We start from the raw sequence: 115,343 nt of genomic DNA on the forward strand, positions 1-115,343 counted from the left end.
GAAAGCTTTGGCCGTGAACGGGGAAAAAGGCGACGCCCATGCTCACGGTGAGCTCAAGCCCGGGCCCGTGCAGGCCGCGGATGCGTTCTCTGAAAATATTCAGGCGTTCCTGGATGATGGCAGGGTCTGAAAGCCCCCGCATAAAGATCATGAATTCGTCCCCGCCCAGGCGGCCGGAAAAGTCGTTGCTGCGCAGGGTCTCGGACAGGGCCTGTGCTACCTGCTGCAGCACCGTATCCCCGAAGCGGTGGCCGCAGGTGTCGTTGAGCTCCTTGAAGTGGTCGATGTCGAGAATGATGAGGGCGTGGCTGGCGGCCGTGCCGCGCCGCAGCACCCGGCTCAGGCGTTTGATCATGGCCGCCCGGTTGTAAAGCCCGGTGAGCGGATCGGTCTGGGAGAGCTTGCGCAGCTCCAGGGCCCGCCGCTTGGCGCTGTCAATGTCCTGGATCAGGGCGAAGAGGCGGATGGTGCCCTCAAAGGGATCGACGATCAGCTGTACCTCGGCCTTTCCCCAGAAATAACCGTCGCCCGAGGGCTTAAAGCGCCGGTGCTCCAGGCTCAGCTCATTGGTGCCCTGGCGGTGCTGCTCCAGCAGCCGTGTCCGGTTAAAAAAACGCAGGTACTTTTTACGGTCCTCGGGAATGATGAAGTGCTCGGCAGTAAACCGTGTGAGGGCCTCCAGGCTTTTATGGCAGTCGGGCGGAATGCTGTCCCGGGTCTGGCCCTCAAAGGTTTCCAGCACGTCGGCGGTCAGGTTAAACTCGTAGTAGGCGATGCTGTCCTGGCGCATGCGCTGGTATTTTTTAGCCCAGCGCTCATAGGCCACCTCCCGCTCCCGCAGCTCGGTGCTGTCGTAAAAGGAGATGATGGCCGTGATGGGCTCGCCGGAGCTGCCGTAAACCAGAGAGTAGTCGGCGTTGAACCAGGTGTAGCCCTCTTTGCCCGGAATACGCATCCTGACAGAGGTGCTGCCCTTGGGCTGGCCGTCTAACATGCGTTTATAAAACTGGCGGTAGTCCTCCACGCTTTCACGCGCCAGCAGGCCGCTGCGGATGACGCTTTCCGGCACATCCCGGGTCACCGGGGTCTGCCCCAGCACCGCGGCAGCCTCCGGGTTCTTGATCATGGTCCGGGTTCTCAGGTCATAGCGGCCGATGTATTTATCCGCCAGGCTCAGGGCGATGCGGTTTTCTTCCTCGCTGATGCGCAGGGCCTCCTCGGCGGCCTTGCGGTCCGTGATGTCAAAAACCGCGCCGAACAGGGTGTTGTCCTCGGGGTTGTACTGGCAGCGCACCAGCACCCAGATGCTGCGGTTTTCCACGGTGCGGCCGCGGTTTTCGAGCTCGAAGTCGTAATTGCCCAGGGCGATGTGGGTGGTGATCTCCTGATGAACCCGCCCGAAGTCCCGGGGCTCGATGATGCGTTCACAGCTGACCAGCCCGGCGGCCTGGGCGCTCTCGCGGGTGTAGCCGTAGGTTTTGTAAAAAAAGGCGTTGGCGTAGAGCAGAGTGAGGGACGCGTCCACCAGAATTTTGAACACGCCGCAGGGAACCTTGTCGGCGTAGCTCATGGTGTCCTGCTTCAGGTAGCGTATGTCTATGAAATGGCACAGGCAGGCCGAATCCCCGGCCAGCTGGCAGGAAGCGCGGACCCAGAAGGGCGCGCCGCCCAGGGGTGTGAGCCGGAGCGCCGTGTTGCGGGTTTGACCCGGGGCCAGCGCGGACAGCAGCGCCTGAAAGCCGGAAAGGTCCTCCGGAGCGATGCAGGGCTGAAAGCTGCCGGGCAGGGCGGAAAGCCCCAGCGCCGCCAGAAGGCTGGGGTTCAGGTAGCGGGGCGTGAGGGACCCGTCCGGATAAAAGCAGGCGATGCCATCGGAGAGGCACTCAGGTGTGCCGGCAGACGGATTGCTTTGAAAATGGGGGGAATGGGCAGCCATGCGTGCATCTCCTTTACTGAATAAGATTAGCTCTATTTTATCATGAATCTGTTTGGGATACAATGCGCGGGGCAGCCGCTGAAAAGTAATATTCCGACAGAATCCGTAAAAAAGATCAATCTGCGGTGGATTGGCCTGATCTTTGCGAATAACGATATATAAGGAAGGGAACCCTGCCCAACCACAAAACGATCCCCGGACCGGCGGGCCTGGGAATCGTTTTTTTGCGGAAAATCAGGTTTTCGGGACAGCGCCGGGTCTTTTTTTATGCGCGTACATGCGGGCATCAGCCGCGGCGAAAAGGGCGTCCGGGCTGTCAAAGCCGGCGCTCTCGGCCAGGCCATAGCTCACCGACATGGCAAAGGGATAGCCGGACGAACGGCTCAGGTCCCCCAGCGTCTGGTTGACGCGCTGCAGGCGGCCGCTGACAGCCGGGATGGAGCTCCCGGAGAAGATGATCATGAACTCATCGCCCCCGTAGCGGAACAGGGTATCGCGGCCCTTCCGGCAGACGCCGCGCAGGGTCTGCACCACGGTGAGCAGGTAGAGGTCGCCGGTGTCGTGCCCGTGGTGGTCGTTGACGGACTTCAGGCCGTCCAGATCCAGAAAGCACAGGCAGAAGGGTAAAGCCTCCGAGTACAGGGCCTCGAGGGTCTCCTGGGCCTTCTGCCGGTTCAGGCAGCCTGTGAGCGGATCGGAGGCGGCAATGCGGTTGAGCTGCTGTTCCTCCTGCTTTTTCAGGCGCAGCTCTTTGATAACCTGGCGGTTGAGGGCCCGGTAGCGGTTCAGCCGGCTGATGCGGGCCGCGTAGCGCATGGCCAGATACAGGCCCAGCAGGGCGAAAACCCCGGATTTCAGGCCCCACAGCTTGAGCACCAGCCGGTTGTCCGGCAGGGAGAAGATGAGCAGGTTGAGCACCAGGTACAGATAGATGGCCACGCCCAGCCGGATCAGAAAGTTCTTCTGGCCCGGGTCCTTAAAGAGCATCCGGATACCCTCGCTGCGGTGGCCCACCCGGTGGGCCAGGTAGAAGAAAAGGCCTGAGAACAGAAAGCCGAGGCCGACCGGGTAACGCTTCAGGTTGTCGATGTCCTGGCTGGCGTTTGAGAAAACCGTGAGGTGCAGGCCCGTCAGAGCGGCGACCAGGCAGCGGAACGAGAGGTTGAGCGCCAGGCCGATGATCATGCTGATCAGGGCCAGGATCACGCCGTCCCGCAGCGGGCAGCGGAACAGCCAGAGCAGCTCAATGAGCACAAAAACCGCGTAGAGCAGCCAGTTGGCCATCAGGTCCAGCATGAGCACAGAGCAGGCGAAAAACAGGCTGTAGTTCAGGAAAAAGCACAGGACAATCCAGCCTCTCTTCAGCCTTTTTTCAAATACGGTTTCCGCGTAGCGGAACAGCTGCCAGTTCTGATAAAAATAGATGACGCCAATGGCGAGTGTAGGCAGCAGCACGTTATTCATGATCATCCTCCCTCTGGCGGTGCCGGGCCGCCTTGTCGGCATACATGGCCTGGTCGGCGGCGCGGATGAGCTCCCGGGCACTCTGGTTTCCGCCGCTCCGGGCCTCGGACACGCCAAAGCTGAAGGAGACACCGAAACGGCCGCGGTGTCCGGCCTCGATGCGCCCGCGGATGGACTGCACGCGCTTTTGAGCGTCCGCTCCGGTGCAGTCCGGCCACAGCGACAGGAACTCATCGCCGCCGATACGGCCCAGGAGGTCTGATTCGCGCAGCTCGGCCTGGAAAAGGGCAGCGAAGTCTTTAAGGTATTGGTCGCCGGCCAGGTGGCCGCAGGCGTCGTTGATCTGCTTCAGGTGGTCCAGGTCCAGGTAGACCAGGGCAAAGGGCTCGTCCTGCCGCAGCAGCAGCTCCAGGTAATCCATGGTGTAGAGCCTGGTATAGGCGCCGGTGAGCGGATCGTGGTAGGCAGTGTCCCGCAGGGTCTGGGTGCGGGTCTCCTGCCGGAGACGGCTGGATTCCAGCCGGGCGTAGGCTGCCTCCAGGTAGCCCTGGCGCCGGATGGTGCCCAGCTGAGTCAGGAAAAAGCCCAGCATGAGCAGGAGCAGCAGGCTGCTCCCGATCAAAAACAGCGGGATGGTAAGCACTGGCAGCTCATAGCGGCAGGCGATGCTGTCAATCATGACAAAGGCCACAGCCAGAAAGGTGAAGGCCGTGAACAGCCGGGTTTCCTCGGAGGGGTCGTCCTGCTGGTAAAAGCCGTAGTAGTCCGGCCTGCGGAACACCAGCCACTCGGTCGCCAGGCTGAGGAGCAGCAGCAGGTCCAGACTGGCAGCGCGCAGCGCGGGCGAATGCAGCACCGCGGGCACGTTGACGCCGGCGGCCAGGGCGAACAGGCCCAGGAGCACCAGACAGACCGAAAAATGAACCAGAAAATCCATGTTGACAAACAGCCAGTTAAGCCGTCCCGAGCCCGGAAACCGGGAAATGCGGATAAACTTCAGGCCGTAGAGCAGCGCCCCGAACAGCGGCAGGGGCAGCCCGAAAATGGCCATGCCGATGTAGAGAAAGGCTCCGCAGGCCAGATAGCACACGCTGCGGATGCCCACCGCCGGAGCGCCTGGGGGTAAGGAGCCCAGAACGCCCAGATCGTTTAAGGCGATGAGCGCGTACAGCAGGATCGTGATGATCAGCAGGGACAGCACAAGGGGGTCAAGCATAAGTCAGCTCCTTTACCTGAATAAAAGCAACGGGAAAGCCTTACAGCGTTTCCCTGCCAAAGGTCAGCTTCTCAAATTCCGGGATGGGCACCGGACGGGAGAACACGTAGCCCTGGAGCATATCGCACCGGGATTCCTTTAAAAATTCGGCCTGGTCCGGGGTTTCCACACCCTCTGCCACCGTGGACATGGAGAGCTTTTCAGCCAGGTCGATCACCGAGGTCACCACGTCCCGCTCCCTGGGGTTATCGGCGTTCTGCGAGGTGAAGAACGCCCGGTCCAGCTTGAGCGTGTCCATCTGCAGGTCCTTGAGCAGGTTGAGGGAGGAGTAGCCGCTGCCGAAGTCGTCCATGGAGCAGCGGTAGCCCCGCCGGTGGATCTGGTCGATGACCTGAAAGAGCACGTCCGGGCTGGTGAAAACCAGGGTTTCGGTCAGCTCGATCTCCAGCAGCTCGGGCGGCACCCCGTACTTTTTCCGGATGGCCTCATAGGCGTCGAGGAAGTCGGCGTGGGCCAGGTGCGCCCGGGACATGTTCACCGAGACGGGCACCGGGGTCAGTCCCCTGTCCAGCCAGCGCCGCAGCAGGATACAGACCTGCTCGAACACGTACAGGTCCACCTCCACGATAAAGCGGTTCTTCTCAAAGAAAGGGATAAACTCGTCGGGCGGGATCAGCCCCCGCTCGGGGTCCAGCCAGCGCACCAGCGCCTCGGCCCCGGAGATTTTGTCGTCCTTTAAGGACAGCTTGGGCTGCAGGTAGACCACGAACTCGCCGTTTTTTAAGGCATCCTGCATGCGGTTTTCCATGTCCTTTTCGCGCATGAGCTTCAGGCGGTCCAGGTCCGAGTAGAACTGGCAGGCGAACAGGCGGCTGTCGCCCGCGTCCTTCACGTTTTTCAGCGCCACGTTGGCCCGGTCCAGCTGCTGTGTGAGCGGCAGGGACGGGTCCAGCACCGGGTAGATGCCAAAGGCCATAGAGAGGAAATACTTCCGCTCCAGGCCCTCGTTAAAGCGGTTGATCTCCCGCGCGAACAGCTCCAGCCGGTTGATGATTCTGGGCTTGTCCGCGTTGTGCAGCAGCAGGCAGAAATTGTCCGCCGCGGAGCGCGTCACGTATTCGTCCTCCCGCAGGCCGCGGGCGAGCACCTCGTAAATGTAGCGCAGGGTCTGGTCGCCCATCTCGATACCGAAGAGGTCGTTGATGAGCTTGAACTTGCGGATATCCATGGAGACCAGCACATAAGCCCCCGGGGCGCCCTCAAGGATGGCGCCGCCCGCGTCCATGTCAAACTTGGAGCGGTTGGGGCCCCTGGTCAGCGGGTCCACAAAGGCCAGCTCCAGCAGCTTTTTATTGCTGCGGTCCAGGGCCTGCTGCTGCTCCACATAGTCCGTCATATCCGTCATGACCGTGTAGGCCACCGGAAAGCCGCTGATGACCTCGTCGGTGAAAACACCCACCAGCTTGACCCACATGAGCCGGCCGCTTTTGTGGTGCATGCGGGCCAGCACCTCGTAGCTGGTGTGGCCCGCGTCGATGGCCTTCATGACCTCCTTCAGGATGGCCTCCCAGTCCTCGGGGTTTCGCTGAAAATAGGTGTCCGGCTGGTTGTGAAACAAGGCCTCATACTCATCTTTGGGATAGCCGATGAGCTCGTAGTAGTAGGGATTCGCGCTGATGAGCGTAAAGTGTTCATCCAGCAGATGCCGGCTCACGCTGACCCTCAGAGCGCTCATAAGCATGTTGTACTCGTTGTCGGGCGGGATATCGTAATGTTCAAGAACCTGCTTGTTATCTGACATTTTGAACTTCCTTTTCTTTGTTTTTTAAATGTTAGTAATTATTCCTATTTTACCACTGTTTTAAAGTGAAAGCAATGAGAAAACCATATATGACAAAGGAAAGAATAAAAAAATTACATTAAAAATGGATTTTTATTTTCAAAGGAGTTAAAATAGAAGTGAGAGGAGGGATTTATCATTGCAAAATTCGTAAACCGCTATTATCAGGAGGTCCTTGTGGAGGCCGGGGAGGGCATCATCCACGCCATGCCAAAGGTGCCCGGCCACGCCAACCGCTGGCGGCTGCACGGCTACTGGATGGAGCACGGGACCATGCCCCAGGTGATCCGCTGCAGACCCGAGGAGCCGCTGCACTGCGAGAACCGCGTGGTCTACAAGACCACTAAAAAGCAGACAAGGCCCAGAACGCAGGTCTGCGGCGCAGCCCTGACCTACAACAGCAGCGAGCTGCGGGGCCCCACCGAGGTGGACGGCGTGCCCACCTTTTTCATGATCGAGGTGCACAGCTGCCCGGACTGCGCCCGGCGCAGACGGGCCGACCCCAGCTTCACCGGGCAGGTGCACCACCGGATCCTGACCGCCGACATGGTCAAGTACCGCTCCCACCTGTCAGGCGTGTATGAGGATATTATTCTGGAGGGTATCGAGCCCGGACGCACTGTGGCCCTGCCCTTCAGCGAGGAGCACGCCTGCCGGCTTAAAAGGCAGTTTAAGACCCTGATCGCCCAGGCGAGAGCGTTCGTGAGCGCCCTGTGCGCCCCGGTGCTGCCGCCTTTTTACAATGTGCCGGCGGGCGTCCGGCGGGACCGGCGCGACAGCGGCCGGGAGCAGCAGGCCCGGAGCGTGGCCTACGCCCAGGCCTTTACCGCCAGGCGGCCGGGTGCGCCGCTGATGAGGGGCTGGTACAGCCGCCTCCTCCAGTTTTTCGCAGATGTCAATGGGGACGGAGCCGCCGTCCCCGGATAAAAAAAACGCGGTTCTCAACGGATTGTTCCTGTTTTCAGCCTCCCGGCTCAGGTACCCTGTAGATACACCCAAGCGGTGAATCTGAAATCTGCAAGGAGGCAATAATATGCAGAAGAAATCAACACCAGAATCGTTGGAAACGTTCTTGACAGGGGGCTTGTTTACTGCGCCCGAAAACCGGGAAATCCCCGCGGCCGAGGCCCTGGCCCTCCGGCTCATCGAGGCCGCCGGCCTCATCACCACCCTGGCCGCGGACGCCCGCTTCGCCAGGGAAGCCCTGGGCAGCTGCGGGGTCTTTCCCGTCAGCGAGATCGCCGCGGATTACGGCTACAGTGCCCGGGCCTTTAACCTTCTGCTCTGCGACCAGGGCATCCAGTATAAGCGGGGCCAGCGCTGGTACCTGTACGGCTGCTACCAGGGCCAGGGCTATACCGCCACCAAAATCACAGCCCGGGAGATCGGCGGGCGGGCCCGGGCCTTCAGCGGCATGCAGTGGACCGTGAAAGGGCGGCGCTTTCTCTACGAGCACCTGCGGGCCCAGGGCATTGAGCCCACCGCGCGGAAAGAGGCGCGGCCATGAACTATCTCACCGAGCACCTGAGCTTTTACGCCTGGCTGAAGCAGAATCCCAGAGGCACCCCGTTCCAGAGCCTCTGGAACTACCTGCTTGTCCGTAATAACAACGCGGCCATCCGGGGCGAGGACGGCGTCATGTACTGGCCTGTGTGGTTCGGGGTGGACAACAGCGACCTGCGCCGCCTGCTGGACGAACAGGACGCCAAACGCATCTGGGAACACCGCCGCAAGCTCATCACCGCAGGGCTCATCGAATACCAGCCCGGTTCCGGGGGCAAAAGCGGCGCTTACGCCCTCATCCCCTTTAACAGGAGCCAGACACGCCTGCAGGTCATTCCCCAGGGCGGCGGCGAAGCCATTACGGTCTGGAACCCGCCGGGAAACAGCCCGGGGACAGCCCTCGGAGCGCTCCTGGAAGCCCAGGCCGAACCGGGCGCAGTGTCTTCTGATTGTAATAATATAAATAATAAATATATAAATATTAAAGAGCCTTACCGGTACGAAGGGGAGCCGCCCGTTCCCTACTTCAACCAGCTGCCCCGTCTCACCACGGAGGAGATGGACCGCCTGAGCGCCATCCATACCGACGAAGCGGCCCTGGTGGAGGCCATGTGGGCGCTTAAGGAGCAGAAAAAGCGGGAGGAGGAGCGCTGATGTGGTACAAAAGAGAGAGCGGCCGTGAGTCCTACAGCTGCCGGGCCCAACTCGTGGTGCAGGAGACCATTTTGGCCGCCAGCCTGGAGGAGGCCGAGCTTCTGTTCGAGGAGCGGCTGGACGCCCTGGAGGATGACCCGGCCCTGCGCGTCCAGGGCATGTGGGTGGAGTGACATGGGCAAGCGCACCGCCAGATGGGCAAGAGCCCACCGCAGCCGCCTGGGCCTCACCCAGCCCCAGCTGGCCGAGGCCGTGGGCGTCAGCCTGAGCACCGTGACCCGGCTGGAGCGGGGCGCCCCGGTGAGGGACTATGTGCTCGAGGATCTGGAAGCCCTGTTTCAGGACGAGCGCCCCGGCGAGACTGGTCAGAATCCGCAGTCCGCCGGGCAGAATCATCACTTCCAGCTGACCATATACCAGGACCTCCTGAGGTGATAAACTGAGAGCATCACAACGAAAGGAGGACAGCCAAATGGCATACGAACAGAACAAGATCAGCCATGACATGAAGATCATCTTCAACTACGGTGAGGTGGGCGGCAGCATCAAGAAAAAGACCAAGACCTACTCCGGCCTCAATATGGACGAGACCGTCGCCACCAGCGAGGCCATCACCCGCACCGGCAAGGCCATCGGCAAGCTCTGCACACCCATCGTGAACGACATCCAGAGCTTTATGGGCTACGACAACAGCGAATCGGCCTAGAGCCCTACGGCAAAATCTGAAAGAAAGGAGAAATGAATATGGAAACCACCACAACCACCAAAGCGCTGGACCTGGAGTTTGAGCTGGAAAGCGGCAAGAGCTTTACCGTCACCTGTCCCGACTATCTGGACGACCTGACCAGAGAGCAGGTCGAGGCCCAGGCCGCCGAGATCATCGCCGCCGGGGCCTTTGCCCCAGAAGGCTCCAACCTCGTCCGCTTCAAGAGCTTTGAGTACATTGACAAGACCACCCGGAAAACCGAAATCGACGCGTAAAAGACGCAGAAAGGCAGAATGCCATGAAAACCGTGAAAACCGTCAAAAGAAGAACCGTTCTGCTGCTCCTGGCAGTCCTGACCGCCGCCGGTATGCTCTACTTTACCCTGGCGCTCAGCTGGGCGCCCGCGCGGCAGAACCCGCCGCCCACCCAGACCGGGGAAGCCCCGCTCCCAGAAACCCCGTCCGAGCCCCCAGCACCGGAGCCGCCCGAGCCCAGCGCCCCGCCCGGGCCCCCGGCCCCGGAAAACCCCGGGCCATCCGGGCAGCCAGAAAGCGGACAGCTTGAGCCGCTGCCCATCATGCTGAGCGCCCACTTCGCCCGGGATGAGTACCGCTGCGACTGCGCAGGCTATTGTGACGGCTTCCCGGCCGAGCCCGAGCCCGAGCTCGTCCAGCGGGTCGAGGCCCTGCGGCAGGCCGTTGGCGCGCCAGTCATCATCACCTCCGGCGTCCGCTGCGGGCCGCGCAACGAGGAGGTGGGCGGCGTGTCCTGGTCCTTTCACAAGCGCGGCGCCGCCGCCGACCTCTACAGCCCCGGCGTACCCGTCGGCACCCTGGCCGCCCTGGCAAAGGACTGCGGCCTGAACATCCTGCCCTACTACAGCAGCGGGTACGTGCATGTGGAGATATGAGAAAACCCCCGGAAAAGCGCCGGGGGTTTTTTAACTGGCCAGGTGTCACACCCGTGTCAACCTTTTCCCGTGAAACTTAGAATATACGATTGTTTTAACTTTGAGCGTTATTTATAATAAGAGTAAAAAACCAAATAAGGAGCTTGCAATTATGAGACAATACTTTAAGCGTTTGGCGAAGAAAATGATGACGCTTGCGTTTGCCCTGTTATTCACCATTGGTACAATGCCGGCAGCCCTCGCCGAGAGCGGGGATTCAAAGGATTTAACCAGCCTTCTTACCGATTTACATGTCGATATGAGCCTGAAGCGGGCCGACAGCACCATAGTGCCCATCATAGTGGATAATGAGAAGGACCCGAACTTTAACGAAACCCTGGTTTCCGGCAGTACGGTCCTTTTAGGCATTACCTGGACCCTGGACGAAGCGGATTTTTACGGCCAGGTCAAGGCCGGCGACTATTTCGCCATCGACCTTCCCAGCGATTACTTTACCTTCCAGAACACCACCCTGAGCACGCCGCTTGTCTACAACGGCGAAACCCTGGGCCACTGGGGCGTCCGGGACAATAAGATTCAGTTTATTCTGAGCGATACCGGCGCCCAGAAACGCTATATCAAGGGTTATTTTAACGCGAGCGGCACCCTGAAGGTTACCGAGCCCGGCGATATCGAGATCGAGATCGGCAACGTGACCCTGCCGCCAATTCCGGTGGAGCCCTCCACGCCGCCCACCCCGGACCCGGACGTCGATTTTCCCTTTGAGAACTCCACTGCGCCCGCTCAAAAGCTGATTTCCAAAAACGGCTTTACCTACGCAGGCTCCGAGTCCATTACCTGGAATATCCCGGTCAATTACGACACGATGGTCGCCGCCGCCGTACACACCAGCCCTCCTGTCACACCGCTGAAAAACGCCGTGGTCGAGGATACCCTGGAAAAAGACCAGACCATCCAATCCGTCAGCATTCAGTCCGTGGTCTATCGGCCGCGGAACGCCCTCGGAGAGCTCAGCCTCGAGTGGGGCGCCACCATCACACTCACCGACCAGTTCACCGAGCTCAACCAGGTAGACGGTGAGAGCCAGGATGCCTTTAAGGCCCGGGTCAAGGGGTACGGCTCGCCCGCCTACGGCGTCAGTACCGATCAAAAATACCTGATCATCAGCCTGGGTGACGTGCCCGGAAACGGCGTGAGAATGGCGGAGGATGATACTGCCCTGCGCGCGCGGTTCAAGAGAAGCAACAGCCGCCTCACCGACGCCGAGCTCGACGCCATGGTTAAATCCTGGGGAAGCGGCGGCGCCGCGGGGGGCGAAGTCGTCGGCTATTACATCGTCATCCAGGCCGAGAATGGCCGCGCCCATGAGCAGTACAGCAATACCGCCACCCTCACCACCACAGACAGCGCCCCGGTAGAGGCCAGCACGTCCGTTAAACTGCAGGATCTGCAGGGCGGCATTGAGGCCGGCGAGCCCCACAGCGTGCGCCTGGAAAAACGGAGCGAGGAGGAGGGAACCCTTCTGGAAAACGCCTCCTTCCAGCTGGAAGTGCTGCAAAACGGCCAGTTCGTGCCCTACCAGCCCACAGACGGCGGCGGGCAGACCCGAGCCACCGGCCCGGACGGTGTGGTGGAATTTAAGCAGCTGGGCTCCGGCACCTACCGCTTTGTGGAAACCACCGCGGCCCCGGGCTACGATAAGAACAGCGTGGTCTACAGCCCCGAGACCTTTACCATCAGCACCGCGGACGCCCAGGGCGTCGTGGTCACGGCCACCAACCGGCGGATACCCATAGAGCCGGTTGATCCAGAGCCGCCGGTCGACCCGGAACCCCCGGTTGATCCGGAGCCGCCAGTCGATCCTGAAATCCCGACCGACCCAGAGCCCCCGGTTGATCCCGAAACCCCGGCCAATCCAGAGCCCCCGGCCGAACCAGCCCCTCAGAAGCCGGACACCCCCGGCGGCCAGAGCACTAAAACGGCTGCGCCCGGCACCGCCAACCCCAAAACCGGCCTTGCCGACGTCAGCGCCGCCGCCACCCTGCTCGCCCTTCTGGCAGGCAGCAGCGCCGGACTGATGGCCCTGCGCCGGAAAAAGTAAACCATAGAGAACACAGCAAAGCCCCGGAATACTCCGGGGCTTTTAGCGTGCCCAAAATTCAGGAGACGAAGCCTTTTACCTAAGGAAGAAAAAAGCGTCCTGCGGGCACAGCCCTTGCGCTGGTATCCTCCTCACTAAATATGGATGCGTTATCTCGCCAGTGTCCGGCTGTTCCGTCAAAGCGGTACGGCACCCGGCCGTTTGCAAAAATGCCTGGACCTTTTTTCTTATCTGGATAAAAGGCGCAGTCCCGGCCGCCGCCACCTTTTTGACCACCCCAGGCACCGGAATCATCCGGGGCTTTTTTCTGTCTGTATGACCGTCATATGACCGGCTTTGCTTATAATGAAATTATATTGGGCCGATAGGACCGTTTTGCAGAAAGGAGACAGAGCCGTGAAGCAGCTACAAAGGAAGTCACTCTACCGTTACGCGGCGGCGCTGTTCGCCTTTCTGTGCTACCTGGGCCTCTGCCTGGCCGTGTTTTTCGTCGGTATTCAGCGGGCAGTGGAGCAGAACACCCAGGTCATTCTGGCCGACAACGTGGCCAGACAGAGCAGCCTGATGGTCTCCCTGATGGATATCGAGTTCGAGACCCTGAACGGGCTGGCCGCCTACATCGGCAGCCAGAGCGAAAGCGGGGGCAGCCAGGCCCTCATGAGCGCCATGACCGGCGAGAGCAAGTTCCACCGGATCTCCTATTTCGACCAGGACGGCACCGGCTACTCCAATGAGGGGCCCGTCAGCATGGATGCCCGGAACCGCGACTTTTTTAAAAAGAGCATCCAGGGACAGGATGCCCTGAGCGAGCCTTACGAGAGCCATATGGACAGCGACGCGGGGCAGGAATACGTCGCCCTGTCCGTGCCCGTTTACCGGGACGGGGCCGTCACCGGCGTGCTGGTGGGCAGCTACGACGTGCGCCATATCAGCCAGATCCCCTTCAGCGATCTGTACAGCGGCAGCGGCTATGTCTACATTGTCAACAAGGACGGCAAGGTTATCGCCATGGACAGCCGCTACAGCGGCAATGGGTATTCGGTCGATTTCTATGATTATTACAGCCGGTTTACCTTTGGGCATGGCGCCAGCCTGGACAGTGTAAGGGAGGATTTTGACCGCGGAAGCAGCGGTGTGCACCTGCTCAAAAACAGCAGCGACGCCCTTTACCTGGCCTACGAGCCCATCGGCTATAACGGTTGGTTTCTGTGCTACGTGGTGCCGCAGGAGAGTGCCCAGCAGTCCTACGCCTTTATCCGGGAGTACGAGGTGGCCCTGTCCCTGTTCGTGGTGGCCGGGCTCATCATCCTGCTCTCCGTCATGCAGTACATCAATGTCAAAGACCGGAAGCAGCTCGTGGCCAAAGCCGAGACCGACGCCATGACCGGCCTGCTCAATGCGGTCAGCACCCGGGAGGCCATCAACGGCTGGCTGTCCGGAGAGCAGACCCGGGGCATGCAGGCGCTGATCATGCTGGACATCGATAAGTTTAAGGACGTCAACGACACTTACGGCCACGCGGTGGGCGACGCGGCCCTGCGCCGGTCTGCCGAGCTTCTGAGACAGCATTTCAGGGAGAGCGATGTGGTGGGCCGCGTGGGCGGGGATGAGTTCATCATTTTCATGAAAAACATCCCGGACGGCTGCGTTGTGGAAAAACAGCTTTCCCGGCTGTGCGAGGCCTTCCACAGGCTGCACATCGCCGAAGCCCCCGGGCTGCGGCTCACCTGCAGCGCCGGCGCCGCCCTTGTGCCCGGGGACGGCATGGATTTTGAGAGCCTGTATAAAAAAGCCGACGAAGCCATGTACCGCGTCAAGCGCGGCAGCCGCGACGGCTTCCATATTTATAAGGAACCAGACGACAAGGAGGAGGGAACCCCATGACAAAAAAAGCAAGAAAAATACTGACCGCGCTGGTGCTCCTGCTGGCATTTGGCGCCCTGCCCGTCATGGCGGCCAGCTACAGAGTGAGCGTCAGCAGCGCAGACATCACCCTGAGCATACCCGGCGGAGCCAGGACGCAAGCCGCCGAAACCATCGCGGCCGATCCCGTCCCCCTGGCCGGGCCGGAGAGCGGAAATGACGAGGTTTCCGGCCTGATTATGGCCGGGCTGGGCGCAGTGGCGGTGGCGTCCGTCATCGCCCTGTATATTATCAGGAAAGCCTCCAAAATTGAGTGAGCGCTGCTTGAAAAAGCCTTTTTAAGACCGCGAACGCGGTAAAATAAAGTCATATGGTTTTAAAAATACGCCCGTGTGTGTGACTGCTGTGTGACAACCCCTGCGTATAATCATAGACAAGAGCATAAATTATCGAGGTGAAAACCCTTTGAAGCATCAATATAAGGAGCAAAGTCCAATGAAAAAGAAAAGAAATATCCTGATCATTGTCGCCATTATCGCCATTGTAGCGGCAATCGGCAGCACGATGGCAGCCTTTGTCGCCTCGACAACCACCCAGAAAGACGTGTCTACAGCCAGGCTGGGCATTAAAATTGTCCAGGACCGCGACCAGGACGCCAAGGTGAAAGACCTGGAAACCAGCAGCGACAGCAGCGCCAGTTTCCAGTACGTTGGCGTGCCCGGTGACACCATCGGGGAAAAAATAGCGGTTCAGACCGACGCGGGCAGCAAGGAAAGCTACATCCGCGTGACCATTAACCGCAGCTGGACCGACAAAGACGGCAAGAAAGACTTTAAGCTTTCCCCGGAAGAAATCGGCATCCTGCGCGACAGCAGCAGCTGGCTGGTCAAAGAGGATCCAGAGGAGCCTGAGGTGATCTACTGCTATTACACGAAAAAGGTCAGCGGTGATACCAGGACCGAAAATGTCATGGACAGCTTCACTATTCTAAAAGATAAAGTGACCGAAAGCAGCAATGCCTACACAGGCTACAGCGCCAACATCACCTTTGAGGCCGACGCCATCCAGGCCGAGGCCGCAGACAAAGCCATGCTGGCCGAATGGGGCATCGACCCCAAGTTTGACGCTGCCGGCAACCTGACAGACTACACCGAACAGTAGGAGGAGACCCAATGAAAAAGAAAAGCATCACCCTTTTAATCACGCTGGCGCTCCTGCTTGCTACGGCCCTGCCAGCCTTCGCGTCCGAGACCATTACCTTTAAGGGCGCGTCCGAAAAATTCGTCAGAGACGTGACCGGCAACGCCGAAGATTTTACCGGCATGCTGCCCGGCGAAAGCCGGACGATCAGCCTGACCCTCATCAACGAGGACAGCAGCGAGATGAAATTTTACATGAGCGCCGAGATACTCGACAATATCGCGCGTAAAACCGCGGATTCCCAGGCCGTGTACGACTTTGTCATCAGCAAGAACGGCGTCCCCTTTTTCACCACTGTCATCGGCGGGGGCACCGCCAAAAATACCTCCGCGGGTGAAAAGTATCTGGACGAAAGCAACAACATCCTGTTAGATACCCTGGCCCAGGGCCAGAGCGATGTGATCAGCATCAGACTGGCGCTGGAGGGAAACTCCACTGAAAATAGCTACATGGAAAAAACCGGACAGATACAGCTCGTGTTTACCGCCTCCACACCCGATAACCCCACCGGCGGAAACATCATCGAGCGGCTGGTCCAGACCATCACCAATCCCGGCGCCACAGGCCCCAACACTGGCCTGAATGGCGCGAGCCCTTACATGCTTTTTGCGGGCGCCTGTGTGGTCATCGCCGTGGTCATTATCATCATCCTGATCGTGACACGTAAAAAGAAGGAGGAATAAACATGACAGCTTTTAAGAAAAAAATGAACCGCATTGTGGCCGTCCTCATGACTGCCGCCATGGCCCTGCTGCTCATGGGAACCGCCCTCCCGGCCACCGCCCACGCAAAAGAAGGCAGCTATAACATCGAATTTAAAGCCGGCGCTCAAGGCACCATCAATGGACAAAGCAGTGTTAGCGTGGAAGTGCCCTATGAAGGAACCTTAAGCTTGAATGACATATCGGTAATACCCAATGATTCTGATAAGTATTACTTCACAGGCTGGAATCAGGAAATTGAGTATACAGTTACTAAAAAAGCCACCTATGTGGCTCAGTATGCCAAAATGATCAGCGATACGACATACCGCGTACGTTACTTAGATACCTATGGCAACGAACTGCTAACCCAGAAAGTTGTTCCTGCAAGTGTCGGAGGGAGTGTCACGGTAGATGCCTTGACGATTGAGGGGTATATTGTTGACGCTTTAGCCAAAACCACCATCATCGCCGCCGAAGGCACCGAAATCGACTTTGTCTACACCCCGGCCGACAATCCGGCCTTTGAAACCCAGCCTGGCGTGGTCACCGTGACCGGACAGCCCGGCGACACCGGCACAGCCGCCACTCTGCCCGGAGGTACGGGCGGTACCGGCGGTGCGGGCACCACCACCGGCGGAGGCGGCACCGTTACCCCTGCGGACGGCCCAGGCAATAACCCAACCGAAAACGTCGACCCGAACGATACGCCCCTTTCCCCAGCCGAGGAAGAAAACATTGACCCGAACCAGACCCCGTTAGCCAACGCGGCCAAACAGGTGGGCGGTATGGGCAACCTGATCCTGATCGGCGTGGGCATCCTGGCTCTGCTTGGCGTCATCCTTGCCGCCATCCTTGTGAGACGGAAAAAGAAAGCCCGGCAGTAGAGCGATTCATAAAAAATATTAATAACTTATGAATTTTTTTTGAAAGTGCGCGATTTTAATCGTGCGCTTTTGCTGTTTAAAATTTAATTTTTAAAAGTTAAAACTGTTATTTTGTGGATGATTGACGGTTTGCATTAAAAGAAAAAGTGACGATTTACAAAGCGATAATAAATGCATATAATAGTCATTAAGAATACTAACGAAACCGGAGAGATAATTTAGTGGAACAGAGAAATCCTATGTTAGAGGTTCATATGTTTGGAGGCTTTAGCATAACCGGAGATGGCGCAGCTCTTAACGAGGAGAGCATCCGGTCAGAGATGATGACAAAACTTTTTATTTATATCCTGTGTCACCGCCAGAAGGAAATCACCGTACAGGAGCTGGCAGAAGCCCTGTGGGAGGAAGACGAAAGCGATAACCCCGCCGGCGCCCTGAAAAACCTCATGTACCGCCTGCGCAGCCTGATCAAAAAAACCTGGGGAAGAAACGATTTTATCCTGACCGGGCGCAGCGCGTATATCTGGAACCAGGAGATCCCCGTCAGCCTCGACATCGAAACCTTTGAAAGCAATATCAAAGAGGCCGCCAGACAGACCGATTCCATGGAGAAGATTGCCCTGTACAACGAAGCGGCAGCCCTCTACAAAGGCGCGTTCCTGCCCAAATTCGCCAGCGAATACTGGGTAGCGTCGCAGTCGACCTATTATCACACCACCTACCTGGGTCTTGTGAAAAAGCTGGCCGTGCTCCTGGAAAACGAAGGCCGTTATTCCGAAATGGCCAGCAGCGTGAACCGGGCCATCCAGATCGATAACCTGGACGAAAGCCTGCACTGCTGCTTTATCCGGGCCCTCATGGGACAGGACAACTACAAGCAGGCCATCGAGCACTATCAGGTGGCCGAGAAAACCCTGTACGACTACCTCGGCGTCACCCCGTCCGAAGAGCTTCGGGCGCTTTATGAAACCATCATTAAAAAAACACACCGAAACGAAAGAGACATCACAGCCGTCCAAAACGAGCTGATGGAAGACCGGACCACTGGCGCCTTTGTATGCGAATACGGCGCATTTCAGCGGATTTACCGGCTCCAGGCACGCCAGGGCGAAAGGATGGGAATCTCGATTTTTTTATTATTAGCGACTATTTCAGGTGTTCCGGCATCCCCGGATGGCGAAACCGACCAGGAAATAATCCGCGATGCCATGGTGCATCTGGAAGACGTGCTGCGCAGCTCCCTGCGCTCCGGCGACCCCGTCGCCCAGTACAGCAGTACCCAGTACGTGGCCCTGCTGCCCACCTGCCAGTACGAGACCGCCAAGATGGTAACTGGCCGTATCGAAAAATCCTTTTGGAACAACTATAAAAACAAACAGATTCGACTGCGGTTCGATCTCGATGAACTGCATTACGAGTAAAAAGATATCGGAGCAGAAAATGAAAACACAGACCCTTCCTGTCAACAGCATACGCCTCTGCCTGGATCACTGCGACGGCAGCTTGTTAGACGGTACTATTATCGGGGTGGCCTTGAAAGAGCCTATGACTTTTAAAGGCCTGCGGGCCTTTGTCGCACAGGTCGACGCCGCCTTCGACCAGATCGGAAGGCCTCAGCCCCATCAGATTACCCGCAGCTTCAGGAATGAGGAGGCTAAGCCCTCATCCTATATGGCGAATCCTGAACAATACCATGAGGCAGGAGAAATTCAAGCATGGCTTGGTATGGCTAAAACCTTAGATCTTATTATGCTAACCCGGCACTACACCGAGTGGCAGGGAATCTTAAAAAACGCCGATGGTACTACCGCTGGCCACTTTAACAGCGTTCTGGAGTGTATACGGCTAATCACTCAAGGAGACCACAGCCTGGACTGAGATCAGGATGCGGTCTTACATTTTTTAAATAAAAGCTTTAAAATAAAACGCCTGTGACCATTGTGTGACACCTGGCTGGTATAGTTGAGATACAATAAAGAAAAAGCATAAAAAACAGCCGAGAGGCCGATTAAAATAGAAAAGGCACGAAGGGAGTACCGCCATGAAAAGCGTCAAAAGATTATCCAGATACACATCATTATTACTGATCGCCTTGCTCATGCTTTCAGCATTAAGTCCGGGGATTACTGTTCTTGCAGAGGAAAAAAGCAACGCAGCCCCTAGCAAACTTACTTATGAGGATGACAGCATCAAGGCAGAGCTATATGCGACTGATGGCACAGCACTGCCAACAGATGCTGCGCTAATCGTTAAAACGTTAAATAAGGATAGTCAGGAAGAAGCCGAGAAAGCCCTTTATGCCGAAACGGAAGCAGGGCTAAACGCTAAAGCTGCCGAACAAGGCGCAGCCATCGATGGCTTTGCGGTTTACAGCGTCAGCTTGATAAAAGATAACGAAGATATCACACCGGAAAAGGGGAATTTTTCCCTGAAGCTTAGCTATAAGGAAACAACAGCACCCGAAGCTTATGCGGACAGCCAGAGTACACAGAAAACGGTAGCTTTCTACCAGAAAACAGAGAGTAAAGACGAACAGAGCAACGTCGTTTATACGATGGAAGCCCAGCCAGAAGAAAGCACAGAGATCATTACTGACGCGAATGGAAATGTCGAGACGGTAGAGAGCGAGTTGTCAAACCTGCAGCCAGTAGCACTGACCTGGCAGACCAGTTTAGAGGAAGAACCGGAAATTGCCAACACCGATGAAAACCTTCAGGAAGAGGAAGCAATCGAAGATTCGCAAGACCAGGATACAGAGAAGGACGAAGCGGACGAAAATTTAGGCTACTCGATGCGGAACTACAGCACCGATATACAGGCAGCAGACGTAGATCTGGAAAAAGAGTTGATTTATAGTAAAACAGCCACAGTAAAGGACTGGGACGAGAGAACATATACCATTGATTTAAAAGCACAATCCAAAATCAGCCAGGCCGGCAAGGCGGATGTTATGATGGTTCTTGACCTATCCGGTTCTATGAACTGGACTATGGAGCAAAACAATGTGACTAATGTTAGCAGGGCCGTGGGGGATAATTCCGCTTATTCCGCGATCCGGAATAAGTTGGATCAAACAAAGACTTACTATTATGGTTCAGTACAAGGTAAGCCTAATATTACAAGCGCATTCTATTATAAAAGACCTATGCGGTGTTTTAATGGTACCTGGAAATACTATGATGATTATCGTCAGTTTGGTACCCCTTCCTATCAATGGGTAACCATAGACGATTATGATCGGACAGAAATTTATACCTGGAGCTCACGCTTAACAGCACTGAAAGAATCAGCCAGTCGCTTTGTTTCAACCATCGCTTCAGAATCCCCGGACAGTAAGGTTGGTTTTTCTACTTTTTATGGTACACAATCATATTGGGGAAATACGACGACTGGAACGCTTAACGCACCTCTAAAGACCATTGATGAAAACAGTCTCTTAGAAAGCATTAACAAATTTCAGGCAGACGGGGGAACATCACCGCAATTGGGACTGAACTTAGCGAAAACCGAGCTGGATAAGTATAAAGATGACGGTAATGAGAAGTATGTCGTTTTATTTAGTGACGGCGCGCCATCCGAAGCAACGGATAGAAGTCAAAGCGAGCAGGCGGCTAATCAATTAAGAACTGCCGGCTACACTGTAATTACGATTTGTGTCGGAGATACTAATGGGAAGGTTCCGGGCAGCAACTTAAATACAAGCCAATGGCTGGAACAGAAGATTGCTTCCGATAAATTGAATGACGCGGGAACAAAGACCGGTAAGTGGGCGTATACCGCGCTGACAGAAGAAAAATTAAATGAAATTTTTGATGAGATTCAGAAAGCGATCATCAAGAAAAGTGATTTAACAGCACAGATTACCGATACGATTGATGCGCGCTTTAAACTGGCCGCTGGCGAAAAAGAGCGCTTGACAGCCACTGGCGCAAGTGTGGTGGAAAATAGCGACGGCACAACAACAATCAGCTGGGCAAATCAGACGATACCGCATGAATCAAAACAGCAGGAATGGAAAAACTCAATCGTCGTTCAAGCGAAAGAGGATTATCTCGGCGGAAATGATGTCACAACAAATACGCAGGCTCAGTCAGGAATTGATACTGTTTTTGGGGATGTTTCTTTTACGCCGCCACATGTCAATGTAAAGGCGAGCCTGGGAATCACGGATGCAGAGGACACCATTTTTGCCGGAGAAAAAATGATTACGGCTGAAGAAATCAGGAAAAAATTATTCGATGATAATGTAATTAATCCAAAGTACGGTGTTAATGAAGAACAGTTTACCTTTACATGGTATAGTGACAAGGCGATGAATCAGCCAATCGATCCATCAGTCATAAAGGATACTGAACCGTCAGAAGATACACATTATTACCTGAAAGTCACCTATAATGCGGGGGCTCCGTCAGAAGAAAGTAATTCGAACACGGCTGGCCATATTGCAGGGGGCGGAAGTCATACCGTTGTTGCTGAGAATACGGCAGACGCCTCAAAAAATTATGCGGACTACACGGTTCACGTTGTCAAAGGACAGCTGGTTATTACCAAAACGATTGATGAGCAGTACACGAATGTTGAGAAAATCAATTCCAGCCAGGCCTTTATTTTTAAGATTGAACGGTATGAAGTTGACCGTGATAATCGGAAGGTAGGAGACACTCCGGCTGAAACTTTCTATGAAACCATTAATTTCAACGCAAACGAAAGCAGGAAATCAGCGCATAAAACAATCTCAGGTCTCAAAAAGGGTTATTATACGGTGACGGAGGAAACCAATTGGTCATCGAAGTATGATCAGACAGCGGTTACGGATAATTATAAAGACAGCCCGAAGGATGCCAAAGATTTATTGATCGGTGAACTTCAAAGTGCAGGTACTGCGGCATCTCTGCCAAAATATTACGGTTTGGATAATACCGAGATTAACGGTGAACCGATTTATGTAGATTTTGCCACTGGCGATGCGGCTGCCACTGAGTTTAAGAATACATTAAAAACCAGAGATAAGGGTTGGAAATGGCTTAGTGATACAGCGATAGCCGTCAATCTGTTTGATAAAAGCAACTAAATAATATAATTAAATAAAAAGGCGGTTCCGATAACACGGAGCCGCCTTTTTGCGTGGTTTGTGACCATCCTGTGACTTGACACTGGTATAGTAAAAGCATAGCAGTAAAAAAGACAGAATCGGAGAAAAAGCATATGAAAAAAGTTTACCATGCATTGACAACCGTGCTGCTCATTGTCCTGATACTGGCCGTGGGCGCGCTGTTTTTACCAAGAATTTTAGGAATGACCCCGCTGGCCGTGCTCAGTGGCAGTATGGAGCCCACCTACCACGTCGGCAGCCTGATCTACGTGGCCCAAGCCGACCCGGCCGATGTGCAGGTTGGTGATCCCATCACCTTTAAGATCAGCGACGACACCATGGTAACCCATCGAGTGGTCGCCATCGACACCGAGGCCCAGACCTTCCAGACCAAGGGTGACGCCAACGACAACGTGGACGGCGGCGCGGTGGCCTACCAGAACCTGGTGGGCAAGCCCGTCTTTACCATCCCGTATATGGGTTACGTGGCCTCCTATGCCAATACCACCACGGGCATGATCATCCTCGTAACCATTATTCTTGTGATCCTGGTACTCACCTTCCTGCCTGATCTGCTCATGAAAGCAGACGAAAAGGACAAGAATAAAGAGGAAGATAAAAAGAAAGCGGATTTCAAAAATAAAGAAAGGGGAAAAGAGGATGAACGCAAACATAAAGAATAAAAAAACCATTGTCCTTTTGTCCATTGTTGCGGTCCTGGCTGCCGCACTTGTCGGCTTTACTGTCGCTATGCTTAACCAGCGCAGCCAAGCGGCCACCAACGAATTCAGCGGCGCGACAGTAAATATCGGAGTGGTAGAGAATGGGAAAACGGATGAAGTATATGAAGATGGCGTAAAGGGGAATACAAATCATTTTGACAAAGTTACGGAGAGCTATAGAACAGTGGGGAAGAAGGTCGCCATTAAAAATATTTATAGCGACGATTATCCAACCGCTGCGACCTATGTCCGTGTTCGCTTGGTGCCATGCTTCCGGTATGCAACCACAGACGAAACGAAACACCAGGTCGAAGGTGAGCTTGTCCCTATAGATATGAAAGGACAGGTAACATACAGTGCTTTGGGTGAAAAATGGGTAAAATGGCCTGAAAGCGCCAGTGACGACGATGCATATTACTACTATACTTTACCGCTAGAGCCTAATCAGGTGACAAGTAATCTGATTGAAAGTGTAACCTATAATGGTGAAATCCCTGAAAATGCATACTTTGAGCTGCAAGTTTTAACGGAGGGCGTTTCTGCCAAACAGGAAGGCGCGGCAGCCGATGCCTGGAAGAATATTCCAACATTGGAAAAGCCAGCTCCATCTGCAAACACAAACACGAATGAATAACAATTGAGAACACTCCTTTCGATGGTCACAAAAAAGTTTTGAAAATTTTCTGGAATTTAATCTGATGTGACCGGACTGTGACTGACGACTGTCATAATATGAGTATAATCAGTCAGAAACACGAAGGAAAGGAAGTGACGGCATGAAGAAAAAACAAATCAGTATTTTAGTGGGTATCGCAGTAACCGCAGTTGTAGCCATCGGCGCGACGTTAGCATTTCTGCACAGCACCACAGAAACAAAGACCAATACCTTTTCTTCCGATAAAAATATATCCATCCAGTTAAGAGAGCCCGCCTGGGACGGCTACGGGTTTGACAGTAAAGTAGAACCAGACGGAAGCTCAGCGAATCCAGAGTATCAGGGCGATAAGCTGTTAGGTGTTAATGAGGCCAAAGCTTATGTACCTGGTCAGACGATTTATAAAAATCCGACCGTAAAAAACAGCGGTGATAAAAATAATGGAGTCAATGCTTATGTCGCCATTAAGGTCCAGTATTTTGATTACAATGGCGAAAACAATAAAGAAAATCAGATTAGTTACGATGCCTTTAAAAAAGCATTTTTAGATGAGCAAGGCATTAACTTTAGTAACAAATGGTCAAAGATTTCAGAAGACGGTAAAATGAATCAAATTTATCTCTATGGAGTGGATAATATTGGTTCTGAATTAAGCGTTGAAAGTACAACAGAAGAACTTTTTACAGAAGTCCCCATTAGTTTGGATTTACAACCGGGTAAAGACGGAAAACTTCCAGGCTTTAATATAAAAATACAGGCCTATGCCATTCAGTCGACTGGTATAGACGAAAAGAACGCAGCAGAGGCACTGCTAAACTTCATTGGTCAGAACTAGGGCATAAAAAGCCAGTTCTCTAAATTATATAACCAAAAAACAAACAAGGAGAAAAAAATGAAAGCAAAAAACAAAATTAAAATGTTCGCGATCATTGCTCTGGTAGCTCTAGTCGCAGTCGGCTCTACCTTGGCATATCTGTCAAGTGTAACGGACACCAGGGAAAATAAGTTTACGAGTAGCAAGGATTTAAAAGGCGAAATTACAGAAACAGAATGGGATAAAAACCACGAAAATGGATCATGGGATGATTATACCCCGGGAGAATCCACTGGTAAAAATCCTGTAATCAGCATTGATGATAACGGCGTAGCTGGATACATCGCAATGAAAGTTGTTTGCAAGGATGCTGCGAATAATGAGATTGCATTCAAGGATTTCCAAGAAAAATATGCCCATGTTTCCTATAAAGGTACAGATGGAATCAATGCAGGCGATTGGGAAGAAGATAACTTGAACCCAGGATTTTTCTTCTTCAAGACAACACTTGCTTCTGGTGATTCAACAAGTCCTTTATTTGACAAGGTTACCGTAGAAACAGGCATTAAGACAGTTTATAATACTGAATCAGTACAGGAAAACCAAACCGTTAAAGTCTATAAAATAAATCCGGATGGATCAAAAGGCGACTTGGTATCGGATGTTACAACAGTAGGCCCATATGTTGAAGTTTCTGAAGATGAAGTAGTATATATTTTTGAAAACGGTGTAGAAACAGAAGCAACGGATAATCCTACCCTTCCGAGCTTCCAGATTGATGTCACTGGTTACGCTGTGCAGGCTGATGATAGTACAGCATCAATTTATAAGAATGAACTGCGTAAACTGGCAGGTTTAACCAATTAAGATTATTAAGTATTAAGTGAACAAAGTTTTACAACTTGAAAGGAAATAACTAAAATGACAAAAGCTAAAAAAAGAAATGTCATCGTAGCCCTGGCGCTGGTAGCATTACTCGCCATCGGCGGCACACTGGCATATTTAACAGCCGTTACAGATACGGCAAGTAATACCTTTACCATGGGCAAAGGTATCACCGGCGATACTGAGGAACCGAACTGGAAGCCTGAAGAAGCTGAAAAGTTTACCCCAGGTAAAGTTATCGCGAAAGACCCACAGATTGTTAACACCTCAGAGGAATCAGCAGATCCAGTATATGCTGCAGCGACATTAACCTACCAGGTGAAAAATGACAAGGGCGAGTGGACAGAAAGCAGTTATGCAGATTTGAACAAATTTATCAATATTAAGCATGGCAATCCATTAACAGATGGCTTTAATACAGATGCAGATACAGGCTGGACTATGGATAAGGATAATACGATCGCATATTACAATGCTACTTTAGCAGCAAAGGCCAGAACATCATCAATTTTTGATGCTGTAGAAATTGATAAATTAGCCTTAACACCAGATCAAATTAACGATCCAACTCAGTTTGACCAAACAAAATATACCGAAACAGACGCAGATGGAAACGTGATTTCTTATACAGAATATAAAATGCAGGATTTCCAGATTGTTATCAAAGGCTATCTCGTACAGGCTGAAGGCTTCGGCTCTGCACAGGATGCAATGCAGACCGCATTCCCAACAGTTTTTAAATAAGCTTTAGCGAATAAAGGAGACCAAAACCATGACTAAAAAGAAAAAGGGCGCGCTGCTGATCTCAGCTTTTGCCTTAATTGCCTTACTGGTCGTCGGCGGTACCTTAGCCTACTTCACCAGTCAGGATAGCGCAGACAATGTCTTTACCCTTGGTAAAGTAAGCGGTGACTTAACAGAAACCACAAAATCTGGAGAAGAACCTGTTGATCCGTCAAATCCAGAGGGACCAAAACATCCTGTTAAACCAGGTACACAGACCGAAGAAGGCGGAGATATTACTTATGATAAAGTATTGCCGGGAGATTGGCTGAGCAAAGAACCAAGAGTTAGCATAAAGGCTAATTCTGAGGATGCCTATGTTCGTGTTAAATTGGAAGTTATTAACGAAGATGGCAAATTGAGTCCAGAACAAAAAGATATGCTCATAACAGATGAATGCTTAAACTTTGGTGAAAATTGGGTAGTATCTGGCGAATATGTTTATTATCAAGAGAAGCTGACTTCTGATCCTTCAGGAAGTTCTCAAACAGAGCCTGTATTTACCGTTGTTAAAATTCCAGGAGATGGTTGGGGTAATGAATCAGCCGAAGCAAAATTCACGATCAAAATTACGGCAGATTTAATTCAGGCAGATAATTTTTCACCAGTAATGACAGGAGATAAAATTACTGGCTGGGGTGATGTAAACATAGAAGCAGAATAAAAGCAGTGAGTAATTCTCAGGAGACGGCTTCATATAGCCGTCTTTTTTTATTAGGAACTTAGCGGTTTAAGGCAGCTCTTGTTATCCCTGTGTGACCGAACTATGTTAAGATATTATTGCATAGGAGTAGTAATAACACTGTGGAAAGGGAAGTGAAACTGGATGGAAAAAATTATTAATGAAAATAATCAAACCTTTATTCTGGAAATAAAAAGCACACGTAATAATACCTGGCAGGGCACAATCCTGTGGGTACAGACCCAGCAGAAGGTTGCCTTCCGCAGTGCGCTGGAGGCTATTAAGATTCTGGATTCCGCTCTGACGAGTCAAAAAAATGTGGAAGCGGACGGAACAGTCCTGTCTTTTTCGGTTTAAAAGACGCTTTTAAAAACGCCCTTTGGGGCATTTTTTTTTCGTCTTTTAATAGCTTAAATTTATTAACAGTTTAAATTGACAATATAAATAAAAGGTGTATAATTATTATAAGTAAAAACTTCAATTAAAAGTGAATAAAATGCATAAAATATAACCAATGTGAATAAAATGAGGATGTTTTTATAAATAAAATTTTGGAGGAGGGATTTGTAATGGCAGTGAAAAAAATTTATAGTTGGTTGCTTTACAGCATGTCCTTATTGCTCGTGTTGCTGGCAGTTATGTTTTTTCCCCATGCGGTAAGGGCAGAGGGCAGCATAAATTTGACAGAGAATGGGGGGTACAGACCTTACACAGAATGGTCGGCGGAAAAGACCTCCAATATGGAGCGCAAGCAGATTATCAAAGTCTATGCTAATTCGGGGGAAACACTTTATTTTGGCAGCAGCGTTACAGAAGCGCCGGAAAATAGTGATGTTGTTATCTGGACACCGAGCGGTTCGCAGCTGACCTATGATAATAATAAACAGAACAAAACAGGGTATATTGAAAACCGCACAATGGAGAAGACCGGACCAGCCCAGCTTAAGGGTGAAAGCGGCTATAAGGCTCAAAGCTATACTGTGGAAGAAACCGGGGTATATGAGTTTGAGTTCCACTCTCAAAATGAAGAGGGCAGTAATCCTGTGTTGAAAAAAACAGATGAGGCATGGAATCAGAACAATGGGTTGAGCGTTGCCGCCTGGGATATTACGGTTGTTAATACACAGAATCAAATTGTTACCGGCAGGGTATACGCCGACTATCTGACCATGAACATGGGTCTGAACAAGAGTGGAACGGAGATTTTAAACGCCAAGGTTTATGTTCTTACGCATGACGGCTATCTATACCAGACAGATTTTAACGGAATGAACCCTTACGGCTTTGTCTTTTTTGGAAATAACCGGGGCTTGTATAACAGTGAGGGCCAGAGCGCCTACTACTCAACCACCGGTAAGGACAACAGCATGGAGACGTTGACAGATAATCTTAGCTACAACAATCCTAAAAAAGGTGATGACGAGCTCTGCAAAACCTTTAAAATTTTCTTTAATAAACCGGCAGAGGATTTACCCGAATCCATTGTGCCTTCACAGAAGGTACCGGTCGAGCCGGAAGCAAACAGCCTGAAATTTATTTACGATAAAAATTATTCTGAGAATGAAGGGGTTGTGGGTAAAGGCGGCGATTTTCTTTTCACGCTCCCGCAGCTTGGTGAAGGGCAGAGCTACGGTTCTTTCCAGATCGAAATTCAGTGCGACCCCAACGATGATAACAATGTTGTCTACCTGAGCCAGCCCGGCGTAGCGGGAGAAAATAAGCTTCACTGGGATGGGAAGGACACTAAGGGACAGGTTGTCAAGCAAGGGAAATATACCGCCAGACTCATCGGAAAGGGCGGCGAATACCACTTTATGTTCATGGACGTCGAGACCAACGAAAAAGGAGTAATCAATCAGCTGATGAATCCCCTTTCTGGACAGGAAGGGACAGTCTACAATGTCTACTATGACAACAGTAAGGTTAAAAGTAAGGCTGGGACTGCACTGGCGGACGGAAAAAAATATCTGAAAGAAGCGTGTGATAGCTCACAGGGCGCTTTCAAATATAACAATCAAAGCAATGGAGACTACTCTTTTATTGACAGCTGGACGTATTCCAAAGGCAATGAGACGCCGCTGACTTTTTCGCTTGACGAAAGCAAAGTGGAGACCGCTCAGATCAGTGGCTTTGTCTTTAAAGACAGTAACCGTGATGGTAAATACGAACCATTGGATCAGGACGGAGCGTTTTCACAGGTTAAGGTGTCCGTGAAGGATCAGGAAGGAAATGTGAAATGGTCGGGTAAAACTGACGCAACGGGTATGTTCCGGACCGGGCAGCTGCCAAAAGGGGAATATACCGTCGAGGTTATCAACCCGGGAAATGGCTATTTTACTTCAACTAAAAATGAAAATCAAAAGGCGGTCATAACCGTCAAGGATGGAAAAGGGCAGGATGCAGCCATCAAATCGGTAGGCTATGCGCTTCCGAAGGCAGACCTGGTGTTGACAAAAATCAATACAGATACCGGCAGCCCAGTCGAGGATATGAAGGCGGCATCCTTCACGCTGACAGACAATCAGGATAAAAACAGCCGTTTTATTGCCGAGAAGGGCAGCGATGGAAGCGTAACCTTTAAAGATATTCCCTACAGTCAGCAGGGCTATACTTTAAAAGAGGAAACAGCTCCGGATGGCTATGAGGCGGCAGGTCAAACCTGGAAGGTGACAATCGATCAAAATGCCCAGGACCTGTCTAAAATAACGTTTAAGGTCGAAGGGCTGGAGGACAATAAAATTGGCAATACCCCTGCTTTGGTAAGCTATAAGGTTATTGTTCACAAAATGAATGACCAGGGTGACTATACGGATGCCGAGGGATTTATCCGCGAAGAGACACAACAGGGAAAAACAGGCATTGGTGCAGAGGTAAACGCCCAGGATTATCTGACAGAAGCGGATATTCAGGATGGTTATGTTTTAGATGAAGAAAAAATAAAAGCTGAAAACAACAGCGCCGAAGAGATTACTAAAATCGTTAAAACCATTAACAGTGATGGCACCACTACTTTTGACATCTATCTGCTCAAACAGTTCACGGTTATTTTCAATCAGGGTGAACACGGAAAACTGGATGGGCAGAACAGCAATGGCGAGGTAGCAGCGACGGTAACAGCAGGAACAGAATGGAGCAAGGTGAGCGTGCCGGCCATTCTGCCAGATGCGGGCTATCAGGTGGCAAGCCCTGAGTGGAAGGATAAGGACAGTCAGAGTGTTTTTCCCGAAAAAATAACCGGAAACCTGCTTTATACCGCTCAGTATCAGATTGATCCAAGTTTGACTGGCAGCCTGACACTGACCAAGACAGACGGTGTTCAGCAGCCGCTGGAGGGTGCTGCTTTTGGGCTCTTTGAAGCCGAAGACGCTCAAGAACCTGTTGCTCAGGCTGCTTCCAACGCCCAGGGACAGGTGCGCTTTGAGGCAATCCAGTACCGCCCACAGGGATATTGGCTGAAGGAAATCAGCGCCCCAGCCGGATATACTGGCGATACAAACACCTATCCGGTGAGTTTATTGCCGAACGAACAGGGCGACAGCCTTATAATCACAGTCAATGGCCTGGATAATCAGACCGTAGTGAATACGGCCAATGAAGATACAAAATATACGGTTGAAGCCTATTATCAGCAGCTTGACGGTACCTACAAAGATACCCCGGACATCGTAATTGACACGCTTGCCGGGACCACGGGTGAGCAGGCGGTGATTGATCCGGAAGATGCCGCAGTTAAGCCGGCAGAAGCGCAGTTTGTTTATGACGAGGGTTATGCTGGAAATGTATTGAGCGCCGTGATTAATGGTAATGGCAGCACTGTGCTGAAGGTTTACTACAAGCTGGTCGATAATCTCAGCTATACGGTTGAACACTATCGGCTGGATATAAATCCCTCGGGAGAAGACAGGGAAGCGGATGATACAAGCAGGGTTGATAATGTCCGCTATGGCACAACGGTCAATGATGTCGCGGATAGCTCCGCATTGACCGCTTTGGGCCTGCAGCGTGTATCGGAGGAAAATCTGCCCTCTACGATTACGGACAATTCCACCGTTATTAAAATTTATTATGACCGACCGGCTTTTTCTTTTGAAAAACAGGTCGATCAAGAGCAGATAAAACCAGGTGAAAGCCTTACCTATCGTATCGAAGTGAAGAATCTGAGTTATGTTGACGCAGAGGGTATCACAATTGAGGATGTTTTACCCGTCGCATTGACGCCTGTACAGGCCGAGAATGCTGTGATTGCGGGTCAGAAGATAAGCTGGACGGGACAAAGTCTTGCAGCGAATGAGAGTAAAACCTATGTGATCACTGCGAAGGTTGCGGAAGGTACCGCGAACGGTACGGTATTGAAAAATACAGCATTATTAAGGGAAGATTCAAATGATCCGGAAAAAGAATATCCGAGCAATGAGGTTAGTACCGAGGTCGTTACGCCAGATAGCGGAAAGGTGAATATAACATTCTTGCAGGGAGAACACGGCAGTATTGACAGTTATGGCAACATAACCTTTACCGTTGAGAAAAACAGCGCTTTTCCATCGATTCCAAGCGTCACTCCGCAGGGCGGCTGGAAATTTACGGGCTGGCTGGATCAGGAGACTAATTATCTGATTACAGATAACACTAGTTTTCCACCCACGGCCGTTAAGGATAAAACCTATGTTGCTCAATATGAGTCGCAACGGTACACGGTTACCTTTAATAGCGGAGCGCAGGGAACCTTAGACAGCGGAGGAAAAGAGATCAACCATGTTGATTTAAGCTATGGAAAGGCTTTTCCGGCGGCTCCAGAGCTTGAGGTAAACGACGGTTTTGCCTTTACAGGCTGGTTGGATGATACCAACGGAAGCCAGGGCAGCGTCATTTCTGCGGATCAGCTGCCCGAAACCGTTACGGAGAACAAGCATTACACAGCGCAATATGTACCGGTGGCCCAGAAGAATTATATGCTGACAGTCCACTATGTATATGAAGATGGAACGATCGCAGCAGCTGACGTAACTCAGACATTGAAGCAGAACCAGGGATACTCAGTAGCCTCACCGGTGATTGATGGCTTTACGCCAAACATGGATGTGGTTTCTGGCACAATGGGGACAGCAGACATTGAGATAACGATTATTTATACGGCGGTTCCGGCAGAAACCTATACTGTTGCCTTTAACCGCGGTGAGCATGGAGCGTTCACGGACAATAGTGCTCCAACAATTGACAATACTGGGCTGAAGAAAGGAGATACCTTCCCGGCAGCCCCTGCTATAACACCGGAAGCGAACTACACCTTTGATGGATGGGTGCTGGAGGGAAGCGATGGCACTGTCCTGAAAGACAATGAACTGCCCGAAATAGTAACCGAAAATGCAGTGTATACGGCAGTTTACACACCTGTACAACCTGTGCCGCCGGTAGAAGAGACCCATACGGTGATCTTCCTGCCAGGTAATAATGGGCAGTTTAGCGAAAAGCCTGAGGAGACAAGTAAAACCTTTGAAGGGCTGAAGAAGGATGCGCTGTTCCCAGCAGCGCCGGGTATTGACAGCAATGAAGGCTACATCTTTACAGGATGGACAACCCCGGAAAATCCAGACGTTGTGATTCCGACTGAAGATTTGCCTAAAACGGTGACAGGCAATGCGACCTATATCGCGCATTATGAACCGGTACATACGGTAACCTTTATGCGTGGAGATCACGGAAGCATTGACGGTATATTGGAGGATCAGCAGATTATTACGGATATTCTCCACGGTTCTGCTTTCCCGGCTGATCAGGTTCCGGGTATAACCCCGGAAACAGGTTATGAGTTTATAGGATGGGCGCCAGGTTTTCCTGATACTGTAACTGGAAATTTAGTTTTTGTAGCACAATACCAGCCGGTCAGCGTACCACCAGTTCCAACACCGACACCGTCTCCGTCTCCAACCCCAGTGGCACCCGTGAATCCGGCAACACCGGGAACACCAGGAGATGGCACAGCAACACCAGCGGTACCAGCACCAGGGGCAACAACTACCACTACAACAACGACAGTTACCCCGGTTGTTATTCCGCCGGCAGTGACAAATCTGGTACCGCCAGTATTCCAGGATGTGATAAACTATTTTAACCCGAATATAGTATTTGAAAACAATGAAAACACTGAAGAAATTGACAATAATCAAACACCATTGGCGCAGCGGAATGGAGATATCAAGTGTTGGGTACACTGGTTGATGCTGCTGATCACAATTATTTATGTGGTCTACGCCGTGGTACGAATCATCTTCAGAAAACGAAAAAATGCAGCATTAGAGAGTGAACTGGACGACATGAAGGAAAGCTTTGAAGAGACTTTCAATGTAAACTATGATCTTTTCAGAGACCGTCAGAGGGAAGAAAAGAACATGAGACCGAAAGAGATCTTGGAAGTCCTGCTGGCTGAAAAAGCGGCGAAAGGAGACAAAAATGAATAAGGTTGATTACATTCTGGATGTCATCATGGCCTTGGTCATGATCCTTCTATGGGTGTTCTTCGCATTTTGCCGGACCTATCAGTTCGATTGGGATTTATTGGTTTTAGTGCTGGCACTAATTGCCAGCATCGCCTCTGGAGTGATCTGGTGGCGTCAAGGAAAGAAGCGTAAAAGCCTGGAAGAAGAAAAGAGTGTATTGGAAAAAACAGTGGAAACGCTCAGTGATGAAACAGATAATGTGAATGCAGCGGATACAAGCCAGACGTATTAAATAGAGAAAAGCCCTGAAATTCAGGGCTTTTCGGCAATCTATTATGATCGTATGACCGGTTACGCTACGTGTTACGGGGAAAGTGCACCGCATACTGTGAAAACAAAGCAGAAAGGATGGGGAAGATTATCAGCTCAAATAACCAAACCTTTATATTGGACATCAAAAGTACGCGTAATAATACCTGGCAGGGTACCATTTTGTGGGTGCAGACCCAGCAGAAGGTTGCTTTTCGCAGCGCTTTGGAGGCCATTAGAATACTGGATTCTGCCATGACGAGTCAAGAAGACGCTGAAGAGGAGGAAATAGCGCGGTCATTTTCAGTTTAAAACAAAAACCCAAAACAATAAGGCGCCCTTCTCCGGAAGGGCGCCTTTGCAGTATAAAAAACCGGCGCGCTCTGCACCGGTTTTTTTGTTTTAATAAGCCACAATCACGCCGCCGTTATCAGCGTAGACGGTGCTCAGGCCGCCGGCTTCAAAGATGACCACATCCTTGAAATTGCATTTTTCCTCGATGGCTTTCTTGAGGTTTTCGGCGGTTTCCTGGGCATGCACGTGGGCGATGGCCAGAATTTTCTCGCTGGCGTCAGACACCTCGTCGGCAATAATTTCCACCAGGCGCGAAAAGGCCTTTTTCTTGCCGCGCACCTTTTCCTTAAGGGCAATCTCACCCTCGCCGTTGTCGGTCATGATGGGCACCACCTTCAGCACCTTGCCCAGAAGGGCCATTGTGCTGCTGATACGGCCGTTTTTAGCCAGGTTGTCCAGCGAGTTGAGGATAAACATGGTGCGCATGCTGGTGATGAAATCCACGAGCTTTGCGACGATTTCGCTGGAGGGCATATTGTCCTCCAGAAAGGCCTTCAGCTTCATGAAGATCAGATCCTCTCCCGCGGCAGCGCTTTCGGAGTCCAGCACATGCACCTGGCAGTCCGGATACTTTTCCTGAGCCATGACAGCGGCCATGACGGCGCTGTTGTAGGAACCGCTGAGCTTGGACGAAATGGTGATAATATAGTTGACGCACTGCGGATCAATGGCGTCCAGGTATTCCTGCGGGGAGGGACAGGCGGTCGAAACCTTGTTTTTGCTGAGCTTCATTTTGTCCACCAGCAGCATGGTTGACAGGTCATGGTCGACCAGCTCCTCATCGTCAATTCTGAGTTTAAAAGGGATTCGTACAAGTGGCAGATCTGCTGTGAAAACTTCAGGGTTGAAGTCCAGGCAGCTGTCCACGATAATCTTATTTTCCATAGTGCTCCTCGAAATGTTTAGTAATCTCTAATGTAATTATATTATCCAAATCTTTATTTTGCAATAAGAAAAAACCGTATCCTAAGCTTATTTCAGAGATAACGGTTCTTTTTCTTTTCTGAACGCCACTTTCGAGAGAATAACAGCGGCAAAGACCAATCCACAGCCCAGTGCCATGCGCGGCCCAAAGGGATCATGCAGGAAAATCACAGAGACGATGAGCCCAAAAACGGATTCCAGCGAAATGAGCAGTGACGCGTGGGTGGAGGTGGTGTACTGCTGGGCGATGTTCTGGATGAGAAAGGCCAGAGCAGTATTAAAGATAACGAGGTAGACGATGCCGCAGGCGCTGGAGGCGGTCACACCCGAAAGGGGCGGCGCGAAAACAAGCGCTGAAAAAAGCGACAAAATGCCCGCTGTCAGCATCTGAACCACAGTGAAGGACATGACGTCTGTTTCCTTGACAAACAGCCCTAAAAAGACGATCTGGAAGGAATAGATGACCGCAAAGACAAGGGTCAGCGCATCCCCCAGATTCATACTGAAATCGGGCTTGAGACTGATTACCGCGACGCCGATAAAGGTAAGAAAAGCCGCGGCCACGTCCAGCGCCCGGGGCCTGGTCCGTGTCATCAGCCAGGACACAAAGGGCACCAGCACCACGTAGGACGGGATCAGGAAGGCCTGGTTGGAGGCTGTGGTGTGGTCGAGGCCGATGGTCTGGAAGATCATGCCGGCAAACATGAAGCTGCCCACCACCATGCCCATGAGAACGGTGCGTTTGTCGAGCTGCCGCACGCGCCTTAAAAAAAGGATCAGGAGGATAATTCCTGATCCCAGAAACCGGAAGGTCATGACCCAGAGCGGCGTGATGGTCACCAGCGCTGCCTTGGACGCGATAAAGCCTACGCCCCAGATCAGCGCGACGAGAATCAGCGCGAGGTCGGCCAGTAAGGCCCTGTTCTTGGTTTGGTTATTTTCCACGTTTCGCTTAAAAAGAGCCGGGATGCGCCCTTACTTCAGGAAGCCTTCAATAATGTGCTGCTCGGCCTCATGCTCGGTCAGGCCCAGGGTGCGGAGCTTAATGATCTGATCGCCGGCAATTTTGCCGATGGCGGCTTCGTGGATCAGCTCAGCCTCGAGGTCGTTGGCGGTAATCTCCGGAATGGCGGAAACCACCCCCTCGTCCATGATGATGGCGTCACATTCGGAGTGGCCTGCGCAGCGGTTGTTGCCGTTGATCTTGGACAAAAACAGCTGTTTCGAGCGGTCTCTGGCAACGGAGCGGGAGCTTAAGGTACAGCTGGAGCCCTCGCCGTCCATATCTACCTCGAAGGCGGTTTCGGCGTACTGGTCGCCGTGGGTCATGAGCTTTTCCTTGATAACGAGCTTGGCGCCTGCCCCCAGCTTGGCGGCGGACTTGCGCTTGGTGGAGTCCACGCCCTTAATCTGGGTGGTGTCCATTTCCATGTAGCTGTCTTCCTCCTGCTCGATGTAGGTTTCCGGGTTGATAACCCGTTTGCCAGTACCTTCGCCGATACCGAGGTGCTTTTCGATGTAGAGCACTCTGGAGCCTGGCTTCAGGAAAAAACGGTGGATGCCGTTATGCTCAGAGCCGTCGCAGCCGTCGGTGGACACGCCGCAGCCGGCCACAATGGTCACGTCCGCGTCCTCGCCGATGTAAAAGTCATTATAAACCAGGTCGTGCACGCCGCTGCAGGTAACCAGAGCCGGGATAAAGACCTTGTCGTTCTTAGTGCCGGGCTGCACGATAATGTCGATGCCGGAGCCGTCCTCCTTGCTCACGATCTGGATATTGTCGGTGGAGTTACGGCCAGCGCACTGGCTGTCCTCACGGATATTAAAAGCGACGCCCTCGGGCTTGCCGTCAATATCGGCAACATCCTTCAGCAGTTCTCTTGCCACGTCATTCATTGCTACTTCACTCATGTTAATCCTCCATTCTCGGACAGAAATCCACTTTGTCCGTACCGTTTAAAAGTCTTGGTAAAATGTCTTCCCTGGACCCCTGGCTGATGATCTTGCCGTTTGCCAGCACAATGATTTCATCCGCGATGTTCAGGATACGCTCCTGATGGGAGATAATCATGATGGCGCCGCCCCGCTTTTCATACATTTTCTGAAAAACAGAGATCAGGTTCTTAAAGCTCCAGAGGTCAATGCCGGCTTCGGGCTCGTCAAAGATGGACAGCTTGGTGCCGCGGGCCAGAATGGTGGCAATTTCAATACGCTTGATCTCGCCGCCGGACAGGCTGTCGTTGAGCTCACGGTCGATGTAATCTCTGGCGCAGAGGCCCACCTCGGATAAATACTGGCAGGCTTCCACCTGGTTAAGCGGGGAACCGGCCGCCAGCGCGATAAGGTCGTGCACGGTGATGCCCTTAAACCGGACCGGCTGCTGGAAAGCAAAGCTGATCCCCAGCTTGGCCCGTTCGGTAATGTCGAGGCCTGTAATATCCTGGCCGTCAAACAGAATCTGGCCGTCGGTCGGGGTGAGGATACCGGAGATGATCCGGGCCAGCGTGGATTTCCCCCCGCCGTTGGGGCCGGTAATGACAACAAATTTTCCGGAGTCAATCTTGAGACTGACATCCTTGAGGATGCCTTTTTTTTCATCCTCTACTTCAAAGCAGATATTTTTTAATTCTAACATTTATTACTCCTTCAGGGACCGCGCTAAAAGCGAGCGGTCAAACGCGTGATAATTTGAAATAACCGTCTTGACACCGGGAACCGTCATGAAATAATCATGCCGGTCTGGCGCCGCAATGGCAGTAATATGGCCGATACCGGCCGCATGGGCAGACTGGATACCAGAAAGGCCGTCTTCCACCACCATGCACGCTTCGGGGGCGACGCCGAGCTTTTCAGCCGCCAGACGGTAAATATCCGGGGAGGGCTTTCCCGGGAAGGTGTGGTTATCATAAACCGTAGCGTCAAAATCGAACCACCGGTCAAGACCAAAGGTCTCGAAAAAGAACGTCATATTGGCAAGTTCAGAGCTGCTGGCAATGGTGTGGGGGATCTGCGAAGCGCAGATCCAGTCGAGAAGCTCCGGGGCGCCGCTTACCAGACAGAGGTTTTTCTGATCCTCCAGGCAAAGCTCCCGGTAAAGGGCTTCCTTGTAATCCCCAAACGCGTTGATTTCTTCACGGGTGAGCTCCCGGTCTTTGAGAATAGCCGGGATGATGGTGGCATTGGTCTGGCCGTAGAAGCTGTGCATTTCTTCCGGCGTAATGTGCCGTCCGCACTGCTCCAGCGTAAAACGGTCAAATGCCGCGTCGTGCTTGTCCGAATCAAAAAACAGCGTGCCGTTAAAGTCAAAGATAATGGCCTCAAATGATTTCTGCATGTGTAACCTTTCTGCTTACTGTTATTATATTAAATGATTCTTAAAAAAGAATTATAATTTTGTCTTTTTTATAAAGGACAATCCTGATCTAAGGGCTTGTGGGTAAAGCTGCGTTTCCCATCTGAGAAATCACTGACAATATCCCCGTGGCCGATGAGCTTGTACTTGTAGCTCAGCAGGCCGTCTAAGCCCACAGGGCCTCTGGCGTGCAGCTTGGAGGTGCTGATGCCCACCTCAGCCCCAAAGCCATAGCGGAACCCGTCCGCGAAGCGGCTGGAGCAGTTGACATAAACCCCTGCCGAGTCCACCAGGGTCGTGAATTTCTTTGCGTGGGCCTCGTCCTCGGTGACGATGACGTCGGTGTGGCCGGAGCCGTAGGTGTTGACGTGGTCAATGGCTTCCTCCAGGCTGTCCACCACCTTAATCGAGAGGATATAGTCCAGATACTCGGTGGACCAGTCGTCCTCAGTGGCGGCTTCGACGTCGATCACAGCCCGCGTACGGTCATCGCCCTTTAAACGCACCTGTTTCTGGTCCATTCCTGCCTTTAATTTGGGTAAAAATTCCCCGGCGATGTCTTTGTGCACCAGCAGGGTCTCAATGGCGTTGCAGGCTGAGACATACTGGGTCTTGGCGTCCACCGCGATATTCACAGCCTTGTCCCCATCGGCGGCAGCGTCCACATAGGCGTGGCAGATACCGTCGGAATGCCCCATCACAGGAATGTTGGAGTTGTCCATAATGTATTTGACAAAGCTGTTGGAGCCCCGCGGGATAATGAGGTCAATGTATTCATCCAGCGCCAGCATGGCGCTCACGTCCTCGCGGCTTTCCAGGTTCTGGATCCAGCCGCCGGGAATACCAGCCGCCGCAGTGGCCTCTGAGATAACCCGGCACAGCATCCGGTTGGTTTCCAGCGCTTCACGGCCGCCTTTTAAAAGCACCGCGTTGCCGCTTTTTAAACAGAGGGTGGAAATCTGGACAAAAGCGTCGGGACGGGATTCAAAGATAATGCCGATCACGCCGATGGGGCAGGTGACCTTGTAAAGGTCGAGCCCAGTGTCCAGCTCGGTCGCCATACGGGTAGCACCCAATGGGTCGGTGAGCTCGATCAGGCTGCGGATACCGTCGATGACATCGTCGATTTTGTGGTCATCAAAGGTCAGGCGTCCCAAAAGCGGCGCGGCGAGGTTTTCTTCTGCGCTGCGCTTGTAGTCGGCCTGGTTGGCGGCGATCAGCTCTGCCCGGTTCGCCTCCAGCGCGTCGGCGATGGCAGCCAGCGCAGCGTTGCGTGTTTTTGTATCCGTGGCGGATAGCTGAATGCCCGCCTTTTTAGCTGTTTTTCCTCTTTCTAACATCGTGGTTGACATGGTTGTTTGTCTCCTTTTATAAAATGGATCACAGTCCTCGAGAATTATGTGGTCCTTATCGGATCATTCCCGCGTTATCTGCGTTTGCGTTATTGCCGGCAGCCGCTGACGCTTCGTTGCGCTGCCAAATTCTTTTAGAAACGGGGCTCCGCGTCATTTATGGTAGGTTTCATTTTTGATGATCTTAAACGCCCGGTAAACCTGTTCTAAAAGCATGACGCGGAACAGCTGGTGAGGGAAAGTCATTTTTGAGAAGGACAAATCCCATTGGGAACGAGCCTCAATCTCCGGCGAAAGGCCCAGGGAGCCGCCGATGATAAAGGTCAGGCTGCTCTTGCCCTGGACGCCGTAAGCCTCGATTTTTTTTGCGAAATCCGGTGAGGCCAGCTGCTTTCCGGTTATTTTAAGCACGGCGACGATTTCGTTGTCCTTTAAATGCCGGGAGATCCGTTCGCCCTCAATGGCGACGGCCCCGGCCTTCTCGGCATCGCTGAAGCGTTCCTCGATTTTTTCGTCCTTCACCTCGATAATCTCAAGCCTGCAGTAGGCCTTCAGCCGTTTGCTGTACTCGTCGATTGCCATGGTCAGGTACTTTTCCTTGATTTTGCCGACAGTGATAATTTTGATATTCATCCTTATGATACAGGACGCCTTAGAAACTGTACATGGTCAAAAGACTGACAATGATAATGATGACCAGTACCAGCGCGCCGATCCGGTAGCTGTTTTTAATGTTGCTCTGGTGGCTCTGCTTTTGTTGCTTTTGTTTTGGCTTCTTAGTGGAATTATTTTTATTATTTGCCATCCTCCTGCTCACTTTCTGCTGCGGCTTTGGCAGCTTCCTCCTCTTTCTGCTTGCGAACGCGTTCGGCATACTCTGCACGCATCTCAGCGATAATCCGGTCCTGCTCCTCTTTTTCGGCCTGCTCTCTTGCTAAATCGGCCGCGTAGAGGTCCTGCAGTACCTGCGGCAGTTCAGGCTCCTCGCCTTCTGCCAGCGGGGTACCCATGTGGGAGAGATAGATGCGCCGGTTTGTGGACGGTCCGTTAAATTCTACCATATAGATACTCTGGTGCAGGCCTAGGATCAGCTCGCCGCTTTCCACCATCACCTGCTCTGTCATGCCGACGAGTGAAGCTTTGACGTTGGAGGTCGTCCAGCCTGTAAACTGCATACCGTTGTACTTGGGCAGAAACCGGTTGATTTTATTCAGAAAATCTTTGTCAATATTGAAGTCATCGTTAATGGTGATGGTCACCGCGCAGGTCCGTTCCGGAATCTGTATGTGCACAAAGCCATCCCCGAGCCGGACTTCCCGGATATAGTCCCGGATTTGGTCGGTGATGTCAACTAAACCTTCGGGGGCAGACACACCCGCTTCAATTATTTTCATACATTTCTCCTAAATTTTTTAAAATTTTTAAAAAATATGCTTGCAAAATACCTATGACTATATTACAATAACTGTTGTTGGTTTGCAAATCAAAAATATAAAAATATCGGGGTGTGGCTCAGTTTGGTAGAGCGCATGGTTCGGGACCATGAGGCCGGAGGTTCAAATCCTCTCACTCCGACCATTTAAAGAGATGATCAGTCATAGTGATATGGCTGTTTTTTATTTTTTGAAAAGTTCAAGAAAATGTGGTATAATGTAAAAAGAAACAGGGACACCGGCAACGGCCAGCCCCTAAATATTTAAGGTTAGACCGTTAGATCATTGTGGTAGGTGGCTAACGGTCATTCTTGTTTATGCAGCCTACGATAAACGCAATAAGCGCCAGAATCAGAATTAACTGGTTACTGTCCATAAGCAACACCCCATTTCCGGGGCAAGATTAACCACGCCAGTGCCACAAGAGCCGAGTGCTCCTGTCTGGCTAGTATAGCATATTCCTTCTTTAAAAACAATTTGTGGCTAAAGCCTTTGATATATCTTTTAAAGAGATGATCAGTCATAGTGATATGGCTGTTTTTATTTTTTGAGCTTTAACAGAAAAACAGCCCCTGCCGTAAAGCAGAGGCTGTCAAATCAGGCTAAGGTGTCTTTATATTCAGGATGCTTGTCATATTCCACCTTTGCAAAGGGACATCTGGGAATAAGCTTCCAGTGGTTCTGCCGCGCGGCTTCAACGGTCTGCCGCACCAGCTCCTTCGCGATACCAAGTCCGTTGTAGCTGTTGTCAACGCCCACATGGGTGATGATAAAGGTGTTATCCGTGGTGGGTTCGAGGTTCAGCTCGCCGACCTCATAATTTTCAGGGGTCTGGACAAAGAAACGGTTGGGTTCGCTTTTGTAACGCAGGCTTTTTGCCTTATGGTTTCTGCCGCACAGCTGCACGAAATAGTCCTCAATAAATTTTGAAGCCACAGCTCCGTCAGAGGCGGCGGTGATGATCTGGCGCAGCGGCTTGGTGCGGACGTCGCCGACCGCATAGACGCCCTCCACATTGGTCTGGGTGGTTTCATCGGCAATGATGTAGCCCGACGCGTCGATGTCCACAATGCCTTCAAACAGGTCGGTGTTGGGGCGCCGGCCAATGGCGATAAACAGCCCGTCGCAATCGAGCGTGGAAACAGCACCTGTCGTGGTGTTTTCAAGCTTAATACCGGTTAATACCTCACCGAAGATGGGCTCAACCACCTGGGTGTTCCAGATAAACTCAATATTTTCAGTCTCGTCCAGCGGTGCCAGATAGGTCTTGGTGGCATTCAGCCGGTCACGGCGGTGGATGAGATAAACCTTTTTACAGATTTTGGACAGGTAGAGAGCATCGGCGACTGCGGAATTGCCGCCGCCCACAACAGCGACCACCTTATTTTTGAAGAACATACCGTCACAGGTCGCGCAATAGGCTATGCCGCGTCCCCGCAGTTCTTCTTCATGGGGAAGGTTGAGGCTTCTCGGCGCAGCGCCGGTGGCGATGATCAGGGCCTTGCATTCATACTCGGCGCTGTTTGTCTTAATGCGTTTTGTCTCTCCGGTGACTTCGATATGGATGACCTCGCCGTATTCGGAGACCGCGCCGAAGCGTTCTGCGCCCAGCTTCATGCGGTCACTTAGCTCATGGCCGTCAATGCCTTCATTAAATCCAGGATAATTATCCACCTGGCTGGTAGTTGCCATCTGTCCGCCCGGCCACATTTTTTCTAAGATCATGGTTTTCAGATTCGCCCGGGCGCAGTATAGCGCGGCCGTATAGCCCGCAGGTCCGCCGCCCAGCACAATAACATCAAACATTTTCATTTATGGTGCCCCCTAGCACAGTGGCTGTCTTTCAGCCACGGGATTAAAACGAATACATCAGGCGTTCTAAACACGGCTGATTATTTCTTTCTATTGTATCATACATACCCTCTGGGCGCAAAAAGAAATCAATCTGGATATACTATTGACTTTTTCGCCTTAAAATGATAAGATTATAACAAGATATGTAATTTATAAAGTTACAGAAATCACCAACTTCCCAAAGGAGACAAATAATGGAAAATAATAAATACGATGTCATTATATTGGGCGGCGGCCCGGGAGGGTACACCGCGGCGCTTTATTGCGCCCGGGCCAATCTTTCAACGATGGTGCTTGAGAAAATGTGGCCAGGCGGCCAGATGGCAACTACCAGCTGGGTGGATAACTACCCTGGCTTTGAGGAGGGCGTCGATGGTATTGAGCTCAGCGGAAAGATGCAGCGGAGCGCCGAACGCTTTGGCGTTGTGACAGAAATCGGTGAGGTGCTGTCCGTGGATCTGGAAAGCCAGCCAAAGGTAATCCGGACCGGCAAGGGTGATCTGGAAGCAAAAACCGTCATTCTGGCGACAGGCGCAGCACCCAGAACGCTGGGCGTTCCCGAAGAGGATGAGCTGCGCGGCCGTGGTGTGGCCTATTGCGCAACCTGTGACGGCATGTTCTACCGCAACCGGACAGTGGTCGTGGTGGGCGGCGGCAACTCCGCGGTGGCGGACGCTTTGTTTTTATCTAAAATCTGTAAAAAGGTTTATATTGTGCATCGCAGAGATACGCTCAGGGCGTCAAAAACCTACATGAAAACTTTAGAAAAAACGGAAAATATCGAGTTTGTCTGGGACGCCAGAGTAACCGAGGTGCTTCATGACGATCTGGTAACAGGCGTAAAGGTAGAGAACGTTAAAACCGGCGAAGTGAGAGAGCTTTCCTGTGAGGGTGTTTTTGTAGCGGTTGGCCGGATCCCGAACACAGACATGTTCAAGGACATTCTGGATACCGATGAGCAGGGTTATCTGATTGCGGATGAGACAACAAAAACCAATATTCCCGGCGTTTTTGCCGTTGGCGATGTCCGCACCAAGCCGCTGCGCCAGATTGTGACGGCCACGGCTGACGGCGCGGTGGCGTCTAAATATGCCGAGGAGTATCTGGCAGAGCTCTGCGCCGACGAATAAGCCGTTTATTAATAAAGAGCGGTGTTACATCAAACTGTCAGAGGGGTATATAGTCTTCAACTGAAACGATGAAAGAAGGTTATAATATGATTGAATATAAAAATGGTGACAACCGCATCTACGCTGTGACAGACGACGGAACAGAGGTTGGAGAGATTGAGTTTGTGCCAACCGGAGAGCACATGTTTATCATCTCGCATACAGAGGTGGCAGAGGACATGGGCGGTATGGGAATTGGCAAAGTGCTGGTCGAAAAGGCCGTACAGAAGGCCCGGGACGAGGATAAAAAAATTATCCCACTGTGCCCCTTTGCGCGGGCGGAATTTGACAAACACCCTGAATACCGTGAGCTGGAAGCCAACGCATAAAAAGTACGATCCCGGTTTAATCTTTATTGAACCGGGATTTCTTTGTCTAATTTAAGCTTTTTCAGATTTAAAACTTAACAGAAGTTGGAGCCGTCTTCAATAGGCATTCAGGTTGATTTGTGGTATAATAACCAATAAAATTTGAATAATCAAGGTGTAAAAATGAACTTAGATATTTTAAAAAATACATTTACAAGCAACGAGCTGCTGACTGGCGATTTTGGGCTGGAGCGGGAAGGCCTGCGGGTTACAGCGGCGGGAAAGCTGGCCATGACGCCGCATCCGGCGATTTTCGGCAACAAGCTGAAAAACCCCTACATCACGACCGATTTTTCGGAGAGCCAGGTGGAGGTCGTTACACCGGCCTATGATACAGTGCCCAAAACCTACGCGGTGCTGGAGGGGCTCTGTGATATTGTCAATAATGAGATCGGGGACGAGTATTTCTGGCCCCAGTCCATGCCCTGTGATATTCCGGAGGACGAGGATATTCCCATCGCGGTGTATGAAGGCGAAAAGGACGCCGAGGCGGCGATGGCCTACCGCAAAGGGTTGATTGAACGGTACGGCGGAAAAAAGCAGCTGATTTCCGGCATTCATTTTAATTTTTCTTTTACCGAACGCTTTATTGATAAGCTGCACGCCGCGGTTGCGCCGGAGAAGCCGCGCAAGGACTTTAAGGACGGCGTATACCTCAAGCTGGTCCGGAACTATCTGCGTTACCGCTGGCTGGTCATTTACCTGCTGGGCTGCAGCTCTGCCCTGCATAAAAGCTATATCCCCGAATGTGTCAGCCAGATGGAGCCTGTGGGCGACGGCTCCTATGTGTTAAAAACAGGGGCGTCCTTCAGAAATTCAATCTGCGGCTATAAAAATAAAATCGCTCTTTTCCCAAGCTACCGCACCGTCAGAGAGTATACGGCCGATGTCCGGAATTTTGTGGACAAGGGCCTGATTTCTGCGCCCAAGGAGCTCTATACACAGATACGGATGAAGGCAAAGGGTGTGGACAATATTCTGGAATCACTGGAAGAGGACGGCATCAAATACCTTGAAATCCGGACAGTGGACCTGAATGTCTTTGACAAATGCGGCATTGCCGAGAAGGACCTGGTGTTTCTACACCAGTTTATGCTCTACCTGCTGGTTGAGGATGAATCAGACGCTGCGGACTGGCAAAGAGAAGGCCTTGAAAATGAAGAAAAGGTCGCTTTCTTTGGCCTGGATCCGGACCTCATGATCCGCCGGAATGGCAAAGAAGTTTCCATGAAACGCTGGGCCCTTGAGATTCTGGAAAAAATGCAGCAGATGGACATTGAGCTGGAGCTTGGAAACAGCAATGTGCTGAAGGTGATGACCGACCGTGTCATTCATCTGGAGCATACCTACGCTTACCGGATGGCCGAAATGGTAGAAAAGGAAGGCTATCTAAAGGGGATGATGCGTCTGGCGGAGGCCTATAAAAAAGAAAGCCACGACACCCGTTACCTTTTAAAGGGCTTTGATAACTATGAGCTTTCTACCCAGATCCTTATCAAGGAGGCCATCACCCGGGGCGTTCCGGTTGAGGAGATCGACCCCCAGGACAATTTTATCGGCCTTGGCAGGGGAGATAAAAAAACCTATGTCAAGCAGGCGACAAAAACAGAGCTGGACAATTATATCACGGTCCTCGTCATGGAAAACAAGGTGGTCACCAAGAAAATCATGGCGCAGAAGGGTATCCCGGTACCGGCAGGCGAGGAATTCTCAAGTTATGACGAGGCGGCGCGGCGCATCGGCCCCTATGTCGGGAAAAAAGTAGTCATCAAGCCCAAATCCACAAACTATGGACTGGGAATCTGTATTTTTGACCAGGGAGGCAGCGAGAAGGACCTTCTCGAGGCGGTTGAAATTGCCTTCGAGTACGATAAAACCGTCATCATTGAGGAATTTATCCCGGGGCAGGAGTACCGCTTCCTGGTAATCGGCGGGGAAGTGGCCGCAGTTCTGAAGCGCGTTCCGGCCAATGTGACTGGCGACGGCGTCCACACCATCACCCAGCTGGTCGATGTCAAAAACAGGCACCCTTTCAGAGGCTACGGCTATACTGCTCCCCTTAAAAAGATTGAACTGGACGAGCAGACTGAGCTTTATCTAAAACAACAGGCGCTGAAGTTCGGCGATGTGCTGCCAGATGGAAAAACAGTCTATCTGCGGGGGAACTCAAACATCAGCACCGGCGGCGACAGCATTGACATGACCGATGAGATGCCGGACTTTTTCAAACGCATTGCCGTGGAGGCTGCAGCGTCGGTGAAGGCAGTGTTCTGCGGTGTGGATATCATCATTGAGGACTACCGGGACGAGCAGTCACCCTTCGGCATCATTGAACTGAATTTTAACCCAAGTACGGATATGCACGCTTACCCTTATCAGGGGACTGAACGCCGTACCGGCGAGTTTATCCTGCGTGCGCTTGGACTCATTGAAAATTAAATCATTCGGCTGATATTTAAAGGATAAGGAGACAACAGAAGTGGGAATTATTTACGAGAAAAAGCAGAAGATCAATGGCTATGAATGCACCTATAACTACCAGCTGCAGCCGACAGCGGCGCTGAACTACTTTCAGCAGACCAGCCAGGAGCAGAGCGAGCAGCTCGGCGTGGGGCCGGAGGTTCTGGATGAAATGGGGCTGGCCTGGTTTCTGGTAAAATACAAGCTGAAGTTTCATGAATACCCGAAGTTTAACGACGAGGTCATGGTCGAGACTGAGGCCATCGCCTTTGACAAATTTGCCGCCCACCGCCGTTTTGCCATCAAATCTTTGGATGGAAAAATAATGGTGGAGGGCGATACGGAGTGGATGCTGCAAAACCGAAAAGAAAACCGTCTGGAGCGGCTGAGCAATGTGCCGGAACTGGACGTTTACGAAAGCGGCCACGAAAACCATTTTAAGCTCAGACGCGTTGCGAAGGTAGAAGAATGGACCGACACCAAGAATTTTCAGGTCCGCTACCTGGACATTGATTTTAACAGCCACGTCAACCATGTCAAGTACTTGGCATGGGCGCTGGAGACCCTGCCCCTGGAAAAGGTAAAGGCAGGCGAGATGGAAACCGCCAAGATTATCTACAAAAACCAGGGCTTCTATGGTGATATGATCACCGTAAAATCCGCTGAGATCGCAGAAAACACCTATCGCATGGATATTGAAAACCAGGAGGGCACCCTGCTCTGCCAGATCGAAATGACCATGAAGACAAGGGAGGGCTGACGATGAGGTTTGAGAAAACAGCGCTGGTGCTGGAGGGCGGCGGCTTCAGAGGTATTTATTCCTCCGGCGTGTTAGATTATTTTATGGAAAAATCCCTGGAATTTCCGTATATCATCGGCGTATCCATGGGCGCCATCAACGGCGCCAACTATATTTCCGGTCAGCCGGGCCGCAGCTTTGCCATCGCAGAAACCTTTATGCCGGACAAGCGGTATATGGGCATGGGAAATCTGCTGAAGGAAGGAAATTTTTTCAGCCGCAGCTTTGCCTATAATGAGCTGCCGAGACGCTATAATATTTTTGATATGAAGACCTACTACAGCTCTGATATCACCTTTTACCTGACGGCCACCGACTGCGAAACCGGTGAGGCCCGCTATTTTGAAAAGATGGAGGGCGATGTGGCGGAACTCATTGCCGCGTCCACCTCGCTGCCGTTTATGAGCCAGATGGTGGAAATCGGCGGCAGGCCCTATATGGACGGCGGAATCGCCGATTCTGTCCCGGTCCGGCGCGCGCTTTCAGACGGCAACGAGAAGGCTGTGCTGGTATTGACCCGTGAAAAAGGCTACCGGAAGGAGCCCTACGGGCATGAGCGGATGGTACGCTCCTATTACCGGAAGCATCCGGCCTTTGCCGAAGGCGTGTTAAACCGCCACCTGTTCTACAACGAAACCATGGACCTGATTGACGAACTGGAGGCAGAGGGCAGGATATATGTGCTCCGGCCAGAGAACCCCATTGAGACAAAGGTGATTGACCGCAACCCAGAGGGGGTCCAGAAAAGCTATACGACCGGCTATGATCAGGCGAAGGCTGAGTGGGAGGCGCTTGTGGCCTATCTTGAAAAATAAAAAAACAGAATGAATTTTACAAAAGGCAGAGCCCGGTGTATCCGGGCTCTGCCTTTTTGACACTTCGGGCGTTTTGGCGGTAGACGGGACGCTGTTTTTCCCATATAATTGTAAGTAATAAACAGGGGAGGACAGCATCATGGAAATGCATGATTTTTATATTGGAAAAGCCTTTGACGCCTACGATTACTTTGGCGCGCACCGGGTTGAGAAAGACGGCCGGGAGGGCTTTGTTTTCAGGGTATACGCGCCGGGTGCAGAGGCGGTTACACTCATTGGTGAGTTTAACGGCTGGCGGGATACGGCCATGGAAGCCATTGACGCCGGGGGCGTTTACGAATGCTTTATCGAAAAGGCAGAGGCCAAAATGCTCTATAAATACCGGATTCACCAGGCGGACGGACGTGTGGTGGACCGGGCAGATCCCTATGGCTACGCCATGGAGCTGCGGCCAGATTCCGCGTCGGCCTTAGTGGAATGGAGCTACACGTTTAAGGATGAGGCGTGGCTTCAGAAAAGGGCGGAACGCCGGCATTATAATGAGCCCATGAGCATTTATGAGCTGCACTTTGGCTCCTGGCGGCGCAAGGCAGAAGAAGGCCCGGCGGGCTGGTACAGCTATGAGGAGCTGTGCGCTCAGCTGCTTGATTATGTACAGAAGCATGGCTTTACCCACGTGGAGTTCCTGCCGCTGACAGAGTATCCCGCAGATGAGTCCTGGGGGTATCAGGTGTCGGGCTTTTACAGCGCGACCTCCCGCTACGGTACGCCGGCAGAGCTTCAGCACCTTATTGACACCTTCCATCAGGCGGGCATTGGCGTGATCCTGGATTTTGTTCCGGTGCATTTTGCCACCAACGATTATGCCCTGACCCAGTTTGACGGATCGGCACTGTACGAGTATCCGGATGCGGATACAGGCTACAGTGAATGGGGCTCCTATAATTTTAATTTTTACCGGGGAGAGGTGAGGAGCTTTCTTCAGTCGGCGGCAGCCTTTTGGATTGAGAGATACCATTTTGACGGCCTGCGCATGGATGCCATCAGCAACGCCCTCTACTGGCAGGGCAACGCTTCGCGCGGGGTTAATGAGGGGGCGGTCGAGTTTATTCAGGTCATGAATGTGGGCCTGGCAGAGCGCTATCCCGGGGTGCTGCGCATGGCCGAGGACTCCACCAATTTTTTAAAGGTGACGGCACCTGTAGCATATGACGGGCTGGGCTTTGACTATAAATGGGATATGGGGTGGATGAATGACACCCTGGATTTCATGAAAATTCATCCCGATGACCGCAAGGACCACATGGGCCGTCTGACCTTTTCCATGCATTATTTTTATAATGAGCTTTATATGCTGCCCTTTTCCCACGATGAGGTCGTACATGGGAAGAAAACCATTTTGGATAAAATAAACGGCAGCTATGAAGAAAAATTTGAGCAGGCGCGTCTTTTGTATCTCTATATGTTTACCCACCCCGGTAAAAAGCTGAACTTCATGGGGAATGAGCTGGGGCATTTCAGAGAGTGGGATGAGGCGCGTGAACTGGACTGGGGACTGCTTAAATACCCTGTCCATCAGGAATTTTTTGATTATTTTTCTGCCTTGAACCAGTTTTACAGGATGTGCCCGGCGCTCTATGAAAATGACTACCACAGCGGGTGCTTTTCCTTTGTTCCGGTTAAAACAAAGGAAACAGCTGTGCTGGCTTACCGGCGCAGTGCGGGTAACCAGGAGCTTCTGATCGTGCTCAATTTTGCCGCAAATCCGGTTGATGAGCTGGTGCTGACGCTGACAGAAAGCGTAAAAATCAAAGAAATTTTTAGCACTGGCAATAATAGTGAGAGGGACGCCTGTGTGTTGGAAAGCCAAAGGGTTGAAGGGGCACTGAAAACACATTACACTAAAGAAGTACAAGCCGGTAAAAACTCAGATATGATGCTGGAAGCAGAGGATTTCTACCTGCTGGCAATGGCATTGGCAGGCTTTGAAGGTATTATTTTTGAAATTATAAAATAGCAAGCGGCCTGCAGGCGTAATCATAACGTCTGTAGGTTGTTTTTTTGCGGTGCTTAAAATAATAAACTATTATGTAATATAATAAAATAGTTGACAAAAAATAGAATATCCTGTATGATGAGATATAAGCAGTCAAATAGTTTAAGATATGGTTTTATTTGAACAAAAGGATAAATATGGAATACAAATTTTGGAGTTTGAAAAAGAAGACGGACATCGAGCCGAGACAGTCTCAGCCTCAGGATAATCGTTTTGTAAGACTTGTCAACAGCATTACCCGTTTTGCGGTTCAGAAAAATGCTTCGGATATTCATTTTGAGGTGCTGAGCCCCGATAAGATGCGGATACGCATTCGTATCGACGGTGAACTGGTTACGGTGATGATGACAGATGAAAAGGATTATCTTGGAATGGTCAGCAGAATAAAAATTTTATCGGGCCTTGATATTTCAGAGAAACGAAGGCCCCAGGATGGAAGCTTTTGCTTTGAGACGGAGGGCAGAAAAATTGATCTGCGTGTATCAGTGGTCCCCACTGTTTACCATGAGAAGGCAGTCCTTCGGATTCTGGATGCGCAGACCTTTTTAATTCCGGTAAAACGCCTGGGGTTTACGCTGGAAAACGAGCAGAGAGTAATGGGAATGCTAAACCAGGCTAACGGGCTGCTTCTGGTAACCGGCCCCACAGGCTGTGGAAAGACCACGACGCTGTACAGCCTTATGAAGGAAAAAAATACGCAGGCGCTTAATATCATTACAATTGAGGACCCGGTTGAGTTTCATCTGGAGGGCATTAATCAGATACAGGTAAATGAGCGGATCGGCCTTGGGTTTGGCGAGGGACTGCGGGCCATTCTGAGGCAGGACCCCAACGTGATCATGGTGGGGGAAATCCGGGATGAGGAAACCGCGGCAACGGCGGTGCGCGCCGCCATTACCGGTCACCTGGTATTGTCGACGCTGCACACCAATGATGCCCTGTCGACCATTACCCGGCTGCTGGATATGGGCGCCGCAGATTATCTGCTGGCCACAGCGCTGAGGGGGATTATTGCCCAGCGGCTTTTGAGAAAGCTTTGCCCCCACTGCAGAAAAGCCTATACGGTAACGGAGGCAGAATGCCGGCGCTTTTCTTTTGAGCAAGGACAGATATTATACCGCGCGGACGGCTGCGAAAAGTGCAGACACACCGGCTATCTTGGAAGAAAGGGAATCTTTGAGGTTTTGTCGCTTAACCAGAGCCTGAGAGAGGCCGTTCATTCCGGGGCTTCCTATGAGCAGCTCCTCAGGCTTGCGCGCAGTAATGGCTTAGTTCAATTTTCGCAGATCGTCAGAAATGAAATTTTAAACGGTGTCACTGATGTGGCAGAAGGGCTGAGGGTAATGAGCTATGGAAATGATGAAATCGGTACGGCTTAGAGCAATCTTTTCAAAAACAGGGAGCACACGGATGCTCGGACTGTTTTGCAGACAGCTGGCGATTACACTTTCAGCAGGCGTTTCGATCATTGACGCTCTGGAGTTATCCGGGAGAGAACATAAAAACAGCGGCTTCGGAGAAACGGTCCTGCAGGTAAAAATGCTTGTGAAGCAGGGAAACAGCCTTTCTGAAGCACTGCGGCAGTTCCCCGGGGCTTTCCCGGAACTCATGGTTCAGATGGCACGCTCAGGTGAAATGAGCGGTTCGATGGACCTGGTCATGGAAAATCTGGGAATTTACTATGAGGGTCAGTCGGACATGAGAAGCAAAATTACCCAGGCGCTTTTTTATCCGTCACTGGTGACGATAGTGGCTGTGGGCGTGGTCATGTACCTTATGGCAGGCGTGCTGCCCGCCTTTGCCGAAATATTTGAAAACATGGAGGCAAAGCTGCCAATGACCACCGAGCTGCTCATGCGGGCCAGCACTGCGCTGGTATCTGGCGGGGCATGGATTCTGCTGGCGGTTCTGCTGCTGCTGGCTGCCGGCCGGGCGGCACTGAGGCGGGAGGCCGTGGCGTTACTGAGAGACCGTTTTTTATTGAAGCTTCCCTGGATTGGCCGGTTTATCGGGCTGATGGAAGGAGTACGCTTTGCGGATGCCATGGCCATTATGGTAAACAGTGGTATCGATATGATCAGTGCGCTGGAAATCGCCGGTAAGATTCTGGGGAACCGCGTGATGCGCTATCGAATAAGGGATGTGCGGGAGGCGGTAAGGCGTGGGGAAGCCCTGTCTGACAGCCTGGCAGCGGCCGGGATCTTTGACCGGCGCTTTGTCCAGATGGTGCGTATCGGTGAAAGCTCAGGAACCATGGAGCAGGTCCTTATAAAGGTTTCGGCTTACTACAATGATGAGATCAACCGAAAAATCAAGAAAATGACCGCCTTGCTGGAGCCGGTAGTGCTGCTCGTGGTTGGGGGGCTGGTATTCTTTATCATGGCGTCGGTTATGCAGCCGGTTTTTGAAATCTATTCGGGTTATTCCGAATTGGTATAAATAAAGGAGAAGAAAGATGAAACAAGTAAGAAAACAGATTATGGGAGAAAGCGGATTCACCCTCATCGAGCTGATTATTGTGCTGGCCATATTGGGAATGCTGGCGGCTCTGGCGATTCCGCAGTTTACTAATGTACTGGAGAACTCAGGCCTGAAAACAGATCAGGCCAACCTTGCTGTTGTGCAGACGGCTCTGGAGGTTTACAAAGCAGATAACAATGGAAATACGCCGGCATTGGCGGAGGGTGAAGAGACTGCCTTTGACAAGCTGGTAACAGCCTTGAAAAACGCAGGCTATCTGAAAACAGATAAAATTGAATCACAGTCTGGCGGAACTTTTATTTACAATGACGGTGAAGTCAGCTTTATGCCCGAAGAACCTTCTCCGGATAGCCCGTAAGCAAAATGGAGGATCAAGGAGGGCATACCCTGATCGAGCTGATCATTACGCTGTCCATCCTGGGCTTTGCGCTGGCAGTGACCGCGGGACTGGGCTACTCGGTGACAGAGGGAAATGCCAGGCGGGCCGCAGAGGCAGAATATGAGCAGGTGCTTGACGCTGTTTTAAAAAGCCGCGACGCTGCCATGATGTCCGGTGATAATTACGGTACGAAAGCCAAGCTTTATGGGAATCGGGTGGATATTGTGGAATTTGATCCGGGCAGCCGATCCATGGTGGTTACTGCGTCGGTACAGCTCAGGCAGTGCCGCATCACCTGGAACCTGTCCCAGAACGAGATCATTTTCAGCGGGGCGGGGGTGGTTAACCGTGGCGGCACAATAACCTTTTACCGCAATGACCGCCCGGAAAAATATCTGATTATACAGCCTGTCACAGGGAGGATTTACCTAAGTGATAAGAATACAAACTGATACGGACGGCTTCAGCCTGATTGAGGCCGTGGTGGCCATTGCGGTGCTCGGCGTGGGAATCGTCGCTGTTTTTACGACCTTCCATACCGTGATTATTGGGGAAAAGACCTCGGAAAGAATACTGGAACAGAGCCTTAATATCAATGGTATTGTAAACGAAATACGTACCGGTGTTCCAGAAGGACTGACCACAGAGGCCTTTGAAGAGGAGGCCGCAGCCATTGTTTCCAGGCATCCGGGCTGGCAGCTTGAAACATACGGGTCTGACCGCCTTTCAGGGCTTTATGAGTTACAACTGAGCTTTGAGACAGCTGATGGAAAGAAAAAGGTGTATTATGCGAAGGTGGTTTACCCATAATCAGGAGGGCTATACGTTGATCGAGGTACTGACAGCGCTTTTTATTTCGTCCATGGTCCTGGTTCTGCTCATCACCTCCCTTCAATTCAGCGGGGAGATCGCTGGAAAAATTACGGATAAAACGATCCGCGGCCAGGAAAGCAAACGGGCCTGTCTGTTTTTGCAGAAGCAGCTTTCAAAATCAAGGGAGATTTTTATGAAGAATGGCCAGATATATTTACAGGATATGGAAAATCCAGACTACTATAATTTTTACACGCTTGAAGCCTCCGGAACCGTCTACCGGAATAAGGTAGACAAAGCAAAGCTGGAACCCATTAAAATGGGTGGGAAAAGCCAGCTGATCCGCAGCGTTGTCCGGTTCGAGTTTAGCCTTGAGGGAAAAAACGCGGTACGGCTGTTAATAGAATTTACAAAGGGGGAACCGGCAGTGGACATGCAGTTTTATTATCCGAACGAGGTAATCGTGAGATGAATCATAAAGGTTACGCGCTCCCCCTTGTATTGATCGTTCTGGCGCTGCTCTTTACCGTGGCAGCGGCCCTGCTGGGCCAGGTCCGGTATCAGCTGGATGCCAATCAGGATTACCGCGATTACCAGATCTGTATCCTGGTGGTGGAAAATGCTTTTGCCGAAGCCGAGGCTGAGCTCAATGCGGATTTTGGGTATAGAGGGACAGGCGACTGGCGGAGTGAGAAGAATGGCGGCCGCTACAGTATCGAGGTGGCGCCTGTATCTGAGCGAGAGCGGTCAGTGAGGGTTACCGCGCAGGTTAAAAACTATAAAAAAGTTTTTCAGGGCATGGGCGTGATGGACGAAAATACCCGAAAGCTCAGCGGGATGACCTATTATATGGAGAAATAGTGCTGGATACACTGCACAAAATCATCTATAATAGAAGTAACACGTATCCGTGAATCTAAAATGATTTAGAGGGAAGTAAAATGTTAAGTAAAAACCAATTTGTTACCTGTATTCCGTTAGTATCGGATAATGAAGAGGACCTGTACCGCGAAGTTGACGAGGCACTGGCCCAGAAGCCAGATTATCTGGAATGGCGCCGGGATTATTTTCTGGAAGACGACTTTGATCAGGAAAGGCGAATTCTGAGAAGAATCCGGAATATGGACGTAAGCCTTATTTACACCTTCCGTGATGTAAAGGAAGGGGGCTTTCGGCATGTATTAAACGAGGACCGGTGGAAGCACATTGCCAACGCGGCCAAGTCCAATGCGGTCACCTATATTGACGTTGAGCTTAACAGCAGTGAGGAATATTTTGAGGCAGTTAAGCAGGTGGTAAAGTCTGCGCAGAATAAGCTGATGATTTCCTACCATGACTTTGACAAAACCGGCTCTTATGATGAAATTATTTCCATCCTGGACAGAATGGAAGAAAAAGGCGCGGATGCTTTCAAGCTGGCCCTGTACGCAAGGGATGAAATTGATTTTAAGACCGCTTCGGCGGCGGGCGGTACCTACAGCCTGAAAACAGACAAGCCCATGATTATGATTTCCATGGGTGAGCAGGGGCGTCTGTCCAGAATCCTGCCGGAGGTCATGGGCGGCTGCCTGACCTTTGCCTCAGGGGTCAAGGCCACTGCGCCGGGGCAGATTACACTGGAGGATATTTTAAAATTGCGGGAAACACTTGGAATATAATATGAAAAAAAAAAACATTGCGCTGATTGGTTATATGGGAACCGGCAAAACCACCATTGGCAAACGCCTGGCCAGGAAACTGGGGCTGTCCTTTGTGGATACCGACGCTTATATTGAAAAACAGCAAGGGAAAAGTATCTCTCAGATTTTTGAGCAGCAGGGTGAGCCGGCTTTCAGAAGAATGGAGGAGGCCGTGCTGGAGGAGCTGGCAGAGCAGGAAAATCTGTTGATTTCGACCGGCGGCGGGATTGTGTTAAGCGAACAGAACCGAAAGCTGTTAAAGGAACAGACCTTTTTGGTAACCCTGACCGCATCGCCGGGTGCAATCTACAGCCGGGTGCGGGGGAACACAGACCGCCCGCTGCTTCAGGAGGCAGATCCTTACCGGAAAATTGTGGACATGCTGGAGATCCGGAAGCCCTATTATGAGATCGGCGATATCATTATTCCAACGGATAAATTATCAGAGAAAAATTGCATTGAACGGATTGCAGAGGCATACCAAAAAAGTTGAAATTTATTTTGATTTTTGTTTGAATTTTAATTTGGAGTATGCTATTATATTAAGCGTACTCGCTATGTGGGTATTATAGTAGCATACTTTTTATTTTATGTGCCGAAGTGATGGAATTGGCATAAGCAGAGAGCCCAAATCTTTGATTTGGTGTGAATCGCTTAGTCGGGGACGTTGCGGAGGCTGCTATTGAAAATAAGATTCAATTTTTTGTTTTATACGCCGAAGTGATGGAATTGGCAGACGTGCTGGACTCAAAATCCAGTGGTAGCAATACCGTGCGGGTTCGACCCCCGCCTTCGGCACCACTTTGTCTATGACTTACAGATTCGTGATTTTTGCGGGTCTGTTTTTTTATGGCCTGGCCGGGCTGTGTTTCGTGAGCCTGCGTACAGGTGCGCTAAGAACGATTGCACTTTTTTACCTGAGATGATATACTTTGAAGTAGAAGAGGGGATTGATAATGAATATTAAGGTTGATTTAAATTTAAAACAGACACAAAAACTCGTAATGACAACAGAGATGAAGCAGGCGATCGAAATATTGCAGCTGACTTCCATGGAGCTAAACAACCTTATCGATAAGGAGCTTCTGGAAAACCCCATGCTGGAATTCAACGACAGTCCGATGGAATCCATGGAGGTTGTCAAAAACGAGGTGGCCAAAAAAGAGGAAAGCAAGGATCAGATTGACTGGGATGATTATTTCCAGAACATGCAGTCCACAGAGTTCAGAAACACGCCCTCCACCTCCTATGACCCGGATGACGAGTTTAACTTTGAAAAGTTTTCCTATTATGAAACCACGCTTAACGAATACCTGCTGCTCCAGTTTCATGTGCTCTCCACAGATTTGACAGAAACAGAAAACCTGATTGGAGAATATCTGATTGACTGTATTGATGACAATGGCTATCTGCTCATTGATATGGATTATATCTGCGACATTCTGGGGGTAACCCAGGATGAGGTCGAGAAACTCATCAGAATCATACAACAATTTGATCCCGCTGGGGTCGGAGCCAGGGATATCAAGGAATGCCTGCTGATTCAGCTGCAGCAGGAGGGTTACGATGATGAGGAATATGAAAATCTTGTCAATAATTATCTGACCGATTTGGCGGAAAACCAGTTTAAGCGGATCAGTCAGGAGACCGGCATCTCCACCGCCGAGCTGGCAGAGTTCAAGGAGCTTATAAAAACGCTGGAACCCAAGCCAGGACGCCAGTTTACCAATTTTGACGGTGTGAAATACATCATTCCCGACGGCAGTATTGAGTGGATTGACAACGAGCTGGTGGTTCAGATCAATGATATTTCAGCGCCGCGGCTTCAGATCAACTCCTTTTACCAGGGAATGCTGAAAACCCGGAATGAGAATGAGGATACCAAGAAATATATCGAGAAAAAGCTGGATTCAGCGGCTTTTCTCATTAAAAGCATCGAACAGCGCCGGGATACGATCCGCAAAGTCATCGAGGCCATTGCCCATTACCAGGAGAATTTTTTCAGGGAAGGGGTCGAGGATCTCAAGCCGCTGACCCTCAAAGCCATTGCGGATATGATCGAAGTGCATGAATCCACGGTCAGCCGTGCCATTCGGGGAAAATATGTCCAGACACCCAAGGGGACCTTCTCACTGAAGTTCTTTTTTAAACGGGGGTTTTCCCAGGGGGCGGACGACGTATCGTCAGAGGCGATCAAGCAGAAAATACAGGCCTTTGTGGACGCCGAGGACAAGCGTAAGCCGCTGAGCGACCAGAAAATCGTTGAAATGCTCAAGGAGCAGGGTGTGGATGTGGCCCGCAGGACCATTGCCAAATACCGGGAAGCGCTTAACATACTTCCATCTTCGAAACGCAAGCAGTTTCGATAAAGACATCATCAACCGGTTGTAGAAGATACAGCCGGTTTTTTTATTTAACAGCCGGCATTATTAAAAAGAAGGATTTTTGCCTGAAATTAAGGATTTTTCAAGGCTTTTATTTTAATTTTTTTTTAACTTGAAATATCTTCAGAATTGGTATATAATAAATTTGTCCCAGCGGGAACAAAAATGAACAGACGAGTTCTGAGACAGAATGGAAGTGAAAAGTTGGCAAGCGAAAACATAAAAATCAGCAAAGAGTTAGTTGACCTGCAGCGTTTAGTTGTGCCGGAAATCGGCTCACTGATTGAGATGCGCTACAACATTCTGTCAACCATCAAAAGCGAAGAGCCCATCGGGAGACGAAATCTTGCTTTCGTCCTCGATATGAGTGAGCGCCAGGTGCGGAACGAAATTGATTTTCTCCAGGCTCAAAAGCTTGTCCAGGTAGAACGCCAGGGCGTTGTCCTGACAGAGCTTGGCCGCAAGATCATCATTCAGCTTAAACGCATGCTGTACACCTATAATGGCCTCGAACAGCTCGAACGCGAGCTGGAGGAAAAGCTGCATCTGAAAAAAGCCATTGTTTCCCCGGGCGACATGGATATGAACTATCAGGTTTTGAAGTTCATGGGTCGTTCAGGCGCCCGTTATGTGCTGTCCATCATGAAATACAAGGACATCCTGGCACTGACCGGCGGCGCCAGCACAGCAGCGATCGCAGAGCAGATGAAGGAAGCTTTTTATCCGGATGTCTATGTGATTCCGGCAAGGGGCGGGATTGGCAAGAGCCACTCGACTCAGGCCAACAACGTGGTTGCGGAAATGGGACTCAAGCTGCACGCAAATTACGAGCTGCTGCATTTGCCCGATAACATTGATAACCGTCTTTTGGAAGCCCTGAAGGATTACCCGGAGATTAAACGGGTATTTAATAAAATGGATGACATTGACATTTTTGTCTTTGGCATTGGCCGGGCAGACGTCTTGGCGGACTGGCGGAATATGAAGGAAAGCGAAAAGCAGTCTCTGCTTGATAAGGGAGCTGTGGGCGAGGCCTTCGGACATTATTTCGGCATTGACGGAAATGTGGTTTCTCCGTCCAGTACCATTGGGATCAGCATTGAAAATTATAACCGGATACCGCATGTCGTCGCCATATCAGGCGGCGAGAGCAAGGCCGACGCCATCATTGGGGTCAGCCGCGTTAAACCGAATATGGTGTTAATAACGGATGAAAGCGCTGCTAAAGAGATCATCCGTAAGTTAAATAAATAAGTATTATATTTTTAAGGAGGCAGATAAAATGTCTGTAAAAGTTGCAATTAATGGTTTTGGTAGAATTGGTCGTCTGGCATTCAGACAGATGTTTGGTGCTGAAGGTTATGAAGTAGTAGCGATTAACGACTTAACAAGCCCAAGAATGTTAGCTCATTTATTAAAATATGACTCCGCTCAGGGTACCTATGCTTTAGCTGATAAGGTAGAAGCTAAGGAAGATTCAATTGTTGTTGATGGTAAAGAAATCAAAATCTATGCAGAAGCAGATCCTGCAAAATTACCATGGGGTGAATTAGACGTTGACGTTGTCCTGGAATGTACAGGTTTCTTCGCATCTAAAGACAAAGCAATGGCTCACGTAAACGCAGGTGCAAAGAAAGTTGTTATCTCCGCTCCGGCAGGCAACGATCTTCCGACGATCGTTTATGGCGTTAATGAAAAAACATTAACCAAGGACGACAAGGTTATCTCTGCTGCATCTTGTACAACAAACTGCTTAGCTCCAATGGCGGATACCTTAAATAAATTAGCGAAGATCAGAAAAGGCTACATGACCACTGTTCATGCTTACACTGGCGACCAGATGACTCTGGACGGACCGCAGAGAAAAGGCGATTTAAGAAGAGCCCGTGCTGCAGCTGTTAATATTGTACCAAACTCTACTGGCGCTGCTAAAGCAATCGGCCTGGTTATCCCAGAATTAAAGGGTGTTTTAGATGGCGGCGCACAGCGTGTTCCAGTTCCGACAGGTTCCTTAACACAGTTAGTGGCTGTTGTTGAAGGTGCTGTAACAGCCGATCAGGTTAACGAAGCGATGAAAAAAGCAGCTGACCAGTCTTTCGGTTATACTGAAGAAGAATTAGTATCCTCTGATATCATCGGAATTACCTACGGTTCTTTATTCGATGCGACTCAGACCACTGTTATGGACATGGGCAACAACGAAACCTTAGTAAAAGTTGTATCCTGGTATGACAATGAAAACTCTTACACAAGCCAGATGGTAAGAACCATCAAATACTTCTCTGAACTTGCTTAATTAGATTTATAAAAACTACATAATAACAAGTACTAAATCTGCCCCTACCGGTAGATTTTAAAACGGGGGGTCACGCGACCCCCTTTTTTAATGAAAATTTGAAAACGAGGTTGAGGAAACTTATGAAAAAAACAGTAAAAGATATTGATTTAAAAGGCAAAAAGGTATTGATGCGCGCGGACTTCAATGTTCCGTTAAACGATGAGGGTGTTATCACAGACGACACCAGAATCCAGGCGGCGCTGCCGACCATCAAATATATTTTAGACCAGGGCGCTTCACTTATTTTGATGTCTCATCTTGGCCGTCCAAAGAACGAACCCGATCCGAAGTTCTCTTTACTGCCAGTAGCAAAAAGATTATCGGAAGTACTGGGGACAGAGGTTGTATTTAACGATGACGGCGAAGTGGTAGGTCAGGTGACAAAGGATGCGGCAGCAGCCCTGCAGCCAGGCCAGATCCTGTTATTACAGAATACCCGTTTCAGACCAGAAGAAAAGAAAAACGAGCCTTCCTTTGCAAAAGAACTGGCAAGCCTGGCAGATGTTTTTGTTGAAGACGCTTTTGGCTCCAGCCATCGTGCCCATGCCTCCACAGCAGGCGTTGCAGACTACCTGCCAGCTGTTTCCGGCTTCCTGATCCAGAAAGAACTGGACTTTATCGGCGGTGCTTTAGAAGATCCTAAGAGACCTTTTGTTGCCATTCTGGGCGGCGCAAAGGTATCCGATAAAATCGGCGTGATCAACAACCTCCTGGAAAAGGTTGACTCCCTGATTGTTGGCGGTGGTATGGCTTATACCTTCTTAAAAGCGCAGGGCTATGAAATCGGTACTTCCCTGTTAGAGGAAGACAAAATTGACCTGGCAAAGGACTTGCTGACCAAGGCAGACGCAAAGGGCGTTAAACTCTTACTGCCGGTCGATGTGGTTGTGGCTCCGGAATTCAAGGCGGATGCGCCAGCGACCAACGTAAAAATCGACGCGATTCCCGCAGACCAGATGGGGCTGGATATCGGTGTTGAAACCCAGAAATTATTTGCCGACACCATCAAAGATGCCAAGACTGTTATCTGGAACGGACCAATGGGGGTCTTTGAATTCCCTGAATTTGCAAAAGGAACCGTTGCGGTTGCCAAAGCAATGGCTGAATCTGACGCAGTGACCATCATCGGCGGCGGCGATTCTGCAGCGGCTGTTAAACAGCTTGGCTTTGAAGACGGTATGAGCCATATTTCTACAGGCGGTGGGGCTTCCCTGGAATTTATGGAAGGTAAAGTATTACCGGGCATCGACGTTTTAGAAGATAAATGAAGCTGAGACCAGTTTTTGTCAAAACTGGCAGCGAATAAGAAGCGAGCGGCAGTGAGTGAATGAGCGCGACGAGGTGCTGAGGACATTTGCTGCCCTGTAAAAATAAATTTATTATTATAGAGGAGAGTAAGCATTATGTCAAGAAGACCAATCATTGCCGGCAACTGGAAAATGAACAAGGATATTAACGAAGCTGCCGCTTTAATTAATGAATTAAAACCGTTAGTCGAAGGCGCTGAAGCGGAAGTTGTTTTCTGCCCGCCATATGTGGATTTAGTGGAAGCTGTTAAATTAACCGAAGGGAGCAATATCGGTATCGGCGCTCAGAATATGCACTATGAAACAAGCGGCGCCTTCACCGGCGAAATCGCTGGCGAAATGTTAACCGCCATCGGTGTTAAATACGCGGTAATCGGCCACTCCGAGCGCCGTGAATATTATAACGAAACAGACGAAGCCGTCAATAAAAAAGCCATCAAGGCTCTGGAACTGGGTTTAACCCCCATTGTCTGCTGTGGTGAAACCCTGGAAGAACGTGAAGGCGGCAAAGCTGAAGCCAAGGTGGTCGGTCAGATTAAGGAAGGCTGCAAAAATATCGATGATATTTCCAAGGTTGTCATTGCCTATGAACCAATCTGGGCTATCGGAACCGGCAAAACCGCTTCCAAAGAAGAAGCAGACGAAGCCTGTGGCTGGGTACGTAAAACCATTGAAGAAATGTATGGAAAAGACGCAGCTGAGGCTGTCCGTGTGCAGTACGGCGGAAGCGTAAAACCAGCCAATGTCGCTGAGCTGATGGCAATGCCAAACATCGACGGCGCTCTGGTCGGCGGCGCCAGCCTGACCGCTGATTTTGCCAAGATCGTTAAATTTTAACAGGGGCCGTCGATAAAGGCCGAACTGCTGCGTTAGGGATACTTTTAAATTCAGTTACATATGTGTTTATATGCGCCTTCATTTAAAAGCTCCCCCGCCTTACATTTCGACCTTTCTCACAAGCCGTGAATTTGTGATTGATAACGGGAGACGAGGAGAAAAACAACAGCTCCGAGCTCCCGTTATTGTTTTGAATCGAGAGAGATAAAGAAAGGATTGATATTATGAGAGGAAATTTAACCGCACTGATCATCCTGGATGGTTACGGCTATACCCCCATTGCAGAGGGGAACGCTGTTCTGGAAGCGCCGTCGCCAAATCTGGATGCTTTTTATGAAAAATATCCCCACACCCATATTGTTGCCAGTGGCTTAGGCGTAGGACTGCCTGAGGGACAGATGGGGAACTCTGAAGTCGGCCACCTGAATCTGGGAGCGGGCCGTGTCGTTTATCAGGAGCTGACCCGCATTACGAAATCCATAGAGGACGGGGATTTCTTTGAAAACCCGGTCTTTATGGATGGGATAAAAAATGTCAAGGAAAACGGTACGGCCCTGCATGTAATGGGTCTGGTATCCGACGGCGGCGTCCACAGCCACTTAAAACACCTGTACGGCCTGCTGGAGCTGGCTAAAAAGGAAGGCGTGGAAAAAGTCTATGTCCACTGCTTTATGGATGGCCGTGATACCGCTCCGACCAGCGGCCTTGGCTTTATTAAGGAACTGGAAGCGAAGATGGCGGAAATCGGCGTGGGCGAAATCGCAACGGTTGAAGGCCGCTACTATGCCATGGACCGCGACAACCGCTGGGAACGGGTTGAAAAGGCCTACGATGCCATCGCTCTGGGCAAGGGCAATGCAGCGGATTCCGCTGTAGAAGCCATGGAGCTGAGCTATAAGGAAGACGTTAATGATGAATTTGTCATCCCGACAGTCATTAAGCCGGAAACGGACAAGCGTATCCAGGCCAATGACACCATTATTTTCTTTAATTTCCGTCCGGACCGTGCCCGCGAGCTGTCACGGACCTTTATTGAGCCGGATTTTGCCGAGTTTAACCGTGAACGCGGCTATATTCCTGTGCATTACATTACTATGACCCAGTATGATGCCAGCTTTGAAGGCGTTGAAATTGCCTTTAAGCCGGAAACCGTCACCAATACCCTGGGCGAGTACCTGAGCGACAATGGCGTGCCGCAGCTTCGCATTGCCGAAACCGAAAAATATGCCCATGTGACCTATTTCTTTAATGGAGGACTCGAAAAGCAGTATGAAGGCGAGGACCGTATCCTCGTGCCGTCGCCAAAGGTTGCGACCTATGATTTACAGCCAGAGATGAGTGCATATGAAGTAACCGAAAAGGTGCTGGAGGCCATTGACTCAGATAAATACAAGGTCATTATCCTCAACTACGCTAATACGGATATGGTTGGACATACCGGCGTGATGGAGGCGGCTGAAAAAGCAGTCGTGACGGTGGATGAATGCTCCAAAAAGGTGATTGATGCCATTTTAGCCAAGGGCGGTAACGTAATCCTGACAGCTGACCACGGCAATGCCGAAAAGATGATCGATTATGACACCAAGAAACCGTGGACGGCCCACACCACCAATCCGGTGGAATGTGTGATCGCCGGAGCCGGTGAAGTCGAGCTGAGAGATGACGGACGTCTGGCGGACATCTCACCGACGATTTTGGACCTGCTGGACATGGACGTTCCCGCGGAAATGACCGGGGCATCACTTATTAAGAAATAACAAAAATTTGTGGTTGAAAACCGATTACATGCAAAAAAAGCCCTGAAATTCTTTTTCAGGGCCTATTTTAATATTGAAAAAATCTTAAGGTTATGATAAGATTTATCTTACGATTAAAACGGAGGTGATATAATGAAAACATTCTTAATCGTTCTTTTAGTGATTGCAAGTTTTGCACTGATTATCAGCATTCTGCTGTCACCGGCAAAGGTTGCAGGTATGGGTGGCGCGATCGAAGGCGGCGCAGAAACTTTATTCGGCCGTAAGAAAGCCAGAGGTCTGGAAGCCATTCTCGAAAAGATCACGATTGGTTCCGCTATTGTATTTATGTTATCTGCTTTCATTTATTCACTTTTAGCTTAATCGAAAAAAATCTGAAAATTTCACGAAGGGGGAATTTGCAAAATGGAATTATGGATCGCTCCTGTTATTGGGGTAATCGCATTGTTAGTTGCAGTTTTCTATACTGCCCGTGTCAATAAAGTCGCTGAAGGCACAGACCGTATGAAGGAGATTGCTTCTTACATTCATGAAGGCGCCATGGCTTTCCTGACCAGAGAGTACAAAATGATGGCTGTCTTTATTGTTGTTTTATTTATTATCTTGTGTGTGACACCCGGCCTTGGATGGCAGACAGCTGTTTGCTTCTTAATTGGTGCACTTTTCTCAGTTCTGGCCGGTTTCTTCGGCATGAACGTTGCCACCAAAGCAAACGTCAGAACTGCAAATGCAGCTCAGGAAAGCGGCATGAACAAAGCCCTGAGCACAGCCTTTTCAGGCGGTGCTGTTATGGGGATGTGCGTTGTAGGCTTAGGCTTAATTGGTGTCAGCGTACTTTACATTATTTTCCAGGATACAGCCATTGTTACCGGTTTTGGTCTGGGTGCTTCCTCCATGGCTTTATTTGGCCGTGTTGGCGGTGGTATCTATACAAAAGCTGCTGACGTAGGGGCAGACCTTGTTGGTAAGGTAGAAGCCGGTATTCCTGAAGATGACCCGAGAAACCCTGCAGTTATCGCTGATAATGTTGGTGACAACGTTGGTGACGTAGCCGGTATGGGTTCTGACTTATTTGAATCCTATGTTGGTTCTTTAATCTCTGCAATGACCCTGGGTGTTGTTGTGACTCAGAGCGTTGTCGGTATTTTATTCCCATTATTATTAGCCGCTATCGGTATCGTCGCTTCAATCATCGGTACTTTCTTTGTACGCGGTAAAGAAGGCGGAAGCCCGCAGAAATCCTTGAATATGGGTACTTATGTATCTGGTATTCTGGTCATCATCGCTTCCTACTTCCTGTCTACTTATATGTTAGGCAGCTTCTATCCGTTCATCGCAATTATTTCTGGTTTAATCGTTGGTATTGCCATCGGTCAGCTGACTGAATACTATACCTCTGAAAAATACAAACCCGTACAGCATATTGCGCAGCAGTCTGAAACCGGTTCTGCAACCACTGTTATTTCCGGTCTGGCTGTTGGTATGAAGTCTACAGCGCTGCCATTGATTGCAATTGCGATTGCGATCTTCCTGGCTTACTGGGCTGCCGGCCTGTTCGGTATCGCCTTGGCAGCTGTCGGTATGTTATCCACCTGCGGTATGACCATCGCCGTTGACGCTTATGGTCCGATTGCCGATAACGCCGGCGGGATTGCAGAAATGTCTGAACTGCCTGAAGATGTCCGTAATATTACGGATCAGCTGGACGCTGTTGGTAACACCACTGCTGCTATCGGTAAAGGCTTTGCCATTGGTTCTGCAGCGCTGACTGCTCTTGGTCTGTTCGCTTCTTATGCGGAAACCGTCGGCCTGAGCCAGATCAGCTTACTGGACCCAATGGTTATCATCGGTTTATTACTCGGCGCGATGCTGCCGTTCTTATTCTCAGCCTTAACCATGGAAGCTGTCGGCGATGCTGCCAACGACATGATCGAAGAAGTTCGCCGTCAGTTCAGAGAAGATTCCGGTATCATGGCTGGTACCAGCAAACCGGACTATGCGAAATGTGTTGATATTTCAACCGCAGCCGCTCTGAAAAAGATGATCGCTCCTGGCCTTCTTGCTATCATTGCACCATTGGCGATTGGCTTGATTTTAGGCTCAGAAGCTCTCGGTGGTTTACTGGCAGGCTCCTTAGCATCTGGTGTGCTTATGGCAATCATGATGTCAAACGCCGGCGGCGCCTGGGATAATGCTAAAAAATACATCGAATCCGGTGTTCACGGCGGCAAGGGCTCCGAAGCCCACAAAGCTGCTGTTGTTGGGGATACCGTTGGTGACCCGTTCAAGGATACTTCCGGCCCATCCATCAACATCTTAATCAAATTAATGACCATTGTTTCATTGGTATTCGCACCAATCTTCATGGGTCTTTAAGAAAAAACTGATCCCGCGGTGTCGTTTTATACGACGCTGTGGGATTTTTGTATTTATGGCTTTATTTATTGGCAGATAAGCTGTATACTATGGAAAGACAAAAGCCTCAAAGGAGAAATGAACGAAGATGACAGAACAAGAGAAATTTGAAACCTATGTGACGCAGTGCATGAATGATCATCAGGCTGTGGGAATGGCCGTGGCCGTTGTGGACGCACAGGGTGCGACAAAATATGAGCATTTTTTCGGGAAGCGGGATCAGGAAACCGGAAGTGCTATTGATGATGAAACCATTTTTGGGCTCGCGTCCCTGACCAAGTCCTTTACCTGCCTGGCTGTTTTAAAGATGCAGGAGGATGGCCTGCTGAGCATTGAAGACCCGGTGAGTGACTATATTCCAGAATTCAAGGGAATGAACCAGGGAGAACCGGTTTTAATCAAGCACCTGATGATCCACAGTGGAGGATATTTTCCCCAGTCGCGTATTGTGGTGGATACAGTAGCGGCGGAGCTGGGACTGGATGAAGCCGTTGTTGGTGATTTGGCTTATAATGCGAAACTGGCGCAGGAGGGCTGCCGTCAGGTGGCGGCAAGACTCGATGCCCAGGAGGAATTTATCGGCCGTCCAGGAGCGTATTTCAGCTATTGCAATGACGGTTACGGCCTGTTGTCGGATATTATTTACCACCACGGCGGTTCCGCCTCCTATGCGGATTATCTGCTGGAGCATATTTTGAAGCCTCTGGGCATGGAGCGGAGCTTCTGCGATTTTGTGCGTCCATTGAAGGACGGGAACCACGCGTCGCTTTACGCGGTTGTTGCGGGAGAGCTGACCCGAGTCAAGGACTACCATGACAACGCCTTTGTGTTAAACGGCGGCGGCGCCATGAAATCTACGGTAAAAGATTTGAAAAAATATATCGCCATGTATCTGAACAATGGAACAGGCCTCAACGGCACAGCCGTTGCGAAGCCAGAAACCATCACGGCCATGACGACAAAGCATCAGTCAGATTCGTACGTGACCGACTACGGCTATGGGCTGGACATCAAGGAGCTAAAGGGCCTGAAGGTAGTGGGCCATGGGGGAAGCCTGCCCGGTGTTTCTTCACACCTGCTGTGGTGCCCTGAAAAGGGGATCGGCGTCATTGTGCTGTGCAATACAGAGGATGTGCCGGTCAGTGGTGTGGCGGAAGCAGCGCTGAGCATGGGGCTGGGCTTTGAGGCCGAAAGCTGCCGCCATCATTATAAAAACAGATCCTGGGACGCCCAGACCCTCGAAGCAGCCTGTGGCGTTTACGCTTCCGATGAAGGTGTAAAAATTGAGCTCTGTATGGGCGAAGGGGGAGAAGTGCTGCTGAAGAATGGCGAGAAGGCTTCTTCGGTTATTATGATCGAACCAGGACATGCCATGATCGCCGGAGAATACAGCGATACCTTTATCGAGCTGATTGCCGATGACCGCCGCGGTATTTTTGGTATGCGTTATGGCTCCAGAATTCTGCCGAAAGCAGGAGCCTAAGTTTTATTTTATTCTGGAAAAAAAGATCGGTGCAGATTTGCACCGGTCTTTTTTGCTTCATAAATTCTTAATAAAATGAGCACTTTCTTTGTAAGAATGTTATGGTATGATAATACCATCAGATCGATACTGAAGGACAGAAGGAGTAAGAAATGAACATATTAATATGTGATGACGAACGGGAAATCGTCGACGCTTTGGAGCTTTACCTGAAAAATGAAGGATATGATATTTTTAAGGCCTACTCTGGAAAAGAAGCGCTGGACATTGTCTGTGAAAATACCATCCATCTGATATTGATGGACATCATGATGCCTGAAATGGACGGGATTCATGCAACCCTGAAAATCCGTGAGACCGCGAACATTCCGATTATTTTCCTGTCGGCAAAGGCAGAGGACAATGACAAAATCATGGGCCTGACAGTGGGCGGTGATGATTATATCACCAAGCCCTTTAATCCCCTGGAGGTTATCGCCCGGGTAAAATCCCAGCTTCGGCGTTACACGACCCTTGGGAGCTATGTAAAACGGACTGACGTGTACAAGACCGGCGGTCTGGAGTTGGACGACGCATACAAAAAAGTGACCGTTGACGGGGAAGAGGTTAAGCTGACCCCGGTGGAATATAAGATTTTGAAGTTTTTAATGCGGGAAATGGGAAAGGTTTTTTCCATCGAGCAGATTTATGAAAATGTCTGGGAGGAGCCTTCGTACAATGCGGATAACACCGTTGCCGTCCACGTGCGGCGCATCCGCGAAAAGATTGAAATCAATCCGAAGGAGCCCAAATACTTAAAGGTGGTGTGGGGAATTGGATACAAAGTCGAAAAATACCCTCCGCAATAGCGGAGTAATTGTAATAAAGAGTGAGCACCTGCTCCGCAACAGCGGAGTCAAGCTCATTGCATTTATACTGGCAGTGCTGCTTTTGAGCACTGGGATCTTCGTGCTGGAGCAGACCGCCACCACAAAGATGGAGGGCTTCGGTATTTCCGAAACCTGGGACGAGCAGGATTATCTGAAGAGCAGCTCGCTTCGCTCAGAGGTCTACAGTGTTTACCATGACCTGTTTGCTTTGGCAGACACGTACCGCTCCGAGGAGTATATCCGCAGCGGAGCCTTTCTCGATGATAATGCCTTTCTCGAAGAATATAAGCTCTCTCTGCTCGCGCAGGACAGAGATCGTTTTGGACTGTGGGAGGCGGAGCTCGGCAGTACGGATACCGATTATTACGGCGAGCGTTCTGATAACAATGTGTCAAAAACCGTCATTGATGTCATCAATTCAGATGCCTTCATGGAAAGACACGGCAGCGAGATCGAAAAGTATAAAGCGGAGCAGATACAAAAGCAGCTCCAGAGCTACGCCGAGACGCTTAACAGTCTGGAAAGCGCACAGAAAAGCTTTGGTCTTAAGTGGTATATTGAGCGGGACGGGCAGAAAAGAACCAGCGGCGAAGGCGTGACGCCAGAGTCCCTGATACAGTCTAAGGTCTATCTCGAAAATGACAAGGGAAAGATCAACGCCTCCCAGGAAATGAGTCAATATAATTATGGTGAAAACGGGAATACCGATAACCGCATTGTCCTGGCCTTTGATGACCGGAAGGTCAGTGAGGTGGCTGAAATTTACAGTCAGGACCGGGCGGATGCCGTACTGGCGGTCCAGGTTTTCTTTGTCTGTGGATTATTATCCCTGATCTGTCTGGTGGTGGCCTGTATTGGCGCCGGACGCCGCGAAACAGACAACGACATTCATCTTCTGGCCATTGACCGCGTGTATTGGGACCTGCATTTGATTGTCCTTGCATGGTGTGAGGGAATGCTCATTGCGGCAGGGATGGCCTGCATTATGTACCGACTTCCGGCCTACATGTCCGCGATCCTGCTGATCATTGCGGTGGCCCTTGCCTATAACTATGTGCTGAGCATTGTGCGTGTGATCAAGGCACACCGCTTTATGAACCGGTTTGGAACGGCTGTGCTATGCAAAAAATGCTGGCACCTGATCAAGCGTTTTTGCTGCAATATCCGGGATTTTTACCGGAGCGTGATCAAGGGCCGTTCACTGGTGTTGCTGCTGTGCGCAGCTATTATCATCTGTGCGATCGTGGGGATGCTCATCGTTGCGCTGCCGCCAATCGGCATCATTCTTCTGGGCGTGGCGCTGTGGTTTGGCGCAAAACGGGCAAAATCACTGGATCAGACCATCAAGGGTGTAGAGCGCATCTATGAAGGCGATACGGACTATAAGATTGAGGTTGAAGGGCATGGACCGGTAGAGGAAATGGCAAAAAATATCAATAATATTAACGAGGGCTTGTCGACAGCGGTCAGAGACGCGGTGGAAAAGGAGTTGAAAAGTGAACGGCTGAAAACGGAGCTGATCACCAATGTCTCCCATGATATCCGCACTCCGCTGACATCCATCATCACCTATATTGATTTGTTGAAAAAGGAAGACATTGACGAGGAATCCAGAGAGCGCTACATCGCAGTGCTGGAACAGAAAGCCGCGCGGCTGAAGGCGCTGACCGATGACCTCTTTGAAGCGGCAAAGGCCTCGACCGGCAACATCGAGGTGCATTGGGATGCCGTAAACATGGAAGCTCTGGTAAATCAGGGGATGGGTGAGCTTGAGGACAAGATCGAGGAATCCGGCCTCCAGTTCATCGTTACCCGGCCCCAGGAAAAAGTGCTGGTGCACGCAGATGGCCGCCTGCTCTGGCGGATTATTGAGAACCTGCTGTCTAATGTGCTCAAATACGCCCTGCCCGGTTCCCGGGTCTACATGACCGTTGACCGGGATATGTTCACAGGCAAAGGGGTATTTGTCATTAAAAATATCTCGGCCGATCCGCTGAACATTCCGGCTGAGGAGCTGTTGGAACGCTTTAAGCGCGGGGACGATACCCGCCACAGTGAGGGAAGCGGACTGGGACTCGCCATTGCCAGAGACCTGACCGAGCTGCAAAACGGCCAGTTTGACCTGACCATTGACGGTGACCTGTTCAAGGCAACGGTTTATCTGGAGCTGGTGCCGGATGAGGCGCCAGAAGATGCAGTGGCGGAAGATGAAGCCAGCGGGCCAGATGCTGAAGAATAGACGCGTAAAAAAACGATCCTGGGGGCTCTACAGAAAAGCCCCCAGGGATTTTTGTTTTTTGTCAAGATCGGTATAAAATTTGGCAGAATATAGAATGGAAAATTTCCCAGAAAACGGTATACTTTAAGATAACAATGAGATCATGGAGGAATTAAAAATGGACGTGAATCAGTTATACGAGGATTATCCTCTGACCCGGCGTATGCAGCGGGGCGAGGAGGTGATCTGGTTTAATCCGGATTCGGGAAAATCCGAAGCTCTGCCTTTTAGCCGGGAGGATACAGCTGACGCAGAAGCCAGGCTGCGGCGCTTTGCCCCCTATATTAAGGCCAGCTTTCCTGAAACCAGAGCAGCGGACGGCATGATTGAGTCGCCAGTGAAGGAAGCGCCGGATATGCAGGCGGCTCTTGAAAAGCAGTACGGCACAGCGATCACTGGACAACTGCTGATTAAATGCGACAGCCACCTGCCGGTTTCAGGCTCCATCAAAGCCCGGGGCGGTATTTACGAAGTGCTAAAGCTGGCCGAAAGCATTGCCGTGGAAAAGGGATTGCTCAGCTACGGAGATGACTACGCCGTGCTGGCCGAAAAACGCTTCAAAGACCTATTTTCCGGCTATCGGGTAGCTGTCGGCTCCACAGGCAATCTGGGGCTCAGTATCGGCATCATCAGCGCAAAGCTGGGGTTTGATGTGACCGTGCACATGTCAGCGGATGCCAGACAGTGGAAAAAGGATATGCTTCGGTCAAAGGGCGTGCATGTTATCGAGTATCCTGAGGACTACCAGAAGGCTGTGGCCGAGGGGCGGAAACAGGCCGAGGGCGACCCCACCTGTCATTTTGTGGACGACGAAGGCTCGTCCGACCTGTTCCTGGGGTATTCCACAGCGGCGGAGCGCCTGAGAAAGCAGCTTGACGGGCTGGGAATCACCATCGACGCAGAGCATCCCCTGTTTGTTTACCTGCCCTGCGGTGTGGGCGGCGGACCCGGCGGCGTGACCTTTGGGCTGAAAACTGTTTTTGGTGAGAATGCCCATTGCTTTTTCGCCGAGCCCACCCACGCGCCGTGTATGCTCTTGGGAATGATGACCGGCCTGAACGATGGCATCAGTGTTTCAGACATTGGCCTGGATGGAAAAACTGCGGCCGACGGACTGGCGGTCAGCCGGCCGTCCCGTCTGGTGGGCCGGGTGATGAAAACTCTGATCGACGGTGCTTTCACCGTCGAGGATGCGGAAATGTACCGTTTGCTCAGGCTGGTCATGGACACCGAGGGGCTGACCATCGAGCCCTCTGGCTGCGCGGGCTTCCCAGGCCCGGCTCATGTGCTGGGCGATGCCGGCTATTGTCTTGAAAAGGGACTGACAGAAAGCAGGCTGAAAAATGCGGTGCATCTGGTCTGGGCCACTGGCGGCAATATGGTGCCAGAAAAGGAAATGAAGGCCTATTACAAAAAAGGCTGCCAGCTTACAGAAGAATAAAAGTCGGGTATAAAAGCCGGTCCGCTGTGAAATACAGACGGACCGGTTTTTTAATGTAAGCGAATAGTCAAAATCCATCAAGGATCGGTCAAAAATCAGAATATACGCTTTCGTAAAATTCATGTAAAATAAAACCATCCAATACAGAGAAGAACTGGATGTCGACAACCCCAGTTAAAATGTTTAAAATAAGAAAGAGGTTATAAAAATGCTAAAAACTACCCGAAAGTCCGATCCGGCCATATACGAAATTGTCTCGGCAGAGCTGAAACGCCAGGAACACAATATTGAAATGATCGCGTCTGAGAGCACAGCGCCCACAGAGGTCCTTGAGCTCAGCGGCTCCATCTTTACCAATAAAACCGAGGAGGGTTATCCGGGCGCACGGTTTCAGGCGGGCTCGGAGGAAGCCGATAAGATTGAGAACCTGGCCCGTGACCGCGCCAAGGCGCTCTTTGGCGCAGACCATGTCAATGTTCAGTCTTACTCTGGCTCCACAGCCAACTACTGCGTCTATTCTGCCATTCTCACACCTGGCGACCGAGTGCTCAGTATGCGTCTGGACCAGGGCGGACATCTGACCCACGGCTCCCCGGTAAACTTTTTGAGAAAGGTTTATGAATATGACTTCTACGGTGTTGATCCTGAAACCGAACAAATTGATTATGATGCCCTTGAGGCCAAGGCCATGGAGTACAGACCAAAGCTTATCATCGGCGGCGCGAGCTCTTACCCACGCCTGATCGATTATGAGCGGATGGCAGAGATCGCGAAAAAATGCGGCGCCTACCTGATGATCGACATGGCACATATTGCAGGCCTGGTGGCGGCAGGGGTGATCCCAAGCCCGATTCCCTATGCCGACTTTGTTTCCTCCTCCACCACCAAAACCTTCTGCGGGCCGCGTTCCGGCATGGTGTTCTGTAAAAAAGAGCACGCCAGACTTTTAGACAAGGGCACCTTCCCGGGGACCATCGGCTCCATTCATCTGGCCACCATCGCCGCGAAGGCCTGGTCCTTTGGTTATGCGGCCACACCGGAATTTAAGGCGGTTATGGAACAGATCATCAAAAACGCGAAGTGTCTGGCCGAAGCGCTGCAGAATCATGGATTCCGCATTATCAGCGGCGGTACCGACAACCACATTGTCATGGTAGATTTAAGACCGAAGAACCTGACCGGTAAAGCTTTTGAGGAAGCTCTGGAATATGTTGGCATTACGGTGAATAAAAATGTGATCCCCTTTGATAAGGAAAGCCCCATGGTGACCAGCGGCGTGCGTATTGGCCTGACTTCCACCACACAGCGCGGGCTCAGGGAAAAGGAAATTGTGGAAATTGCCGGCATCATGAATGCGGTCGCAGCGAACATTGACAACAAAGACAAGCTCAACGCGCTCAAGGCTCAGGCAGAAGCCCTGATTTCAAAATTCCCGCTGTACCCTGAAGGCTATTTTGAGGATTAAGCTCAAGCGGAGTGCTTAAAGAATAAAGGGTGTGATGCCCGATTAATCCAAAGGAGGGTTAACTTTTGGAAGTGTTTACAAATATTATCAATGCCATCAGCGGCGTCGTATGGAGTACGCCCCTTGTGGTTCTCTGCCTCATTGCCGGACTGATCTTTTCCATATGGCTGGGTTTCCCCCAGATTCGTCATTTCAAGGGGATGATCGGCCTGATCCTCCATCAGGAGAAGGGCAGCAAAAGCGGGATTACCCCCTTTCAGGCCTTCGCGACAACGGTTGGTTCACGCGTAGGCATGGGTTCTGTGGCCGGGGTGGCCACTGGAATCTATTTTGGCGGCCCGGGCGCCCTGTTCTGGATGTGGATACTGGGCCTTCTGGGTGCGGCCACCGCGCTGATCGAAACCACCTTGGCGCAGGCCTATAAACGGCAGGTCAACGGCGAGTATATCGGCGGACCGGCCCTGTACATTGAGCGGGGGTTTAAAAACAAGTGGCTCTCCAGCAAGTACGCCAAGGTTTTTGCTGTTGCCACCATTCTGGGCCCGGGTATCCTGATGCCCGGCCTGCACTCCAACTCGCTGGCCAGCACCTTTGAGCGTTCTTTTGGCCTTCCCATCATCTTTGGCGGTCTTCTGCTCTGTGTCTTCCTGGCCATTGTCACCTTTGGCGGGGTTAAGAGGATCGGTAAGTTCGCTGAGAAGGCGGCTCCGGCCATGTGCCTGATTTATATGCTCATGGCCCTTGGCATCGTCGTGATCTATTACCAGAACATTCCCTCTACTATTGGGCTGGTCTTTAAATCAGCCTTTGGAGCGGACGCTGTATTCGGCGGTATAGTGGGCTCGGCCATTGCCTGGGGGGTCAAGCGCGGCGTTTACTCTACCGAGGCGGGTCAGGGCTCCGGCGCCATTGTGGCCTCGGCGGCAGAAACCTCTCATCCGGTGAAGCAGGGGCTGGTGCAGGCCCTGTCGGTCTATATTGTATCCTTTATTGTCTGTACCTCCACCGCTATCATTCTGCTGTTGAGCATGTCCTACAACGTGGCGGGTCCGGACGGCAGCATGCTGGTAGAATATCTGCCAGGCAGTCAGTACGGTGTGGGCTGGACGCAGGATATTCTGGAAGCCACCTACGGCGGTCTCATCGGTGGCAAGCTGTTCGCGGTGATCATCAGCCTGTTTATTTTCACCAGCCTTATCGGCTATTCCTATCAGGCAGAGAGCAATGTCAACTACCTGTTCCACGGGAAGAAAATGGCGGTTCAGATATTCAGAACGATTTTTATTCTCTCCACCTTTTCGGGCGTTATCGTCAGCGCAGACGCGATCTGGACCATGGGAGATACGGGCGCAGGTATTATGACCTGGCTTAATATCGTGGCGATTCTGGTACTGTCGAAACAGGCAGTTAAGATGGTGAGGGATTATGAAAAGCAGAAGCGTGAAGGGCTGGACCCAGTTTTCCATCCCGAAGAATTCGGCATTGACGACCCTGATCACATCTGGGATAAGTATTCCGACAGGCAAAATTCGTGAGGTAGAGATAATATAAATGGAGAATTATGAGGGCAAATTTCTGTACGGATTTGATTCTCATGATTTTCCATTCTCAATTCTGCATTCTATTTTCATAGGGCTTCCAAATACTTTCTTTGGAAGTTTTTGTGGTATAATGAAAAATAAAAAAAGGGGGAGCGCCTTGAAGATTCAGGAAACAGAGTGGGGATATGTAGAGTGGCAGCATATCCATGAGGAAAATAATCCAAGACAATCCATGAATGTTGGACGGACTGTGATTCTGCCGGGAAAACATCAGGTTGAGCATGTGCACTATGGGCAGGAACAGCTGGTTTATATCCTGAGCGGCGAAGGAATCTATATTATCAACGGCAAGCGCAGACGCTGCGCCAGGGGGGCTGTGCTCTATATGGAGGCGGGCAGCACCCATGAAACCATCAACGACACCAGCGAGCCCATCTGTGAGCTTTTGGTGTCCAACCCGGTCAGCGGCGCGCGGGAGATTACCATGCGCGAGATGAAGGGAATGGACAGCAGTGGTAAAAACGCTCTGTACGCGGCAGTCGAGAGCTTGCGCGCCCCGCTCATTGAGCCCCTCAACCTGCCGCTCACCATATTTGACTCACAGTGGAAGACCGTGCTTCAGACACCGTGCTTTCCCGCGTTCTGTAAAAAACACTGCGATCCTGAAAAGCATCCCGAGGAGTGCGCCTGTATGGACGCCTGCGCCTTTACCGCCGATACCGCCTGTACTGAGAGCGTCTGCCCGATGGGCCTGCGTATTTACAGCGTGCCCATCATTCACAATGACCTGTGTATCGGTGTCGTGCGGGGCGGCTTTATTCTGCTGTCCGGGTCAAGGGTAGAGGAGCACGAGGGCCTGTACGATATGCCCGAGAGCGCGGCCCTCAGCATTAAAAAGCTTCTGGGGGAAATTGCCAACAACATTGTCAACTACTGTGTGTTTGACGATGCACGGAAAGAACTTGAAACCAAGGAAAACGCCATAAAAACCTCGCAGCGGCAGGGTGAAATCCTCGAGCAGAACCTTCAGATTGCCCAGGATACTGTGACCAATTTGAAAATAAACCACCATTTTCTGTTCAATACCCTCAACTGTATGGCCTCCATGGCTCTGCAGGATGGTTCGGAGCGGCTTTATGCCGGAATCGTCGATCTGGCCGACCTGTTCCGCTACACCATGAAAACGAACTGCCGCTTTGTTCCTTTCGAGAAGGAGCTGGCCTACCTCAATAATTATCTCAATCTTCAAAAGCTCCGATACCGCAAAGGCCTGAGTCTCACCTATGATCTGAGCGACGCGCTCATGGGAATTGCCGTCCCCTTCAACTTTTTACAGCCCATTGCGGAAAATGCCTTTATCCACGGCTTCGCGGGAAACGTCAAGGAGCGGAAAATCGCGCTGAAAACCTGGGTATCCGAAGACCGCGCCCATATTGTCATCCAGAATAACGGTGCGGTTATGAATCCCATTACCCTGAACCGTGTGAATCGCAGCCTGGGAAATGGCAGTGGTCACGGCCTGTCACTGATCTATACTAAGCTTGCCGCCGCTTTTGGTGAAAATTTTACCATGACCATTCTTTCGGACCAGAGCAGCACCAGCGTGGCGGTCAATCTTCCCGTCACAGCCGCAGAGGAGGAACCCCATGATTAGAGCTGTCATTGTCGACGATGAGCCCGCTGTATCTGAGATACTCACCTTTTTTATTGAAAAAAACGAGCTGCCCATTGAGATCGTGGGCGTGGCAGATGATGGCCGGGAGGCCCTGACTTTGATCGATCAGGAAAAGCCTCGTCTGGTGTTTTTGGATATTCAGATGCCCATTATGAACGGCTTTGAAGTTATGCAGCAGACCCAGAGCGAAACGTCGTTTATTATCATCACGGCATTTGAATCCTTCAGCTATGCCCAGAAAGCTTTGCGTCTAGGGGCAAAGGATATTCTGCTCAAGCCCATCCAGTACGAGCAGTTTACGGAAGCTCTGACCCGGGCCATCGGCTGGCAGTTTACCGGCAACGCCACGGTCAATGGCGTGCTGGAATATATCCACAGCCATTACGCCGATAAAATCGACCTGCCCACACTGGCCAATACCTTTTATTCCACGCCCAGCCAGATCGCCCGTTTGTTCAAGAAATACATGGACAGCACCGTCATGACCTACGTGCACAAGGTGCGCATTGAAAAAGCTGTGGCCCTTCTTGAGAGCGGAGATGCCAGTGTTAAGGAGGCGGCGCTTTTGACTGGCTACGAAAGCCTGAATAATTTCTATAAATATTTTAAGCAGCATACCGGGATGACCCCGGCGGTCTTCTGCGAGAAAAAACAGACGCCTTAAATGGGAAGGATGGAAAACAGCGTACCTTATATATTCCGTACCGCCATGTATAGATATATAGATAGATAGCCGAAGAAGGCGATGGCAAACGCCACAGCGTCGGTGAAGGAGATGGACAGGCCCAAGATTTTAAACCATGTCTCGGACTGCATCGCCTATCAGCAGCAGTATCAAAGCGATGGTAATGAATTGTTCTCGTAACAGAATGATCATGATAAAAGCTTCCTTTATTTTTTAAAGTTCAGCCGGAGGACCTGCTAAAGGCCCTGCCGGCTGTACTGCCCAAAAGAGGAGAGAGGGGACGGGCAGCAATACAATAAATTGGGATAACAGCCCTTGCTGTTTTCCGTTGATTTATTTTACAGGTTCATTATAGTCGGGGAAGTACACCAGAAGTACACCAAAAACTTAGAATTGCCGTAAAAACCTGGTTTCTTAAAAAAGCTGAAACGGGTTGACATAAGGAGGAGCGCCCTTTACAATAAAATTAAGTGAAAACGAAAACAATTCTAAGGAGAAATATCATGAGAAAAGAATTAACCGTCGCTTCCTTTGATGGTGTAGAGCTGGTAATGACAGTGGATACGCCGGAGGACTACAGAGCTGTCGTGGTTTTTGTCCACGGACTCTGTGAGCACCAGGGCCGGTACGACTACGTCACCGATAAGTTTACCGAACGCCAGTTTAAGGTTTACCGTTTCGATCACAGAGGCCACGGAAAATCGTCCGGTGACCGTTATTTTTACACAAACAAGGATGAAATCATCGACGACACCAACTTTATTGTGGAGCTGGCCAGGAGTGAAAATCCCGGACTGCCTATTTACGTTGTCGGCCACAGCATGGGTGGGTTTGCCGCTGCGGCCTACGGAACCAAATATCCTGGCATTGTGGATGGTATTGTGATCTCAGGCGGCCTGACCCGTGACAACACCGGGATTATTATCCATGTGGATATGGGTCTGGACCCCAAAACAGAGTTCCCAAACGAGCTGGGCGACGGCGTGTGCAGCGACCCGGCTGTAGTGGAAGCCTATGGGAAGGATCCCCTGAACGGCAAGTTCTTTACTGCCGGCTTATGCCAGAGCATTGCCGAGGGCCTGCGCTGGCTCATGGACAACAAGACCTTCAGTTATCCGGTGCTTTTGATGCACGGAGAAAAGGACGCTCTGGTCTCCCCGAAGGATACGCAGGATTTCTTCTCAGATATTTCGTCCCAGGATAAGCAGATGAAAATCTATGGTAATGCCTGTCATGAAATTTTCAACGAGTACATCCGCGACGAGGTCATCGAGGATGCTCTGGCATGGATTGAATACCGGCTGGCATAAAAAATAAAAAAAGCGGCGTCGTGGACAATAACGCCGCTTTTTTTATTGGACAGAAACCAAATTCCTCTGGATTTGTTGTTCTTTTGATGTACTCTCTGGTGTAAGATGGGGTAAGAAACCATTAAGAATACAAAATGAAAGGAGCAACAAAAATGAAAAAGATTAAGGTAGTGCTCATTGCCATGTTAGCACTCCTGCTGCTGACAGGGGGCAGCGTCATGGCAGAGGAAAATGCTGTGCCGTCCGCCACCCAGGCCGGAAAGGGCTTTGTGGTGGAGGGGAGCGCAGAGGGCTACAATTATGAGGGAGGAATACTCACCTTTGTAAAGACAGGAAGCTACACGGTCAGCATGGCGCCGAATGTCACAGAGACCACAGACGTCATTCTGATCAATGGCACAGGCAGCTTTGCGCTTACCATCAACGGGATCAAGGTGGCCACCAGCGCCGAAGGAGACGCCAGTATGCCCCTGTCTGTGCGTCAGGGAGATCTCAGCCTGACCTTGGAAGGGGAAAGCAGTCTTCAATCAGACCTGTCCTCTGCCCTTTACATCGGCGATGGGAGCGGCGATACCAACGACTCCAGTCTGACTGTAAATGGAACAGGCAAGCTGAATCTGCGCTCCGGGCAAGAATTTGCCCTTGAGAGCCTGGGGATGGGCGGTAATATTATCGAGAGCGGCGAAATTTACACGGTCAATGGCATTGTGGATGCGCAACGTGTGCCGGCAGTGGCCGGAGAGCCGCAAGACGGTCAGGGCGACTATGCCATCAGCGCACACTTTGCGGAAAAACTGACCATGAACGGCGGCAGTCTGACGGCTGTGGTCGAGGGAAGTGAAGCGGCGCCGTTTTCAGGAGCGGTTTACTGCTATAACGGCCTAGAGGTCAACGGCGGCACCCTTTCGGGCAAAGCGCCTGGCGGAGGGATCAGCACTGGTGACGGCAGCGGCAAGGGCGGCGGTACCTGTGTTATCAACGGCGGCAGCGTGATCGGCGACGCAGTTCTTGGGGATAAGGTCTATGGTACCTGTGGCTTTTCTGCCATGGGAGAGATTACGATTAACGGCGGCAGCGTCACAGCTCAAGACGGCTATGTTGGAATCGGGGCCAGCCGCGCGCTGACGATTAACGGCGGTCAGATCAATGCCACAGGCGCTCATGTCGGCATTAATGGCGGCGGGTTTGCCGTGAATAAGGAACGCGATATTCTGACCATTACCGGAGGAACCATATACGCCTCGGGAAAGGACTACGACCTTTTCGGCGGCGACTTCGGCGACACGAAGGATTATACCAAGATTTTTCTGCAGGGCGGCAGCATTTTTACCGGAGGCAATAAAATCATGCCCGCACCGCTGAGCTATTACGACGAGGACGATAACATTGAGGTCAAGGCAGAGCTTGTAACGCTGACAGGTCTGCCGGCAGACAGCGGGCTGGACTTTTTCTTCAAGGCGGGCTTTTTCGGAGAGAAGAAGGCAGATCCGGTTAATGGTGCGTATGGAATCCGCGATATGCGTACGGATAAAGACGGCCGGCTCTGTGTTTACGTATCGACCGGTGAAGAAAATCCTTTTGGGGTAACGATTGGCGGCGTGGACTATGAAGGAATGGCGGAAGATGGAAATCACGGCTACACGGCAGAAATGAAGCCAGCTGTGCCGGACATGAAGGTGACCTCTGAGAATGGACATGTACCTTATTATTTTAGCAGCCACTATGTTCTAGAGCCGGGCAGCAGCACTGCGGCCATGGCCAAAGGAAAGGCTGAGTCCAGTGAACGGATTTTTATCGGAAAGCCCAGCGTTATGGTTCCTGAGGATGTGACGGCAGACTATTACCGCCTCACGCTGGATAATGTCCACATCAATACCAGATACGACAGCATTTACATCAATCACCGGAATGTGGAAATCATCACCAGAGGGGACAACTATATCACCGCGGACGAGGGGCACGCCATCGATTCGGTTATCCTCGCGGACGACGATCGTATCGGTACTCTGGCCTTTGGCGGCAGCGGCAGCCTGAACTGTGACGTGGCGGCGGACAAAAAATATCCAGCCATTTTCGGCGGACGTTTTATCGTCGTCAACAGCGGTGTTATTACGGCCCACAGCACCCAGAGTGCGGCTATTATGACCAAATCGGCCACCGACGATCTCAATGACAGCATCACTGTCAATGGCGGCGAGATCAATGTGAGCGGTCCCTTTGGACTGTACGGCTCCAGTATTACCATCAACGGCGGCCGGGTATCCGGCATCAGCGAGGGGAGTGACGAGGGCCTGGTCGTCGGCAGCACTGGTGATATTACCTTTAATGGAGGCAGCGTAAAGCTGAACAGCCAGAGCTATGCGGTCGGCGCAGGCGGAACCCTTACCATCAACGGCGGTACACACCGTCTGCTGGCAGAAAATGATAAAGACCAGAAGGCCTATGGACTGTACGCCAACGGCGGCATTCATGTAAGCGGGGGTACCACATGGGTATCCGGCGGCGCCAGCGACCTGAAGGCAGAAGCTCCAGACCCGGACAGCCCGCTGCCGACAGTGGGGAAACAGAAGGCCAGAGCAGTGACTGTGGCGGACGGTCCGGCCATCATCGTGGATGGCGGCAGCCTGAACGCAGTGCACAATACCCTCTCACCCGAACCGGAAGACACCAGCGGCGCCAGGCTTTATAAAACCATGCTGACAGTGGGCACAGCAGCTAATCTGGGCAGCCTTGAGGGCAAGGTGGGCGAAAGAGCCTTGAGCCTCAAGGATACGGTGACCGACGAAGCGGCTAACCTCTACCTGTATCTGCCAGACCCCGGGGGACAGAAAGCGATCGTCACGACCGCCTCCAATGCTTACCGAGGTACGGTCAGAGAGCTGGAGGCCCAGAATAAACAGCGGACCTTTGGGGCAGTACTGGTTTCGGACAAGCCAGAGCCAGTGGTGCGTGTGACCGGCGTCGAGCTTGATAAGACCAGCGCAGAGCTGGCACAGGGAAAAAGCATGAAGCTGACAGCCTCTGTCAAGTCGGCAAACGCTACCAATAAAAACGTGAGCTGGAAGTCCTCTGACGCCCGGATTGCCAAGGTGGATAACCAGGGCAAGGTCACCGGCATGTCCGTTGGCAAGGCCACCATTACCGTCACTACTGAGGACGGTGCCAAAAGCGCCAGCACGGTTATTACCGTGAAAAAAGCTGGCGGAAACGGTCCGAACACAGGGATTCTGTCCGAGCAGGCCTCCATACCGGCAGCCCTGATTCTGCTGGCTGGCTTTGCCGGACTCGCAGCTGTGGCGGCCCGAAGAAAATAAAAGGCCGGTCTGCATCAGCCGGTTGCACTTCTGATGTGCTGGCTGATGTACCATATATTTGTCATAAAGTTTAGAAGAACTGAGACTCCCAGAGCATGGATTGAGGATCTTTTGTGGAACCTCGTCATGTATAATTATTTTAGAAGTAAAACTTAAAATAAAGTGGAATATTCAATTTATTCCAGAAAAGCAATCTGGTGATATGTCAAGAGGAGAGGAAAGATGAAGTGCTCAGTTTCACAAAAGAGAGAATTTAAAAGGATTCTGGCAGCGCTGCTGACTGTGCTGATGCTCTGGGGAGGCGGCGTGGTCTGGGCAGAGGGCAACGACCCTGTGCCAAGCGTGACGCCGCCAGTGCTGACCCATATTAATTTAAAAGCCACCGGCGCAGTGGTGAACTACAGTGCCAATACGGAGACGCTGGACCGGCTGGTTTACGACAGCCTGGCGATCACAGTGCTCGATGACAATGAGCATAAGATCAATTTCAGCCGTGAGAATATCGCGCTCAGCTATAACAGAAGCCCGGGAAACCAGAAGGTAACCGTGACCTACAAAAGCGGCGGCGGGGGCGATTACGCAGAGAGCGAGGCCACGGCCATGATCAAGATCAACAGCCTGGAAGGGACGAGTGTTCTGCTGATTAACAGCACACCTTCGGTCAAACTGTTCGCGGATAAGGCAGGCATGGACAGCGCCATCATCAAGGCGCTGGAGGTACGTGTGGTGAACAGCGGAGGCGATAACGTCAAGTTCAGCGCCGAGGAGCTGGAGCTCAGCTACAACCGGGCTGTCGGCACACAGCTGGTCACCGTGAAGTATAAGGGAAACACCCAGTACAATGCCTCGGCAGCCGAGGCCAAGGTCGTATTGGAGGACCCCCAAAAAGTGGTTATCACCCTGTCCAGAGACACACCCAGTGTTTCTTACCGTGACGACAAGACCAGCATGGACAAGGCCATTACCGACGCGCTTAAGGTGACCATTACCGACGAGTCCAGAAAAAACGTCAGCTTTTCCCTGAGCGATCTGGAGCTCAGCTACAACCACACCGCGGGCAAGCAGGATATCACCGTGAAATATCTTGGCAACAGCAGCTATCAGTCCGCCACGGCCACGGCCAATGTCAAGATTGTGAATGCATCGCCCTGTGCGCTGGTGCTCACCCAGAATCCCAGAAGCGTGGCCTATGACGCGAACAGCGCGAAGCTGGACGCCGCAGTGTTGGAAAGCCTGAAGGTCAGCCTGGTAGACAAAGACAACAAGCCTATTAAGTACAAAAGCGACGAGCTGAAAATGGACTACAACCGTGTCGAGGGCGATCAGGTGGTAAAGATCAGCTTTGCCGGCAACGATGATTACCAGCCCTGCAGTGCCGAAGCCACCGTGCATCTTGGGCCGTCGGTTCAGAAGGTTTACACCTGGGTTGGCGTCGCAGCGGGCGCCGTTGCATTGCTTATCGTTATTGTTGTCGTAGTGGCCATTGTCCGCTACAGAAGGCAGAATTCATAATATAAAAGGAGGAATCTAAAATGAAACGGAAAACAGCAGTTATTTTAAGTGTGCTGGTACTCGCAGTTCTGGTGGTCACCGCCTGTTCAAAGGCCGACCCGCAGAAAAGCGGCATGCCAAACCCCATGGTCAGCTATGATACCCTGGAGCAGATAGAGAAAAAGATGGGGTACTCCCCGGCGGCTCTGCCAGCCTATTCTGGCTTTGAACTGAAGGAACTGTACATTATCGGCGACGAGCTGGTAGACCTGGAATATCAGAAAACCGGCGGAGCCGAGGCCACCGTGCGCAGCCAGAAAAATGCCACAGGAGATATCAGCGGCTACCAGAATCTGAGCTACTCCACAGAAAGCTATAACGGCACAACCTACAATATTGCCGAAAACGCAGAAGATAAGGCTTTTATCGCAAGCTTTACCAAGGGAGACATGACCTACTCCATGTCCGCTACCGGGCTGGATAAGGATACTTTTAAGAACGAGTTTGCCACAGTGATTGATGAAGTCAGCAACTAACAGGCGGTTATGAGAGCCGCGGACATCCAGGAAGGACAGATCAAATGAAAAGAGGACAATATTACAGAAGCAATCGAAAAGTACATTTAAAACCGCGGTTTTTTATTATTCTGTCAGTGATCCTGCTGATTGTGGCAGGGGCGGCTGTTGCCAGCGTCCTGATGATTAAAAAGTACGACGCTGAAGAGGAAGCGGCCGCACAGGCCGAGGCTGCGGCAGCCATGACCGGGCTCAGCGGCAGCTTTCAGCCCGCGGCGTCGGCAGGAGTGCTGCAGCAGGCAGCCAATGAGCAGAAAAAAGGCGGAGGGCCAAAGGTAAACGCAGAGCTGAGAGCCAAAATGGATGAGGTAAAGGCCAAGCTGGCCGCAGATGACACCGCTGACCTCAAGGTTGTTTTTTTCACCTTTGACGACGGCCCCAGCGAACATACCGGAGAGATACTCGATCTCCTCAGGAAGTACAATATCAAGGCCACCTTTTTTACCAACGGCCGCGAGGGCCCGGTCATGGAGGAGGCGTACCGGCGCATTGTGGATGAAGGCCATACCCTGGCCAACCACACCTGGAGCCACCAGTACAGCCTTTACAAGGACCCAGCTGCCTTTTATGCGGACGTGGAAAAGCTGGACGCTTACCAGAAGCAGGTCACCGGGCTCAAACAGACCTCTCATTTATTCCGGTTTCCCGGCGGCTCTCTGAACGCCAACGCGACCTGCACCCAGGGCATACTTGATCGGGGCTATAACTATGTAGACTGGAATGTGGTCTGCGGCGACGGCACCAGCAACAGCCTAAGCGTGGAGCAGCTGACCAAAAATTTTATCGAAGGCGTTCACGGGCACAATGTCTCCACCGTGCTCTGCCATGCCGAGCAGAAGGACAATACCCGAAAGGCGTTGGACAAAACCTTTAAGACCTTGCTCAAGGAAGGCTACACCTTCCTGCCGATGGAATACGACATGGAGCTGCCAAGACAGATTTAAGAAAAGGGAGGAACAAAGATGAAACCGTGGAATCAAGGCAGGGGCGCCTTTATCAGAGAAAGCCTGGCGCTCCTGCGTTTTAATTTTTGGACATTGGCGGTATTCGAGCTGATTTATAAGCTGGGCGGAACCCTTGCGGTGCTGCCGCTGTTAAATTTTGGGCTGCGCAGGCTTTTGATTTTGGAAGGATTTCCGGTCATATCCGGAGACAGCGTGGCGGCGGCGCTGAAAAATCCGCTGGTGCTCCTGTCGGTCTTTGTCCTTCTTTTGCTGCTGGCCTTTTACTGTATTTTTGAGATCACTGTGCTGGCCCTGTGCTTTCATGAAAGCCGGAACCGCCGAAAGGTGCAGATGATCCCATTGCTGGCCGCGGGCTTTCGGCAGGCCGTACGGATCTTTAACCCCAGGAACTACCTGGCGGTTCTGTTTTTTGTGGTGATCATGCCTGTGCTGCATATCGGTGTCACCTCAGACCTGGTCACAGAGCTCACGGTTCCGGGCTTTATTCTGGATTATATCAAAAGCTCCCCGGTCCTTTACGCGGCCTACACAGGCCTGGGCGTTATCCTGCTGCTGGTCATGGCGCTGACCCTGTTCGCGTTTAACGTCTTTGCCGTGGAGGGACGGAATTTTATTCCAGCCTGCCGCAGGAGCATCCGCCTTTTAAAAGGGCGGATGCTCAAAACAGTGGGCAGCTTTTTACTCTGGACCCTTTTACTGCTGCTGGTTTTTGGTGTGCTTGTGCTGTTCCTGGGGGCACTTTCCCTGTTATCGGGCACTGTGGTCAGTCTGGTCACCGGGCGGCTGGAGGCCGGGGGCGGCCCGCCGCTGGGAATGATGATCCTCATTGGGATTCTGGCAGTCTCAGTATCCGCCTTTAACACCGTCCAGACCTGTCTGGGTACCATGATGAATTATGCCTTTATCTCTCGGTTTTACGAAGCTTACTCGGAGGAAGAAGGCGGGGAGGAAGTACAGGCCCGGAGGATACCCGAAATCTCCGTCCCTTTTCTGAAAAAGCGTCAGCTGATGGTACTGGCGCTGATCATGGTGATGATTGCCGTGGGCGTTAAAACCGGACGCATCGTCACGGCCTTTGACGCAGACGATCTGGATACTTTGCTGCACGGCACCCAGGTCAGCGGACACCGTGGGAATTCCTCCGACGCACCGGAGAACTCGCGCTCTGCCCTGGAAAAAGCCATCGAGCTGGGCGCAGACTATGTGGAGATCGACGTGGCCGAAACCAGGGACGGCGTGCTGGTGGTGTCCCATGATAATAACCTGAAACGAACCACAGGCCAGAACGTCTATATCTGGCAGTCCACCTACGAGGAGATACGGAATCTGGACATCGGCAGCTTTTTTTCGCCGGAATACAAGGGTGAGCGGCTTATGACGCTGGATGAGGCCATCGAGGTGTGCCAGGGCCGAATCCGAATGAACATCGAGCTTAAGCCCACGCCCTACGACAGCGGCTTTGCCCAAAAGGCCGTGGAGACCATAAAGCGGCACGAATTTGAGGGCCAGTGCTACCTGGCCTCTCTGAACTATGGGATTCTCGAGGAGGTAAAGGAGCTGACAACAGAAATCGAGACCCTTTACATTACGCCCATTGCCTACGGTGACATTGAAAACCTGGACGTGGACGCCCTCAGTATCGAGCAGACCTTTATCACCAAAGGGCTGGTGGAGCGGGCCCACCGGAAGAACAAGGACGTGCATGCCTGGACCGTGGACGATGCGGTCAGCATGCAGAAAATGATCGATTGCGGCGTGGACAACATCATCACCGACGATGTGCGCACAGCCATCACGGTGACAGATGAAAATCATCCCACAAGAGAGGAAATACTGAACAATACCTTACAGCAGGTCATCTTTGGACTGTAGAGGCCAAAATACAAAAGACATAAAGGAGGTGTGGCAAAATGATCCGGAAAACAATCATCCATAAAATAACCGGCTGGCAGAACATACAGGCGTGGGGGCAGCGCGTTGTGGAGCAGAACGGAAGCGCTGCGCCGCAGAAGGAAAACCGGGAAAAGGCCAGCCGTAGAGGGGCGGAGTCCCTGGATAATGAGTAGAATGACTGGGCAAATACGAAAAATACCACTGCTGTTGACAGCGCTGCTGCTCCTGGCCGGAATGCATGCTGTATGGGCAGCGGACATGAATCACCCGGTAGAGACCTCCATACTGATGAGCATCAGTCCGGCGTCTCCCGAGCTGGGACAGGCCTTCTATGTGAACGCGGAGGTCTGTGCCCAGTCCATGACAGTGGTAGAAAACGGCCGGGTGGAATTTTACCTGGTGGATGACGACAGCAAAACCGAGCGGCTTATCGGTGCGGCAGAGGTAAAGGCAGGTGCCGCGAAAATAAGGCTGAAGTCAGAGAGCAGCGGTTATCCTTCCCAGTCCGGCACTTACACCCTCATTGCCCGTTACCGGACGGCAGAGGGCGGCTGTGCAGGCTCCGAGACCCGGTGCGCCCTTGACCTGAGCATGGCTTCGGACGGCCCGGCCGGGCTGATCACTGGCATCTCCCTGGCCTCAGAGAGCTCGGTCCTGCTGGCGGCCGGCGGTCTTCTTCTGATTTTGCTGCTCATGGTTCTGTGGCGCTGGCTCCTGGGCCAGGAACGTCAGGGTTTTAATTAAAAATCCCGTGGCGCCGTATTTTGCGGCTTCCGCGGGATTTCTCAGTTCTGTCTGTTTTTGTGCCGGGTGCTTTTCTGATTCAAAAAGGCGGCGGTAAACTCAGCCCAGCTGTAATTGCTCATATACTCCCCGTGAAAGGCGTTGATGGCGTCAATGTCGCCCTTGAGAAAGCGGTAATAGTCACAGTCTACCTTTTTGGTGTCCAGCGCCAGATAGTTCCATTTTTTGATGAGGATATCCTCAGCGTCCACACTCTCAAGCGCACGGCGCAGACTTGAGATAACATTCTGGGCGTGTTTTTTATTGCCCTTGGTACCCGCAGAGTCCTCAAACAGAACCGCGCAGATATTGGAGAGGCTGACGCCATTGCCCTGGCGGTCCACCAGGTAAGCCAGCAGCTCCTTGGCCCGGCTGCGCGAAAAGCTCAGGGGCTTCTGGTCTACAAAAATGTCAAAGGTGCCAAAGGTGTGGATCTGCACCCGCTTTCCCCGGCGCTCGGCCTCCTGCGGGAAGTCCAGATTGTCTAATTCTTCCTGGATCAGCTTCCGGCTGACCGGCTTCAGGATATAACCCTTGGCGTGGAGCCGGAAGGCGTCGTAGGCATAATCCGAGTAACCCGTCACGAAAATGATACGCACCTCCGGAAAGATTTTTTTCAATCTGGCGGCAACCTCCAGGCCAGACATCCTCGACATGATAATATCCAGAAAGGCTAAATCCAGAGGATGCTTTGAATCCTTATTCAGCGTCTGAACAAATTCAAGCGCTTTCTCCGGGTTAATGAAGCCGTGAATCTGTGCCTTTGGCAGGGTTTCTTTTAAGGAAAAGATCAGCTGTTCAAGAGCCAGCCGTTCATCGTCGATTGCTAATACATGCATAAATCTCACTCTCTATCAATATGATAGTCTTATTTTACAGGATGAAGAACAACAAAAGCGCAACAAAAAAGCCCCATTTAAAAAATAAATCATTAAAAAGAAAAAGAATTTGACAAAAAAGTGCAAATTTGTGTTTGTTCTGAAAATACATCGGATTTTGAGGCGCTTTCGAGGAGTATGTCCTGATATAATAAAAACAATCATTAAAAGCTGATTTGCAGAGGCATGTAACGAATGTAAAGGGCACCTCTGCGGAATTGGCTTTGGGGCCGCCAGCTGATTATAGCGAATCATAGAAAAAGGAGAAAAAGTTTATGTTGATAACAAAAGCCCTTATGGTGGTTAAGGAAGAACGGTATGATGAGGGGGGCAGGATTTGCCGATACCAGCGATGTCTTTAAAAAATTGGTGTAACATAGATTGAGGTTAAAATCAGTTTTGAGTATATAGTGTTTAAATACTCGATCCCCGGGTATAAATATTCTCGAACACACATACCTCTTACAGAATTTACATCTCCCTTAAATTACTCTCCCTTTATACCCCTGGTCCAGGACTGGGGGTGTTTTTTATGTGATTTTTAGTGCAACAAGGTAGTTTTTTGTTTTCGACACGTCTTTGACCTTATCTGTAAAGCCGGTACTGGTTGACGGAGATTATTGAGCAGGCATTAACTGTGCGTTTATGGCGGATATCGGCTGGTTTAGGCAATATAAGTGTAAACGTAAGCGTGGGTTACTTGGTAGAGATGGCCGTGACGGACCGGGCCTTGAGCAGCTTATCAACCAGGCGGACAAGGCTCTGTACATGGCCATAACCGGGTGTTGGGCTATTAAGATACATGTGATATAATGAATATAATACGATTACAGATAATGAGGTGAAAAAATGGGTGTGCAGCATGAAGTCACAACACCACAGCCCCTGCTGAATGCGTAGGGAATAGTTCAGGAGCCGGGCTGGGCAAAACAGCTGGTCTGGGACTATAACCGGGAAAACATCGCAGCGCCTTGGTTCAGGCGGAAGGAATGGGATTATTATCTGGTGGGCGACGAGAAGAAGGGGGTGGCCTTTACCCTGTCGGATTTAGGCTATGCGGGTATGGCGAGTGTATCCCTGCTTAATTATGAAAACTGGACAGAGCATACAGAAACTATTGTGGAACCGCTGCCCGGGGGCAAATACGGCCTCGGCGTCCATTCGGATAAGGGGGATGGCGAGTTTTGCCATTCCAGAATCCATTTATCCTACACCACGGAAAAGAACCGGCGGCGTATCCAGTGCCGTTTCCCGGATTTTTGGGAGGGGCGTGGACTGGAAGTAGATATTCTGCTCTATCAGCCGTCCATGGACACCATGTGTATTGCCACACCCTGGTCCGAAAAGCCAACGGCCTTTTATTATAACCAGAAGATCAACTGTATGCCCGCCAGTGGCTGGATAAAGCTAGGGGATAAAAGAATCCACTTTTTACCGGACAGCACCATGGGGGTGCTGGACTGGGGCCGCGGCGTCTGGACCTATAACAATACCTGGTACTGGGGCACGGGCAGCGGCTGGCATGAGGGAAAGCCCTTTGGCTTTAACCTGGGCTACGGCTTTTCGGACCGCAGCAGCGCCAGCGAAAATATGGTTTTTTATGATAACCAGGCGCACAAGCTGGATGAGATCGCATTTTTGATCCCAAGGGATGACAAGGATGCGTATCGCTTTATGGAGCCCTGGCGCGTAACCTCGAACGACGGACGTTTTGAGGGCTGGTTTACGCCAAAGCTTGACCGCCGGGCCAATATCAATCTGCTGGCGGTCAGGAGTATTCAGCACCAGGTATTTGGTCGTTTTCATGGCAGAGTGGAGCTGGACGACGGAAGTGAGCTCCATATCGAGGATTTCCTGTGCGCGGCTGAGGTCATTCATAATATGTATTAAGGGACGAAAAAACACCATGAAGGAGCTTTAAGCCTTCATGGTGTTTTTTTGTGTCAGACCTTACGTTTTTTAATGTGATGGCGGCGTATGAGGAGAACGACCATCACCAGAAGAATCAGTCTAGCGCCAGTGAGAACAGGCAGAAAATCAGAAGCAGAAGGGCCGTGGCAATACGTTTGAGTTTCATCATAAAATCCCCCCTTTTTTTATAAGTTGTTCCCTTTATGGTGATTGCCTTAATGATACCCCCCAATAACATCAAAAGTGCAAAAGTGGACGCGACGAAAAAGACAGAAATTAAGAAAGCCCCGTGACATCGCGAAAACGCAAGGTCACGAAGCTCTTTTTATAAGGGGTGGGAACGATGGTGCTTTTACCAGCTTCCGCCGCCACCACCGCCACCACCGCCGCCGGAAAAGCCGCCGCCACCGGTGAAACCGCCGCCGCCGAAGCCGCCGGAACCGGAGTTCGGGGGAACGGTAATGTTGGTTGAAATGGCGTTCATGCTGTGCATGAGGGCATTGGTGAAATAAATCGTATTGAACATGCTGTAGGAATCATAGGTTCTATACCAGTATGGCGGTTCGATCGCCAGGCTTTCAAACCGTTTGGCCCATTTGTCTGTGACGCCCAGCACGTAGGCATAGGGGAGCACATCAAAGAAATAGTTGGGATTTTCATCCACCAGGGTTTTGATGCGGTCCAGCTCTGCGGTCTGGATAAAGTTTTTAAAGCCGAGGGTCTCGCCCAGCCATTTGTTGCCCTGAGGGGTCCGCTTGGTGGCAAAGGCGCTCAGGAATCCGGCAACGACTGCGGCAATCACTGCCGCCAGCGGGGGCAGAATCGAGCCGAAGGTCGCCGTTCCTGCTGCCAGAACAATGATCAGCAGCACAGCGGAGATAAGCGCCCCGGCAGCCATCTTTCCGGTGAAGGAGCCGGCGGTCATACCACGGCGAGTCTCAAGGGTATGGGATAAAAAGGTCAGTCCTGCAAAGGGAAGAACTCCAAACAGGCAGCCCATAATCAGCACGATAAACACGTCAAAGAAGCCCTCGCTTTTATAGCCCACGGCGCAGCCGAAAATGAACAGAGGCAGGAAGCAGGCCAGGTGAATAAAGCCCTGGGCCGCCTTGGAGCCGGAAGTGAACAGCTTGTTCTGGGGCTCTGCGAAAAAGCCGCTGACCTCAGCTTTGGCCACCTGCATATCCTCGTAAAAGGTATCCTCCAGATCCTTCATGCTGGAAACAGTGCGTCCATTGGGGAAAAGAGCGCGCATAACCGTATGCTCAAAGCTTAGGGCATTGGCTGGAAGCTCCTGTACCTTTTCGAATTTGAAGTTCTTTTTACTGGTCTGCTCAATGGTCAGATAACCTTTGTCCGCCAGATACATAATCATGGACAGGATTTCCTCGTTGCCGGTTTTGCCGTCGATGATGGTTCCAACCTGAGCTGGTGTGAGCTTATCGGGCGCGTAAAACATGACAGGCTCCAGCGGTTTCTGGTCGCGTCCGTAGCGGAACCACAGGATAATTGCCAGAATCAGGCACAGCCCGGAAACAATGTAGACTGCCGGCAGCCATTCGTTGCCGGTACGCATGCCCACAAAATAGCCCTGCGGCAGGCGGATGTTGAGGGTGACGCCCTCGTTGGGCTGTAATGGTTGATTGAGGGTGCCGTGGATCGTGTTGCCATCGACAGTGAAGCTCACGGCATCGGTCACGGTGCCGCCGTAGCTGCCTGTAATAAACTCGACCTTTGAGGCGTCGAATTCCTTGGGCATATTAATGGTAAAGGTTGCGCTTTCAATGGTGGTATCCCAGTTCTGGGGAATAATGTTAAAGTAAACATCGTCAAATTGGTCGATATGGTCATCTCCCGGGTCCCAGGTGTAGGAAATGTTATAGGTCTGGTTGCCGTCCACATATCTGTCGGCATCGCCAATCTGGATAACTTTACTCCCGTTCTCGCTGTCTGTTTCAAAATCGGAGCCCGAAACTCTGATGTTTGAGACACGGGCGTTGTAGCTTGTTTCTGTCGCCTTGCCGTCAATATCCCGGTAAAAGCTGCCGCTGTAGGGAATGTAGCGGTAAATACCGTGCCGTGGCTGACTGAATGTGACGTTGATTTTTTCGTTGACGTCGTAGGCATGGTTTTCCTGTACGTTCATGGTCACGTCGTAGCTGTCGATGGTGAAGTATTCCCTGGCCAGTCCAGTCCCGGGAAACACAAGCGCCAGCAGCAATATGAGCGCCGCCAGTACAGGCAATTTCTTTTTCATAGGTGCACCTCCTTGAGAAGAATGTAAAAAGGAGAATAAAGAATTAAAGCTTTTATTCTTTTAATTCTCAATTCTCCAGGCTTAATTGTCCGTTGATTAAAATTGTACTTTGACGTTTTCACGTTCTTCCTGAGAAGATACTTCAAAATAAGGTTTCTTTTCAAAATGGAACATGCCGGCAATGATACTGCCCGGGAACATTTCAATTTTGTTGTTCAGGTTTTTCACGGAAGCGTTATAGTATTTGCGCGAGTTGGCAATGTCTTCTTCAATGTTCTGAAGCTGACGCTGCAAATCCATGAAGTTGGTGTTAGCCTTGAGATCCGGATAGGATTCGGTAACAGCGAACAAACTCTTTAAAGTTCCGCTCAGGGCGTTTTCGTTTTTCAGTTTTTCATCAATGGAGGAAGCGGTCATGGCTGCGTTGCGGGCAGCGGTTACCTTTTCCAGTGTCTGGGATTCGTGGCCGGCATAGCCCTTGACTGTTTCCACCAGGTTGGGGATCAGGTCGTACCGTTTTTTCATATACACGTCCATGGTGGAAAAAGCTTCTTCCGCCTGGTTTTTCGTTTTAACAAGGCCATTGTAGCTGCCCATTACAATAAGGGCAAGAATGACGATAATGGCAATGATAATAATAATGGCAATCATTGTAAACCTCCTGCTTTCAATTTGATCTTATTATACCACATTTCCAGTAAGCCTAAAAGTAAATCAGGCGGCTTACAGCTTAAATAAATCCGTACTTAAGTATTTTTCGCCGCGGTCGGGGAAGATGACGACAATCAGACCTGAATCCAGGGTTTTTGCAACCTCACAGGCCGCGTACAGGGCCGCGCCGCTGCTCATGCCCACAAAAATGCCTTCTTTTTTGACGATCTGGCGGGCAAAGTCAAAGGCCAGCTCTGATTCCACCATGATGTGGGTGTCGATTTTATCCGGATCGTAAATGGCGGGAACAATGGCCTCCTCCATATTTTTAAGCCCCTGGATATAATGCCCTTTTACGGGGTGCGCCTCCACGATCTGCACCTCAGGATTGTGGCATTTAAGGCCCATGCCAATGCCCATGATGGTACCAGAGGTCCCCAGTGATGAAACCATGTGTGTGACCTTTCCCTCGGTCTGCTCCCAGATTTCCTCAGCGGTGGTGGTGTAGTGGGCCAGCTTATTGTACTCGTTGCTGAACTGGTTCGGGTTAAAATATTTGTCCGGGTTTTCGGCCAGCAGCTCCCGAACCCTGCGGATCGCGCCGTCGGTGCCTTCATCGGGGGCTGTCAGGGTGACCTTGGCGCCAAAGGCCTGGATCATTTTACGCCGTTCAATGGATACGGCCTCACTCATGACGATTTCCACATCATAGCCCTTGACCGCGCCGATCATGGCCAGACCGATGCCTGTGTTGCCTGAGGTGGGCTCGATGATAGTTTTATCCTTTGTCAGCGTGCCTTCCGCCTCAGCCTGCTCAATCATCTTGAGGGCGATGCGGTCCTTAATACTGCCGGTCGGGTTAAAGCCCTCCACCTTGGCGACGATCTCAACCCTTGGGTTTGGACTTAAATGGTTAAGACGCACCATGGGGGTGCGTCCGATGGTTTCTAAAATGTTGTCGTGAATCTGCTGCATGTTATGCTTCCTTTCTGTATCTCTCATCCCTTACAGGATAAATGGTGAAAAATGGATTCATTCCTGCATAATATTATAGTACAAAAAGCAATAGACTGCACGGGTAATTTGAGAAAAAGCAAAGCTGAAAACCTTTTTCAGCCAAGAAAAGCTTTTATTTGAGAGACATTTGTATTATAATGAAAGACAGTCATACTGAGAAGCAGACTCATGATGGGATTATTTTCATCCCAATGGGACAATTAAAGGAGGGCGTTCATGAAGTATCATTGCGTATTGTTTGACCTGGACGGCACATTGCTGAATTCCAAGGAGGGGGTCTGGCGTTCCTTTGAGTACGCGCTGGAAAAGCTGGGGTATCCTGAGCCTAAAATTGAGGACATCGAACCCCTCATCGGACCGCCCATTGAACAGGTCTTTACAAAATATTACGGCTACAGCGAGGCGGACGGCTGGCGCGGCCACGACTTTTACCAGGAGGAATACGTGACACACGGCCGTATGTACAGGGATCCTTTCTTTGACGGGGCGGCTGAGACCGTGGAGGCGCTGCAGGAGCTTGGCTGCAGGGTTGGTATTTGTACCAACAAAGGTGAGCCCACTGCTCGGAAGATCGTTGAAAAATCCGGGGTCAATATTGCCAAAGACCATGTGTACGGGCCTGACACAGCCGGCACACGCACCAACAAGGTTGAGATTATCAATGCCTTTTTAGAGGATTATGGCTACAATACACCTGAGAAAAAGGCCGGAGTGCTTATGGTGGGAGACCGCTACTACGATATCGAAGGTGCTCACGCCTGCGGTATTGACGCGGCCGGCGTCGCCTTTGGCAATGGCACTCGCGAGGAGCTGCTCGGAGCCGGAGCCATTGCTGTGGTAGACCACATGATGGAGCTGGTTGAAATAGTAAAAGGATAGACAGAAAGGAAGTTATCTATGGAAAATATGAATGTACATCGCAGTATTGTTATCAACGGCGATTTGAAGTTTACGAATGTCAGCCGGGTTTTACAGTCTAAAACCTTTGGGAAAATGATTACCACTTTTGTGAATGAGTTGGAAATCCGTCATTCCAGAAAGCTGAAGGCGATTATCCCCTTCCGGGACGAAAACAAGTCCTTTGACCTGGAAAAATTTCGTGATTTTGTAACTCTGCTTAACATGAAGTCCTTGAAAGAGGTTATGCGGAGCGGCTATTTTGATATTCAGTACGGGGTGGACGAATACACCGCCATCATGCTGGATTTTCTCGAGGGATTTTACAACTACTGGCGTAATATCCAGCGTTTTATGGTTAAAAATGAAAGCTATAATCCGGACGATGGCGCAAAACGCTCTAAAGCCCACTCACTGGCCTCAAACAACGAGTCTCTGAAAAAGCTGGTACTGGATCTGTACCGTAATATTCTCTACAATGTTACCGGCAAAAGCCTGAGTATTTACCGCCAGCTGCCCTCCGGCGCCCAGGTATCCTTCCTGGTTGACCACTTTGACTTTCCAAATGATATCAAGAGTAAAAATGACTCTCTGTACCGTGTGCCCTATGTATGGGAAGCTATTTTTGAGCCGCCGGTCATTTTTTATACTCAATCCAGCAAAAGAAACGGGGTATTCCCCATTAAAAAAGACAAGAAAATTCTGGAACGCTTTTATATGGATTCCGAATCTTGGTACGCGATCCCGGTAAAAGCCGGACGTCTGCTGATCATCGCTTACTGCCATAAGGATTTTCTGGAACTGGGCGCAGGCCTTTTCAACCTTTTCGAGCTGGCGACACCAGAGGAATTTCTGCACAAAAAGCCAGACGGTGCAGTTTTCTTCGGGCTGGACAAGAGCCTCTTTGACGAGGACGAAATGCGCGGCTTTGTGGTGAAGGAGGATGGCATTTACTATGGTATGCTGCCAAACGATCCGGATATCGACTACTTTGGCTATATGAAGAAAATGATCCTGACGCTGCACAATATCATCCAGATCAAAAACTTCTGGCTGCCAATCCACGGCGCTTTTGCCAAAATCCGTCTGGCCGGGGAAAAGCCAGTCAATATCATGCTGGTTGGCGACAGCGGCGCTGGCAAGTCCGAAACGCTGGAGGCTATTCACAAGCTGCCGAAAGAGCTGGGCTGCGACGTGGACATTCTCATCGACGACATGGGCTCCCTGCATTTTAACAAGGAGGATGAGCTCATGGCCGTTGGGACTGAAATCGGCGCCTTTGTCCGTCTGGACGACCTCCAGCCGGGTTATGCCTACAGCACCATGGACCGCTCAATTTTTATGAATCCCAACATCGTTAACGCCCGGGTAATCGTACCCCAGATGACCTATGAGGAAATCTCAGCTTCTACTCCAGTTGATTATATTTTCTACATTAACAACTATGAAAAAATCGACGATGCGCACGCGCCCATCGAAATGTTTGACGACCTGGACACTGCTTTGGCTGTATTCTCAGAGGGAAAGCGCATGGCCAAAGGAACCACCGGCGAGGTTGGTATCACCACCACCTATTTTGCGAATCCCTTCGGTGCTGTACAGCTCAAAAGCGAACACGAAAAGATTGCGGAAAATTATTTTAAACGCATGAAAGAAAAAGGCATCAAAATCGGTGTGATCCGTACCCAACTGGGAATCCCCGGTTTTGAGCAGGACGGCCCCTTTGTCGCTGCCGAATCCCTGGTAGATTTTATTAAGCATATTAAGTAAAAATAAAATAATTCTAAATTAGCGGGTGAAAAAATTTGAATTTTTACTGAGATCGCGTTATAATAAAGAAACGAACAATATCAAAATCAAGGAGGAATTTACCAATGGGAAGATTAAAAGGTACGGAAACCCTGTCAAATTTAATGAAGGCATTTGCAGGTGAAAGCCAGGCGCGCAACCGCTACACATTTTTTGCCTCAAAGGCTAAAAAAGAAGGGTATGTACAGATTCAGGAAATTTTCCTGGAAACTGCAGCAAATGAAAAAGAGCATGCTGAAGTTTTCTATAAATATATGGCTGCTGAATTAGAAGGCGGTGAAGCCATGATGCTGAATGTCAACGCGGATTATCCTGTAGCATTGGGCGATACCAAAAGCAACCTGATCAATGCCGCTGCCGGTGAAAAAGAAGAATGGGCAGACTTATACCCCGCTTTCGCCGCAACCGCTAAAAAGGAAGGCTTTGACGACATCGCAGAATCTTTTACTCAGATATGTGTCGCTGAAAAGGCCCATGAAACCCGTTATAAAAAATTAGCGGCTAACATCGAACAGGGCAAAGTATTCAAACGCTTTGGTGATGTCAGATGGAAATGCGGCAACTGTGGCTATATTTACGAAGGCAATGATGCGCCTCAGGTATGCCCGGCATGTAAGCACGACCGCTCTTACTTCCAGCTGTTTGTTGAAACCTACTAAAAATAAAAAACATGACCCGTGGTACTGCAAAATGCAGCGCCACGGGTTTTTTAGTTGCGTGGCCGGTCGAAAGGCGGTAAAATAAGAATATTACAGAAAAAGGGGAAAAGGAATGGAAAAAACGGTTGCGCAAAAGCTCATCGGCCTTCTGGCCGGACTTCTGGTTATAGGAGCCGGGATGTTCTTAATTCTGCGGCCAAAGACCTCAATCATCGATCTGGTGGTGTTGATCGCTGTGGTTTTACTGATCATCGCGTTTATGAATCTGGTGGCAGTGCTTTATAAAAAACGAATCAAAGGACAGGGTGAGGTGCTGGAGGCTGTGGTCAACCTTTGCTTTGCCGTTGCCTTTTTTATCCTGCGGTTTAAGGTGGTGCGCTGGATTCCTGACATCTTTGCCGGGTGGATTATCTTGAATTCCATTATCCGTTTCATGTCGGCTGTTACTTATTTTAGAGACGGCGCGCCAAACTACGGCGTTTATTTTATCAATGGCGTGATCACGCTGGTAGCGGGCGTCCTCATGCTGGTCAACAACCGTCTGAACGCCATCGGCTTTGGCCTGGTGGCGGGTATCTACGTGCTTTGGTATGGCTTTACCATGATTTTTGATACCTTTAATGAGGAGTCAACCCAGCAGAAAATGTCGGCGACGGCCAGGAAAATGCAGCGGAAACTGCGCTTTTCCATTCCGCCTGTTATCGGCGGACTTTTGCCAAGACGTCTGCTCAAGGAATATGACGCTAAAGTGGCTTCGGAGGATGCCAACGCCTATCTTCATGAGCAGAATGTATCTATTCCCGAAAAAGCAGCGGGACTTGCGCCCTTTAATGTGGAAATTCTAGTGCATTTATCCAAGAAATTCATGGAGTCCTTCGGCCATGTGGACTTGATATTAGGGGATGAGGCCGTGGCCTATGGTAACTTCGACAGCCATAGCTATCGTCTGTTTGGGGTGATCAGCGACGGGGTTCTGTTTAAGTGCAACCGGGAACGCTACCTCCAGCAGTCTGCCTTCCACGATGACAAGGTGCTCATCGCTTTTAAAGTGGCCTTTGAGAAGGAAGAGCTTTTGCAGATTAAGAAGAATTTTGAGACTATGCGGGAGAACATGGAGGAGTGGTACTGCGATACCCAGCTTATGGAACAGGGGCTGCTGCCCGAAAAAGACTATAGTGACATCGCAGATCAGATATACAAGGGAAATGACGCGATTTTTTATAAATTTAAAAAAGGGACCCTCAAGACCTACTTTGCTGTGGATACTAACTGTGTCAAGGTAGCAGATTCCCTGTTTGAGAACACCAGTTTTGACAAGCCGGCCATTCCGGGAATTGTGACACCCGGGGCTTATTATCAGTTTTTGATGCGCGAGCTTGAGAAACCCGGCACTAAGGTTTATGAACGGCATGTCTATTCAAAGGAAACCCTGATCTATAATAAGGAACTGGAAACTGGAAAATAAAAAAGGCCATGGCCCCGTATTATGCAGGACCATGGCCTTTTTGAATACACAGGCAGGCTAGCGGCAGTGCCGTCCTCCGCCGTGATGGCCGCTTCCGTCCCGAGGACCATTTCCGCTCCCGTTCGGGCAGCTGTCGCCTACTGGATTGCCGGTCATATCGCAAAAGCCGTCCCCATCCGTGTCGCCGTAACCGTGATGGCCTGTAGTGGTGGGTACAGCCGTGTCGGATATGCTGTTGTCAACATCCGTGGCTGGAGTCGTACCTGTGACTGGCGCTGCCAGACAGTTACCATTGCCCGTGCAGCTGCCCTCGCCTACCTGATTTCCGGTCGCATCACAGAGACCGTCGCCGTCTGTATCACATATGACCGCGGTGTGCTGCGCGCCGTATTCCTGCATAAACCGACCGCCGTTTCCGGCTGCCAGAGCTGTGGTGCCTGTGAGCAGCACAGCGCCAACCATAAAACCAGCGATTACTTTTTTGTTCATTTTCATTTGAATCACTCCTTATTTTCTATCTTGTCTTTATTATAGAAGGTGATTATGGCAAAATTGTGACAAAATGAAAAATGTATCATATACATTGATGTTGACTATTCCCGAAAAAGATCGAAGACGGCTCTTAGTTTATGAATAACCCATTCTTTATTCTTTTGAATTAAGGGAATACTACTCCAAAAATCATCATAATATTGGGACAAAACAAAGACAGCAGTAGAATCCTCGGAAACAAGTGCATGAAAGTTTCCTGTCAGCGTTTCATATTTATAAGCGAGGGCATAACGGTTATCCTTAATTAAAAATATAGGGCTGATTCCTTCTGTTTTGGGCAATTCATTAAGGAGTGCTATTTCATATTCAGCAGATTTTTCAGCGAGCTTAATGAGAATGTCAATTTGATTAAGAAAAGCCCTGAGTAAGTCCTGTGCCTTTGGCATAGGGCTCTTTTGTATAGTTTTTACAAAATTTTCAATGTCTTTTATGCAGTAAATATGCCTGACTGAACCTTGGTTTAGTGCCGATTCCCAAATACGGATAGTATCTTGCGTATTGAGTTTATAGCTATAAAGATTTTCAATATCGGTATTGAAGGGAAATGGCAAAGAGGAAATGTAGTATAAGCGCCCTTCCATGCAGAGCTTGTCTTCTAAAAAGCCGAGGATATCTCCGTAGTGGTCAAGATGATATTGTGCATAAATAGGAATACTTTTTGACTGAAGATCATTGTAAAATTGTTGGTAATAACGAACCGTCCGAATATCTGAGTGATATTCAGCATAACGCTGTACGGTAAATCTCTCATTACATTGACAGATTAAGGCAGCCTTATCTTTTATAATTAACATATCTGATAAAAAATTAGGTACCAGCTGAAGAGGGATATAATGAGTATCAACTTTGTAGTTTAAGTTTAGACTGATATCCCGTAAAAAAAGGTTTTTTAAAGCCGCATATTTAGCATTGAAAGTATGAATGATTTTAAGATGATGTCGATTAATAACCTCATACAATAGTTTTTTTCTTTTTTCTAAAAAGCTTGATTCTTCCTGACGCCATGAGTTCTCTTCACAGTCGAAAATCAGAAACTCCTGATTTGGCGGTAGGTTTTTCAACGTTTCCAGCATTCTTAAAACAGCTTTTTCACGGCCACTGTCAAAATGATAAATAGATATTTGGGTGGTATAACTACTCGAGTCCAATGTGATTTTCGAATCGTCGAGTTGATCTGGAACATCGGTCAGCCATTTTTTTAAAAGGCCTGGAAGAATATCCTTTTCGGTGTTTTCAATCTGTTCGTAGTCATCGGATAATAGTGTTTTGATTGTGTGAAAATTATTCTTTTGATCGAGTTTAAGGTAGTATTGACAGATTAAGTCCGCATAAAGAGATTTTGGATTGATAAGGCGTTTGTGATTGCGCCATTTGCTGACCAGTGAATCGTTAACATGAAGGACCTCAGCAAGATCTTTTATACGTGTGCGAAAGCACTCCATTAATAAAAACAGGTGTGAAGGTGGATAATTATTCATAAGCAGACCTTACCACTCCAAGGGTTAATGATTAGTGGCCTCTCAAATTAAATGTTTTTTCTATTATATCTGCCGTCAAGTTTTTTGTCAAATTCTTTAATTGACAAGAGGGTGTAAACCATTGCTTTTGTCTTTTGGGTTAAGTATAATTCAGAAAAAGAAAGAAATTTCACAGAATATCCGATGATAAAGAGAATATATTGCGCAATATATCGTAATTAGTTGTTTATTCATGGAATTAAAAAGGAGTGGTAATATGATGATAAGTTCTAAAACAGAACTCTTTAAAGAAATTTATGAAGGACGAATTCCAGAGAGGGTCCCGATTTCAGCTAAGCTACCGTTTGAAGCTTGTATTGATTATGCAGGTTTGTCAACAGTAAAAGCTCAGTGGACATTTGAAGGCGTAGAGCATGCCTATGATGCGCTTTGTCGAAGAATTAACACAGACACAATGCCGGTCGGTGGGGAAGAAAAAAATCCAGCGGTTTTTAAAATTCTTGATTCACAGGGATACAAAGTGACATCCTCCGGGAGTATTCAACATTCGGATTGTGTTACTTTACTGTCCGAGGAATATGACAGCTTTATTAATGCTCCGATAGATTTTTTTATGGAAAAGGTTTTACCGCGTATGTTTAAAGGGCTGGATTGTGATGCAGCTATGCGTTCAGTTAATTTAGCAAAGGCATTTTCGGCCTTTAATGAAAGATCGGTACAGATTGGACAGCTTACGCAAAAACTAGGTAAGAAATATGGTTTTTTCACACCGCCTGCGGGTTCTTCAGCAGTAGTTCGGGCCCCTTTTGATCTGCTCGGCGATTTTTTAAGAGGGTTCAAAGGTATTTCGTCAGATTTGAGAAGAATCCCTGAAAAAATCAGCATGGCATGTGAGGCATTGCTGCCATTTCAAATTTTCAGAGGGCTTCCGAAAAATGTTTCGTACTTGGGATCCACCTTTATTCCATTGCATTTTGCAGGATATATACGGCCAAAGGATTTTGAGGATATCTATTGGCCATCTTTGAAAAAATTTATTGATTACTTGTACTGTCATGGACAGGTATGCCAATTATTTTGCGAGAATGACTGGATGCGTTATCTGGACTACTTATACGAGCTTCCTCCGGGGACACGATTAATTTTTGAATATGGAGACGCACAGAAAATTAAAGACACATTGGGGAAAAAACATATTATCAGCGGTTTATATCCTTTGACATATTTAAAGACTGCAACAAAACAGGCGTGTATTGATAAAGCCAAGGAATATATTGATATTTTGGCTCCAGGAGGAAATTATATATTCAGTTTTGATAAAAATCCTCTGAGCTTGAACAGTATTAATCTTGATAACTATATTGCAGTAATTGATTATGTGGCCAAAAATGCGCGATACACAAATGTGGGAGATCGGGCTATTGAAAAGAAAAGCTATGGGGCTGTAACCTGTCCAAGTATTCCCGAGCTTAAGACCAGATATCTTCAAAACTATTATCCAACGGGGGATACAACAGCTATGGATGAGGTGATGAATCAACAGTTGAACAAATACGACACGATGCTGATGAATATGCTTTTAAGGAGTTTGTAACTTTAAAATTAAGGAGAATAAAATGAAGAGTAAATTACAGGCAAATGCAAAGCTGGTTAAATGGGTTATCATTATTTTGGTACCCGTTATTATCCTATTAATACCAGCTAATGATATTTTCACATGGCAGATAAGACTTTTTAGTGCAGCAACCTTTTGTACTATTTTGATGTTTGCCTTTGAAGTGCTGCCAAATTTAATTCCGGCAATGATGCTTCCGGTATTTTATATCCTTGCAAACCTAGCGCCGGCAAATGTGGTTTTTTCACCATGGTTTGGCACAATTCCCTGGATGTTTATTGGTGGATTTTTGTTTGCAAATATATTAATTCGTATTGGACTTTTAAAACGCGTTGCCTATTGGATCATTGAAAAAACAGGTAAATCCTATTATGGATTGCTGATAGGTATCATGCTTTCAGGTCTGGCCATAAATCTGTTAGCGCCAGGCAAAGCTATTTTGCCACTTGCAGGCTTAACTTTTGGTATTTGTAAAGCGCTCAATCTGGGTAAATCCAAAGAATCAGCCGGTATTATGATGGTGGGATTTTTCTCTGCCTATATTCCGCTGCAGTTTATTTATAATCCGTCCTTTGCGGTTATTCCAAATATGGCAGCTTCTATTACGAATCCATCCATTTCTTTTTTGGATTATTTTATTCACAATATTCCATTTGTTCTTTGGGTTCCGATTGTTGTATTCACAATTGGCCGTTTTTGCAAGCCAAAGGAAACAGTCTATCAAATGGAGTTTGTATCTGAAGAACTGAAAGAAATGGGAAAAATGACCCGAGATGAAAAGAAAGGCGTAATTATCAGTCTTTGTTTACTGGTTTATATGCTGACTTCAGGCATACATAAGCTGGATATTTCATGGGGATTTTTACTGGCTGGCTGTATTATGTATCTTCCGGGATTTAATGTGGGAACCAAAGAAGATATTCAGAAAATTGATTTTTCCATGATTTTCTTTACAGCGACCTGTCTGAGCATCGGTGCGGTGGCTAATGCCATGGGATTTGGAAAGATCATCGCAGACTTAGTTTTACCAATGATGTCCGGCAGCAATATTTTTGTTATGATTGCGGTTATTTGGATTATCTGTGTTATTTCTAATTTTGCATTGACGCCAATGGCTATATATGCGACCTTTACCCTTGCTTTCACCCAAATTGGTATGACACTTGGGATTAATCCGTTTGCAGTGTTTTATACGATTCAGGCAGCTGGAGCAGAAGTCATTTTCCCATATGAGTGGGCGCTTCCGCTTTTCTATGTATCCTTTGGTTTAATTGCCACAAAAGACTTTATGAAAATATGTGGTATTAAAATGGCAATGTCCATTGTGTTCATGATGGCAGTTGTTGTACCATACTGGCTGCTTATCGGCCTGGTTTAAATGATTAGAGAGGGAAAAAAATGAAAACAGATGTGATACAAAAAAATTTTACGGATGTATATGATGGTATTATTCCAAAACGGGTTCCTGTAGGTGCAGTTTTGCCCTTAGAATTCTGTATTCAATACGGAGGTCTAAAGCTTGGAGAAACACAGTGGACGCTTGAAGGTGTTTACGAAGCAGCCGATAAGCTCTGCAGTGAACTGCCATTGGAGTCTGTTCCGTTGGGGACACCGCGTTATCCTGCCTATCTTACGCTTTTAGGCGCCAAAACTTATGTCATGGGGGACAGCGGATTTATGCAACATCCTGAGGTGGTGGGCATGGAGCCAGAGGATTACGTTGCTTTTATAAATAATCCGCGGGATTTTATTATTGAAACGGTTTTTCCAAAGCTTTTTACAAGCTGGGAAAAGGATAGTGTTGGCAGAACCCTTGCGTTTGCTCAAGCACTTCTGGCTCATAATGATTACCAGAATCAACATGCTGCCATTATTAAAAAGCTGAGGGAAGAGCATACATTTTTTACTCCCCCTGTTGGTTCTTTAGGGGGAGTTACAGCACCTTTTGATTATCTTGCTGACTTTTTACGCGGTTTTACAGGAATTACAAAAGATATCAAGCGCTGCCCCGAAAAGATTGCTGAAGCCTGCAACGCGATACTGCCATTTCTTTTTGAAAAAGGATTGCCGTCCAACCCGAATAAATATGGACAGACTTTCATGCCGCTACATATGGCAACGTATCTGAGAAGCCAAGAATTCGATAAGTTTTACTGGCCGTCCTTTTGCAGGCTGGTAGAGGCTTTTCATAATGCGGGGCAGCCATGCTATATCTTTTGTGAAGCAGATTGGACACGTTATCTGGATTACCTAGTGGAGTTGCCTGAAGGAACACGTTTTTGTTTTGAATATGGTGACCCACAAACGATTAAGGATAAACTTGGAAAAAAACATATTCTTTCAGGTTTATATCCGGTCACTTATCTCAAAACAGCAACAAAACAGCAGTGCGTTGATAAAGTAAAGGAACTTATAGATATTATGGCGCCGGGTGGTAACTATATATTTAATTTTGATAAAAATCCTTTTGTTATGTCAGATGTTGATCTGAATAACTACAAAGCAGTACTGGAATATGTTGTTCAAAATACAGATTACACAAATGCCGGAGAACGCTCGAGAACAGCAGAGGAGCAGAGTGAATTACCGATGGTAGTCCCTTTAGCGGAGACAAAATATCGAAATACTGTCTGTTCCGTCCAGGCTGGCCTTGAGGATACAGCTATGCCAATTTTAAAAAAATATCAAAACCAGGTATGGGCATTTATGACTAAATTATTGTGACTCAAAAGACTTTGATCAAAATGGAGAGCGGTTTCTACTGAACCGTCAGTTTTGTCTTGGTGATCACACTGTTCAGGGGCCTCAGGTCGTCAAGACTGGTATTGGAATATCGAAGCTCGGCCTTGTAAACGCCGGGCGGTGGGATATAACTGGCCACAGGGGGGTGAACTTTTCTGAGGACCAGATGGTCTGTCCGGTATCGGAGAAAACCAGATGCAGCTTAAAGTAACAGGGATTGCTTGTCGAATTTTCAAACACGGCAGAGATCACGCCGGTATTGCTGGAGCGGGAATCTCTACCGTATACCTTAAGACAAAGCGGCCTGAAATTTCCATCACACCCACAGGATGATCCTCTTCCAAAGTTATGGCCAGTGCTGGCGCTCCAAAGGAAGCGAGCAATACAAGGCCAAGACTTAAAGAAATAAATAATTTTTAATATGCATATCTTTACTCCTTTTCTTTTTAAACCAGACGCATAGGCTGGTCCCATTTACCTTTCCATTATAGAATATGAGGATCCTCAAAAGTTTCTCAAAAAGGCATTGTTTTCAGAAAAAATACAAACAGGCAAAGAAAAAAGATCGGTGCAGATCTGCACCGATCTCAATCAATCGGGCCAAGGCATTGGTTTATTTTTCGTCGATGGCGTCCAGAGGCTCTCTGAGCTTGTTGACGGCTTTTTCCAGGTCCTGGCTGACATGGGCCAAAAAAGCGGATATTATTTTCTCGTCAGCCGGGCTCAGAGCCTTCAGGTAGGTATCCAGACCTTTGAAGAGCTGTTTTTCGTCACGGCTCATCTGGTCGTAGAGGGTCTGGCCTTGCTCGCTGAGGTTAAAGATTACCTCACGCAGGGCGCGCTCCTTGGTAATCAGTCCTTTTTCCATGAGCTTTCCGGTGCTTTTGGAAACAGCGCTTTTCGAGACGTCCAGCGCCGCGGCGATGGCAGTCAGGTTAAGGCCGGGGGTGCTGCCGATGACACGGAGTGCACTGGTTTCGGAAATATAGAGGGGGATTTCCCCGCCGTAGAAACGTGGAAGATCTTCAATAAGATGATACTGGTCCGCGATTCCGGCCAGCGCCTGTCTCAGATCTGTCCTGGACTTGGAGGCGGCAGCAGGCTTTTCCTTCTGCGGTTCTCCGGTTTTCAGAATTTCTTTTTTCTTATCATTCTTTTTCTTTGAATTCTTTTTGTCAGCCGGTTTCTTACTCTTTTTTTCCTTTTTCATCATAATACCTCTCTTACTAAAACTATGATAAAGACCGGAACCAATGCAGCATTAGTTCCGGGGTTTTATGACAGTCTATTTTTTCAGCAGGCTGTTGGTTTTGGATAAACGGTATGCAAGCATACAGAATGAAACGCCAAGGCTCACAAAGGCAATGCCTGTCCAGATGGTGATGGTCAGTGCTGTGAATACGGGGTGAAGCAGAAGCACGATGGACAGGATAACGACCAGAATGCCCAGTGCCAGGTTCCAGCCCCAGCCGCTGTCGCCAAGAGATTTTGTGGTAAAGGCGTAGCCAATGGTATTAAATCCGCCGAACATCACTGCGAAGGCCACATAAAACGCCAGCACATCAGCTGAGAGGTTCAGGTTTGCCACTAGAATAATCCCTAGCACCAGCATCAGTATACCGGATACCAGATTCCAGCCCCAGGCCGGGATGGCTTTGCGGTTAAAGATGGTGACAAAAATGGAGGCAAGCCCCGAGATTAAAAAGGTTAAGGCAAAGAATACTGTCAGCGCCGCATATCCCTGTAAGGGGGTGAAAAACAGCCAGATGCCTATGCCGATGGCCAGAATGCCGAGGATTAAAAACATCCACCAGTGTTTGATGGTTTTTTCAAGGTCTTCTTCCAGAGTTTCGATTGGTCCTTTAGGTTCTTCATACATAGTAAAGACTCCTTTCTATAAGTAAATCGCTTGAGATCTTTTTTATTTTGTTTTAATTTATATACCCGCGGTAAATGGTAAATAACATTATAGTCAACCTGGTTGCTTATATGTTTATCATAACGGATTATGCCATAAAATGCAACGGAGTTTTTTTAATTTGAAGCTTTCTTGATAATTGTAATAAAAATTGCAGGCAATAACCGGAAGTTTGAAATGCTTTACGGTAAGGTTGACTGCTCACTTTAGTAAAAGTATGATATAATAATTATTCAAATCAGCGAAACTGCATACAGTATTTTATAAATAAAGGAGTGAAACCATGAAGGAATTAACCTGTACGACTGAAAACAAGCATCAGTACAAAATTATGATTGGCAATGGCCTGAAGGAGCATCTGTTTGAGATGGATGAAATCTTCGGCGGTTACCGAAGCATTGTCATTATCAGCGATAAAAATGTCGCCAAGCTGTATCTGAGCAGTGTTAAAAAGCAGATGAAAAGTCTGGGCGCGTCTGTATACACCATTGTAATTCCCCCTGGGGAGGAATCCAAAAGCCTGGCTCAGGTTGAGGAAATTTACTACCAGCTTATGGATATGGGTATCACCCGCTCCGACGCCATCGTGGCCCTGGGCGGCGGTGTGGTTGGCGACCTGGCGGGGTTCTGCGCGGCGACCTTTATGCGCGGCATTGATTTTGTCCAGATTCCAACTTCTCTGTTGGCTCAGGTGGACAGCAGTGTGGGCGGAAAGGTCGGGGTAGACCTGGGCTTTGGCAAGAACCTGGTGGGCGCATTCCATCAGCCCAAGGCAGTGATTATTGACCCTAAGTTTCTGGACACACTGGACGACCACTACCTGACCGACGGCATGGGCGAGGTGGTCAAATACGGCTGTATCAGCTCCGCAAAGCTCTTTGTGCGTCTCATGGGCTTTGAATACCAGGAGGATTTGCTGGAGGACATGGAGGAAATTATAGCCAAGTGTGTCCAGATCAAGCGCAACGTGGTTGAGAGCGATGAAAAAGAGAAAGGACTGCGCCGTGTTCTTAACTTCGGCCACACCATCGGTCATGTCATCGAATCCTATTTTGAGTTTAAGGAATACTCCCACGGTGAGGCGGTGGCCATCGGTATGTACCAGATCACCAAAATGAGCGTACGTGAAGGCATCACTGCGCCGGAAACCCTGGGCAACCTTCAGCTGATCCTGGAAACCTATGGTCTGCCCTACGAAATGCCGGAAATGGATTTAAACCGGGTCAAGGATATCTTATATTCAGACAAAAAATTTGAGAACGACGTTCTAAACATTTGTATCATCACTAAAATTGGCAAGGCAGAGATCGTTAAAATTCATAAGGACCAGGCCATTCAGTTATTTCAGTAGAAAGGGACAGCATGAAAAAAGTCGAAATTACTCCTAAAAAGCTGGGCGGCGTCATTGAAATTCCGCCATCCAAAAGCGTGAGCCACCGCGCGGTAATGTGTGCGGCCCTGTCGCAGGGAACCAGTGTGATTACCAATATCCTTTTATCCGAAGACATTACTGCCACCTGTAAGGCCATGGAAACTCTGGGAGCGGAAATTAAATATCAGGAAAACGAGAGCGGGCGTTATACGCTGACCATTACAGGTGTAAGCTGTCCGGATACCGAGGGCAAGACCATTGACTGCGGCGAATCCGGCTCCACGCTGCGCTTTATCATTCCGCTGCTGGCGTTAAAGGCCAGAAAGTCCCGCGTCATTGGCCGCGGACGGCTGGTTTGCCGGCCCATGCAGCCCTACTACGATATTTTTGAGGAACAGGGCATCACTTACCGGAAGGAGACAGGTGGCCAGGAGCTGCCTTTATGTTTTACAGGCAACCTGAAGCCCGGCACTTACCGTCTGAACGGCAGCATTTCATCCCAGTTTATCACAGGGCTGTTATTCGCGCTTCCTCTGCTCAATGGCGATTCGGTCATTGAAATCACGACGCCGCTGGAATCTAGGCCTTATATTGACATTACTTTGGATGTTATGGAAAAATTCGGCATCGCTGTGGCTAACGAGGACTACCGGCTGTTTCGCATAGCCGGAAACCAACAGTATAAAGCTCAGGATTACCGGGTTGAGGGTGATTTTTCTCAGGGTGCTTTCTGGCTGGTGGGAGGCATTTTGGGCGATAAAATTGACTGTGAGGATTTGCAGCCGGCGTCATCTCAGGGAGATAAGGCGATTGTTGAGATTATTCAATCCATGGGCGGCAGCGTTTCTCAGACCGGGACAGGTTATGCAGCTGAACCGGGCCGTACACACGGCGCTGTGGTGGATGTTTCTCAATGTCCGGATTTAGTGCCGGTGCTCACTGTGCTGGCGGCCTTGAGCCAGGGTACGACGGAGATTGTCGGCGCTGCCCGCCTGCGTTTTAAGGAATCGGACCGTCTGGCGGCCATGAACGAGGTGCTGACCACATTGGGAGCCAGGATCACCGAGCATCCTGAAGGTATGACCATTGAGGGCGTCGGACATTTTACCGGGGGCGTGGTAGACAGTCACAACGATCACCGGATTGCCATGGCGGCGGCCATTGCCAGCTTTGCCTGTCAGGATAAGCTTACGATAACAGGTGCCGAGAGCGTGCGAAAATCCTATCCGGATTTCTGGAAGGATTTCAGAAAAATGGGAGGTATTATTCATGAGTTCGATTTGGGGGAATAAGATTAAGGTTTCGGTGTTTGGTGAATCCCACGGAGCGGCCATCGGGGCGACCATCGACGGGCTTCCATCTGGTGTGGCAGTAGACCTGGGCGAAGTTGAAACGGAAATGAAACGCCGGGCCGCCTCGAGCAGCCGTCTGGCCACTCCCCGTAAGGAAGCGGATGAGGTGGAAATTGTCAGCGGCTTTTTTGAGGGCAAAACCACGGGAACACCGCTTACCGGGATCATCCGAAATGGCAATACCCGCTCGAAGGATTACGCACGCACCAAGAATCTCATGCGCCCGGGCCACGCTGATTACAGCGGCTGGGTGCGCTACGACGGCTTTCAGGATTACCGGGGCGGCGGACATTTTTCGGGACGTCTGACAGCACCCATCGTTTTTGCCGGCGCGGTTGCCAAAGCTGCTCTGGCCCAGCTTGCGTCTGAGGTTAAAATTGGCAGCCGGATTTTATCCATCGGCAGTGTCCAGGACAAAAAAGACCTGAAGGCCGAAGAATACGCCGCGCTCCATTATGAAAACCCTTTGTTTCCGCTGTATACGGAGACACTGGAGGAGCCAATGAAGGATGAGATTCTCGACGCCATTAAGGATCAGGATTCTGTGGGCGGCGTGATCGAAGGTTATGTGACCGGTATGCCGGCCGGAGTGGGCGATCCGCTGTTTGATTCGATCGAGAGCCGGTTGTCTGCGCTGTTGTTTTCAGTGCCGGCGGTTAAAGGTGTTGAGTTTGGCCTGGGCTTTGGCATTACCGGACTCCGCGGCTCTGCGGCCAACGATTCTTTCTATATGGATGGTGACAGGGTCAGGACCGTCACTAACAATAACGGGGGTATTAATGGTGGGATCACCAACGGGATGCCCATTGTGTACCGGGCGGCCTTTAAACCCACAGCCTCCATTGCCCAGCCGCAGAAGACCATTGACATGGCGGCCAAAAAGGATGCGGAGATCGAAATTCAGGGAAGACATGACCCCTGTATTGTTTTGAGGGCCTGCCCGGTAGTGGAGGCAGTCACAGCGCTGTGTATGCTGGATTTTTTGGTATAAGGAGTGAATATGGCAAAATCGATTGAAGAAATACGGGCGCGTATCGACCAGGTCGACGCCGAAATGCGTGCTCTTTTTGAGGAACGGCTTGATCTTGTTTATCAGGTGGCTGAATATAAATTCATAAATCATGGAGAAATATTCGATCCTAAACGGGAGGCAGAAGTCGTAAATAAGCATACGGAAAGATTAGAGAACGCGGATTACATGAAATATTATAAGGAATTCATCCATGCCGTTATGGACCAGAGCAAAAGGGTTCAGCAGGCGTATATTGATGAGCAAAGTGCAAGGGAAGCATAAAAATTGTGTTTTTCAATTAAAAACACTTGTTTTTGTCTTAAATAACAAAAATTTTTCTTTTCATTAGCTGAAGGTTTATATATAATAGAGTAACGATAAATATTTATGCACTGGTCTGTCTCGTTTTGTCAAAGCGCGGCAGGCTGTAATTTTATAGTGAAGTGAGAGTTACAGATGAAAAAATTTAACAAGGTATTGATTGCCAACCGCGGCGAAATCGCCATTCGTATTATTCGTGCCTGCCAGGAGCTGGGTATCCAGACTGTTGCTATCTATGCTCAGGAGGACAAGATGTCCTTGTTCCGCTCCAAGGCGGACGAGGCTTATCTGATCACTGGTACCACCGGACCGGTCGAAGCTTATCTGAACATGGACAAGATCATCTCCCTGGCCAAGAAAAAGGAAGTAGACGCCATCCATCCGGGCTATGGCTTCCTGTCCGAAAATCCGGAGTTTGCCAGACGCTGTGAAGAGGAAGGTATTGCTTTTATCGGACCAACCCACACCATGATGGAACAGATGGGGGATAAAATCCAGTCTAAAATTGTGGCAAAATCAGTCAATGTTCCCACCATTCCCGGGGTCGAAAAGCCCATTACCTCAGATAAGGAGGCGGCTGAATTTGCAGGAGTGGCCGGCTATCCCATCATGCTTAAGGCCGCTGCCGGCGGCGGCGGACGCGGAATGCGTATCGTCCGCGACGAGAGGGACCTGCTGAAGGAATACCACTCGGCCATGAGCGAGGCTACCAAAGCCTTTGGCGACGGCACCATCTTTGTGGAAAAATATCTGGAAGAGCCCAAGCACATCGAGGTACAGATTCTGGGCGATGATTACGGCAATGTGGTTCATCTTTTTGAACGTGACTGCTCCATTCAGAGGCGCCATCAGAAAATTATCGAGTTTACACCATCTCTCAGTATCAGCGAGGAGCAGCGCCAGGCCATCTGCGCCGACGCCTTAAAGCTGGCAAAAGCGGTCAATTACCGCAATGCCGGGACCATTGAGTTTTTGGTCGATAAAAAAGGAGACCACTACTTTATTGAAATGAACCCGAGAATCCAGGTAGAGCATACGGTTACCGAGCTGGTCACCGGGATCGACCTGGTTCAGTCCCAGATCATGATCGCCGAGGGCTATCCGCTGGATTCGGATGAGATCAATATCAAGGGCCAGGACAGCATCAGAAGCCGTGGCTACGCCATCCAGTGCCGTGTCACCACTGAGGACCCGAAAAACCACTTCATGCCAGACACCGGCCGCCTGGATGTTTACCGTACTGCCAGCGGCGCTGGTATCCGTCTCGATACGGGCAATGGCTTTACCGGCGGTGAGATCACACCGTACTACGACAGCCTTTTGATGAAATCCACCTCTTTTTCCAGAACCTTTGAGGACACCCGCCGGAAGGCTCTGCGTGCCCTGAAGGAAATGCAGATCGAGGGTGTCCAGACCAATAAGGACTTCCTGATCAACGTGCTGGAACATGAGATGTTTAAGAGCGGCAACTGCGATACAAAGTTTATCGACGATCACCCCGAGCTTTTCAATATCCAGGCGGAAAAGAGCCAGGCCTATAATGTGATCCGTTATTTTGGCGAGATGGCTGTCAACGAAACCTTTGGCAGCAAACCAGACTTTGATGAACCGGAAATTCCGGAAATTCCAAGGGGCATCGAGCTTCGCGGCACCAAACAGATTCTGGATGAACAGGGACCGGAGGGTCTTGTCAAATGGATTCAGGGTCAGGAAAAGCTGCTTCTGGGAGACACCACCCTGCGTGACGCGCACCAGTCTCTGTTTGCCACCCGGGTCCGCAGCCGTGATATGATCAAGATCGCCAAGGAAACTGCCTATCTCGGCCAGGATATTTTTGCGTTGGAAATGTGGGGAGGCGCCACCTTTGACGTGGCCTATAATTTCCTGAAGGAATCGCCCTGGAGAAGACTGGATGAGCTGCGCAAGCGTATTCCGAACATTCTGTTCCAAATGCTGCTGCGCGGGGCCAACGCAGTCGGGTATAAAAATTATCCGGACAATGTACTGCGCAAGTTTATTAGAGAATCCGCCGAGGGCGGGATCGATGTCTTCCGTATTTTCGACTCTCTCAACTGGATGGAGGGCATGAAGGTCTCCATTGAGGAGGTTCTGAAAACCGGCAAGGTCTGCGAGGTTGCCATGTGCTATACCGGCGATATTCTCGACCCTAAAAAGACAAAATACGATCTGGACTACTATGTGCGTATGGCCCACGAAATCGAGGCAACCGGCGCGCACATTTTAGCCATCAAGGATATGTCCGCTCTGTTAAAGCCGGCTGCGGCCTTCAAGCTCATTAAAACGTTGAAGGAAGAAGTGAGTATCCCGGTTCGCCTGCATACGCACGATACTGCGGGCAACGGCGTAGCAGCCATTCTCATGGCGACCATGGCCGGTGTGGACATTGCCGACGCGGCTTTCAGCAGCATGAGCGGCCTTACCAGCCAGCCGTCCCTCAATTCGGTGGTCGCAGCGCTGGCCAACACGCCGCGCGATACGGGCATGAACGAGGATGATCTTCAGCTCATTTCCGACTATTGGGAAACGACCCGTCAGGTTTACAGCAAGTTTGAATCTGGCCTGAAATCCGGCAGCACAGAGATTTACAATCTGGAAATTCCGGGCGGCCAGTACTCTAATCTGAAGAGTCAGGTCGAAAGCTTTGGCCTGGGCCATAAGTTCAAGGAAGTTAAACAGAAATACATGGAAGCCAACCTGCTGCTGGGCGATATTGTCAAGGTTACCCCATCCTCGAAAGTGGTTGGGGATATGGCGATCTTTATGGTTCAGAATGCTCTGGATAAAGATAATATCTATGATAAGGGCAGGGATCTTGCCTATCCGAACTCGGTGGTGGATTACTTTAAGGGAATGATTGGGCAGCCCGAGGGCGGTTTTGATCCAAAACTCCAGGAGATTGTTCTGAAAGGCATCGAGCCGATTACTGTTCGTCCGGGCACCCTGCTGCCACCGGAAGATTTTGACG

At 50.2% G+C, this 115,343-nt stretch carries 101 protein-coding genes, 2 tRNA genes and 1 pseudogene (2 of these 104 only partly in view); 80 read left to right on the plus strand and 24 right to left on the minus strand.

Annotated elements, in window-relative coordinates; translation table 11 throughout:
• The 4 genes from I2B62_RS06155 to I2B62_RS06170 all read right to left on the minus strand — a co-directional run.
• Positions 1-1,936: the 5' portion of a sensor domain-containing diguanylate cyclase gene (locus tag I2B62_RS06155; RefSeq protein WP_195268116.1), read on the minus strand. Its footprint begins 80 nt before the window's first position; 1,936 of the gene's 2,016 nt are visible here — the first part of the coding sequence; it begins with the start codon at positions 1,934-1,936; its stop codon lies off the left edge, out of view.
• A gap of 234 nt (positions 1,937-2,170) precedes the next feature.
• Positions 2,171-3,400, minus strand: coding sequence for a GGDEF domain-containing protein (locus I2B62_RS06160; RefSeq protein ID WP_195268117.1), 1,230 nt, complete (start codon positions 3,398-3,400; stop codon positions 2,171-2,173).
• Complete coding sequence (locus I2B62_RS06165) at positions 3,393-4,616, minus strand: GGDEF domain-containing protein (protein ID WP_195268118.1); 1,224 nt, start codon at positions 4,614-4,616, stop codon at positions 3,393-3,395. Before I2B62_RS06165 ends, I2B62_RS06160 begins: the two co-directional genes overlap by 8 nt.
• A 40-nt stretch (positions 4,617-4,656) precedes the next feature.
• Positions 4,657-6,417: an EAL domain-containing protein gene (locus I2B62_RS06170; RefSeq protein ID WP_195268119.1), complete on the minus strand. Its 1,761-nt coding sequence runs from the start codon at positions 6,415-6,417 to the stop codon at positions 4,657-4,659.
• 216 nt (positions 6,418-6,633) lie between these two features.
• Between I2B62_RS06170 and I2B62_RS06175 the strand changes: the two genes are divergently transcribed.
• The 26 genes from I2B62_RS06175 to I2B62_RS06300 all read left to right on the plus strand — a co-directional run bounded on the left by I2B62_RS06175 (position 6,634) and on the right by I2B62_RS06300 (position 33,340).
• Entirely contained in the window at positions 6,634-7,383 is a 750-nt protein-coding gene (locus tag I2B62_RS06175; RefSeq protein ID WP_195268120.1) for a hypothetical protein, read from the plus strand.
• Positions 7,384-7,489: 106 nt separating this feature from the next.
• On the plus strand, positions 7,490-7,963 hold the full coding sequence (locus I2B62_RS06180) for a phage antirepressor KilAC domain-containing protein (protein WP_195268121.1): 474 nt from the start codon (positions 7,490-7,492) through the stop codon (positions 7,961-7,963).
• Complete coding sequence (locus I2B62_RS06185; RefSeq protein ID WP_195268122.1) at positions 7,960-8,613, plus strand: hypothetical protein; 654 nt, start codon at positions 7,960-7,962, stop codon at positions 8,611-8,613. Before I2B62_RS06180 ends, I2B62_RS06185 begins: the two co-directional genes overlap by 4 nt.
• Complete coding sequence (locus I2B62_RS06190; RefSeq protein ID WP_195268123.1) at positions 8,613-8,786, plus strand: hypothetical protein; 174 nt, start codon at positions 8,613-8,615, stop codon at positions 8,784-8,786. The genes I2B62_RS06185 and I2B62_RS06190 overlap by 1 nt, the downstream gene beginning before the upstream one ends.
• A 1-nt stretch (position 8,787) precedes the next feature.
• Positions 8,788-9,048, plus strand: coding sequence for a helix-turn-helix transcriptional regulator (locus I2B62_RS06195; RefSeq protein WP_207735960.1), 261 nt, complete (start codon positions 8,788-8,790; stop codon positions 9,046-9,048).
• 37 nt (positions 9,049-9,085) lie between these two features.
• Entirely contained in the window at positions 9,086-9,319 is a 234-nt protein-coding gene (locus tag I2B62_RS06200) for a hypothetical protein (protein WP_195268124.1), read from the plus strand.
• A 38-nt stretch (positions 9,320-9,357) separates the two neighbouring features.
• Entirely contained in the window at positions 9,358-9,594 is a 237-nt protein-coding gene (locus I2B62_RS06205; protein ID WP_195268125.1) for a DUF2922 domain-containing protein, read from the plus strand.
• Between the two features lie 23 nt (positions 9,595-9,617).
• Positions 9,618-10,229 carry a D-Ala-D-Ala carboxypeptidase family metallohydrolase gene (locus I2B62_RS06210; protein WP_195268126.1) on the plus strand — a complete coding sequence of 204 codons (612 nt, stop codon included), beginning with the start codon at positions 9,618-9,620 and terminating at the stop codon, positions 10,227-10,229.
• Positions 10,230-10,380: 151 nt separating this feature from the next.
• Positions 10,381-12,330: a prealbumin-like fold domain-containing protein gene (locus I2B62_RS06215; protein WP_195268127.1), complete on the plus strand. Its 1,950-nt coding sequence runs from the start codon at positions 10,381-10,383 to the stop codon at positions 12,328-12,330.
• A gap of 396 nt (positions 12,331-12,726) precedes the next feature.
• Positions 12,727-14,214: a sensor domain-containing diguanylate cyclase gene (locus tag I2B62_RS06220; protein WP_195268128.1), complete on the plus strand. Its 1,488-nt coding sequence runs from the start codon at positions 12,727-12,729 to the stop codon at positions 14,212-14,214.
• Positions 14,211-14,510, plus strand: coding sequence for a hypothetical protein (locus I2B62_RS06225; RefSeq protein ID WP_195268129.1), 300 nt, complete (start codon positions 14,211-14,213; stop codon positions 14,508-14,510). The genes I2B62_RS06220 and I2B62_RS06225 overlap by 4 nt, the downstream gene beginning before the upstream one ends.
• A gap of 178 nt (positions 14,511-14,688) precedes the next feature.
• Positions 14,689-15,354: a hypothetical protein gene (locus I2B62_RS06230; RefSeq protein WP_195268130.1), complete on the plus strand. Its 666-nt coding sequence runs from the start codon at positions 14,689-14,691 to the stop codon at positions 15,352-15,354.
• An 11-nt stretch (positions 15,355-15,365) separates the two neighbouring features.
• On the plus strand, positions 15,366-16,076 hold the full coding sequence (locus I2B62_RS06235; RefSeq protein ID WP_195268131.1) for a hypothetical protein: 711 nt from the start codon (positions 15,366-15,368) through the stop codon (positions 16,074-16,076).
• 2 nt (positions 16,077-16,078) lie between these two features.
• Positions 16,079-16,981, plus strand: a complete 903-nt coding sequence (locus tag I2B62_RS06240) for a MucBP domain-containing protein (protein WP_195268132.1) — start codon at positions 16,079-16,081, stop codon at positions 16,979-16,981.
• A gap of 320 nt (positions 16,982-17,301) precedes the next feature.
• On the plus strand, positions 17,302-18,402 hold the full coding sequence (locus tag I2B62_RS06245) for a BTAD domain-containing putative transcriptional regulator (RefSeq protein WP_195268133.1): 1,101 nt from the start codon (positions 17,302-17,304) through the stop codon (positions 18,400-18,402).
• 19 nt (positions 18,403-18,421) lie between these two features.
• Positions 18,422-18,859: a hypothetical protein gene (locus tag I2B62_RS06250; protein ID WP_195268134.1), complete on the plus strand. Its 438-nt coding sequence runs from the start codon at positions 18,422-18,424 to the stop codon at positions 18,857-18,859.
• A gap of 163 nt (positions 18,860-19,022) precedes the next feature.
• Entirely contained in the window at positions 19,023-22,052 is a 3,030-nt protein-coding gene (locus I2B62_RS06255; RefSeq protein ID WP_195268135.1) for a vWA domain-containing protein, read from the plus strand.
• A 134-nt stretch (positions 22,053-22,186) separates the two neighbouring features.
• Positions 22,187-22,756, plus strand: a complete 570-nt coding sequence (locus I2B62_RS06260) for a signal peptidase I (RefSeq protein ID WP_195268136.1) — start codon at positions 22,187-22,189, stop codon at positions 22,754-22,756.
• Positions 22,734-23,429 carry a hypothetical protein gene (locus I2B62_RS06265; RefSeq protein WP_195268137.1) on the plus strand — a complete coding sequence of 232 codons (696 nt, stop codon included), beginning with the start codon at positions 22,734-22,736 and terminating at the stop codon, positions 23,427-23,429. Before I2B62_RS06260 ends, I2B62_RS06265 begins: the two co-directional genes overlap by 23 nt.
• A gap of 142 nt (positions 23,430-23,571) precedes the next feature.
• Positions 23,572-24,285, plus strand: coding sequence for a hypothetical protein (locus I2B62_RS06270; protein WP_195268138.1), 714 nt, complete (start codon positions 23,572-23,574; stop codon positions 24,283-24,285).
• Positions 24,286-24,342: 57 nt separating this feature from the next.
• Positions 24,343-25,131: a SipW-dependent-type signal peptide-containing protein gene (locus I2B62_RS06275; protein WP_195268139.1), complete on the plus strand. Its 789-nt coding sequence runs from the start codon at positions 24,343-24,345 to the stop codon at positions 25,129-25,131.
• A gap of 54 nt (positions 25,132-25,185) precedes the next feature.
• Positions 25,186-25,893 (plus strand): SipW-dependent-type signal peptide-containing protein, encoded by a 708-nt coding sequence (locus I2B62_RS06280; RefSeq protein ID WP_195268140.1) that lies wholly within the window; start codon positions 25,186-25,188, stop codon positions 25,891-25,893.
• A gap of 28 nt (positions 25,894-25,921) precedes the next feature.
• Positions 25,922-26,596, plus strand: coding sequence for a SipW-dependent-type signal peptide-containing protein (locus I2B62_RS06285; protein WP_195268141.1), 675 nt, complete (start codon positions 25,922-25,924; stop codon positions 26,594-26,596).
• Between the two features lie 162 nt (positions 26,597-26,758).
• A complete protein-coding gene (locus I2B62_RS06290; protein WP_195268142.1) occupies positions 26,759-26,971 on the plus strand; it encodes a hypothetical protein in 213 nt (70 codons plus the stop codon).
• A gap of 212 nt (positions 26,972-27,183) precedes the next feature.
• Positions 27,184-33,069 (plus strand): SpaA isopeptide-forming pilin-related protein, encoded by a 5,886-nt coding sequence (locus I2B62_RS06295; protein ID WP_195268143.1) that lies wholly within the window; start codon positions 27,184-27,186, stop codon positions 33,067-33,069.
• Complete coding sequence (locus I2B62_RS06300; protein ID WP_195268144.1) at positions 33,062-33,340, plus strand: hypothetical protein; 279 nt, start codon at positions 33,062-33,064, stop codon at positions 33,338-33,340. The genes I2B62_RS06295 and I2B62_RS06300 overlap by 8 nt, the downstream gene beginning before the upstream one ends.
• Before the next feature lie 419 nt (positions 33,341-33,759).
• Here I2B62_RS06300 and I2B62_RS06305 read toward each other — a convergent pair whose 3' ends face one another.
• From I2B62_RS06305 to I2B62_RS06345, 9 genes are all read right to left on the minus strand, one after another.
• The gene (locus I2B62_RS06305; protein ID WP_195268145.1) at positions 33,760-34,596 is read right to left on the minus strand and encodes a DegV family protein; all 837 of its coding nucleotides are present in this window, start codon (positions 34,594-34,596) and stop codon (positions 33,760-33,762) included.
• Positions 34,597-34,683: 87 nt separating this feature from the next.
• Positions 34,684-35,580, minus strand: a complete 897-nt coding sequence (locus I2B62_RS06310) for a DMT family transporter (RefSeq protein WP_195268146.1) — start codon at positions 35,578-35,580, stop codon at positions 34,684-34,686.
• Positions 35,581-35,610: 30 nt separating this feature from the next.
• On the minus strand, positions 35,611-36,531 hold the full coding sequence (locus tag I2B62_RS06315) for a SufD family Fe-S cluster assembly protein (protein ID WP_195268450.1): 921 nt from the start codon (positions 36,529-36,531) through the stop codon (positions 35,611-35,613).
• A 16-nt stretch (positions 36,532-36,547) separates the two neighbouring features.
• Complete coding sequence (locus tag I2B62_RS06320; protein ID WP_195268147.1) at positions 36,548-37,270, minus strand: ATP-binding cassette domain-containing protein; 723 nt, start codon at positions 37,268-37,270, stop codon at positions 36,548-36,550.
• 3 nt (positions 37,271-37,273) lie between these two features.
• Entirely contained in the window at positions 37,274-37,969 is a 696-nt protein-coding gene (locus I2B62_RS06325; protein ID WP_195268148.1) for an HAD family phosphatase, read from the minus strand.
• A gap of 68 nt (positions 37,970-38,037) precedes the next feature.
• Positions 38,038-39,339 carry a glutamate-5-semialdehyde dehydrogenase gene (locus tag I2B62_RS06330; protein ID WP_243259441.1) on the minus strand — a complete coding sequence of 434 codons (1,302 nt, stop codon included), beginning with the start codon at positions 39,337-39,339 and terminating at the stop codon, positions 38,038-38,040.
• A 153-nt stretch (positions 39,340-39,492) separates the two neighbouring features.
• Positions 39,493-39,972, minus strand: coding sequence for a 23S rRNA (pseudouridine(1915)-N(3))-methyltransferase RlmH (gene rlmH, locus I2B62_RS06335; protein ID WP_195268149.1), 480 nt, complete (start codon positions 39,970-39,972; stop codon positions 39,493-39,495).
• Between the two features lie 19 nt (positions 39,973-39,991).
• The gene (locus I2B62_RS06340; protein WP_195268150.1) at positions 39,992-40,144 is read right to left on the minus strand and encodes a hypothetical protein; all 153 of its coding nucleotides are present in this window, start codon (positions 40,142-40,144) and stop codon (positions 39,992-39,994) included.
• Positions 40,134-40,733: a secondary thiamine-phosphate synthase enzyme YjbQ gene (locus I2B62_RS06345; protein WP_195268151.1), complete on the minus strand. Its 600-nt coding sequence runs from the start codon at positions 40,731-40,733 to the stop codon at positions 40,134-40,136. Before I2B62_RS06345 ends, I2B62_RS06340 begins: the two co-directional genes overlap by 11 nt.
• A 107-nt stretch (positions 40,734-40,840) precedes the next feature.
• On the opposite strand from I2B62_RS06345, the gene I2B62_RS06350 reads away from it, so the two are divergent.
• Positions 40,841-40,917 (plus strand) — tRNA-Pro (locus I2B62_RS06350).
• Positions 40,918-41,369: 452 nt separating this feature from the next.
• Here I2B62_RS06350 and I2B62_RS20480 read toward each other — a convergent pair.
• Positions 41,370-41,708, minus strand: a complete 339-nt coding sequence (locus I2B62_RS20480; protein WP_347707798.1) for a GNAT family N-acetyltransferase — start codon at positions 41,706-41,708, stop codon at positions 41,370-41,372.
• A pseudogene (gene trxB, locus I2B62_RS06355) lies at positions 41,694-42,584 on the minus strand (thioredoxin-disulfide reductase); the annotation flags it as partial. The pseudogene trxB (I2B62_RS06355) and the gene I2B62_RS20480, both read right to left, overlap by 15 nt.
• A 236-nt stretch (positions 42,585-42,820) precedes the next feature.
• On the opposite strand from trxB (I2B62_RS06355), the gene trxB (I2B62_RS06360) reads away from it, so the two are divergent.
• From trxB (I2B62_RS06360) to I2B62_RS06555, 40 genes are all read left to right on the plus strand, one after another.
• Positions 42,821-43,756, plus strand: coding sequence for a thioredoxin-disulfide reductase (gene trxB / locus I2B62_RS06360; RefSeq protein WP_195268153.1), 936 nt, complete (start codon positions 42,821-42,823; stop codon positions 43,754-43,756).
• An 86-nt stretch (positions 43,757-43,842) separates the two neighbouring features.
• Complete coding sequence (locus I2B62_RS06365; RefSeq protein ID WP_207735961.1) at positions 43,843-44,124, plus strand: GNAT family N-acetyltransferase; 282 nt, start codon at positions 43,843-43,845, stop codon at positions 44,122-44,124.
• A gap of 162 nt (positions 44,125-44,286) precedes the next feature.
• A complete protein-coding gene (gene gshAB, locus I2B62_RS06370) occupies positions 44,287-46,602 on the plus strand; it encodes a bifunctional glutamate--cysteine ligase GshA/glutathione synthetase GshB (RefSeq protein ID WP_195268154.1) in 2,316 nt (771 codons plus the stop codon).
• Between the two features lie 40 nt (positions 46,603-46,642).
• Positions 46,643-47,383, plus strand: coding sequence for an acyl-ACP thioesterase domain-containing protein (locus I2B62_RS06375; protein WP_195268155.1), 741 nt, complete (start codon positions 46,643-46,645; stop codon positions 47,381-47,383).
• A gap of 2 nt (positions 47,384-47,385) precedes the next feature.
• Positions 47,386-48,237: a patatin family protein gene (locus tag I2B62_RS06380; protein WP_195268156.1), complete on the plus strand. Its 852-nt coding sequence runs from the start codon at positions 47,386-47,388 to the stop codon at positions 48,235-48,237.
• Positions 48,238-48,376: 139 nt separating this feature from the next.
• A complete protein-coding gene (gene glgB, locus I2B62_RS06385) occupies positions 48,377-50,254 on the plus strand; it encodes a 1,4-alpha-glucan branching protein GlgB (RefSeq protein ID WP_195268157.1) in 1,878 nt (625 codons plus the stop codon).
• A gap of 176 nt (positions 50,255-50,430) precedes the next feature.
• Positions 50,431-51,672 (plus strand): GspE/PulE family protein, encoded by a 1,242-nt coding sequence (locus I2B62_RS06390; RefSeq protein ID WP_195268158.1) that lies wholly within the window; start codon positions 50,431-50,433, stop codon positions 51,670-51,672.
• Between the two features lie 31 nt (positions 51,673-51,703).
• Entirely contained in the window at positions 51,704-52,732 is a 1,029-nt protein-coding gene (locus I2B62_RS06395) for a type II secretion system F family protein (protein WP_195268159.1), read from the plus strand.
• 16 nt (positions 52,733-52,748) lie between these two features.
• A complete protein-coding gene (locus tag I2B62_RS20625) occupies positions 52,749-53,132 on the plus strand; it encodes a prepilin-type N-terminal cleavage/methylation domain-containing protein (protein WP_279354777.1) in 384 nt (127 codons plus the stop codon).
• Positions 53,133-53,137: 5 nt separating this feature from the next.
• Positions 53,138-53,605: a type II secretion system protein gene (locus tag I2B62_RS06405; protein WP_195268160.1), complete on the plus strand. Its 468-nt coding sequence runs from the start codon at positions 53,138-53,140 to the stop codon at positions 53,603-53,605.
• Positions 53,586-53,963 (plus strand): prepilin-type N-terminal cleavage/methylation domain-containing protein, encoded by a 378-nt coding sequence (locus I2B62_RS06410; RefSeq protein ID WP_195268161.1) that lies wholly within the window; start codon positions 53,586-53,588, stop codon positions 53,961-53,963. The genes I2B62_RS06405 and I2B62_RS06410 overlap by 20 nt, the downstream gene beginning before the upstream one ends.
• Positions 53,941-54,438, plus strand: a complete 498-nt coding sequence (locus tag I2B62_RS06415; protein WP_195268162.1) for a prepilin-type N-terminal cleavage/methylation domain-containing protein — start codon at positions 53,941-53,943, stop codon at positions 54,436-54,438. The genes I2B62_RS06410 and I2B62_RS06415 overlap by 23 nt, the downstream gene beginning before the upstream one ends.
• Entirely contained in the window at positions 54,435-54,827 is a 393-nt protein-coding gene (locus I2B62_RS06420; protein WP_195268163.1) for a hypothetical protein, read from the plus strand. Before I2B62_RS06415 ends, I2B62_RS06420 begins: the two co-directional genes overlap by 4 nt.
• Before the next feature lie 80 nt (positions 54,828-54,907).
• Positions 54,908-55,624, plus strand: a complete 717-nt coding sequence (gene aroD / locus I2B62_RS06425; protein ID WP_195268164.1) for a type I 3-dehydroquinate dehydratase — start codon at positions 54,908-54,910, stop codon at positions 55,622-55,624.
• Position 55,625: 1 nt separating this feature from the next.
• Positions 55,626-56,138 carry a shikimate kinase gene (locus I2B62_RS06430; protein ID WP_195268165.1) on the plus strand — a complete coding sequence of 171 codons (513 nt, stop codon included), beginning with the start codon at positions 55,626-55,628 and terminating at the stop codon, positions 56,136-56,138.
• Between the two features lie 221 nt (positions 56,139-56,359).
• Positions 56,360-56,446: transfer RNA gene (locus I2B62_RS06435), tRNA-Leu, on the plus strand.
• A 155-nt stretch (positions 56,447-56,601) separates the two neighbouring features.
• On the plus strand, positions 56,602-58,014 hold the full coding sequence (gene rpoN / locus I2B62_RS06440) for an RNA polymerase factor sigma-54 (RefSeq protein ID WP_195268166.1): 1,413 nt from the start codon (positions 56,602-56,604) through the stop codon (positions 58,012-58,014).
• Positions 58,015-58,194: 180 nt separating this feature from the next.
• Positions 58,195-59,283: a sugar-binding domain-containing protein gene (locus tag I2B62_RS06445; protein WP_195268167.1), complete on the plus strand. Its 1,089-nt coding sequence runs from the start codon at positions 58,195-58,197 to the stop codon at positions 59,281-59,283.
• A 28-nt stretch (positions 59,284-59,311) separates the two neighbouring features.
• The gene (gap, locus tag I2B62_RS06450; RefSeq protein ID WP_195268168.1) at positions 59,312-60,325 is read left to right on the plus strand and encodes a type I glyceraldehyde-3-phosphate dehydrogenase; all 1,014 of its coding nucleotides are present in this window, start codon (positions 59,312-59,314) and stop codon (positions 60,323-60,325) included.
• A gap of 122 nt (positions 60,326-60,447) precedes the next feature.
• Positions 60,448-61,635: a phosphoglycerate kinase gene (locus I2B62_RS06455; RefSeq protein ID WP_195268169.1), complete on the plus strand. Its 1,188-nt coding sequence runs from the start codon at positions 60,448-60,450 to the stop codon at positions 61,633-61,635.
• Positions 61,636-61,770: 135 nt separating this feature from the next.
• The gene (gene tpiA, locus I2B62_RS06460) at positions 61,771-62,511 is read left to right on the plus strand and encodes a triose-phosphate isomerase (protein WP_195268170.1); all 741 of its coding nucleotides are present in this window, start codon (positions 61,771-61,773) and stop codon (positions 62,509-62,511) included.
• Positions 62,512-62,735: 224 nt separating this feature from the next.
• Positions 62,736-64,268 (plus strand): 2,3-bisphosphoglycerate-independent phosphoglycerate mutase, encoded by a 1,533-nt coding sequence (gene gpmI / locus I2B62_RS06465; RefSeq protein ID WP_195268171.1) that lies wholly within the window; start codon positions 62,736-62,738, stop codon positions 64,266-64,268.
• A gap of 132 nt (positions 64,269-64,400) precedes the next feature.
• Complete coding sequence (gene secG, locus I2B62_RS06470) at positions 64,401-64,631, plus strand: preprotein translocase subunit SecG (protein WP_013379001.1); 231 nt, start codon at positions 64,401-64,403, stop codon at positions 64,629-64,631.
• A 42-nt stretch (positions 64,632-64,673) separates the two neighbouring features.
• Positions 64,674-66,644: a sodium-translocating pyrophosphatase gene (locus tag I2B62_RS06475; protein ID WP_195268172.1), complete on the plus strand. Its 1,971-nt coding sequence runs from the start codon at positions 64,674-64,676 to the stop codon at positions 66,642-66,644.
• Between the two features lie 127 nt (positions 66,645-66,771).
• The gene (locus tag I2B62_RS06480; protein ID WP_195268173.1) at positions 66,772-68,166 is read left to right on the plus strand and encodes a serine hydrolase domain-containing protein; all 1,395 of its coding nucleotides are present in this window, start codon (positions 66,772-66,774) and stop codon (positions 68,164-68,166) included.
• A gap of 152 nt (positions 68,167-68,318) precedes the next feature.
• Positions 68,319-69,014: a response regulator transcription factor gene (locus I2B62_RS06485; RefSeq protein WP_195268174.1), complete on the plus strand. Its 696-nt coding sequence runs from the start codon at positions 68,319-68,321 to the stop codon at positions 69,012-69,014.
• The gene (locus tag I2B62_RS06490) at positions 68,980-71,274 is read left to right on the plus strand and encodes a HAMP domain-containing sensor histidine kinase (RefSeq protein ID WP_195268175.1); all 2,295 of its coding nucleotides are present in this window, start codon (positions 68,980-68,982) and stop codon (positions 71,272-71,274) included. Before I2B62_RS06485 ends, I2B62_RS06490 begins: the two co-directional genes overlap by 35 nt.
• Before the next feature lie 157 nt (positions 71,275-71,431).
• Positions 71,432-72,754, plus strand: coding sequence for a D-serine ammonia-lyase (locus I2B62_RS06495; RefSeq protein WP_195268176.1), 1,323 nt, complete (start codon positions 71,432-71,434; stop codon positions 72,752-72,754).
• 208 nt (positions 72,755-72,962) lie between these two features.
• Complete coding sequence (gene glyA / locus I2B62_RS06500) at positions 72,963-74,219, plus strand: serine hydroxymethyltransferase (RefSeq protein WP_195268177.1); 1,257 nt, start codon at positions 72,963-72,965, stop codon at positions 74,217-74,219.
• Between the two features lie 71 nt (positions 74,220-74,290).
• A complete protein-coding gene (locus I2B62_RS06505) occupies positions 74,291-75,754 on the plus strand; it encodes an alanine/glycine:cation symporter family protein (RefSeq protein WP_347707799.1) in 1,464 nt (487 codons plus the stop codon).
• Positions 75,755-75,917: 163 nt separating this feature from the next.
• On the plus strand, positions 75,918-77,414 hold the full coding sequence (locus tag I2B62_RS06510) for a histidine kinase (RefSeq protein WP_195268179.1): 1,497 nt from the start codon (positions 75,918-75,920) through the stop codon (positions 77,412-77,414).
• A complete protein-coding gene (locus I2B62_RS06515) occupies positions 77,407-78,099 on the plus strand; it encodes a response regulator (protein ID WP_195268180.1) in 693 nt (230 codons plus the stop codon). Before I2B62_RS06510 ends, I2B62_RS06515 begins: the two co-directional genes overlap by 8 nt.
• Before the next feature lie 524 nt (positions 78,100-78,623).
• On the plus strand, positions 78,624-79,430 hold the full coding sequence (locus I2B62_RS06520; RefSeq protein WP_195268181.1) for an alpha/beta hydrolase: 807 nt from the start codon (positions 78,624-78,626) through the stop codon (positions 79,428-79,430).
• Positions 79,431-79,582: 152 nt separating this feature from the next.
• A complete protein-coding gene (locus I2B62_RS06525; protein ID WP_195268182.1) occupies positions 79,583-82,744 on the plus strand; it encodes an Ig-like domain-containing protein in 3,162 nt (1,053 codons plus the stop codon).
• 222 nt (positions 82,745-82,966) lie between these two features.
• Positions 82,967-84,256 (plus strand): hypothetical protein, encoded by a 1,290-nt coding sequence (locus I2B62_RS06530; RefSeq protein ID WP_195268183.1) that lies wholly within the window; start codon positions 82,967-82,969, stop codon positions 84,254-84,256.
• A 20-nt stretch (positions 84,257-84,276) separates the two neighbouring features.
• A complete protein-coding gene (locus I2B62_RS06535) occupies positions 84,277-84,771 on the plus strand; it encodes a hypothetical protein (RefSeq protein WP_195268184.1) in 495 nt (164 codons plus the stop codon).
• A gap of 44 nt (positions 84,772-84,815) precedes the next feature.
• On the plus strand, positions 84,816-85,754 hold the full coding sequence (locus I2B62_RS06540; RefSeq protein WP_195268185.1) for a polysaccharide deacetylase family protein: 939 nt from the start codon (positions 84,816-84,818) through the stop codon (positions 85,752-85,754).
• An 18-nt stretch (positions 85,755-85,772) separates the two neighbouring features.
• Entirely contained in the window at positions 85,773-87,647 is a 1,875-nt protein-coding gene (locus I2B62_RS06545; RefSeq protein ID WP_195268186.1) for a glycerophosphodiester phosphodiesterase, read from the plus strand.
• Positions 87,648-87,685: 38 nt separating this feature from the next.
• Positions 87,686-87,841 carry a hypothetical protein gene (locus I2B62_RS06550; protein ID WP_195268187.1) on the plus strand — a complete coding sequence of 52 codons (156 nt, stop codon included), beginning with the start codon at positions 87,686-87,688 and terminating at the stop codon, positions 87,839-87,841.
• On the plus strand, positions 87,834-88,412 hold the full coding sequence (locus I2B62_RS06555; protein ID WP_195268188.1) for a hypothetical protein: 579 nt from the start codon (positions 87,834-87,836) through the stop codon (positions 88,410-88,412). Before I2B62_RS06550 ends, I2B62_RS06555 begins: the two co-directional genes overlap by 8 nt.
• Before the next feature lie 41 nt (positions 88,413-88,453).
• On the opposite strand, the gene I2B62_RS06560 is transcribed toward I2B62_RS06555, so the two are convergent.
• Positions 88,454-89,290 carry a response regulator gene (locus I2B62_RS06560; protein WP_195268189.1) on the minus strand — a complete coding sequence of 279 codons (837 nt, stop codon included), beginning with the start codon at positions 89,288-89,290 and terminating at the stop codon, positions 88,454-88,456.
• A gap of 942 nt (positions 89,291-90,232) precedes the next feature.
• Between I2B62_RS06560 and I2B62_RS06565 the strand changes: the two genes are divergently transcribed.
• Complete coding sequence (locus I2B62_RS06565; protein ID WP_347707800.1) at positions 90,233-91,219, plus strand: DUF2804 domain-containing protein; 987 nt, start codon at positions 90,233-90,235, stop codon at positions 91,217-91,219.
• Positions 91,220-91,592: 373 nt separating this feature from the next.
• Here I2B62_RS06565 and I2B62_RS06570 read toward each other — a convergent pair whose 3' ends face one another.
• The 3 genes from I2B62_RS06570 to I2B62_RS06580 all read right to left on the minus strand — a co-directional run bounded on the left by I2B62_RS06570 (position 91,593) and on the right by I2B62_RS06580 (position 95,123).
• Positions 91,593-93,497, minus strand: coding sequence for a DUF2207 domain-containing protein (locus I2B62_RS06570; protein ID WP_195268190.1), 1,905 nt, complete (start codon positions 93,495-93,497; stop codon positions 91,593-91,595).
• A 96-nt stretch (positions 93,498-93,593) separates the two neighbouring features.
• Entirely contained in the window at positions 93,594-94,148 is a 555-nt protein-coding gene (locus tag I2B62_RS06575; RefSeq protein ID WP_195268191.1) for a LemA family protein, read from the minus strand.
• Between the two features lie 72 nt (positions 94,149-94,220).
• The gene (locus I2B62_RS06580) at positions 94,221-95,123 is read right to left on the minus strand and encodes a cysteine synthase family protein (RefSeq protein WP_195268192.1); all 903 of its coding nucleotides are present in this window, start codon (positions 95,121-95,123) and stop codon (positions 94,221-94,223) included.
• A 258-nt stretch (positions 95,124-95,381) separates the two neighbouring features.
• On the opposite strand from I2B62_RS06580, the gene I2B62_RS06585 reads away from it, so the two are divergent.
• From I2B62_RS06585 to I2B62_RS06600, 4 genes are all read left to right on the plus strand, one after another.
• Complete coding sequence (locus I2B62_RS06585) at positions 95,382-96,044, plus strand: HAD hydrolase-like protein (RefSeq protein WP_195268193.1); 663 nt, start codon at positions 95,382-95,384, stop codon at positions 96,042-96,044.
• A gap of 18 nt (positions 96,045-96,062) precedes the next feature.
• Positions 96,063-97,832, plus strand: a complete 1,770-nt coding sequence (locus tag I2B62_RS06590; RefSeq protein WP_195268194.1) for a hypothetical protein — start codon at positions 96,063-96,065, stop codon at positions 97,830-97,832.
• Positions 97,833-97,936: 104 nt separating this feature from the next.
• On the plus strand, positions 97,937-98,530 hold the full coding sequence (gene rbr, locus I2B62_RS06595) for a rubrerythrin (RefSeq protein WP_195268195.1): 594 nt from the start codon (positions 97,937-97,939) through the stop codon (positions 98,528-98,530).
• Positions 98,531-98,642: 112 nt separating this feature from the next.
• Entirely contained in the window at positions 98,643-99,995 is a 1,353-nt protein-coding gene (locus I2B62_RS06600) for a DUF308 domain-containing protein (RefSeq protein WP_195268196.1), read from the plus strand.
• A gap of 57 nt (positions 99,996-100,052) precedes the next feature.
• Here I2B62_RS06600 and I2B62_RS06605 read toward each other — a convergent pair whose 3' ends face one another.
• Together I2B62_RS06605 and I2B62_RS06610 are read right to left on the minus strand one after the other, a co-directional pair.
• A complete protein-coding gene (locus I2B62_RS06605) occupies positions 100,053-100,490 on the minus strand; it encodes a hypothetical protein (protein WP_195268197.1) in 438 nt (145 codons plus the stop codon).
• 98 nt (positions 100,491-100,588) lie between these two features.
• Positions 100,589-102,025, minus strand: a complete 1,437-nt coding sequence (locus I2B62_RS06610; protein ID WP_195268198.1) for a hypothetical protein — start codon at positions 102,023-102,025, stop codon at positions 100,589-100,591.
• A 256-nt stretch (positions 102,026-102,281) separates the two neighbouring features.
• Here I2B62_RS06610 and I2B62_RS06615 point away from each other — a divergent pair, with 256 nt between their 5' ends.
• From I2B62_RS06615 to I2B62_RS06625, 3 genes are read left to right on the plus strand one after another with little or no spacing between them, the layout of a single operon-like run.
• Positions 102,282-103,619 carry a uroporphyrinogen decarboxylase gene (locus tag I2B62_RS06615; RefSeq protein WP_195268199.1) on the plus strand — a complete coding sequence of 446 codons (1,338 nt, stop codon included), beginning with the start codon at positions 102,282-102,284 and terminating at the stop codon, positions 103,617-103,619.
• Positions 103,620-103,641: 22 nt separating this feature from the next.
• Positions 103,642-105,018 carry an SLC13 family permease gene (locus I2B62_RS06620; protein ID WP_195268200.1) on the plus strand — a complete coding sequence of 459 codons (1,377 nt, stop codon included), beginning with the start codon at positions 103,642-103,644 and terminating at the stop codon, positions 105,016-105,018.
• A 20-nt stretch (positions 105,019-105,038) separates the two neighbouring features.
• Entirely contained in the window at positions 105,039-106,364 is a 1,326-nt protein-coding gene (locus I2B62_RS06625) for a uroporphyrinogen decarboxylase family protein (protein ID WP_195268201.1), read from the plus strand.
• A gap of 34 nt (positions 106,365-106,398) precedes the next feature.
• Here I2B62_RS06625 and I2B62_RS20630 read toward each other — a convergent pair whose 3' ends face one another.
• From I2B62_RS20630 to I2B62_RS06635, 3 genes are all read right to left on the minus strand, one after another.
• Positions 106,399-106,521, minus strand: coding sequence for a hypothetical protein (locus I2B62_RS20630; protein ID WP_279354778.1), 123 nt, complete (start codon positions 106,519-106,521; stop codon positions 106,399-106,401).
• 474 nt (positions 106,522-106,995) lie between these two features.
• Positions 106,996-107,595: a MarR family transcriptional regulator gene (locus I2B62_RS06630; protein ID WP_195268202.1), complete on the minus strand. Its 600-nt coding sequence runs from the start codon at positions 107,593-107,595 to the stop codon at positions 106,996-106,998.
• Positions 107,596-107,667: 72 nt separating this feature from the next.
• Entirely contained in the window at positions 107,668-108,261 is a 594-nt protein-coding gene (locus I2B62_RS06635) for an HdeD family acid-resistance protein (RefSeq protein ID WP_195268203.1), read from the minus strand.
• 322 nt (positions 108,262-108,583) lie between these two features.
• On the opposite strand from I2B62_RS06635, the gene aroB reads away from it, so the two are divergent.
• The 5 genes from aroB to I2B62_RS06660 all read left to right on the plus strand — a co-directional run.
• Positions 108,584-109,651, plus strand: a complete 1,068-nt coding sequence (aroB, locus tag I2B62_RS06640; protein ID WP_195268204.1) for a 3-dehydroquinate synthase — start codon at positions 108,584-108,586, stop codon at positions 109,649-109,651.
• An 11-nt stretch (positions 109,652-109,662) separates the two neighbouring features.
• On the plus strand, positions 109,663-110,964 hold the full coding sequence (gene aroA / locus I2B62_RS06645) for a 3-phosphoshikimate 1-carboxyvinyltransferase (protein WP_195268205.1): 1,302 nt from the start codon (positions 109,663-109,665) through the stop codon (positions 110,962-110,964).
• Complete coding sequence (gene aroC / locus I2B62_RS06650; RefSeq protein ID WP_195268206.1) at positions 110,942-112,015, plus strand: chorismate synthase; 1,074 nt, start codon at positions 110,942-110,944, stop codon at positions 112,013-112,015. The genes aroA and aroC overlap by 23 nt, the downstream gene beginning before the upstream one ends.
• Before the next feature lie 9 nt (positions 112,016-112,024).
• Complete coding sequence (locus tag I2B62_RS06655; RefSeq protein WP_195268207.1) at positions 112,025-112,318, plus strand: chorismate mutase; 294 nt, start codon at positions 112,025-112,027, stop codon at positions 112,316-112,318.
• A 174-nt stretch (positions 112,319-112,492) separates the two neighbouring features.
• On the plus strand, positions 112,493-115,343 hold the 5' portion of the coding sequence (locus tag I2B62_RS06660) for a pyruvate carboxylase (protein ID WP_195268208.1). Its footprint extends 578 nt past the window's final position; the window shows 2,851 of its 3,429 coding nt (coding positions 1-2,851); the start codon lies at positions 112,493-112,495; the stop codon falls past the right edge of the window.

This window comes from Eubacterium sp. 1001713B170207_170306_E7, from assembly GCF_015547515.1.
Classification (GTDB): Bacteria; Bacillota; Clostridia; order Eubacteriales; family Eubacteriaceae; genus Eubacterium.

Coding starts and splice junctions, on each gene's coding strand:
- I2B62_RS06620 (WP_195268200.1), top strand. CDS start 103,642: ATGAAGAGTAAATTACAGGCAAATGCAAAGCTGGTTAAATGGGTTATC.
- I2B62_RS06575 (WP_195268191.1), bottom strand. CDS start 94,148: ATGATTGCCATTATTATTATCATTGCCATTATCGTCATTCTTGCCCTT.
- I2B62_RS06590 (WP_195268194.1), top strand. CDS start 96,063: ATGGAAAATATGAATGTACATCGCAGTATTGTTATCAACGGCGATTTG.
- I2B62_RS06185 (WP_195268122.1), top strand. CDS start 7,960: ATGAACTATCTCACCGAGCACCTGAGCTTTTACGCCTGGCTGAAGCAG.
- I2B62_RS06530 (WP_195268183.1), top strand. CDS start 82,967: ATGAAGTGCTCAGTTTCACAAAAGAGAGAATTTAAAAGGATTCTGGCA.
- I2B62_RS06455 (WP_195268169.1), top strand. CDS start 60,448: ATGAAAAAAACAGTAAAAGATATTGATTTAAAAGGCAAAAAGGTATTG.
- I2B62_RS06255 (WP_195268135.1), top strand. CDS start 19,023: ATGAAAAGCGTCAAAAGATTATCCAGATACACATCATTATTACTGATC.
- glyA (WP_195268177.1), top strand. CDS start 72,963: ATGCTAAAAACTACCCGAAAGTCCGATCCGGCCATATACGAAATTGTC.
- gpmI (WP_195268171.1), top strand. CDS start 62,736: ATGAGAGGAAATTTAACCGCACTGATCATCCTGGATGGTTACGGCTAT.
- gshAB (WP_195268154.1), top strand. CDS start 44,287: ATGAACTTAGATATTTTAAAAAATACATTTACAAGCAACGAGCTGCTG.
- I2B62_RS06315 (WP_195268450.1), bottom strand. CDS start 36,531: ATGAATGACGTGGCAAGAGAACTGCTGAAGGATGTTGCCGATATTGAC.
- I2B62_RS06545 (WP_195268186.1), top strand. CDS start 85,773: ATGAAACCGTGGAATCAAGGCAGGGGCGCCTTTATCAGAGAAAGCCTG.
- I2B62_RS06655 (WP_195268207.1), top strand. CDS start 112,025: ATGGCAAAATCGATTGAAGAAATACGGGCGCGTATCGACCAGGTCGAC.
- I2B62_RS06285 (WP_195268141.1), top strand. CDS start 25,922: ATGACTAAAAAGAAAAAGGGCGCGCTGCTGATCTCAGCTTTTGCCTTA.
- I2B62_RS06415 (WP_195268162.1), top strand. CDS start 53,941: ATGCGAAGGTGGTTTACCCATAATCAGGAGGGCTATACGTTGATCGAG.
- I2B62_RS06330 (WP_243259441.1), bottom strand. CDS start 39,339: ATGTCAACCACGATGTTAGAAAGAGGAAAAACAGCTAAAAAGGCGGGC.
- I2B62_RS06520 (WP_195268181.1), top strand. CDS start 78,624: ATGAGAAAAGAATTAACCGTCGCTTCCTTTGATGGTGTAGAGCTGGTA.
- I2B62_RS06625 (WP_195268201.1), top strand. CDS start 105,039: ATGAAAACAGATGTGATACAAAAAAATTTTACGGATGTATATGATGGT.
- I2B62_RS06430 (WP_195268165.1), top strand. CDS start 55,626: ATGAAAAAAAAAAACATTGCGCTGATTGGTTATATGGGAACCGGCAAA.
- I2B62_RS06215 (WP_195268127.1), top strand. CDS start 10,381: ATGAGACAATACTTTAAGCGTTTGGCGAAGAAAATGATGACGCTTGCG.
- I2B62_RS06230 (WP_195268130.1), top strand. CDS start 14,689: ATGAAAAAGAAAAGAAATATCCTGATCATTGTCGCCATTATCGCCATT.
- I2B62_RS06555 (WP_195268188.1), top strand. CDS start 87,834: ATGAGTAGAATGACTGGGCAAATACGAAAAATACCACTGCTGTTGACA.
- I2B62_RS06525 (WP_195268182.1), top strand. CDS start 79,583: ATGAAAAAGATTAAGGTAGTGCTCATTGCCATGTTAGCACTCCTGCTG.
- I2B62_RS06270 (WP_195268138.1), top strand. CDS start 23,572: ATGAAGAAAAAACAAATCAGTATTTTAGTGGGTATCGCAGTAACCGCA.
- I2B62_RS06420 (WP_195268163.1), top strand. CDS start 54,435: ATGAATCATAAAGGTTACGCGCTCCCCCTTGTATTGATCGTTCTGGCG.
- I2B62_RS06200 (WP_195268124.1), top strand. CDS start 9,086: ATGGCATACGAACAGAACAAGATCAGCCATGACATGAAGATCATCTTC.
- I2B62_RS06295 (WP_195268143.1), top strand. CDS start 27,184: ATGGCAGTGAAAAAAATTTATAGTTGGTTGCTTTACAGCATGTCCTTA.
- glgB (WP_195268157.1), top strand. CDS start 48,377: ATGGAAATGCATGATTTTTATATTGGAAAAGCCTTTGACGCCTACGAT.
- I2B62_RS06405 (WP_195268160.1), top strand. CDS start 53,138: ATGGAGGATCAAGGAGGGCATACCCTGATCGAGCTGATCATTACGCTG.
- rbr (WP_195268195.1), top strand. CDS start 97,937: ATGGGAAGATTAAAAGGTACGGAAACCCTGTCAAATTTAATGAAGGCA.
- aroD (WP_195268164.1), top strand. CDS start 54,908: ATGTTAAGTAAAAACCAATTTGTTACCTGTATTCCGTTAGTATCGGAT.
- I2B62_RS06480 (WP_195268173.1), top strand. CDS start 66,772: ATGACAGAACAAGAGAAATTTGAAACCTATGTGACGCAGTGCATGAAT.
- rlmH (WP_195268149.1), bottom strand. CDS start 39,972: ATGAATATCAAAATTATCACTGTCGGCAAAATCAAGGAAAAGTACCTG.
- I2B62_RS06515 (WP_195268180.1), top strand. CDS start 77,407: ATGATTAGAGCTGTCATTGTCGACGATGAGCCCGCTGTATCTGAGATA.
- I2B62_RS06390 (WP_195268158.1), top strand. CDS start 50,431: ATGGAATACAAATTTTGGAGTTTGAAAAAGAAGACGGACATCGAGCCG.
- I2B62_RS06365 (WP_207735961.1), top strand. CDS start 43,843: ATGATTGAATATAAAAATGGTGACAACCGCATCTACGCTGTGACAGAC.
- I2B62_RS06210 (WP_195268126.1), top strand. CDS start 9,618: ATGAAAACCGTGAAAACCGTCAAAAGAAGAACCGTTCTGCTGCTCCTG.
- I2B62_RS06345 (WP_195268151.1), bottom strand. CDS start 40,733: ATGAAAATAATTGAAGCGGGTGTGTCTGCCCCCGAAGGTTTAGTTGAC.
- I2B62_RS06580 (WP_195268192.1), bottom strand. CDS start 95,123: ATGCAGCAGATTCACGACAACATTTTAGAAACCATCGGACGCACCCCC.
- I2B62_RS06320 (WP_195268147.1), bottom strand. CDS start 37,270: ATGTTAGAATTAAAAAATATCTGCTTTGAAGTAGAGGATGAAAAAAAA.
- I2B62_RS06560 (WP_195268189.1), bottom strand. CDS start 89,290: ATGCATGTATTAGCAATCGACGATGAACGGCTGGCTCTTGAACAGCTG.
- I2B62_RS06180 (WP_195268121.1), top strand. CDS start 7,490: ATGCAGAAGAAATCAACACCAGAATCGTTGGAAACGTTCTTGACAGGG.
- trxB (WP_195268153.1), top strand. CDS start 42,821: ATGGAAAATAATAAATACGATGTCATTATATTGGGCGGCGGCCCGGGA.
- I2B62_RS06165 (WP_195268118.1), bottom strand. CDS start 4,616: ATGCTTGACCCCCTTGTGCTGTCCCTGCTGATCATCACGATCCTGCTG.
- I2B62_RS06260 (WP_195268136.1), top strand. CDS start 22,187: ATGAAAAAAGTTTACCATGCATTGACAACCGTGCTGCTCATTGTCCTG.
- tpiA (WP_195268170.1), top strand. CDS start 61,771: ATGTCAAGAAGACCAATCATTGCCGGCAACTGGAAAATGAACAAGGAT.
- I2B62_RS06190 (WP_195268123.1), top strand. CDS start 8,613: ATGTGGTACAAAAGAGAGAGCGGCCGTGAGTCCTACAGCTGCCGGGCC.
- I2B62_RS06240 (WP_195268132.1), top strand. CDS start 16,079: ATGACAGCTTTTAAGAAAAAAATGAACCGCATTGTGGCCGTCCTCATG.
- I2B62_RS06635 (WP_195268203.1), bottom strand. CDS start 108,261: ATGTATGAAGAACCTAAAGGACCAATCGAAACTCTGGAAGAAGACCTT.
- I2B62_RS06245 (WP_195268133.1), top strand. CDS start 17,302: ATGATGACAAAACTTTTTATTTATATCCTGTGTCACCGCCAGAAGGAA.
- I2B62_RS06160 (WP_195268117.1), bottom strand. CDS start 3,400: ATGAATAACGTGCTGCTGCCTACACTCGCCATTGGCGTCATCTATTTT.
- I2B62_RS06340 (WP_195268150.1), bottom strand. CDS start 40,144: ATGGCAAATAATAAAAATAATTCCACTAAGAAGCCAAAACAAAAGCAA.
- I2B62_RS06570 (WP_195268190.1), bottom strand. CDS start 93,497: ATGAAAAAGAAATTGCCTGTACTGGCGGCGCTCATATTGCTGCTGGCG.
- I2B62_RS06275 (WP_195268139.1), top strand. CDS start 24,343: ATGAAAGCAAAAAACAAAATTAAAATGTTCGCGATCATTGCTCTGGTA.
- I2B62_RS06495 (WP_195268176.1), top strand. CDS start 71,432: ATGGACGTGAATCAGTTATACGAGGATTATCCTCTGACCCGGCGTATG.
- gap (WP_195268168.1), top strand. CDS start 59,312: ATGTCTGTAAAAGTTGCAATTAATGGTTTTGGTAGAATTGGTCGTCTG.
- rpoN (WP_195268166.1), top strand. CDS start 56,602: ATGAATATTAAGGTTGATTTAAATTTAAAACAGACACAAAAACTCGTA.
- aroC (WP_195268206.1), top strand. CDS start 110,942: ATGAGTTCGATTTGGGGGAATAAGATTAAGGTTTCGGTGTTTGGTGAA.
- I2B62_RS06265 (WP_195268137.1), top strand. CDS start 22,734: ATGAACGCAAACATAAAGAATAAAAAAACCATTGTCCTTTTGTCCATT.
- I2B62_RS06605 (WP_195268197.1), bottom strand. CDS start 100,490: ATGAAAATGAACAAAAAAGTAATCGCTGGTTTTATGGTTGGCGCTGTG.
- I2B62_RS06300 (WP_195268144.1), top strand. CDS start 33,062: ATGAATAAGGTTGATTACATTCTGGATGTCATCATGGCCTTGGTCATG.
- I2B62_RS06170 (WP_195268119.1), bottom strand. CDS start 6,417: ATGTCAGATAACAAGCAGGTTCTTGAACATTACGATATCCCGCCCGAC.
- I2B62_RS06475 (WP_195268172.1), top strand. CDS start 64,674: ATGGAATTATGGATCGCTCCTGTTATTGGGGTAATCGCATTGTTAGTT.
- I2B62_RS06250 (WP_195268134.1), top strand. CDS start 18,422: ATGAAAACACAGACCCTTCCTGTCAACAGCATACGCCTCTGCCTGGAT.
- I2B62_RS06395 (WP_195268159.1), top strand. CDS start 51,704: ATGCTCGGACTGTTTTGCAGACAGCTGGCGATTACACTTTCAGCAGGC.
- I2B62_RS06550 (WP_195268187.1), top strand. CDS start 87,686: ATGATCCGGAAAACAATCATCCATAAAATAACCGGCTGGCAGAACATA.
- I2B62_RS06485 (WP_195268174.1), top strand. CDS start 68,319: ATGAACATATTAATATGTGATGACGAACGGGAAATCGTCGACGCTTTG.
- I2B62_RS06305 (WP_195268145.1), bottom strand. CDS start 34,596: ATGGAAAATAAGATTATCGTGGACAGCTGCCTGGACTTCAACCCTGAA.
- I2B62_RS06610 (WP_195268198.1), bottom strand. CDS start 102,025: ATGAATAATTATCCACCTTCACACCTGTTTTTATTAATGGAGTGCTTT.
- I2B62_RS06205 (WP_195268125.1), top strand. CDS start 9,358: ATGGAAACCACCACAACCACCAAAGCGCTGGACCTGGAGTTTGAGCTG.
- I2B62_RS06280 (WP_195268140.1), top strand. CDS start 25,186: ATGACAAAAGCTAAAAAAAGAAATGTCATCGTAGCCCTGGCGCTGGTA.
- I2B62_RS06290 (WP_195268142.1), top strand. CDS start 26,759: ATGGAAAAAATTATTAATGAAAATAATCAAACCTTTATTCTGGAAATA.
- I2B62_RS06585 (WP_195268193.1), top strand. CDS start 95,382: ATGAAGTATCATTGCGTATTGTTTGACCTGGACGGCACATTGCTGAAT.
- I2B62_RS20625 (WP_279354777.1), top strand. CDS start 52,749: ATGAAACAAGTAAGAAAACAGATTATGGGAGAAAGCGGATTCACCCTC.
- I2B62_RS06325 (WP_195268148.1), bottom strand. CDS start 37,969: ATGCAGAAATCATTTGAGGCCATTATCTTTGACTTTAACGGCACGCTG.
- aroA (WP_195268205.1), top strand. CDS start 109,663: ATGAAAAAAGTCGAAATTACTCCTAAAAAGCTGGGCGGCGTCATTGAA.
- I2B62_RS06235 (WP_195268131.1), top strand. CDS start 15,366: ATGAAAAAGAAAAGCATCACCCTTTTAATCACGCTGGCGCTCCTGCTT.
- I2B62_RS06600 (WP_195268196.1), top strand. CDS start 98,643: ATGGAAAAAACGGTTGCGCAAAAGCTCATCGGCCTTCTGGCCGGACTT.
- I2B62_RS06540 (WP_195268185.1), top strand. CDS start 84,816: ATGAAAAGAGGACAATATTACAGAAGCAATCGAAAAGTACATTTAAAA.
- I2B62_RS06535 (WP_195268184.1), top strand. CDS start 84,277: ATGAAACGGAAAACAGCAGTTATTTTAAGTGTGCTGGTACTCGCAGTT.
- aroB (WP_195268204.1), top strand. CDS start 108,584: ATGAAGGAATTAACCTGTACGACTGAAAACAAGCATCAGTACAAAATT.
- secG (WP_013379001.1), top strand. CDS start 64,401: ATGAAAACATTCTTAATCGTTCTTTTAGTGATTGCAAGTTTTGCACTG.
- I2B62_RS06380 (WP_195268156.1), top strand. CDS start 47,386: ATGAGGTTTGAGAAAACAGCGCTGGTGCTGGAGGGCGGCGGCTTCAGA.
- I2B62_RS06630 (WP_195268202.1), bottom strand. CDS start 107,595: ATGATGAAAAAGGAAAAAAAGAGTAAGAAACCGGCTGACAAAAAGAAT.
- I2B62_RS06445 (WP_195268167.1), top strand. CDS start 58,195: ATGAACAGACGAGTTCTGAGACAGAATGGAAGTGAAAAGTTGGCAAGC.
- I2B62_RS06615 (WP_195268199.1), top strand. CDS start 102,282: ATGATGATAAGTTCTAAAACAGAACTCTTTAAAGAAATTTATGAAGGA.
- I2B62_RS06225 (WP_195268129.1), top strand. CDS start 14,211: ATGACAAAAAAAGCAAGAAAAATACTGACCGCGCTGGTGCTCCTGCTG.
- I2B62_RS06195 (WP_207735960.1), top strand. CDS start 8,788: ATGGGCAAGCGCACCGCCAGATGGGCAAGAGCCCACCGCAGCCGCCTG.